Here is a 113689-nt window from a genome sequence, read left to right on the forward strand (position 1 = left end):
AGCGCCCACACAAATTATCTGATTATCTATTTTAAAGAGCGTCTGATGCTTCGTTCAACTTACTTACCTTAGTAAGTGCAAACTCTTGTTTGCGTCGTTGTCCGTGTCAGTGGGTGCGTATAATACATCCCAAAAAATTCTGTGCAAGCACTTTTTTAAATTTTCTTAAAAAAATGTTTATACACAGGTAACGTAGGTATTTTAGATATCAACAAAGGGGTCAGTAATATAGAAAAATAGACAGCTAACGAAACATCATCTTTAACCTGCCACCACAAGTGAGCAAGTATCGCTATAGCTGCTAGGTACATAAAGCGGTGTAACGGCTTCCACCTCTTCCCTAGCTTACGCATCATAGGTTTTGTACTTGTTACTGCTAAAATAGCCATGATAACAAGAGCTAAGACACCAACATAAATATAAGGCTTTTCAATAAGATCTGAAGCAATCCAAGTCCAACTTAACCCAGCAAATAAAATTAAATAGATAATAAAGTGGAGTAACGAATAGAAAAAAGCAGCTAGACCAATGAAACGACGATAGCGATTGACAAACCTCAAGCTCTCTATTTTTCCAATCAATGTCATGGCCATGACCGCGACAACAAATACGGACGCCCAAATACCACTCAACCTCATCAGCAACTTACCGGGATCGGGAAAGTACTGTCCCATCAACAAGGAAAGAAACATCCATGAAAACGGCAAAGCAAACAATATCAGCACGTAGGGCTTTTCCCTTCTATCCCAAAAACCAGCCATATTAATAAAACCTTTTCAAATCCATGCCCGCATAAAGGGAGGCCACTTCTTCTTCATAGCCATTGAACATTTTTGTTTCAATAACATTTGGAAAAAGCACACCACCAGGCAAACGTCGTTCCTGCTGTTGCGACCAACGAGGGTGATCAACGCTAGGATTCACGTTAGCATAGAAGCCATATTCACTAGGCGCTAACATACTCCAAGTCGTCTCCGGCATTGTTTCTACAAAACGAATTTTCACAATGGATTTGATACTTTTAAAGCCATATTTCCAAGGCAAAACCAACCGAACTGGCGCACCATTCTGATTTGGTAAAATACTTCCGTACATACCAACAGCAAGAAAAGCCAAAGGATTCATCGCTTCATCGATACGCAAACCTTCTCGGTAAGGCCAATCCAAACCACCGCCTAATTGACCAGGCATCTGCTTAGGGTCATATAAGGTTTCGAAGTAAACATATTTTGCTTTCGATGTTGGTTGAAAGCGCTTTAAAACGCTTGCAAGAGAAACGCCAACCCAAGGTATTACCATTGACCAGGCTTCTACACAACGAAGTCGGTAAATACGCTCCTCCAGCACAGACTCATTAATAATATCATCTAAATCAAATACACCTGTTCTCTCCGCTTCACCCTCGACTGAGATAGTCCAAGGCGCGGTTTTCAAACTGGAGGATCTATCTTTAGGATCGCTTTTGCCATAACCAAACTCATAAAAATTATTATATGAAGTTGCCACATTAAAAGGCGACACTTTGTCACCTTTACCATAAGAGGTTTCAACGATATTCTGGAAAGAAGATACTAAAGAGGAAGAGGGTGATAACGGATTACCCTCTTGTAAGGCAGCAGACACTTGGCCAATCGCGCCAACTCCAAGCGCTACACCAGCAGTGGTTTTCATAAATTGGCGGCGATTTAGGTAAATGGATTGATCAGTCACTTCTGATTCAGAACAATCAGACGCTTTTTTATTCAAAATCAACATAGCATGTCCCCTTCTGTTATTAAATTTATTGACAAGGGGGCACGCCACTAGTTCAAAAAAGCACGCATATTAAAAAAGAATACTTTTTTGCATCACAATGTCTAGCGCAATCGCTTAAATACAATAGCAAGCGGTCCCCATAACCCATAAAGACAAAAAACGCTCATCAATACAAAAGCGGGCTGTAAAGCCACAAAAACCAAAATCAAAACAGCAATTAACAAAACCACAAATGGAACACGCCCTTTCAAATCCAAATCTTTGAAACTGCGATATTTCACATTACTAACCATTAGCAGGCCTGTAATAGGAACAAGCAAAGCCATGAGTGTCGCCATACTTTCGCCCGAGATGCCATTATCATTCGCAGCCCAAATAACACCCGCCACAATGGCTGCTGCTGCGGGACTAGGAAGCCCAGTAAAATAACGTTTTTCTTCAACCCCAATCATAGTGTTGAAACGAGCCAAACGCAGTGCTGCACCAACTGCATAAATAAACGCAGCGATCCAACCAATCTTACCAAGTGGTGCCAACGACCAAGTAAACACAATTAACGCTGGCGCAATACCAAAAGACACCATATCCGCCAAAGAATCATATTCCGCACCAAAAGCACTTTGTGTATGAGTCAAACGAGCGACACGGCCATCTAAGCCGTCAAAAATCATAGAGATAAAAATAGCCACGGCTGCATGGGAGTAGTTTCCATTCATAGCCGCGATAATGGAATAAAACCCTGAAAAAAGCGCCGCCGTAGTAAACAAATTTGGCAATAAATACACCCCTTTGTGGGGCTGTTTCTTTTCATCACCAACGTCAATATCTTCAATTTCATCAACGGGTGATTTTTTAATATCATCAATAGACATACTGCAAACCTTCCTTCCACAAATTATTTATACAAGCTTAGCAAAAGAACGCTTAGCGGCTTCTATTGTGTAATCAATATCTTCTTCAGAGTGCGCCTGAGAGATAAAGCCCGCTTCAAACGCTGCTGGGGCAAAATACACCCCCTCTTCTAACATATAGTGAAAAAAGGCCTTGAAGCGTGGTAAATCACAACGCTGAACCTCGCTGAAACTGGTCACTGCTGTCGACTCTGTAAAGAAAAAGCCGAACATCCCCCCCACACTCACAACACAGAAAGGCACACCAGCATCATCCGCAGCCTTTTTTAGCCCCGCTACGAGACGAGACGCTTTGGAACCTAAAGTCTGATGGAAGCCAGCCTCACTGATTTTGTTCAATACCGCCAACCCCGCAACCATAGCAACAGGATTACCAGATAAGGTGCCCGCCTGATAAACTGGGCCCAACGGAGAGATACATTCCATAATCGCACGTTTACCACCAAACGCACCTACTGGCATACCGGCACCAATCACTTTACCAAGCGTTGTTAAGTCGGGAACAATACCAAAATAGTCCTGAGCACCACCCAGCGCCACACGGAACCCTGTCATAACTTCATCAAAAATCAGCACAGCACCGGATTCATCACAAACCTTACGTAAGGTCTCCAAAAAACCCTCAATTGGCAAAATACAATTCATATTGCCAGCGACAGGCTCAACAATGATGCACGCAATTTGATCACCGATTTCTGCAAAGCAACGGGTCACTTCCTCAATATCATTGTATTGTAAGGTAATGGTATGTTTCGCTAAATCGGCAGGCACGCCAGGAGAGTTTGGAACGCCCAACGTTAAGGCACCCGAGCCAGCTTTTACTAATAAAGAATCAGAATGTCCATGATAGCAGCCTTCGAATTTGACGATTTTATCACGTCCTGTGTAACCACGAGCCAAACGAATCGCACTCATGGTGGCTTCGGTACCCGAGTTCACCATGCGCACCATATCCATAGAAGGGACGAGTTCACAGACTTTTTCAGCCATAATGATTTCAACTTCTGTCGGCGCACCAAAACTTAAACCAAAATCCAGCTGCTTTCTAACCGCGTCTAACACATCAGGGTGTGAATGACCTAAAATCATTGGCCCCCAAGATCCAACATAATCTATATAGCGTTTTTTGTCTTCATCATAGACATAAGCCCCTTCCCCACGCTGGAAAAAAATAGGCGTACCACCTACACCATTAAAAGCTCGCACTGGGGAATTGACACCACCAGGAATACGGTGTTGGGCGCGTGCATATAGATCTTCTGAGCGACTCATATTTTCAAATCCTATAACCAATAATTTAATTCATCTAGTCAGCGAGCAATCTAAAATAAAAGCATTAGACTAACGTTAACGAGGTAATTTTTTTAATCACTTTTTAACAAAAACTGATCAAGCCGATGCCTTGAAACTAGGCTAAAAGAAGACATAGACAAGGATACCAGCACTTCAGACAACCCTGTTTTTTGAAACCAACCAAGCATCGCTTCCAATGAAGCAGGCTCGTCTATTAAAGGAATACAAGTAGATTCTAACGCCAGCGGTAAGTTCATCGACACTTTTTCATTTTGAAAAACTAACCACGACTGAGGCCCTGAATCTAACGTTTGCAATGCGTCTAACAAAGCGACGCGACGGACAAGCCGCCACTGACCACCAGTTTCAAATACAGCGTAGTCTACCATACTTGATGCCAAATCCTTTACTTGCTCAAGAGGAACACTGGCAGGCAATACCAAAACATCTTCAGCGACTGGCCTAACGGTGTGATGACGTAAATAACGTTGAAAGGGACTAATATTAGAAGACATCCCCATGTAACTTAGACGCTCAGCAAAAACTGACTCTTGGTGAAAGAATACACGTATTAATAAGCAGGCTAACACAATCACAAATAAAGCCGGAACAATTGCCTCAGAGGAGTGAGTCATTTCAATAATCGCGACCAATGCCGTCAGCGGAGCTTGAAAACAAGCCGCCATCATTGCGGCCATTCCAAGCAAGGCAAACAAAGCGATATCAACCGCCCCATGATCAAATATTAAAGCAACTTGAGCACCAGCCAGCCCCCCAATAATAAAGGTTGGACCTATCATACCACCTGGTATTCCCAGCCCAATGGTCAATGCCGTTAATAGGGTTTTCACAACTATTAACAGGAGCAGAGAATAAACCAACAAATCACCCGATATTGAATGACTCAGCGAGCTGTAGCCACTGCCCAGTGCTTCTGGCAAATAAACCGCCGCAAAAGACGTCGCAATAGCCACGATAAAGAAGCGCAACCAGACAGAAAAACCACTTAGGTGCCACAAGACTTTTTGTGCATGGAGAAACAGAGCCGACAACAGCACAATAAAGACAACCAACATGAAACACGCAACAAAGAGATTCGCTGAAAATACGACTGACGAAATATTCCCAATACTGAATATATTCAAAGGCCCAATAACATAATGACTAATCAGAGTCGCAACCACAGAAGACAGCAAAACCGGCAATACGTAACGCTGACGATATTCCAAAAAAATCACTTCAAAAGCAAACAACACACCAGCCAAGGGTGTTTGAAAAATGGCCGAGATGGCACCAGCAACACCACAAGCCAATAGTGTCTCAACGCCATATTGGGGGAGCTTAGCCTTTGCTGCTAGAAAGCCTCCTAGGGTTGCGCCCAAATGTACCGCAGGTCCCTCCTTACCAATAGAAAGCCCTCCCACTAAGGCAACGACTGCAGCAAAAAATTGCACAACACCATTCCCAATAGGTAAATTACCACCATGATAATTCAGTCTTTCGATAACGTAAGGTACGCCAACCTTGTGATAACGAGCAGGCAGGAATGTCAAAAGGCTCGCTAAGACAGTACAAGAAACGATGACTAAACCCATTCGCCACTCTACAGGTAAAATCTCAAATGCATCAAAATCTGCCCCCAAAAAATAGCGAGTAGGCAAATAAATGACAGCATAAAAAAAGACCATCACTAGGCCACTGAATAATCCACACAATGCACCTAGGAGCGACAATGTCAGTAGATCATCGTACGACCTCGCTTTAATAGACCATTTCTCTTTAAGCTTCCAAGCTTTCAGATCGACACCTCATTTTTATACAGAAAGACAATTAAACACCTTCACCATCGATCTACACGCTTTGCTAAGCACATGTGCGTTACAATTTTATCTAGATTCGGCCAACCATCCATCTCACTGCGAATAACATGCAAACGCGCCATAGAACTGGCTTGAACCAATATCAGCAGATCTAGATCTCCACTAATCGAATGCGCAAGTTTCACCTCAGGAATCGCATCAATTAACGGCTGCACAAGATCACAGGATAAAGGTCTAAAAGTAAGCGCTAAATAAGCTGTCACACCATCTTCTTTTGAGACTGAAGTATGAGCATGATAGCCAGTGATAGTGCGATTCTCTTCCATACGGCGAATTCGTTCCGTGACAGCGGAGCGAGATAAGTTCACTTGCCGACTAATATCCGAAACAGATAGTCGAGCATCACCGACTAGCAAAGCCAATATTTTCTGATCATAGTGATCCGCCACTCAGTATTCCTCTCTCATGAGATGCCAATCAAATTGACAGATTTTCCGGCAAAATGCCCCCAAACAGCGTCAACTTGTATAGCGTATTGTTTAGGTGATTATTTTATCCTTAGCGACAATAAAAAACAGCCACTGAATTTAACAAGTAAAGGCAAACAAATGACGCAATACCAAAAAACTCTTGGCCCGCTTCAGGGTATAGCAATGACAGTCACCACTTTTATTGGTACAGGACTGATGATTTTGCCTGCCATGTCTGTAGCAGAGGCGGGATCCTTTGCATTTTATGCGTGGCTAATTACTGCAGCAATGATTATTCCAATAGCCTTTATCTTTGCACTGCTTGGTTCTAAATACCCTTCCGCTGGCGGTGCTTCCCACTATATAGGTCGAGCATTCGGAGCAAAATACGAAAAGGCCGTCGGCTGGTTATTTCTAAGTATTTTACTCGTTGGTCCCGCTGTCGCGATAAAAGTGGCGGCCGCATACCTCACTATTATTTTCAAAACATCGGATCAGTGGATTCTATTTTTTAGCCTACTGACACTTACTGGCATGCTTTTATTTGCTGTGGTTGGAATGCAAACATCCGCACGATTTCAAACAGGCATCGTCATTATCATGATACTCACCATTTTATGGTTATGCTTTATTGGTGATATTTCTGCCAGCCGCCAAGTAATAGAGGCCCCTACAACATTGTCTCAGTGGCAGCAAACCTTATATGCCACCGGAGTGATTTTTTGGTGTTTTTTAGGCATAGAGGTAATGGCTCATATGGGCGCCGAGTTCAAAAACCCAACGCGTGATTTCCCTATAGCGCTTCTTGGTGGTATCACCATCGTTATTTTATCCTATCTGAGCCTAGTGCTCTTAATCGCTTGGCACCACACCTATGGCGACGAAGTTACCAATAGTCAATCACTGGCATTATTAGTCAGTAAACTGATGGGAGAAACCAGCAGTCGACTCTTTGCTGTTGGCGCTTACATTATTGCCTTCGCCAACGTCGCTATTTATATTTTAGGCTTCTCTCGCATGGTGCAATCTATGGCTCAACAAGGCGCACTACCAGCAATCTTTATTCGCCTTAATCAACGAGGGGCACCAGAAAAAGCGGTTTTCCTCGTTGGCGTCATTACCCTCTCTTCTATTTTATTTTCAGAACTTTCAGGCTGGAAAATGTCATGGTTCATTGAAATGACAAACGGTAGTTTCTTGCTTATCTACACCCTCACCTGTATTGCGGCCTTAAAATTAGTCAATCGTGTCGCCCAACTCTTAGCCATGATCGCCCTAATATGCTGCGCCTTTATGATGTTTTTCATCGGCCAAAGCATGCTATTCGCCGTTATCGCTTTTTGCTTGGCGCTCAGTTACGAATACATGAGATCACCAAAAAGTCCGATCAAAGGGCCAAAACTTCATGTACAATAGTGCAGATTGATATCACCATTTATGAAGCGACGACCATGTCGTTGAGTTAAGCAGGAGAGATTTTATGCCATTACTAGACAGTTTTCGTGTTGACCACACTCGTATGGATGCGCCAGCCGTTCGTGTCGCCAAATCCATGTCAACACCGAAAGGGGACGATATCACCGTATTTGATTTGCGTTTCTGCGTGCCAAATGAAGAGATCCTTTCTGAGAAAGGCATTCACACATTGGAGCATTTGTTTGCAGGCTTTATGCGTGATCACTTAAACAGCGACAGTGTTGAAATCATCGACATTTCGCCAATGGGCTGTCGTACTGGATTTTACATGAGCCTGATTGGTACACCTTCAGAAGACACCGTCGCCACCTCTTGGAAAGCAGCAATGGAAGATGTATTGAAAGTAAAATCCAAAGCCGATATTCCAGAACTGAACGAATATCAGTGTGGCACTTACGAAATGCATTCTCTAGAAGAAGCACAAGACATCGCAAAAATGATTCTAGCTCGCGATGTAAAAGTAAACAGCAATGAAGAATTATACTTAAGTGAAGAGTTCTTAAAAGAACACAGTTAAGCAATACGAATGTTTACTAGAATGCAAAAAGGTGACCTTGAGTCACCTTTTTAATTTAGACTCAAAATCACCCGTTTTTTAAGAGCGCGTGGCCGTTGCCAAAAGAGCACTCGCCAAAACAAACACACTGCCCATTCCACGATTGAGATTTTTCATGCCTTTCGGGCTGCGGATCAAACGGCGTATCTGCTTACCGCTCATCGCATAAACATAAGCCGCAATAAATTCTGTACAGCAAAAGGTTAATCCCATCCAGAAAAACTGCATAGGCACCGGTTGGCTAAGATCAAGCAGCTGCGGAAAAATAGCGGTGAACAGCAATATCGCCTTAGGATTACCAATCGCCACCAAAAACTCTTGACGCATTCGCGCTAAATGCCCAGATTTTGCTTTAGTTCCTATTTCATTTTCATGCTCTTCCAGAACGATTGCGGCGCTTCGCCACGTCTTAATACCAACATAGAACAAATAAGCAACACCAAACCACTTAATGATACTGAACCAGAAAGAAGAAGAGACAATAATGGCCCCTAAACCCAACGCAGAAACAAGCATCAAAATACCAAACGCAAGATTTCGCCCTACTACCGCAATAACAGCTTTTGTGGCACCGACCTGAATGCCATTGTGCATGGAGGTAAAGTTATTTGGGCCAGGCCCCAAAGACAGCAACATTAACAACGGCGCCATTGCCAACCAAACACTGAATGTCATAGCTTTTATTTCTCTCAATAATGCGTTAGATCGACCCACTTAGAAATGACAGTAAGCTCTAAACTTTGGCGCCACTTTACAGCCAAACCATTCACCTGTCAGCCTATTTTTTAACCTTTTCAGCAAGACAAAAAAGAATATTTTAAGAGGATTAAGAATCAATTAGTTACCCTCTTTATTAATAAAGCAAAACCTTAAATTTGCTTTATTATCCAAAGCGAAGCCCACAAACAACTTTTTATATCACCTGTGGAAAATCCCCATCACTTCATAAAATAACCACTCGATTATCAATGTCCTGAGGTTAGCTATGTCTATTGCACATCTTTTTTTATGGGCCACCGCGGCTATTTGGGGGTTCGCCTTTGTCGCTCAAAGTGTTGGCATGGAAAGCCTCGGGCCACACAGCTTTAATGCGGTTCGTTTTCTATTAGCGACCTTGTCACTTTTGCCTTTGCTGTTTATTTTTAAACCTAGGCTTTCCCAAAATAATCGCACACTTTGGCTAGGTGGCCTTACGGCAGGAGGCTGCTTGTTTTTAGGCTTTACATGCCAACAAATCGGCTTGCAATACACCACTGCTGGCAACGCAGGCTTCATCACCAGCATGTATATTGTGTTCGTACCAATATTTGGACTTATGCTCGGCCATAAAACCGAAAAACACACCTGGATTGGAGTGGGTCTAGCATTAATAGGACTTTACAGTTTAACCGTTGGGCCAAACCTATCCATCAACAAAGGCGATGCAATAGAACTATTAGGCACTCTTTTTTGGACTGGACATGTGCTCATTATTGGTTACTTATCTCGGTATGTATCTGCCCTACCACTTTCCATCGTGCAGTTTTCAGTAGCAACAATATTAGCCTCTGTCACTGCTTTCACATTAGAAGCGCCCACAATGGACGGTATTAAAATGGCGTGGTGGCCGTTGGTCTATGCTGGCGTCGCCTCTTCGGGTATCGCTTTTACACTGCAAACATTAGGGCAAAAAAAGATTTCACCGAGTATCAGTGCTCTTATTCTCTCATCTGAAGCGGTATTTGCCGTATTGGGTGGTTGGATATTTATGGAGGAAGTTCTCTCTACTCGCGCTTTGGTAGGTTGTGGTTTTATTATGACGGGGATGATTATTAGCCAATGGCCACGTCAGACAAAAACACCTATCGAGCTTGCCCAACAACCTTAATTAATATCAGCTTCAACTCCTTTTTCAATATTCACCGGCATTTCTCGTGACACTGGGGTTGAAAGCACCATCATGGTATTGGTGTCACTTAAATCAATTAAACGTTCTAACAACTCATCCAATAAGGACATAGAACGAACGGCAACACGCAGTACAAACGCATAAGGCCCCGTCACATTATGACAAGAAATAACCTCATCCAAACTGAGTACTAACGCTTTAAACTCACGCTCTTTGGTTCGATACACCTGACACTCTACCAAGGCTGTGATGGGAATCCCCACTTTTTCTAAATTGATTTTTGCGCCATAACCCGTAATCACGCCAGACTCTTCAAGTTTTCTCACGCGCTCAGCAACAGCAGGTGCCGTAAGATGAACCAGCTTACCCAGTTCGGCATAAGTTAAACGGCCATTTTGCTCCAATAATTTGAGCAGTTTCCAATTCGTTTTATCCATTTAATTCTCTTTAATCTCTATCATTTACGCGAAAAAAAACCGCGAACAAGCGCGGCTTTTTCAATCTTTCAATGAGACAACGACAAAAGCAGTAGACGATTACAAAGACAGTGTCTTTTCACCGCGAGCAATACCAGACACACCAGTACGAACCACTTCAAGCAAATGAGCGCCGCCCAATGCTTGCAAGAACCCATCCAGTTTATCTGACTCACCTACGATTTGAATCGTATAAATAGAGGGCGTCATATCAATGATATTGCCTCGGAAGATATCAACAGTGCGTTTTACTTCCGCACGCTGAGCACCCGTGGCACGCACTTTAACCAACATCAACTCACGCTCGATGTGTTGCCCTTCGGTCAAGTCAACCAGCTTCACCACATCAATCAACTTGTTCAGCTGTTTAGTGATCTGCTCTACAACCTGATCAGACCCAAATGTCGTCAGCGTAAGACGAGACAAAGTAGGATCGTCTGTTGCCGCCACGTTCAATGACTCGATGTTAAAGTTACGCTGCGAGAACAAACCAACGACACGCGACAAAGCACCCGGCTCGTTTTCCATTAGTACAGAAATAATATGTCTCATATTAGGTACGCTCCGTCTTGCTCAAGAACATATCACGCATAGAGCCACGAGGCACTTGCATTGGATATACATGCTCTTCTGGATCCACGTAACAATTAATAAAGACCAACTGATCTGTCATCGCAAACGCTTCTTCCATTTTGGCATCGAGTTCATCTTTGGTGCGAATCTCTACATACTTATGGCGGTAAGCGTCCATCAGTATTTTGAAATCAGGCAATGAATCCATGTACGAGTTTGAATAACGACCTTCGTAGTTCATGTCCTGCCATTGGCGAACCATCCCCAAATAACCATTATTCAAGCACAAGATTTTCACTGGCAAACCGTATTGCAGACAAGTCGAAAGCTCTTGAATATTCATCTGAATACTGCCTTCGCCTGTCACACAAACAACCGTCTCTGCAGGGAAGCTCATTTTTACGCCCATCGCAGCCGGAAGACCAAATCCCATCGTGCCTAAACCACCGGAATTGACCCAACGATTTGGCTTGTCAAATTTATAGTACTGAGCGGCGAACATTTGATGCTGACCTACGTCTGATGCGACAAAAGCGTCGCCTTTCGTAGCTCTCCAACAAGCTTCAATTGCGGCTTGCGGCTTAATCTTGTCGCTACTGGTATCATAACGACCACCATGAACTAGGCGCCATTCATTAATTTGCTTCCACCAGCCAACAAGGGCTTCCGTGTTTGAACTTTGACCTTCAACTAAAGACAGCATTTCATCCAAGACCTGACGAACAGGGCCCACAATTGGAACGTCTGAACGAATGGTTTTAGAAATGGCCGCAGGATCAATATCAATATGAATGATCTTGGCACCTGGACAAAATTTATCAGGATCATTGGTTACGCGGTCATCAAAACGTGCGCCAACAGCAAGGATAACATCACTGTGATGCATGGTCATGTTCGCTTCATACGCACCATGCATGCCTAACATACCAACAAACTGCTTATCTGTTCCTGGGTACCCACCCAAGCCCATCAATGTGTTAGTAACAGGCACGTTCAAAGACTTAGCCAGTTTCACCAGCAAATCAGATGCCCCGCCCATAATCACGCCGCCGCCAGCATAAATAATTGGGCGCTTAGCCGCCAACAACAAATCAACGGCCTTTTTAATCTGACCACTATGTCCTTTTGTTGGTGGAGTATAAGAACGAATGGAAACCGACTCTGGATATTTGTATTCGTACTTATCACCAGGCATGGTCATGTCTTTTGGCACATCAATGACAACAGGGCCTGGACGACCAGTGCTGGCAATGTGATAGGCCTTTTTCATGATCATAGGAATTTCAGAAGGATGCTTCACCGTAAAGCTGTGCTTCACAATTGGACGTGACACGCCAATCATATCGGTTTCTTGAAACGCATCTTCGCCGATCAAGTAACTCATTACCTGACCACAAATAACGACCATGGGAATAGAGTCCATGTACGCCGTCGCAATACCTGTTACCGTATTGGTGGCTCCTGGACCCGAGGTGACAAGAACCGTACCGGCCTTGCCTGTGGCACGCGCATAACCATCCGCCATGTGCGTTGCCGCTTGTTCATGCCTAACCAGAATATGCTTTACGTCAGACTGACGATGCAAGGCATCGTAAATATGAAGTGCGGCTCCACCTGGATAACCATAGATATACTCAACTCCCTCATCTTTGAGGAAGCGGGCGATCATTTCACCACCGGATAATAACTCCACCTTGTTACCCTCTATAGTATGTATCTGTCTTTTAATTTTAGTGTGGCTATTGTAACCGCATAAGACAAACAGATTAAAGTTGATAAAACGATGTTTGCTAAACTAACTGAGGTAACTTTTAAAAATAAGAGGCGCTTATATAAAAGTAACAAACACTCAAACGCAAGAGATCGCAGTTTTTACACTGTCCGCGTTTTTTCGCGAGGAGAAGTGGAAGATGACAGTATTGCGTCATGTTACACTTGTGCTTATCAGACAAAATCTGATTGAGATGGGCTAGTGGCCCAAAGAAAGACGTCATCGACAGGGTGTCGTCGAATAATATAGCGTTTCATTCTGTCTTTACGCCCTAGATTTGTCAACACAAAGCGTATAAAAACTTGCTCTAACCCACGCTTCATGGTGTCATAGCAGCATAAATTGATTAGGAGTTCTACCATGGCTAATGAGCTTAACCAACAACGAGTTATTGATGAATTTTTGCGCTGTTTTCGTAAGATGCTTATGGATCCAGAACTCGCTGGAGAATTAGTCCGTATCGCCAAAGAAAATATCAACCAGCCGAACGCGTACCAACGCATTGCGGAAGAAGTGTCAAACCAAACCACCATTAAAATCCAAGAAGAGCACACAGAGGCCGATCGTAAATTCATCAAACTATTGATGGATGTGGTGAAAGGCGACTCTCAGCTTTACTAGTTTTTGTTTTTTCACGCTAGGCTGAATTTCTAGCCTAGCGTCTCAAGTTGCGGTATTTACTTGCTTCCTTCGTTTTTATCCAGTCCAGAAGAATTAAACCTGCTTGCTGACGATATCAAATCATGGGCAATCGAATTGGGGTTTGCCGACGCTCGCATTGTCGAGCCAGACCTTGCACAGTACAAAGACGAATTTAATGAATGGCTTAATAATCAATACCACGCTGGAATGGATTATCTTGCCAACCATGGCGACATGCGCTTTTATCCTGAGCAATTACACCCAGGCACTCGCCGTATTATTTCCCTGCGTATGCATTACCTTCCCCAATCGGTCGAAACCGTCGAAAGACTAAAAACCAAACACAAAGCCTATATTGCCCGCTATGCCTTGGGGCGAGATTATCATAAATTAATTCGTAAACGCCTTACTCAATTAGCCAAGAAAATAGAAGAAAAAGTGGGCGATCATGGCTATAGAGCGTTTGTCGATAGCGCGCCTATCTTAGAAAGGCAAATTGCCGAACAGGCTGGCATGGGCTGGATTGGCAAAAATACTCTTTTGCTAACACCGAAAGCCGGCAGCTGGTTTTTGCTCGGTGAAATATTTACTAACTTGCCACTTCCTGTCGACAAACCTACCGAAACAAGACATTGCGGAAGCTGTACCGCCTGCCTAACTCAGTGTCCAACCGATGCCTTTGTTGAGCCTTGGGTTCTGGATGCGGGAAAGTGCATTTCTTATCTAACCATTGAACATAAAGGCCCCATTCCAGAAGAACTGCGCAGTAAAATGGGCAACCGCATTTTTGGATGTGACGATTGTCAGCTAGTTTGCCCTTGGACTAAATTCGCCAAATACACACAAGAAGACGACTTTCAGCCAAGGCACAATCTGGATTCAGCCGACTTAATCGAATTGTTTGAATGGGATGAAGCCACCTTTTTGAAAAATACCGAAGGCTCACCAATTCGCCGAACTGGCTTTGAAAATTGGCGCAGAAACATCGCTGTTGCTCTTGGCAACGCGCCAACCAATCCAGCCACCATACAAACATTGCAAAATGCGCTCCCTCACTCTTCTGAATTAGTGAAAGAGCACATTCTATGGGCGTTAAAACAACACGACCTTTGATACATAGTTAGCGTCTACTCGTTAACAATTAACGTGAATAACGCAGCAAACCTTCCTGAGCAGTAGAGGCCACCAACTCGCCCTTTTGATTAAAGATTTGCCCACGAACAAAACCACGAGCCGCATTCGCCGACGGAGAGTCCGCCACATACAGTAACCATTCATCCAATCTAAATGGACGATGGAACCAGATCGCATGATCTAAACTTGCAACCGTTAAGTAAGGACTGCCAATTGAAATACCATGCGGCATCAAAGCGGTTTCAATAAAACCATAGTCTGTTGTATACGCCAGCATGGACTGATGAACTAACGCGTCATCGGGCAAAGCAGACACGCTGCGAATCCACATATGACGTTTCGCAATCCCTGGGCGAGGACGGAATGGGTTCTGATTTTCCACGATTCGATATTCAATAGGTCGGTCTGCCGTAAACAAATCTCGCACTTTGGATGGAATTTCATCCGCATGCTCTCGATAAAGTGACAGCTCAGACTGAAAGGATTCAGGACCCGGCACATTCGGCATGGCATCCTGATGGTCTAGCCCTTCTTCGGTGATGTGAAACGACACCGTCATCGCCAAAATACTTTTACCAAACTGCGACGCAATGACGCGCCGAACGCTGAAACTGCCGCCATCTCTAATCACCTCAACGTCATATTCGATAGGGTGAGCCGAGTCTCCAGGCCTCAGAAAATAACAATGCAGTGAATGTGGAAAACGTCCCTCTACGGTTTGAGTCGCCGCACTTAGACCTTGACCAATCACCTGCCCACCAAATAGTTTCGGAAAACCAATGTCCTGACTACGACCAATAAATTGAGTGGCCGAGACACGTTCTAGTTTTAATAAACCAATAAGATGATTAACAACTTGATTCACAACGCCCTCCTACTTAATATACTGCTTCCTATTATGTCGTCTTTTTTACGACAGTCTGAACAGAAAATCTGCACAAAATACTGTAATACCAAGAATCTGATCAAAATATTTTGTCTCACTTTGCTAAAGTGACATTTTTTTGCTTTGATGGACACCTAGATTGTGAGGTATTTATTCTTGTCTATGTCCGCTCTAATCGATCCATTTGGTCGAAAAATAGACTACTTACGCATTTCGGTCACAGACCGATGCGATTTTCGTTGCACCTATTGTATGGACGAAGACGTCACTTTTATGCCTAGAGACCACATTTTGTCTTTAGAAGAGATCGTTTATGTAGCAAAAACCTTTATCGCAATGGGCACCAAGCGCATTCGCATCACGGGCGGTGAACCCTTGGTGCGCAAAAATATTCTCTGGGCCATTGAGCAAATTGCCAACACGAACGGACTAGAAGAGCTGACCATTACCACAAATGGGTCACAACTTTATAAAATGGCGCACACCTTGCTCGACGCTGGCGTCTCACGCATTAACATCAGCCTCGACACGCTAAAAGCAGATCGCTTTTACGCCTTAACTCGCAGAGACAAATTTCAACAAGTAATCGACGGTATCGACGCTGCCAGCAAACTGGCGTTTAAACGCCTAAAAATTAACAGCGTCATGCTCAAGAATCATAACGATGATGAACTTTTTGATCTTGCCCAATTTGCCTTAGATCGCAAAATGGACATCAGTTTCATTGAAGAGATGCCGCTTGGAGTAATCACCGACCATAATCGTGCAGCCACCTATCTATCTAGTGATGAGGTCATTAAAACGCTGGGGCGTCATTATGAACTGACACCCAGCTCAGCGACCACCAGTGGTCCAACACGCTATTATCAGGTTGCAGGTTATGACCACAAAATCGGCGTTATTTCCCCTCATAGCCATAACTTTTGTGATACCTGTAACCGTGTTAGGTTAACCGCTGAAGGTCGCTTATTACTCTGCCTAGGCAATGAGCATTCAAAAGACTTAAAAAGTGTCATTCGAAACACATCAACAGACTCAATATCATTGGAAAGCGCCATTATTGAAGCGCTTGCACTCAAACCTCAAAAACATCATTTTAATCTCGCTGAAGCCCCTCAAATACTTCGCTTTATGAGTGCTACAGGAGGCTAAACAAGGAATTCCCATGGCTAAAACACCGACACCTTTTCGTCCACTCAATATCAGCGTTCTAACCGTATCCGATACCCGATCCATGGCCGAAGACACCTCAGGGGATGCCTTAATAGAACGGCTGACTCACGCGGGTCATAAACTCAATGACAGAAAGCTGGTCAAAGACGATGTTTACCAAATGCGCGCTGTCGTGTCCAACTGGATCGCCGACAAGGAAACTCATGTGGTACTCATCACTGGCGGAACCGGTTTTTATTCTCGGGACAGCACGCCAGAAGCTATGATGCCGTTGTTTGATAAAACCATCGAGGGCTTTGGTGAACTGTTTAGACAGATTTCTTACACAGAAATTGGCACATCGACGATTCAATCTCGCGCGATTGCAGGGTTAGCCAACCAAACGCTTATTTTTTGCTTACCCGGCTCAACCGGTGCTTGTAAAACCGCATGGGATGGCATTTTAGCTGAGCAACTCAACGCCTCACATCGTCCTTGCAACTTTGTCAGTATGTTGATTGGCCCAGATACCACTCATCAACACGAGGCCTAATATTTATGTCTACTTTACTCGCTTTTGAAGAGGCTTTAGAGGCAATCAAGCAAAGCGCTAGTGTCCGTGTAGAACAACAGATAATTCCCCTAACAAGCTCGGTAGGTCGCATTCTTGCAACCGATGTTGTGGCAAGCATTTGCGTGCCACCTAACGCCAACAGTGCCATGGATGGCTACGCGCTCGCCACAAACGATTGGCAAGCCGGAAAGCAATTCAGCATCAGTCAGCGCATAGCTGCAGGGCACGCCCCTCAGCCTCTTATGCCTGGTACCTGCGCGCGTATTTTTACAGGGGCAAATATCCCAGCCGGCGCAGACACTGTGATTATGCAGGAAAACGCCCAAATCGTGGGCGAAAAAGTGGCTTTTAATGAGCCGCCTAGGCAAGGTGACAACATTCGACCGAAAGGGCAGGACATGCAGACAGGCCAAACCGTTGCACAAGCTGGTGAAACGCTTTCGCCTATGCACATTGGTCTTTTATCCAGTCTGGGCATTACTGACGTCACTGTTTACAAGCCATTGCGCGTGGGCATACTCACCACTGGTGATGAATTGATCGCACCAGGGGAGACATTACAAGCAGGGCAAATCTATAACTCAAATGGCCCCATGCTGAGCGCCCTTGTCACCCAAGCAGGTCACCTAGTAAGCCACTGTATTCATGCGGCTGACACCCCCAAAGACACAGAAGACGCATTGCAGATACTCCTTGAGTCTTGCGATATCATTTTATCTTCTGGAGGAGTTTCTGTTGGTGAAGAAGATCATGTGAAAAGTGTCTTAGAAAAACTGGGGACGGTACATTTATGGAAAATCGCCATAAAACCGGGAAAACCCCTTGTGCATGCCACTCTTAAAGGCACCCCCTTCCTTGGCTTACCCGGTAACCCAAGTTCTACCCTAGTCACCTATCATTGGTTCGCACGTCTTCTATTGTCTATTTGTTCTGGTCAGAAAGCACAATCCCCACAATCTTACCTAATTGATGCGGGCTTCAACCGGTCAAAAACGATCACACGTGACGAATTCCTACGAGTATCTATTGGCCAGGATGGCCTTGCCTATGCCCACCCTCAACAAAGCTCCGGCGCCTTATTAGCAGCTTGCCAAAGCCAAGGTTATCTGCACATCAAAGCAAATACGCAAATCGAATACGGCCACTCTTATTCTTTTTATCCTTTCTCTGGTTTCTAACTTTCCTGTTTTCATAGAACTCACCTAAACTAGAAGTAGTGCTCGACAAGATTTGAGCACTACTTCTTCTCGTTATAAGGCGAATTAACATGCGTAACATTGAGTGGGAACAATCTCTCTATGAACATCAACATGCAATGATCAAGCGGCTCGATGCTTTTAGAAAAGCGGCAAAAAAAGTCACTTACTCTAAAGATGACATTATGATAATCGAGCACTCTTTTCAGTTGCTTGTGGCTTCAATGTTAGATCTTGCTCGATACGTTTTACAACATCACTACAAAACTGAAATTTCTTCTCGTAAAGAAGTACTTCACGCTCTTATCACAAACAAAGACGTCACCTATGAACAAGCGGAGCAAATGCGATCACTCATTCTACTCAGAGACAAAATCTTAAACGATTATCTCGAAGAACATTTCGCGGATTTAGACGAGGCGATGAAGCTTAGACGCTATAGCCTAGTGGAAGTATTAACAAAAGAATGGGTTGCACGCTTGTCAAACCAAGAAGTATAAGCGTCTACATTAACGGGCTAATTTTTGGTCGAGGCATCAAGAAATGCCTTTCTTAACAAGCCCCTAAACCAAACATGAGCGGCATCGTGTTGAAAACGCTCGTGCCAAATCATCGAATAATCAAACTCGCGCGTTGCAAAAGGCAACTCGTACAGAGCTATTTCAGAGACGGTTCCCACCATATCTTCGGCAAAAAGTCTCGGCACTGTCAGTAACAAATTACTGTCCATCACCACTCTTGCAGCAGGTACAAAATTAGGCAAATGCACAGCGACATGACGCTTGTGGCCTATTTTGTCCAATTCACGATCTACCGCAAAATACTCTCGACGCCCTAATACCACTTGAACATGGCTGGCTTGTACATAGTCTTCTAAAGTGAGCGTACCTTGAATACTAGGATGATCCTTACGAGCCAAACACACCATACGATCACTTTTTAAACGCATGGCTCGAATACCCGCAGGGGGCTCTTTCGACAACACCGCCACCGCGACATCGATATTCGTTTGATCAAGCTCAGCCACCATGTCTTCATTCCAAGATTTAACATCTAAAATAGCACCCGGTGCTTTTTGACGAAATTGATCTAGAATCTTTGGCAACACAGTTAAAGTACCAAAATCCGTCGTTGATAATATAAAACGACGTTGACTGGTTTCAGGTGTGAACAAGCTAGGTTGAATAAGGCTCTCTAAACCTTTTAAGGTGTCTGCCAAGAGCGGCGCTAAACTTTGAGTTTTTGCAGTAGCAGACAAACCATGCGAAGTGCGAATGAACAAAGGATCGGCAAACACATCACGTAAGCGTGACAAGGAACGACTGACTGCCGGCTGAGAAACATTAAGCCGTGTCGCCGCTTTGGTGACATTGAGCTCTTCGATTAAAACCTGAAAAACATACAACAAATTTAAATCGATATCAGACAATTTTATCTCTGACAAAATAACACCTCAGCCAAGCTTGTTATCATTATAACTCTGAATCATAACAAGCTTTTCCTAGGGACAATAGCGGTCTTTTACATTACTTATAAGACAGCAATGCCCGAATGTCCTTGGAGGTCATACCCAACAAATATAAAATACCATCCAGTCCAAGGTTATTCATTGGGCAAGGCGCCTGCTCTCGCACTAAAGGCTTCGCATGCAAAGCCACGCCCAACGCAGCATGATTCAACATTAACAAGTCGTTCGCACCGTCACCACAAGCAATCGTCTGCTTCATGTCGATCTTTTGTTTTTCGGCAATGCTCGTCAACAAAAACTTTTTACGCTCGCCATCAACAATAGAACCTAAATGCTTGCCAGTTAACGCATGACTCTGGATTTCTAATACATTAGCGTGCACTTCTGCCATGCCATATTCGGCTTGAACTCGATCTGCAAAATAGGTAAAACCACCCGACAAAATTGCTGTGTGCCAGCCAAAATGATGCAGCACTGTCATTAGCGTAGAAATACCATCCATATGTTCGATGCGATTGTAAACGCCATCCATAACATCGCTACTCAAACCTTTTAACAGCGCCAAACGCTGAACGAAGCTTTCGACAAAATCAATTTCGCCGCGCATTGCACTTGCCGTAATCGCAGAAATTTGTTTGCCAATGCCAGCTTCAACGGCCAACTCATCCATGACTTCCGCTTTAATCAACGTAGAGTCCATATCAAAAACGGCCAAACCGCCAGCCTGTATGTCCAACATAGTCGCCTGGTAGATATGATCAATACCGGTTTCATTAGATAAAATCAAAAGCGCCGCTCGAACGTCGGTGCTATCGGTTATCTCAGAAGTAAGGCGTATCTGCACCACAGACACATTATCACTCTCTTGCGTTAACACATGGCTCACTCCATACAAGCCTCGTTTATCTAACCAAACATTAAATTGATTAAGATATTCAGGGGTCAAAGACCCGATAAGAGTAATACTGGCTGACATAAAGGCTCCTCATTCGATAAGGTCGCTACTATAGCAAATCGTTTTCTTTTCGCTAAGCACCTGTTCTAATTTAAAGAATTTAGAAAATGGCCGTTATGATGTATAGAGACACTTTAATGTGCAATAAAAGCGATGCTCAACCCCATGAATTAGTTATTTCGCTTGAATCGTCACAAAGTCACGGTCGTTACGATAGTTGAACAAAAGTCTCGTGTATACTTGAGTCGTTGTTTTACGAGTTACCCCTAAAGGAAGTGAATGGACACCCAACCAAAAACAAAAGCTATTACGGCTTTTATTCGTAAAAAGCTCAGTGCCTATACCATCACTGTTGCTACTTTTATTTCACTTATGATTCTGACCGTCTGTATCTTTTGGTACACAATGACGCACGCACTTGGCAATTATTTGTCTCAACAGACGGAAGTATTAGGCAGTAGCTTAGCCACCCAAGCCGCTTTTAATGCCACACAATCCATTTTAAATAACGACTTGTTGAGCCTAAACGTACTACTCAATCGTCTCGTTGTTGATGACAATATTTTAAGCGCTCGAGTTTATAATAAAAAAGACGAATTACTCGCAGAAGCCAATAGTGGCAGTACTAGTCGAATTTCAACAGAACAGGACTTACGCCCTAATGAGCAACGTCGTGTGTACAGTTCAAGCATCAAGTTTAGAGATGAAATAGTCGGGCATGTCCTCATCACTTTGGATAAGACGCCAGCACAAGCGACCTTACAACACCTCAATAATCTCTTGATTGGGGTGGCCATCTTTACCTGCACGATTGCCTTATTGCTGATCATACTGATAACGAAATGGCTTTTCTCTCCTATCAATGACGCCACGACCGCATTGCTATCCCATAGCAAAGGTCGTAAGCCAAAAGCGCTACCTTCACCTATTTATAAAGAAGCAAGACAACTCTACGATGCTGTTAAAACCATACAAACACTCACCCCGCCTAAAGAAGTAGTCGAAAAAGCTCCCCAAGAAGAAGATCTGACAAAAGCGGCCAAAGTGCAGTTCGAGATCAATTTTGACGCCATTTTCGAAGAATCCAGACAACGGAGCTGCATCCTCTACTTTGATATATTAAATTTAGAAACTTGGCATAAAGACATGACACCACTCCAAGTAGCGAATTTACTGACGCCCGTATATCGCGCTATGTTTCAAGCCAGCGAAGTGTACTTAGGTCAAGTGCATCAATACAAAAGCGACTCTGCTGTGATTCTCTTCAGCGCCCATCACTGTGAAGATAATCTCTACATCAATGCAGTCAGCACCGCGCAGCTTTTCTTGGGGTTGATCAATAAGCTTTTAGAAAACGAGCTATACGCCGACACGCCGCAACTGACTTTCCACCTAGGATTACACCAAGGCAACCAACAAATAACCAATATGGTGAAAGAAAACCACTTCGAACCAGAAAAAATAGCGCCCTTACTGGAAAGCATCCACCAGCTCAGCCGATCAGCAAGCGTCAACAAGCTTATCATTAGCGATGACATTTTCACTCTGCCTCACATACAGAACAGAGTGTTTACTGGGCTACCAGAAATAATAGAAGACGATGGCAAAGAAATTTTAGCTTATGAAGTAAAAGGCATGTCGGACAAATATAAACGCCAAATTCATCAACATGTTATCGACATTACTGATCCTGAATCCTAAGAGCAATAATGCTGATAAACCTTTATAAAAAAGACCCACTTGGGTCTTTTTTATAAATTGATTATTGAGGTTTTTCTATGCCACTTTGACAAAGGACATTGATCGACATTCAAGAATCGTAGTCAAGTTGTTTAGTCTTCAAAACGAATCACATCGTCAAGTGACAATCCTTCTTTGTCCATGATCAGACGCAGTTTGCGCAGCGCCTCCACTTGAATTTGGCGCACTCTCTCACGTGTTAAACCAATTTCAGCTCCCACGTGTTCTAACGTGCTGGCTTCGTGACCACGCAGACCAAAACGACGCGTTATTACTTCACACTGTTTTTCACTCAACTCATCCAGCCACAGCTCAATACTGTGTAAAACATCACCATCTTGTCGATCTGCTTCAGGGCCTTGATGGATAGTATCCGCTAAAATTTCCACCAGGCTTTTGTCGTTGTCATCTCCACCAAAGGTCGCATCAATAGAGCTGATCTTTTCGTTAAGACCAAGCATCTTTTGTACATCTTCAACGGGGCAATCTAGCATTTCGGCAATTTCTTCTGCGCTTGGTTCATGATCTAACTTTTGCGTCAACTCTCGAGCTGCTCGTAAATAGATATTGAGCTCTTTCACGACATGAATTGGCAGGCGAATGGTTCGAGTTTGATTCATAATGGCACGCTCAATGGTTTGGCGTATCCACCATGTGGCGTAAGTAGAAAAGCGAAAACCTCGCTCAGGATCAAATTTTTCAACAGCTCTAATTAACCCCAAGTTCCCCTCTTCAATTAAATCAAGAAGAGAAAGCCCTCGGTTCAAATAGCGACGTGATATTTTTACGACCAGCCGCAAATTACTTTCTATCATGCGCTTCCGCGCTTTAGCGTCACCTTTTAGAGCAAGGCGAGCAAAATACACCTCTTCTTCTGCTGTCAGTAAGGGCGAAAAACCAATCTCACTTAAATAGAGTTGAGTCACATCAAGATGACGACTCGAATCGGCCTCCGCATAACGAGCACTCACTGCCGACTCAAACTCTTCGTCAATCAGCTCATCATCTTCGACAAAATCCTCAAGCGTATCAAGATCAAAATCACCAGTGTCCGAAATCTTAGCTGCTTCTTTATCCATATTGGCTAACTTCATGCCCCCTCCTTAAACGCTCATCTCGCTTAATTTATTTTAGGTAAAACATCTAGCGGATCGATCGGCCTACCATCGCGTCGAACTTCAAAATGCAATAATGGCCTGTCACTTCCTTTGCCACCAATCACAGCGAGGGAATCTCCAGCCCGAACACTTTGCTGTTCCTTTACTAAAATCCTTTCGTTATAAGCATAGGCACTAAGGTATACATCATTATGCTTCACAATAACAAGGTTACCATAACCGATAAGACCACTGCCCGCATAAACAACGGTCCCATCGGCAGCGGCTTTTACTAATGCTCCCTGCTCCGCTCTGATGTCTATACCTTTACTACTAACGCCAGCATTTGAAAAGCCCCTAGTAACTTTACCATCCACTGGCCATGCCCAATTACCCGATATTTTCTCGTCTTTTTTGTCTTTAGCGACGCTTTTAGGCAACTTTTCAGACACTATAATGGCATCAGCAGAAACGGCTACAGGGGGCGAAGTTTTCCCCGTTTCAGCAATTGGCTCTACTTTTTTGACAATACTTTCGGCTTTGGGTTCCTCATTATTTACGATAACCGATGATGGCTTTGAGAGACCGCCTAGACGAATTTTTTGTTTTGGGTAAATGGTATAAGGTGCAGCAATACGATTAAATTTTGCCAACTCTCGATAGTCCAAACCATACCGAAAAGCAATAGAAAACAAGGTGTCGCCGCGTTGTACCGTATACACACCAGATGTCGGTATAGAAGAGACTCCTGCGCTATTAGCAGTATAAGTTGAGTTGTTTTGTGTTGGGTAATGCAGCACTTCATAGGAGCACCCAGTCAGCAAAAGACATAACAATACAAGCTTACTTAGCAAGTAAGTAGGCAAGAAAAAATCATGACTTTTAAAGATGAGACAACGGATAATGCTTTACCCCAATATTCGCTTAAATTGAATTATTACTATTTGTCTGATTTTGGTAATAATATGTAAGAAATAAGAATCACACTCAAGAACCCAATCAAAACAAACACTAAAGGAAGCAATAAATCACTTGGCCAATAAAAATTTGGTAAGTTCCAAGGTAAAACAAGATGCTCTTCTAAAGGCAATTTTTTATCTCCGACCAAAGTCCAAGTGTCCGTCACCTTCCAAGGCCAAACCTTTACTAGCGCCCCAAGCATAACACCCGTGAGAAAAGACAAGGTCATCGATCTGGCATGATTAAGCAAATAATGTAGAACTTTAGAAAAACTCAACAATCCGATCAATGCACCAACGGCAAAAATAAAAATCACCGAGAAATCCAAGTTTTTTACCGCTGACAAAATAAAACCGTACATGCCCATCATAAGCAGCAAAAAGCTACCTGAAATACCAGGCAAAATCATTGCGCAAATAGCGATCATACCGGAGAAAAAAACCATCACTAACGAAGTATTTAACTGCGTAGGAACAAGCAAAGATAAACTTGCGCCAATGACGACACCTAACACAAGCCCAACAAAATGACGCCAAGAAAAGCCAATAATTTGATGAATCAAAAAATACGCCGAAGCCAAAATAAGACCAAAAAAGAAACTCCATAAATAACTGGGATATTCTGCCAACAAATGCGTTATAAGGCCCGCCAGTAAAAAAATACTGGTGACAATACCGGAACCCAACGTCAATAAGAAAGCACCGTCAAAATGACGCCATAATGCTTTTAAATCACCTTTAAGCAGCATACTAGCACTGTGTCTATTAACGCCACTTAATGCGCCAATTAGGCGATCATAAACCCCCAAAATAAAAGCAATGGTGCCACCAGAAACACCAGGAACAACGTCCGCAGCGCCCATCAATAAACCACTCAAATACACTTTTAGCCATTTAGGCATGTTCCAATCCTTCTAATAACGGGACAAAAAACGCTGGTTCAGTTCCCAGACATTTCCAACGCTCACCCTCTTTACGCCAACAACCTATTTGCGGACTGGGGTGATCAATCGGCATAATTAAAATACCTTGTTGTTTTAGGCAACCCGTCAAGGCTAACGGAATTTTGCTTGCCATCGCGGTAATAATCACAGCGTCCATTTCGACTTTGTGAGGCCACCCAGTTTGACCATCGGCAAACAAATACTCAACATTTTTAACCCCCATGGACAACAAGCGCTGTTTTGCCTGTAAGTAAAGCCACTGCTGACGCTCGACGGTATGAACTTTATTAAAAAAGTGCGCTAAAATTCGAGTTTGATAGCCTGATCCTGTACCAATTTCTAACACACGACCAAGACGGGCATGGGTCAAAAGCCATTGCGTCATTCTCGCCACGGTCAACGGCTGACTGATGGTTTGATTACGCCCAATCGGAAGAGAGGTCGCTGAATACGCTAAATGGGAAAATGCCGGCTCGACAAACTCGTGGCGCGGAAGACTTCCCATTAACGCCAATAATTCGTCATGGGAAATACCCTGCTCCCTAAGGTACTTGACCATTTTAGTTGCTTTGGGTTCAGAGTGTGAGATTAGCCAATTGAGATCATGCAAGCTCATAGCGTGACAGTGTCAGTCCATCCTTTTAGAAGGGGTTGAGCCCCATAACAAGTCATGTCTGTATGGATTGGTGTGATTGAGACATAGCCATTTTCAATCGCACAAAAATCGGTTCCCTCAGACTCATCATGGGGACCTGACAAAGCGCCAATCCAAAAGCTTGGCATCCCCCTAGGGTGTTGAGCTGAGATTGGCGCTTGCGCCTTATGGCGATAACCAAGGCGTGTTACTTGTATCCCCTTCAGCTCCTCATAGGGCATATCTGGAACGTTTACATTCAATAGAATTCCCGCCGGCAAAGTCAACGTATGAGCATCTTTCAAGAGTTGCATAACTACCTTTGCCGCCGTATCAAAATATTGACTCCCCACCAAAGAAACCGCTAACGCAGGACGCCCCAAATGTCGAGCCTCCATCGCCGCAGCAACGGTACCCGAATAAATAACATCATCGCCCAAATTGGCACCATGATTAATCCCTGACACCACCAAATCAACGTCACCATCAATCACACCAGATAAAGCGAGATTAACACAGTCCGTAGGCGTGCCATCAACACGGTATTGATGGTCTGCAACTTTAACGGGCTGTACTGGACGCGTTAAGGTCAGAGAATTACTCGCCCCACTGCGGTTACGATCTGGGGCGACGATTAGAATGGAATACTCTTGCTGTAAATATTGTGCCAGCGTTTGTATGCCAACCGCGTCTAAGCCATCATCATTGGCGATCAAAATTCTCATGGTATTTCTCAGCTGACTTATCCGTAAAATCTATCATCTCACGCAAAATACTCGTGGCGAAACAGCCCTTGGTTAAAGAAAACTCAACAATCAATTGCGCGCTCCTTTCCCCCTCCCTAAGCAATTCCCACGCCATGTTCATGGGCACAAGACGCGCCAGTCGGCTGTCTCGGGAAAGATCAAAGGCAATCAAAGCGTCTACCAGCTCAGCACTGTCTGACAAGGAGTGTTTCATGACTTGCTCACGTTGAGAGCCTGTACCGGCCTCCCAACCCTCACTAATCATAGGCAACACAGGACTGATGTGACCTCGCATCACATTTAGATGCATGAGTGCGCCTACTTCTTTTACGCGAAATTGCTCATCTTTATGCTGAAACTGTGCAATATCACCATCACATAACCGCATCCACATACCGTTTTCCACCTGATCACTTAATGCCTCATTGAAACACCAAGAACGAATTGCCGATAACCAGAAGGATTCTGTTTTCGATAATTTACGGCGACTTTGCCGCCCCTTTAAGACAAAGTCTTTGCCGTTGTGCAAATTATTACCGTTTATGCCAAAACGTTGAGGTCCATAATAATTAGGCACACCCGCCTGCTTGATCAGATTTAAACGCCCTTCTAACTCATCCAAGTCGCCATTGATTTCACGAAGTCGAATCACAAAACGATTCGCTAAATGTGTACCAGTACGCAATTTTTTTGAATGGCGTAGCTGTGCAATCACGCGAACATTTTCAGGCTCTCTAAAGGCTTCCTGAATGGTCGAAAAATCTGGTTCACGGTTCAAAACATGCAAGCAAAACCATTGGCGTGTACAAGCATGACGGTCCTTCACGCCACTGTAAGTCACTTTATCGGGAGCAATGCCTGCCATCTGAGCCAAACGTTTGGCAAGAAAATCGGTATTCACCCCTTCCTTCTCGATAAAGACAAAACAAAACTCTCCTTTACCATCAGGCTCAAAACCCAACTGCTCTTCGACATAGAAGTCTTGTACGTGGGTTTTCAAATCCCCAGTCACAGTCGGCTTAGACCAAGCATATCGCCATTCGGTATTCATACATTACCTTGATTAAAAAGAGCCTGATTAAAAAGAGCTTGATTAAAATGAGCCTGTTTAAAAATAAGCGCAACGGCTTCAACAGCAATCCCCTCTTTGCGGCCAGTAAAACCAAGCTTTTCCGTGGTCGTTGCTTTCACATTGACGACACTGACATCGACCGCTAAGTCTTCGGCAATATTGGCTCGCATCGCATCGATGTAAGGACGCATTTTAGGCGCCTCAGCAATAATAGTGACATCCACATTGGCCACACAAAAACCAAGAGCCTGTATCTCTTGATAAGCACGTTTTAATAAAACACGGCTATCTGCGCCCGCAAAAGCAACATCAGTATCTGGAAAATGTTTTCCAATATCCCCAAGAGCCGCCGCCCCTAACAACGCATCGGTCAACGCATGCAATGCGACATCACCATCGGAATGAGCAACCAGCCCCTGAGTGTAAGGGATAGAAACACCACCGATGACAATGTGGTCGCCCTCGCCAAATCTATGTACATCAAAACCATGGCCTACACGAAACGGCATCATGATAGTTACTCCTGTGCTATGAATGGCACCTATTGTTTGAATTCATAAGAAAAGAAAAAAGCGCTTCAGCAATCAGCAAATCTTCAGGCAGCGTTATTTTTATGTTACTGCTCTCTCCGATAATAAGATCGGGATGCCAACCAACACTCTCCATCGCTGAGCATTCGTCTGTGACTGAGATTCCTTGCGCTTGCGCTTTCTCTAATGCCTCTAACAAGGCGTGTGCAGGAAACTTCTGCGGCGTCTGCGCCAACCAGATAGCATTACGGTCTAGGGTTGCATCAACCAAGGGCTTATCTGACATCTGTCGCTTAACAGTATCTTTAGCTGGCATGGCTAATAATGCGCCTTGTTCAGAGTGATGATTGATGATCCGATTCAATGCTGCTTGACTCAACAAAGGGCGTGCTGCATCGTGAACCAAAACCTCTTGCTGAATACCATCCAAGGTATTCAATAAATAACGCAGACCTTTTTGTACGGTATCGCTGCGCTCTTTACCACCAATAAAGCTGTGAACACAGTCATGCTGATACCACACAGAATCTGACCAATAAGGATCGTTTTCACCAATCCCCACGAGCACGCCGGCAATACGTGGATGAGATATAAAAATCTCAATAGAACGGTCTAAAATTGTCTTTCCTGCAAGCGATAAATATTGCTTAGGACTGTTCGCTTGCATACGTTGACCAACACCAGCAGCAGGAATAAGAACCCACAGAGGCTTTGTCATTTTTTATTCACCATACGATAAAATACTTCGCCATCTTTTATATATTGCAGCTCACTACGCACATGCTCTTCTACCGCCTCTTCACCAAGGCGAAGATCGTTCACTTGTGCTCTTAATGCTTGATTTCGATGTTTCAGGCGTAGGTTGATACGCTCTTGATAGGCAATCTGTTTTGCTAGCTCTTCCTGACGCTTCATTCCCTGCTCACCAAAATATAAATGATAGGATTGATAGCCCACGGCACAAACAAAAAAGACAATTAACAACCGTGCCATACAACACCCTCAACATCTTAAAAATACATTCCTTATTATCGAAGGAATTGAAGCAAAAAAAAATAAAAAAAGGGAGAACCAAGTTCTCCCTTTATGAAATCAGACGAAATTAAGCCTGACCTTTGATCTCAGAACGACCTTTGTAAGGGGCTTTACCACCTAATTGCTCTTCAATACGTAGCAATTGGTTGTACTTAGCAACGCGGTCTGAACGGCATAGAGAACCCGTTTTAATTTGGCCAGCCGCCGTACCCACAGCAAGATCGGCAATCGTCGCGTCTTCTGTTTCACCAGAACGGTGAGAAATAACAACCGTAAAGCCAGCGTCTTTTGCCATTTTAATGGCCGCTAACGTCTCAGTTAAAGAACCGATTTGGTTGAACTTGATTAAGATAGAGTTCGCAATGCCGTTATCGATACCACGTTTCAAAATCTTAGTGTTAGTAACAAACAGATCATCGCCCACTAATTGGATTTTATCGCCCATTAGTTTGGTTTGATGTGCAAAGCCATCCCAGTCAGACTCGTCAAGACCATCTTCGATAGAAACAATTGGATACTGCTTCGTAAGGTCTTGCAGGAAGAAGTTAAACTCTTCTGAGGTGAATTTTTTACCTTCACCTTTAAGATTGTAGATATTGGCTTCTTTGTCGTAAAACTCAGAGGCAGCACAGTCCATCGCCAACGTGATGTCTTTACCTAGCTCGTAGCCTGCCGCAGCGACCGCTTCTTTGATCACAGCCAAGGCTTCAGCATTAGATGACAAATCCGGAGCAAAACCACCCTCATCACCAACCGCCGTGCTTAAACCACGATCGCTCAGTACTTTTTTCAGAGCATGGAAAATTTCAGCACCGTAACGCAACGCTTCACGGAAGTTTGGCGCACCAACTGGTTGAATCATGAACTCTTGAATATCAACGTTGTTGTCTGCGTGCTCGCCACCATTAATGATGTTCATCATAGGCACAGGCATTGAGTAAACACCTGGCGTACCATTAATGTCTGCAATATGAGCGTATAATGGCACTTTCTTAGAAATCGCTGCCGCTTTCGCTGCCGCCAAAGAAACCGCTAAGATGGCGTTAGCACCAAAAGTAGATTTGTTTTCTGTGCCATCAAGATCAATCATAATGTGATCAAGTTCCGCTTGAGCAAGGGCATCTTTACCGATCAAAGCGTCACGGATTGGACCGTTAACCGCTGCAACCGCTTTTAAAACGCCTTTGCCTAGATAACGACTTTTGTCGCCATCACGCAACTCTAAAGCTTCACGAGAACCGGTAGAGGCACCAGACGGTGCACACGCTGAACCTACGGAGCCGTCTGCCAAAGTAACATCAGCTTCAACGGTAGGGTTACCACGAGAATCTAACACTTCTCTGGCTTTAATATCAACGATTTGACTCATAACAAACCTCTTAAAATAAATGAAAAATCACAAACTGCCTGTTTGCTCTACTTATTTTTCTTTACCTGCATATTTCAATGCCGCATGTACAAAGGCGCTGAACAGGCCGTGTCCATATCTAGGCGTCGAAGTGAATTCTGGATGGAACTGACAAGCAACAAACCAAGGGTGATCAGCAATTTCAATCATCTCTACCAAGGAGTTGTCTTCTGAACGACCTGAAATCGTCAGACCTGCTTTTTCCAACGCTTCAACATAAAAGTTGTTCACTTCATAACGGTGACGATGACGCTCTTTAATAACTGCTTTACCGTAAGCGTCAAAGGCTTTTGTGCCTTCAGTAAGATTACAGTTCTGCGCGCCAAGGCGCATAGTGCCGCCTAGATCGGATTCCTCTGACCGGATTTCTTTGGAACCCTCTGCATTAGTCCATTCTGTAATCAGACCAACAACTGGGTTCTCTGCTTTTAAATTAAACTCGGTACTGTGCGCACCGGCTAAATTTGCCACATTACGAGCAAATTCGATTACGGCTACTTGCATACCCAAACAAATACCTAAGTAAGGCACTTTGTTTTCACGAGCATACTGAGCCGTCAATATCTTACCTTCAACACCGCGCTCACCGAAACCACCAGGAACGAGAATCGCATCCATTCCTTTTAGGGCTTCTGTGCCTTTTTCTTCAATGCTTTCAGAATCAATATAGTGCAATTTCACTTTTGTACGAGCATGAATACCAGCGTGATCCATTGCTTCAATCAACGATTTATAGGCATCCAACAACTCCATGTACTTACCGACCATGGCAATATTGATTTGTTTTTCTGGATTCAGTTTCGCCTGAGTGACCTTATTCCAAATCTCAAGATCTGGCATATTACAGTCTAGATTAAAGTATTCAACAATCAGACTGTCCAGACCTTGATCGTTTAGCATCTGTGGAATACGGTAAATGGTGTCTGCATCAGGAAGCGAGATAACCGCACGTTCTTCAACGCTAGTAAACAAAGCAATTTTCTTACGCTCTGGCGCTTCAATAGACACTTCTGAACGACAGATAAGAATGTCAGGTTGAATACCAATAGAACGAAGCTCTTTTACAGAGTGCTGAGTAGGTTTGGTTTTTGTTTCGCCAGCAGTGCGGATGTAAGGAACCAGAGTCAAATGCATAAACAATGCGCGACGTGGACCCAATTCTACTTTTAACTGACGAACCGCTTCTAAGAAAGGTTGTGATTCAATATCCCCTACCGTGCCACCAATTTCGACCAACGCCACGTCTGCGCCTTCGGCACCAGAAAGAACACGACGTTTGATTTCGTCGGTGATATGAGGAATAACTTGAACTGTTCCGCCCAAGTATTCACCACGACGTTCTTTCTTTAAAACATGTTGGTAAACACGACCACTGGTAAAGTTATTGCGTTTGCCCATTTTAGTGGAGATAAAACGCTCATAATGGCCAAGGTCTAGGTCAGTTTCAGCGCCGTCTTCTGTAACATAGACTTCGCCGTGCTGGAAAGGGCTCATGGTGCCAGGATCCACGTTGATATAGGGATCTAGCTTTAGCATGGTGACTTTTAGACCACGAGATTCAAGGATAGCGGCCAAAGATGCTGCTGCCAAACCTTTACCAAGAGATGAAACTACACCGCCTGTAACGAAAATATATCGTGTCGCCATGAGTGTTTAACCCGCCTTAAAATATGAAAAAATGAGATTTGATGGCACAGATCAATGCACCTTCAGGACGGGTGAAAATAATAACATTGTCAGCCCCTTCACTCAATGTAAAACACAGTTGTTTTACATTGAGTGAAGAATCGCTGACTCAGCAATAAGAGGCAATACGATATGAAAAGCAAAACTCATGGACGAGCATTATAAGTCTAGCTCTAAAATGGGCGTTTTAGAACGAGAACAACACGGCATGACTAGCTTTCCTGAGGCGTGCTCTTGGTCCGTTAAAAACACATCTCGATGGTCTGGAATACCGTCGATCACACCAGTCTGGCACGTGCCGCACACACCCGATTCACAGGATACCGCCAAAAAAACACCATTGTTATCTAATACTTCAAAAATGCTTTGATCAGCCTCGACATCAAAGACCTCACCCGTACTATGAATTTTCACTTTAAACGCGGTATTTTCACCGACATTCTCATCAACAGCAGGCGCAGCAAAAAATTCTCTGTGCATACGCTCTTCAGGCCAACCTAACATTTTTGCCTGCAACAACACGTCATTAATAAAATCTGCGGGGCCACAAACATACAATTCCGAGTGATTCGAATGACGTGATAAAACATCGACCATATCCATTCGACCAGAACTCGCCACTTGGCTAAAATGAAAATGCATTTTATCGGCAAAAGAAGCCCTTTTTAACGCAGATGAAAATGCCGCCGTGTCTGGTGACTTCGCACAGTAATGAAACTCGAAAGGCAAATCCATTTTTTGCAACTGCTGCGCCATTGGCAACAAAGGTGTGACACCGATACCACCAGCCACTAACACGCTATGACGCGTTGTATCTATTAATGGAAAGTGATTTTTAGGGGCACTTATCGACAAGGTATCGCCCATTTTCAAGCGATGCACCTCGGTCGATCCCCCCCTTGATTGCGGGTCTTTCAAAACCGCAATTTCATAATACTGCGCTTCCACTTGCAAACGACATAATGAATATTGACGAAGCAAACCACTTGGCAACTTAATGTCAATATGCGCACCAGCTTCAAAAGCGGGCAACCCTGAGCCATCCAAAGAACCTAGCACAAGCCGAACCACACCTTGTGCTTCGATAACAACATTTCTTACAATGACCGGAATCATTTGCCTCTCCTGACCTGTTATTTTTTTTAGGCGCCAGCCTGAGAGTAAATAAAAACCACTCTCTGGCTGGCACTGATCATATTAAAATGACACTGTTTGAAGTGGTGCAGACGACTGAGAAGGCGACACCGCAATGGACGCCTTGGCGGACTGTTCTTTAGCAATCAGTCGATCAATGATACGTCTTGATTGCACACCACCCGCATCAATGTCTAACTTCAATAAATCATAATCAGGAAACGCCAAAAGGTTTTGTTGCTGACGTTCAAGCACCTCTAAATCTTCAGCAAAGATCTTACCTTGCCCTTCTCGAATCGTATCGGTTAACGCTTGGTCTTCTGGCTTGAAGTTACGCGCCATTCCCCAAAAATACCAAATTGAGGTCTCGGTTTCTGGCGTGATAAAGTCCACGACGGTACTACTGGCTTTTTTATTTGCTGGCGCATCAAATCCACCGTTGCCAGCATGAGCAACCCCCACATCGATCATCACATGGGAAGGTGGACTGAATCGACAAATTTGCCAACGATCAACGGGGACATTATCGGCCAGTCCGTTGCCACGAAGTGCGGCTTGCCAGAATGGTGGTGCCATAATATTTTCCATAAAACGGCTGGTAATCACTTTGTCGCCTTCTACTTCGGTAGAAACGGGGGATTCATCAATTTCTTTTTGACCAATGCTGCTCGCATGCACATACGTTTCGTGGGTTAAGTCCATAAGGTTATCGATCATCAGACGATAATCGCAGTTGATATGGTATAGACCGCCACCGTAAGCCCATTCCGGACTAACCGCCCATTCTAAATGAGGAATCAAGCTTTTATCCGCTTGTGATTGATCACCCGGCCACACCCAAATGAAACCGTAACGCTCTTCTACCGCATAAGACTTCATGCAAGGAAAGCCTTTTACACGCTGCAACGGCATCTCTTTGGTTTTGCCATCGGCGCCCATTTTTAAACCATGATACCCACAAACCAAAAGACCTTCTTCGACATACCCTAGCGACAACGCCGCACCGCGGTGTGGACAAAAATCCAATACCGCAGCAATCTCATTGTCATGAGAACGATAAAAAGCAATGCTTTCGCCACAGATTTTACGACCAAGAGGCTGGCTGCCCGCCACCTCTTCAGACATGGCAGCCACATACCATGCATTTTTAGGATAAGTTTGCTGACTCATTTGGAATTCTCCTGCTTTTATTTTTATTTATTGGATCCAATATAGTCAAAATAATTGATAAGACAAGATGGTTATGCATAAATTGGATCCAATATTTATATTATGAATAATAGTTCACAAGCTAAACAGTTGAAAAATAGAAGATTATCAATTGGATCCAATGATTACTTTTTTTCCGGTATTTACGTTATGATTATTTTTTTATTAATAAAACAAAGGCAGACTCAATGAGCAAACCGGGCCAACATGTTATCAGCCGTTTACGACAAATGATTTTGTCCGGAGAGCTTGAGTCAGGACAACGCCTTGCGGAAATTCCCACAGCGGAGCAATTGGGGGTTTCTCGGACACCTGTTCGCATTGCTTTTCGCACTCTAGAACAAGAAGGCCTATTAACCAAATTATCAGGTCGAGGCTACATGGTACGCCAAGTAACACAGGCAGAAATTAGCGGCTCTATCGAAGTGCGAGGCGTACTAGAAGGGTTGGCCGCTAGGCAAGCAGCAGAAAATACACTATCGAAAGCACAGACCAATGAATTACGAGAATTATTAAAACAAGGCGATGACTTGTTTGCGAAAGGCAGCATCAATGAACAAGACCTCGCCATATACCACGACATGAATCAGCGCTTTCACCAAATAATTATCGAAGCCAGTTTAAACCCTGCCATCGCTGAAGCATTAAGCCGTAATGAACACCTACCTTTTGCATCGGTTAGTGCCTTGGCTTTCGATCGCAACAACTTGGTTCAAGAGTATCGCCGCTTTAATTTCGCCCACATGCAACATCACGCCGTGTTTGACGCCATCCACAACGGACAAGGAAGCCGTGCCGAAGCGATTATGCGAGAGCATGCCAACGCCACCCATGGTTACGCGAAAATTTTCTCTCAAATGGAAAAAAATGGCGAAAAGATGCACGTTTTAAACAACATAAACTCAATCATTTAAGCTAAGTCGGTATTTCCAAGCGGCACTTCTAACGCGTTACCAACACCAATTGGCTGACCAACCATTTCATCATAAGCACTCTGGTGACATAACACCATGGAGCCAACACTTTTGCCCTTAAACAAAGCCTGTAGGTCTAACTTGTTATGGCTGGTTAAAAAACGCCCTTCATTGGTTGTTATATACTCTTCTTTATCCCCTATGATGACGGACAGCTGATACAAATTTGACTCCAAAGAATGCAGCTTCACTTTATCGATATGGGGAATTTTTTTAAGCTCTTTTAATTGCATGATAATACACTCTAGTGGTTTTCTTTAGGTACGGAGGTAACCATCAATCAGTTCACATAAAATGCCGAATCAACATAATAACTTCATGCTAAAGTACTGCGATAAAAAACAACAACAGGAAAATTTATGGCCCTTGATATGAATGATAGCTACGCAAATTCAGCCGATGTACACATTGCCCTAGCTAAAATCCAAGCTTACGCCAGCAAGCCAAACCGTACTTTAATCGGTTTAACGGGCATCCCGGGCTCAGGCAAAAGCACCCTATCAGACTATTTGCTGAACCATTTCATCCAGCAACAAAATGCGCAAGTCATTTGCCTTTCAATGGATGGCTTTCACCTATCGAAAGCTCAACTTAACGCCCTACCCAATGCAGACGAGGCATTTGCAAGACGAGGCGCTCCGTGGACATTCGATAGCACCGCTTTTATCGAGCGCGTTACGCTTATTAAACAAGGCTATCAGCAAGACGATATTTTGTGGCCAAGTTTTGATCATGCCATAGGTGACCCGATTGAAGACGATCTCACCATCAAAAAAGAAACAAAGGTCATATTAATTGAAGGGCTCTACTTGCTGCATCAAAACGATGGTTGGCAAGCGTCTCAAACCCTATTCGACGAACATTGGTTTTTAGACATCCCCGTTGAAGTCGCTATCGAGCGCTTAGCAAAACGCCATATGAAAGCTTGGAACTTCAGCCATGAACAAGCTATGGACAGAATAAATCAAAGCGATGGACTAAACGCAAAATTAGTCGCAACGTACAAAGATCAGGCGGATTGGCTGTTAAGAGTCTAGCGCCGTCTAGACTCTCTCGCGCCATATTGTTCACTATGCTTTTTGAGCGGCAATGGCGTCAGCACTTCTTTCAAACGTCAGGTTGATCCGCAAGAACATACCTTGAATGGCCTCAACCTGCGTGGTGTCTTCCACCAAAGCAATGAGTTCCTCGTACAAAGAATGGCAAGCTTTTTCAAAGCGGTCATCACAGCGGCCTTTGCTTGCCAGCAAAAAAGCGTTTGCCAACGACACTTGCCAATGTTGCAATGACGACAATGGCTTTCCTGCCAAACCCTCACAGATAGAGCGCAAACGCATAGAAACATGACCAAGATTCAAAGCGGTTAGTGCCAAGTCTGTGACCGCTCTCGATTTCGAGCCTTGATCATAATTGGTTAAGCGCAACAATCTATCCGCCATGCGTCGGTTATACCAAGCTATTGGGCTAGCTTGCTGATTGATTGCTAATAAATCTTGATAGGTTGTTTTAAAAATACGATGGACTAACAACTGCACACTTGGTCCGGTAATGAGATGAAACACCCAAAATAAAATACACACGCCAGCGAAAATTGCCATCGCTGAGCTCAGTGTATAGTCGATAGAAAAGGGCCGACTCATATCACGACTAGGACTCACAAGGATAGAAAAAGGGATACAAAACCCTAATCCGTAGGGCAACGTTTGCCTATCGGCCAAAAGCAATAGACCAATAAAAAACGGCCCAGCCAAAACCAGTAATAAAATCTCCAATTGACCAGAGCTTTGCGACAATATGTTAAGTGCAAAGAAAATCGCCACAAACGACGCCACAACAACACCAACCAGCAGCCTTTTTAAAACCACTTTTAGAATCATCAGGGGCAACCTTGCTAGCATGATGGAAAAAATAACAGGTAAAATCATGATCATCAACGCAGCCGAAGAACCAGTGCCCACCCAGATAGCGGCACCAATCAAAAACACCATCGTGGTTCGAATACCAATAATTAATCCAGCCAATGGATCTTGATACGTCTGCATACTTGGCGCATTCAATAACGTACTGTCTCGCTCCTCTAACGCGCGAAAAGCGCGTAACAATACTGTTAGCTCAGAAGTAATCTCCGCCCCAACATTCAACATATGAGATTCAAAAGGCACATCTGAGTCATTATTCGAGCGATAATTGCTAAGGTCACTTCGCAAGAGTTTCACTTGCTCTAAGCAGTAATCAAAATCATCTGACTCCGCAATGCGCCCAAATGCGTCTCTCAATCGATCAAGAAGTTGAGTTAACACTGGCGTCATCAGTTCAGCATGACGCCGCTGCAAACGACCAAAAATTTGCACTAATGCCAACAAAGATAAGACTTTCTGAGCCAATTGATTAGCGGCTCGTGTCCGCCCAGGCCCCTTTGGTCCCTCGTAACTGACCGCACTGGAATCTTCACTGACCATACCCAAGGTCGCCATGATGCTATCTATTTGCGTATGACGGTTCTCATGAGTACCGGATTTATCCAACTCCGTCACCAAATATTGCAGTGTCTGATTAATCACCGACCTAGCTTGTCGCTGCAGACTGTCTTTGACTTTGACGGGCCAAAACAGATGACTGACCACACCGGCACAAATAGAACCAATAACAATTTCACTGACTCGAGCCTGTGCAACCGCAAACACCGCCTGACTATCGGCCGTAGATGGGCTCACCATGACCATTAATACGATGATTTCAGCGGTCACCGCAGCCATAGCAAAGGCATACACAAAATTAGCCTGACGAACCATAGCAGATAAAGCGGCATTCAATCCTAACCATAAGGCCAGTACCCCCAGCGCCACATAGGGATAAGACATAAATTGCGTCAACAAAAAAATACCAAACAAGCCACCAATGACAGTACCGACAATTTGGCAAATGGCCTTTTCAATCACCAGACCACTTTCAGGGCGCATTTGTAAAAAAACAGCGGACACTAGCGCCCAATACGGTCGATCGAGATTTAAAGAAAGGGCTATTGTTAGTGCCAATGCCATGGCAATGACACCTTTAAGGGCAAAAATAACCGCCTGTTTTTCAGGTAAAAACAGATTACGAAGGACGATTCCCAAAACGATTCTCCTTACTACTCAGTAAGGTGAATCGTAGCGGTCATACCAGCACTCAGCTGGATACCATCAGGCAGAGAATCCAGTTTTATGTCGACAGGGATTCGCTGAGACAAACGCACCCAATTAAATGTTTGTTGTATTTGCGGGAGAAGCTGCCCATTGCTCTGAGTATTTATATTCGCAATGGCTTTACCAATACTAACCACATGGCCTATCAAAGGCTCACCACCGCTTAATAAAGTGATCTTGGCTTGTTGATTTAACTGCACAAGTGGAATCTTAGTTTCCTCAAAATAACCGGTCACATAAAATGAATCAGATTGTACGATGGCAAAAACCGCAACACCTTGAGCGACATAATTACCTTGATGTAAGTTCAAATTAATAATCTGCCCTGACACAGGTGCACGTATCTGGGTTCGATCTAAATTAAGCTGTGCCGTCATTTCTTGAGCCACAGCCAAATCATAATTCGCTTTCGCAATATCAGTGTTGATTCGTGCTGATTCCAAATCTTCATCACTAATAGCGTGTTGGCTTCGCAAAGCAGTACGTCGCTCATATTTATGCTTTGCTAGCTGCCAAGAATATAAAGCATTTTCTGTGTTGGCTTTGCTTTGATTGAGTGCCGCTTGATAACGCTGCTGATCCACACTAAAGAGCAGGTCGCCTTTTTTAACCGCTTGATCATTAATGACATTCAGATTTGTCACCCATCCAGAAACATCAGGTGCCACTGTCACGATATCCGCTCGCACGCGGCCATCGCGTGTCCACGGTGAATGCATGTATTCATTCCACACCCAACGCCCAGCAAAAACAGCCAGCAATACTATCGACACAGTCAAAAGAATACGCAGATATTTCGTCATTGATTTACCTTCCATTTAATACATACACAGTGAACGCCAAGTAACAAACAAACAAGGACACTTCAAACCAAGCTACCCGCCAAATGCGATCATACCAGTTCAAACGATGGAGAATAAAACGTGTCAGCGCCGCCAATAAAAAGGCAATCGGAAAATAAATGACCAGTGGACTAAACTCTAGCCCACCAAAAACAACAGTCTGAAGCATAATCAATACCCTGTCATAGAAAGAAGGCAGGCCGTGTAAACAAGATAAACAGTATAGTGCTAAATTAAGGATAGGATTATATCGAGATAACACCAAAAAAATGTGCAGCTAACAGCTAAATAAAAACACAATAATACGAAAAAACGAGATGAAAATTCTATTTTGGAAACGGCAAAATCCTGTTTAATTGCCATGTGATGTTGAGATGCGAATAATGTGGATGCCGCCAAAGGTCGCCAATCGCCACCAAAGTATCCCCATGATACAAGTAAGGCAAATGATCTCGCCACCAGCTTGGAATCGCCTGGTCATTAAGCCATTTTTTAAATTTTCGGGTTTGACCATTGGGCATCATAAGGTTTTCCCCCTGGGGGCGAGCTTTTAAGACACAACCATCGCTTCCACGGACGCAAATTTGATCAAACGCACGTGACAGCATTTCACCGGACACCAATGGCGCCAGCGTCACATCTTCGTCCATAGGAAGCACATAGACCGCATTTTGGTGACGCATCACTCTGCCATGAGAGAACCTAAATTCAGGCTGCTTATCTTGCGCACTAGAAAACATGGCTTCGACGCTCTCTAACTGAGATTGCGACAATGAAACGCCGTTTCCCTGTAGAAAATATCGCCACCAAAAAAGTCGTTCGTCTGTCGATTTTTCGACAAAATACGACAAATCCAAACCACCAAATTCATTACACCACATGGCTAACTGTTGCTGAGCAAATTGAGCAAGCATCGCATAATCGGTTGTAATCCGCTGGGTGCTAGACACTATATTTTGCTCCATGCTAGGAAAACGCTCTGTCAGAATGGGCACAACACTTTGGCGAAGAAAATTACGCGTAAAACGCCCGTCAAGATTCGACTCATCATGAATCCAAACAAGTCCATGTTGCCGTGCGTAATCCTCAATATCATTTTTTGATGCGGTTAAAAAAGGACGAATCAAACGCGCCGTTCCACTACCAAGCAACCTTTCTTGCGGAATGCCTGCTAAGCCCTTTCCTCCCGTGCCTCGCAGCAAACGAAATAACACGGTTTCAACTTGATCCCCCGCATGATGAGCAAGCAATATAACATCGCGTCCTCTCATGTGCTTTTGGAATGCTTCATAACGAGCATTACGCGCGGCATCCTCGACTGAAGCTTGCGCCTTTAATCGTACCCGTTCAACGACATAAGGCACGCTAAGGCGTTCACAAATACACTCGCAATGTTTAAGCCAAGCATCTGCATTAGCACTTAAACCGTGATGAACGTGAATAACCGCGATTTTTTGTTTCTGCTCAACAGATACTTGGTTAACCAAAGCGTGTAATAAAACATGCGAATCAACACCGCCACTAAAACCAACCCACACTCTTCCCTCTTCGGAAAATACAGCGTCAATCCAATTCATATTAAATAGAAGAGGAGACAAGGAAGATAATGGTTTCAATGTAGAATACGCCATCACAAGCTCAATAGACAAAGCATCCAAAACATAGGATGAGAGACAAAAAAGCCCCCTAACTATAGGAGGCTTTTCATTATAGAAACGTCTTACAAGCCGTAGGACATCAAACGATTATAACGACGAGCCAGTAGCTCTTCAGTCGTCAACGCTTCCATACGATCAAGCGCCGCTAAAACATTTTTCTTTAAGCTTTGTGCCATTTCTTCATGAGAAATATGCGCACCACCAAGAGGCTCTCGAATGATTGTATCAACAAAACCTAGCTCTTGAAGACGCTGGGCGGTGATCCCCATGGCTTTTGCTGCATCAGACGCACGATCTGCACTTTTCCATAAAATAGACGCACAGCCTTCAGGTGAAATAACGGAATACGTGCCGTATTGCAACATCATTAGCTCATCACAAACGCCTATCGCCAAGGCACCACCAGAACCACCTTCACCGATTACGGTCGAAATGATCGGTGTTTTAAGGCGAGACATTACCGCCAAGTTAAAGGCAATGGCTTCACTTTGACCGCGCTCTTCAGCACCGATACCAGGATACGCCCCAGGTGTGTCGATTAACGTCACAATAGGCATATTAAAGCGCTCTGCCGTTTCCATAAGACGCAGTGCCTTACGGTAACCTTCTGGGCGAGGCATACCAAAATTACGCAATACTTTTTCTTTTACTTCACGACCTTTCTGATGACCAATCACCATCACTGGGCGGCCATCTAAACGCGCGATACCGCCAACGATCGCACGATCATCGGCGTAATGACGGTCACCGTGCATTTCTTCAAAATCGGTAAAAGCATGTTTTATATAATCAAGAGTGTATGGGCGCTTTGGGTGACGCGCTAATTGAGAAACTTCCCATGCCCCTAAATTACTAAATAGGCTCTTGGTTAATGCTATTTTCTTATCTTCAAGACGACTAATTTCATCGCTTATGTTGAGTTCATTGTCATTACCGACTAAACGCAACTCTTCAATTTTTTGTTCGAGCTCAGCAATCGGCTGCTCAAAAGGGAGATAATTTAAATTCATGTTTAATTACACTACTGTTTGGTTGCCATCAAATTCAAAGACAAAAGGCGATAGCCTCTTGTCCCACAGCTCTACTAGGCGCGTCTCGACGCCGCATTCCATTGCAAAAACTATTAAATGAGACTAAGTATACACTAACTGAACATTTTGTTTACCGTATTGTTTCTGAAGTTGATGAATTAATTCGTCATCCGGCCGAACTTTCCAACCACTTCCTAAACGAATATCGCCGCATGCTTGGGGCGTATCAAAGCCAATCACCACATCACAACCATCACCACGATAAGACGCCATGGCGTTTGCCAAGGCTTGTATTTCGTTTGGCGTGACAGTGTCTGATGTCCACGTAATCCGCAACGCTTCCACATAACGCACACGTGCCTGAGCAATATCAAGAATATTACGAGCAATCACTTTCTGACCGCCACGAAATTCATCTACGGTAATTTCCCCTTCAACAACCACCACCTCATCTTTAACGATAACGTTTTTAAAAGTGTCGTAATTATCAGGAAACACCGTTACTTCAATCCGAGCAGAACGGTCATCTAATGTAACAAAGGCGATGTTACCACCTTTTTTACTCTTGGTAATGCGCAAGTCTACGATCAAACCCGCCATGATCTGCGTATCGCCACGCTTAGGCTGTAAATCCACAATTTTTGAACGAACAAAGCGACGAATCTCTTTTTCGTACTCATCTATCGGGTGGCCTGTCACATACAAACCAAGCGTATCTTTCTCACCATCAAGGCGCTGACGTGGCGTCCATTCATGTTGGATACCTATTTCTTTATAGGCATCTTGTGCGTTTTCTTCTACCGCGACACCAAATAAATCCATCATACCTGCGTCTTGGTTTTTTGCATCCTGCACGGCCCTTTTCAAGGCTTCATCGATGCAAGCAAATAAAGTGGCGCGATTGGGCCCTATGGTATCAAAGGCACCCGAACGCACTAAGGCCTCCATAACACGCTTATTTATTTTACGACCAACACGCTGGCAAAAATCAAAAATATGTTCAAATGGCCCCTCTTTCCGTGCTTCTACAATCGCTTCAATAGGACCTTCGCCCACGCCTTTAATGGCCCCTAGACCATAGACGATTGATCCTTTTGGATTTACGGTAAATTTGAACACGGACTCATTCACATTCGGCAGCTCTAGCGCCAATTTCATTGAACGACATTCTTCAATAAAAATAACGATTTTATCCGTATTCTGCATATCGGCAGACAAAACCGCCGCCATAAAAGGCGCGGGATAATGATTTTTTAACCACGCGGTTTGATAGGAAACCAGTGCATACGCTGCCGAATGCGATTTGTTAAAACCATAACCAGCAAATTTCTCCATCAAGTCAAAAATGTTGCCTGATAAATCTCTATCGACATTGTTTTTGAGTGCGCCTTCCATAAAGATTAAGCGCTGCTCCGCCATAACCTCGGCTTTTTTCTTACCCATAGCACGACGCAGTAAGTCAGCACCACCTAGGGAGAACTTGGCCAGCACCTGGGCAATCTGCATTACTTGCTCTTGATACAAAATAATGCCGTAAGTCGGTTCCAACACCGGAATCAAGTCTTGATGCTGATAATCAGGATGGGGAAAGGCAAGCTCTGCACGACCATGCTTACGGTTGATAAAGTCATCCACCATGCCTGAGCCCAATGGCCCTGGACGATATAAAGCCACCAAGGCGATAATATCTTCAAAGCGCGAGGGTAGAAGCTTCTTGATTAACTCTTTCATACCACGAGATTCCAGCTGGAATACCGCGGTCGTCTCAGCCCGTTTTAGCAGCTCGTACGTTGACTGATCTTCCAAATCAATCAGCGCAATATCTAACGGTGGTTTTCCTTCTAGGGCATTGATCGCATCAATGTTTTTCACCGCCCAATCCACAACGGTCAATGTTTTTAACCCCAAGAAGTCAAATTTGACTAAACCAGCTTCCTCAACATCGTTTTTGTCGTATTGGGTAACCAGACCCGAACCGTCTTCTTCACAATAGAGGGGAGCAAAGTCAATCAGCTTGGTTGGTGCAATTACCACCCCCCCCGCATGCTTACCAAAGTTACGCACCACGCCTTCCAAAGAAATCGCCATTTCCATCACTTCGGCGGCGTCTTCATCACTGGCCAAAAACTCAGGTAACGCAGGTTCTTCTTCCAAGGCTTTTTTAAGCGTCATACCAATTTCAAACGGAATAAGCTTCGATAACTTATCCCCCAAACTATATGGCTTACCCTGTACCCTAGCGACATCTCGAACCACCGCTTTTGCCGCCATGGCACCAAAAGTAATGATCTGAGACACCGCATCTCGACCATAAGTACGAGAAACATAATCGATCACTCGATCCCGATTATCCATGCAGAAGTCAATATCAAAGTCAGGCATAGATACCCGCTCTGGGTTTAAGAATCGTTCGAATAATAAATCGTATTCCAGTGGATCAAGATCGGTAATTTTAAGCGCATAAGCCACCAAAGAACCGGCACCAGAACCACGACCGGGGCCAACGGGTATACCGTTGTCTTTCGCCCATTGGATAAAGTCCATTACAATCAAGAAATAACCAGGAAATCCCATTTGATTGATAATGGTTAATTCAAACTCCAAACGATCCCAATATTCCTGACGCCTTTTTTCAATGCGTTCGCCATATTTTTTGGTTAGAAAATCGAAACGTTCTATCAGACCGTCGTAGGATAGCTTGCTAAAGAACGCTTCCATCGTCATGCCTTCTGGCACGGGATAATCTGGCAAAAAATACTCACCCAACAAAACATCAACACTGCAACGCTTCGCAATTTCTACGGTATTTTCTAGCGCTTCAGGAATATCTTGAAAAAGCTCTGCCATTTCGTCTGGCGTTTTAAAATATTGCTCTTCGGAGTAACGACGCTTGCGTCGAGGGTCGTCTAAGGTCACACCATCGTGAATACATACTCGCGCTTCATGTGCTTCAAAGTTTTCTCGCTTTAAAAAGCGTACATCATTCGTTGCCACGACGGGACAGTCAAGCTCGCTCGCTAAAGGGACAACAGCGTGTATATAGCTCTCCTCACCTGGGCGACTGGTTCGTTGCAGCTCAATATAAAAGCGATCAGGAAACACCGACATCCAATGAGCCATTCGGCTTCTGGCCTGCTCATTACGGCCTTTCTGTAATAAATAGCCGATATCGCCAAACCCTGCACCAGACAGAGCAATCACATCTTCACTATGGGCCTCTATCCATTCCCGCTGAACAATAGGACGTCCCTCTACTTGCCCTAGTTGATAGCCTTTCGAAATAATGGCAATAATATTTTTATAGCCTTTATTAGACGTCGCCAATAAAGTAAAACGATATCTCGACTCTACCTCATCGTCTTCCGCAACCATGACATCAGCACCACAGATGGGCTTAATACCTTTTTCCATCGCACCTTTGTAAAAACGCACAAAACCACAAAGATTATTTTCATCCGTAATGGCAACCGCTGGCATGGACATAAATTCAGTCGTGCCAAGCAAGCCTTTGATTTTTACTAAGCCGTCAACTAAAGAAAACTCCGTATGGACTCGTAAATGTATAAATGATGTGGACAAAATATTATCCCTCTAAAATCTTTTTAACTGGGCCAAAGCTACGTCTATGAATGGGTGTAATACCATATCGACGAATCGCTTCAAGATGCTGTGCGGTTGGGTAGCCCTTGTGTTTGTCAAAGCCATACTGCGGGTAAATTTCTGCGGCTTTAGTAATGTCTCTATCTCGAGTGACTTTGGCTAAAATAGACGCCGCCGAAATCGCAGCCTGCCGTGCATCCCCCTTAACAACGGCTTCTGCTGAACACGGTAAATGGAGAGGAATACGATTACCGTCGATAAGAACATGTTCCGGCACAACGGAGAGTAAAGCAACCGCACGAGACATAGCTAGCATACTGGCGTGAAGAATATTGATAGTATCAATTTCCTCTATCGAAGCACTGGCAATACCGTAAGCCAACGCTTTTTCTTGGATTTCGATAAATAAGGCGTCACGTTTTTTTTCACTGAGCTTTTTAGAGTCAGCTAACCCCTTAATAGGACGTAATGGATCAAGAATCACGGCGGCCGCAACGACCTCGCCAGCTAACGGCCCTCGTCCAGCTTCATCCGCCCCCGCCAACAAATCACCAAAATATACCTGACTAACAAATGGCTCCATTATTTTGTCTCTTTATTAAGCATAGAAACAATCGCCTGAGCCGCTTGGGCACCCGCATTTTTACGTAACATTTTATGCAAATCCAAATACTTAGCTTGGATCGCTTTGTCCCCTGTAAAAGACCGCCAAGTCTGCAACAAACGCGCAGCTAAATTGCCAGGTGTCGCCGCATCCTGTAACAGCTCAGGCACTAACGTTTCGTTCGCCAATAAATTTGGCAAAGACACATAAGGTACTTTCACCATCCTTTTCATAATAGCGTAGGTCAGGGCATTAACTCGGTATGAAACAACCATAGGCCGTTTTACGAGCATTGCTTCCAATGCTGCCGTACCCGAAGCCAACAAAATCGCATCGGCGGCCATCATCACGGTGCGTGACTGACCATCAATCAGAATGGCTTCTGCATTCGCTTCTTGCAACATCGCCTCAATCTGTAATCGCCTTTCAGCGTTTGCAGCCGGTATTAAAAAAGTGGCGCTCGTCTCTTTTTGCTTAATTAACTTCATCGCCTCTATAAAAAGGGGAGCCAAACGAGCCACTTCCCCTTCTCTAGAACCCGGTAAAATAGCAAACACCGGACCTCGAATGCCCACTAACCCTAATGTCTTTCGCGCAGCAACAGCGTCGCTTTCAAAAGGAATATCGTCGGCCAACGTATGACCAACACAAACCACTGGAATATCATGCTGATGATAAATCGGCAGTTCAAAAGGAAATAAGGCCAACATAAGATCAACGGATTTTTTAATATTAAAAATACGCTTCTGACGCCATGCCCATACTGAAGGGCTAACATAATGAACTGTTGGTATGCCTGCCTGTTTAAGCTTACGAGCTAAAGGCATATTAAAGTCGGGAGAATCTATGCCTATAAAAGCCGTTGGTGGGTTCTGTAAGCAAGCAGTGTACAAGCGCTTTCGGATACCAAGCAATTCTCGTAAACGCCCCAAAACCTCCACTAACCCCATCACAGAAAGGCGATCCATCGGCACCAAGCTTTTCAAACCCTGCGCTTCCATTAGCGGTCCACCAATGCCTTCAAATACGGCATCGGGTTGCAAAGCTTTCAAATGGGCAATGAGATTAGCCCCTAAAATATCACCTGACGCTTCACCAGCAACCAATACATAACGTGTCACAGACGTCATTTGCATCTATCTAACCTCTATAATAAAAAACCCCGAAACAGTCCGGGGTTTTCTTTTTAAAATATGACGTCTATCGGACGATCCCACGTTTTGAGTGCCGGATTGACAAGGTGAAGTCAGCTACTTCAGGAATGCCAAACACGCCTTCTTTTTCCAACTCTTGTAAGGCTGCCTCTAACGTTAAACCTTTAAGGTACACTGTCTTATAAGCCGTTCGTAATGCTCGGATGATCTCAGCAGGCACGCCTCGACGGCGCATGCCCTCAAAGTTCATACCATGTGCTTTCGCGGGGCTACCGGAAACCATGACATACCGAGGCACATCTTTAGACACCATAGACCCCATGCCACACATACTGAAAGAGTTAACCTGACAAAACTGGTGAACTCCCGTATAACCGCCAAGAATGACATGGTCACCGACTCGAACATGGCCCGCTAATGCCGCAAAATTAGCCATTATATTATGGTCTCCCACAATACAGTCATGTCCAACGTGCGTACTCGCCATAAACAAATTATGACTACCAATTACGGTGACACCATTATCCTGAACAGTACCCCGATGAATCGTGGCATTTTCACGGATAACATTATTGTCACCAATCACAAGTTGTGTTGGTTCACCCTTATACTTTTTGTCTTGGTTCGCTTCTCCAACAGAGGCAAACTGGTAAATTTCATTATTACACCCAATTGTTGTGTGACCATTGATAACAACATGAGATTTAATAACACTACCAGCCCCAATTTTCACATTCGGCCCGATCACGCAAAAGGGACCAATCTCCACACTGGGATCAATCTCTGCTTTCGAATCGATTAAAGTAGTTGGATGTATCGCCACTATATTTTCCTGTCTGCACACAAAATAGTCGCAGAGCAAGCCAGCTGTCCCTCAACCGTTGCTCTACATTCAAACTTCCAAATACCACGCTTTTCAGCAACAATCTTTGCTTCTAATTGTAAACGATCCCCAGGCACAACAGGGCGTTTAAAGCGCGTATTATCGGCGCCGACAAAATAATAAATAGAGCCATCTTCTGGCTTCTTATCCATTGTTTTGAACCCTAATATGCCAGCAGCCTGAGCCATGGCTTCGATAATCAGTACACCAGGCATGACCGGATGATTAGGAAAATGACCGTTAAAAAAAGGCTCATTTATCGTTACATTTTTATAGGCAATAATGGAATCGTTCAGATTTATCTCAACAACACGATCTACTAGTAAAAATGGGTACCTATGAGGTAAATACTGACGAATTTCATTTACGTCCATCATTAAACATCAACCTTTGTCTGAAAGCTTTTTAATTTTTTGTTCCAATTTTGAAATTTGCTTCGCCATACTATCAATTCTTCTAAACCTTGCGGCAGAGCGACGCCATTTAGCGGTTGGCTCCATGCCCATACCAGAAGAGTAAGAACCTGCCTCTAAAATAGACTTAGTTACCATTGTCATCGCGGTAATATGTACGTGATCCACTATCGTGATATGACCAGCAAGACCCACACCTCCGGATAAGGTACAAAAGGCCCCTATTTTTGTACTGCCTGCAATACCAACACATCCCGCAACCGCTGTATTATCACCAATTATAACGTTATGAGCAATTTGAACTTGATTATCTATGATAACCCCATCGCCAATTAACGTGTTTTCAATAGCACCACGATCGATTGTGGTGTTGGCACCTATCTCAACATGATTGCCAATAACAACAGATCCCAGTTGGTCAATTTTTTCCCAACGCCCCTGATCCGGCGCGAAACCAAAACCATCTGCACCAATCACAGTGCCACTGTGAATAATGCAAGACTCACCAATCATGACATCATGATAAAGCGTAACATTTGGATACAGTCGAGTGTTTTGACCTATTCTAACACCTCGCCCAATGACACAGCCTGCACCAATAATGCAACCATCAGCAATGACAGCGCCATCATCAATGACGGCATTGGGGCCTATTGTTACATCCTGACCTAATAACGCATTAGATGACACTACAGCACTTGAGTGAACCCCAGACCAACACTGTGTGGCGGGCACAAATAAATGCGACAACTGTGCAAACGCTAAATAAGGGTTTGAGACAATAATAGCGTTATCCACTAATTGAGCAAGCTCTTCTGTCTTAACAAGTACAGCCCCTGCCGAAGTCGTCGCTAGATGATTTTGGTATTTAGGGTTCGCTAAAAAACTCAACTCTTGTTCAGTGGCTTTTTCAAGCGTACCTAGCTTTTCTATAATGAGACCCTCGTCTCCCTTTACCACACCGTGAACATTGGCTGCCAACTGCCCTAGCGTATAACTCATAGATTAGTTGTCCTTATTAATACGTTTTACTAGCTCGTCAGTAATATCGGCACCCGCATTGGCATATAAACTTAATTGTCTGTTTAACACTAAGTCCAATTTTCGTTCTTCAATCAATGATTTTAAAGCCGCTTCGCCCTTTGGCGTCAACGACTGTATCAACTGTTGCTCAAGCTCTTTGGCCTGACGCTGCATATTAGCCGCCAACGCTCGTATCTGATTTTGACGTTCTCCAAGCTGCTGACGGCGTTTTTTGAACTCTTCTTCAGACAAGGTCAATTCATCACGCTTTAAGTTTTGGGCAGACGCTTCAAGATCTTCTTGCTCTTTTTTCAAACGAGCATCCATAGCCGCGACTTTTTGCTTAGGTTCTTTAGCCGCTTCCTGACCAATATTACTTTGCAAAAGAGCCGCTCTAAAGTCCACCACAGCGACCTCTGTTGCCTGAACACTACCTATCAAACACAGAGCAAAAATGACCATTAATATATTTTTCATTTTATATCCTACTAAAAAAGCTATCTAGATTAAAAAGTGGTACCTAGCTGAAACTGAAAAAAGTCTGTTTTGTCACCATCTTTTGAGTTTAAAGGTTTTGAAAAGTTAAATGACAATGGCGCAATCGGTGTAATCCAAGTCCAGCTTAAACCCACACTGTAGCGAATTTCTGCCAAATCAACACCTTCATTACACGCGGCATTACTAGCCAAACAGGTATCTGTGAATACGTTACCACCATCTAGGAATAGAGCCGTTCTGACCGATTTATGATCTTCCACCATCGGTAGAGGAAAGATCAATTCTGCCGTTCCCGTCATCAGTATATTACCGCCCAGTGCAGAACTGCTGTTTGTTGAACTGGCATCATATGAGTTCTTTGGCCCTAATGAGGACGCACCATAACCACGTACCGAATAAGAGCCACCAGCGAAGTAGTTTTCAAAAAACGGTAAAGTATCCGTATCACCATACCCAGAGCCATAACCCAAACGACCTTTTAGGCGGAATAGCCATAAATTCGAATCTGTCATACTCCAATAACGCTGAGAGGTCAGACCAAGCTTAGTGTATTCTTGATCACCCACTGGCAGAGCTACCTCTAAGGTTGCTCTGGTTGAATAACCATCTGTTGGCAACACACCACCCACTAAATCGCTATCACTCCAAGTCAAACTGGCAATGACATCGTCATAGTTATCACCATGGGTTTCAACATAGTCTTTTGTTTCATTAGAAGGGTCATAACCCAACTTCACTGTACTTTCTTTTACTGTCATGCCAAAAGCCAAGCGCTGAGTATCAGAAATGGGGTACCCATAACTGACACCAGCTCCGATCGAATCAAGATCATAGTCTTCAACATCATCATCGGCATGATCACTGGTTTTATAAAATATTTGGAAACCGCGGCTCACACCATCCACGGTAAAATAGGGGTTATCGTAACTAATCGAATAATCTTGCGTCTGATTTGTTCGCGACGCATTAAACGATAATTTATTACCTGTCCCTAAGAAGTTGCGCTTAGAAACACCAAAACCCAACACAGTACCATCTTCTTGAGAATAACCAATGCTTGCTTGAATACTGCCAGATGCTTGCTCTTGAACCACAACATCAAGATCTACCTGATCTGACGTGCCCGCCACAGGTCGAGTTCTTAAATCGACACTGCCAAAGAAGCCCAATCGTTCAATACGGCGCTTAGAGGATTGAATTTTAGAATGCGTTGCCAAAGCCCCTTCAAACTGAGTCATCTCACGACGCAATACCTCATCTTGAGTCTCGCTATTACCACTAAAAGTAATGCGACGCACGTAAACCTTTGGACCTGGCGCGATTTGATAACTGAGATTCACAGTATGATTGTCAAGTTTCTCTGGAATAACATTGACGTTCGTAAACAAATAGCCATCGTCACCTAACTCCGTCGAAATCCCTTCAATAATCTTTGTCACTTCACTACGAGAAAAAACGTCGCCGCTTTTCTGCGTAATTTGTTTCCAGATACGATCTTCTGCAATCGGTAAACTACCGCTCAAAGAGACATTATTAATGTTATAAGGTTTGCCTTCCTCGACATTAATCACGATATAAACATCACGTTTATCCGCTGACAAACTCACCTGACTAGATACCACATTAAAATCTAAATAGCCTTTGTCTAAATAAAAGCTCTTTAGAGTATTGATATCTCCTTCTATTTTGGCTTTAGCGTATTCATCTGCCGAGCTAAAAGGATTCCAAGAACCGGTTTCTCTTGATTCAAAGTCTTTGGTTAAGGTTTCTTCATCAAAGTCCTTGTTGCCAACGATGTTGATATGTACGATTTTTGCCGTATCGCCTTCATCAATGTTAATAACAATACCGGTACGATTACGAGGCATTTCCTCAACAGAAATATCCACCTTAGCGCTATAGCGACCAAGTGCATAATACTGGCGCTGGAGCTCTTGAACAATCTGGTTCAAGGTTTCTGGTTTGTATATTTCACCAATTTCCAAGCCAGATAACTTCAAGCCTCGCTCCAAGTCTTCCGTTTTGATTAGCTCATTTCCTTCAATCGTCAGGTTGCCAATGGAGGGACGCTCCTCAACATCAAACACTAATACATTGTTGTCTTCATACACATCGATGTCACTAAAGTAACCTGTGTTAAAAAGTGAGCTAATCGCTTGATAGACCTTGCTGGAATCATAAGACTCGCTTTTATCAAAGCCGATTACATCAAATGCTCTAGCCGATGGCATTTGAACTAGGCCATCAATTCGCACATCCTCTACGGTTTTTGCAACACTCTGCACGCTTATTAAAGCCAAAAATACTACTGAAACGACTTTCACATATACCTCTCTACAAGCGGGCAATATCATTAAAAATGGCAACAGCCATTAGAGCAAATAAAAGAGAAGCACCAACCCGATAAGCCATAGCCTGAATTTTTTCAGAAACTGGCTTGCGGCGTATAGCTTCAATGCCGAAAAATACTAAATGCCCACCATCCAACATGGGAATAGGCAACAAATTAAGCACACCCAAACTGACACTGAGGTAAGCCATGAATTTCAAAAAAGACTGCAAACCAGAGTCTGCAGATGCGCTCGCCACCTTGGCGATCGTTATCGGCCCAGATAAATTATCAACCGATATCAAGCCTTGTAGCATCTTACCGACGGAAGAAACTGTCAAAGATACCATCTTAAACGTTTGTTCAACACCATAAGAAATTGCCTCAAATGGACCATAATGGCGCTCTCTAACAGCACTCTCATCTAATTGAGGTGGAACAACCGCTAGTCCAGCATACCCTATCAGCTTACCATTTTGCTCCGTGGATTTGGGCAATAATAATAATTTAACAACGTCTTGCCCTCTCTGAACCTCAACATCAAGCGCCTTATTTGGACTGGCTTGCACCAATGCAACGACCTGCTGCCAATTTGATATAGATTGCTCGTTCACGCTCAAAATTCTGTCATTCGCCTGAAAACCTGCACTCGCTGCAGCCCCATCCTCTACAACCTGTGCAATGATAGGCAACACGTCAGGTCGCCATGGCACGACCCCAAACGCTTGGATTAGGTTGTTAGGCTCCTCTCCAACCAACCAGCGATCTAATCGAACCGCCTCCTCTTGCTGATAATCTCGACCATCAACCTGGTAACGAACGATAATGGTTCCTGTTTTTCCGATCAAGCCCGCTAGCACTAAATTTACATCTTCCCAAGAGACAACAGCTTGATCCGCAATAGAAATAAGCTCATCCCCTGCTTGAATCTGGGTCTGTGCCAATGGCGTATTAGCCGCAACATCACCGACTTTCGGTGCAAGTGACTGAATACCAAGCAAAGCCACTAACGCATAAATAATGATCGCCAAAATGAAATTGGCAATAGGCCCTGCTGCGACAATAGCAATACGCTGCCAAACTGTTTTGGTGTTAAACGCCTGGCTGCGTAAGGCTTCAGGCACATTACCCTCACGCTCATCCAGCATACGAACATAACCACCCAATGGAATCATCGCTAGCGTGTATTCAGTCCCCGTCTTCCCCACATAACGGTAAATGGGTTTTCCAAAACCAACCGAAAAACGCAATACTTTCACACCGCAACGACGCGCAACAAAAAAGTGGCCAAACTCATGAAAAGTAATTAAAAGGCCTAAAGCAACAATAATAGAAAGGATATTTAGTATCATAAAAAACGCCCACGAGTGATCACATCAAGAGCCAGGCGACGTGAATAAAGATCCGCCTCGAAAACATCATCAAGGGTATTAACCGTTACGATATTAGCACCAGCCAGTACCTGCTCATTAATGCGAGCAATATCTAAAAAGCGAATCTGACGATTTAAGAAAGCCGCTACAGCAACCTCATTCGCCGCATTCAACACAGCCATAGCCGTACCACCTGCAAACCAAGCATCAGCTGCTAATTGCAGGTTCGGAAAACGCATTAAATCAGGTGCATCAAAGTTCAAGCGAGATATTTCCACAAGATTTAATGGTGCCACGCTGGTATCAATCCGATCAGGCCAACTCATACCATAAGCAATAGGTATCTTCATATCAGGGTTGCCCATCTGCGCTAGCACAGAGCCATCAACATAAGAAACCATTGAGTGAATAATGCTTTCCGGATGAACAACGACCTCTATCTCATTTGGCGTCACATCAAATAACCAACACGCTTCGATTAACTCCAGCCCTTTATTCATCAAAGTCGCTGAATCAATCGATATTTTTTGCCCCATAGACCAATTAGGGTGTTTGCAAGCTTGCTCGGGGGTCACTGAAGCCATGTCTTCTAAAGACCAAGCCCTAAAAGGACCACCTGAAGCAGTTAGGATAATTTTAGCAACATCTTTTTTATGGGCACCAACAGAACTCTGGGGCAAGCTTTGAAAAATAGCATTATGCTCACTATCAATTGGCAGCAATACTACATTATGCCTTGCGACTTCATCCATAAACAATTTGCCCGCTGTCACCAGAGATTCCTTGTTTGCCAGAAGTATGCGCTTGCCCGCACGTATGCCGGCCAATGTTGGCTTTAGCCCAGCAAAGCCCATGATAGCCGCCATCACTTGATCAACGTCGGGATCAGCGGCAATAGAGTCCAATGCCTCTTCTCCCCACTCAAATGACGTGGTCAAACCTTGACACTTTAGAGCCAGCTGATCACGAGCCTGCTTAGACCCCATTACCACACGCTGGGGCTTAAAGCGGCGACATATTTCCGCCATTTTATCAACGCTTTCATTGGCCGAAGCGCTAATCAAGGAAAATTTATCTGGGTGCAGCGCTATGATATCTAACGTGCTTTGACCAATGGAACCTGTCGCGCCTAATAAGCAAATACCTTGCATCAAAGCCATCCAGTCAAACTTAATAACAATACATAAATAGGGGCTGCCGCCGTCAAACTATCGACACGATCCATAACACCACCGTGTCCAGGAATAAGGTGACTTGAATCTTTTAATTGCTCGTGTCGCTTGAATAGACTCTCTGTTAAATCGCCTAAGACAGAGACGGAAGAAGTCAATAAAGCAATAAACGACAATACACACCACTGTACAAACGTAAAATCACTCAATAAGGCAAACACAGCCACACCGATTTGCGTCAGCACCAAACCGCCTGCTACACCTTCCCATGACTTACCAGGGCTCACGAAGCGAGCCAGCTTTCTTTTACCAAAAGCTCGCCCGACGAAATAGGCACCTGAATCGGCTCCCCATATTAACCCCATCAACAGCAGCACCCACACTAAAAAATTGTCAGACTGCCTTAACACAACCAATGCCGACCAAGTCGTTACTAACACCAACACACCAAACAATAAGCGACTAAAGGTATGCTGCCAGAAAAGAAGCGCTGGATATTTCATGACCCAATATAAGGCCAAACCCCATAAAATCGGGCTCACATACAGTGACATTTCATGAATATTTAAGTTCAAAATAGACAAGCAAAGAACACCAATAAAGGTTGCAAACACAATACGGCCCAGCTGATTACAAACACCAGATAGACGCGCCCATTCCCAGCCTGCTAAAACAACCACTCCAGCCATAGCAAAAATAAAATGCACAGCGTTGAGAACAAAAACGGCACAAACAAACAACACCGCCATCACGATGGCACTTAAAATTCGAGGGAGTAACATGGTTATCGACCACCATAACGACGTTGACGATTTTGATAAATTTGAATAGCTTCATCAAAATGTTGCTGTTCAAAATCCGGCCATAATACCGGAAGAAAGACAAATTCAGAGTAGGCGGTCTGCCAAAGTAGAAAATTACTAATACGCTCTTCCCCTGAGGTTCGAATCAACAAATCTGGCGGTGGCAAATCGGCCAACTGCATATGCTCACCCAACACCGTCTCATTAATATCTTCTGGAGCAAGCTCACCTAACGCAATACGCTCAGCTATCGACTTTGCAGCCTGAGCAATATCCCAACGACCACCGTAGTTAGCAGCAATAACCAGCGTCATTTGAGTGTTGCTTGCTGTTGCCTCTTCAACACTCTTAATTTGATTCTGCAAACCGTGACTAAAGCCAGAAAGATCACCAATCACTCTCAGCCTTATTTTGTGCTCGTTTAAACGCTTTAGCTCTTTTTTCAAAGACCGCATAAAAAGCGCCATCAACCCATCCACCTCTAGCTTTGGACGCTTCCAATTTTCACTGGAAAAAGCAAACAACGTTAACACTTTAACGCCGTCTCTAACAGCCGCCTCAACCACTCTCCTGACAGCGGAAGCACCTGCTGTATGACCCGCGATACTCGGCAGGTGTTTTTTTTTGGCCCAGCGGTTATTGCCATCCATGATAATAGCAATATGCATAGGCCCGACAACTGAATCAACATCAGCGCCATCTAATTCAGACATAGCGTCACCCTAGTCGATAAAAAAAGCGAGCCGAAGCCCGCCTCCTTTATTATATTTCCATCAAGTCTTTTTCTTTTGCAGCAAGACGCTCTTCCACTAAAGCTACATACTTATCTGTTATTTTTTGAACTTGATCTTGAGCACGACGCTCTTCATCTTCGGAGATTTCTTTCTCTTTCACTAGGTCTTTCAAACTTCCGTTTGCATCACGACGAATATTACGAATCGCAATACGACCATTTTCCGCTTCGTTCTTGGCCTGTTTGAAATAATTTTTACGCGTCTCTTCCGTCAAGGCTGGCATAGGAATGCGGATAAGACCACCGCTAGTGGAAGGATTTAATCCCAAGTCGGATTTGAAAATCGCTTTTTCTATCTCTGGCACAAGATTGCTTTCCCAAGGAGAAATACCCAGAGTACGCGCGTCTTCAACCGTAATGTTAGCCACTTGGTTAAGAGGCGTTTCTGTACCATAGTAGTTCACTTTAACTGGATCTAATATACTTGGGTGCGCACGACCTGTACGGATTTTTTTAAACGCAGATTCAACAGAAGAAACCGCTTTATTCATTCGATCTTCTGCATCTTTAAGAATTTCGTTAATCATAACTTCCTCACTTAATCAGTGTACCTTCATTGCCACCAACCATGATATTTATCAAGGCTCCCGGCTTATTCATATTAAACACACGTATCGGCATAGCGTGATCACGAGTCAAACAGATGGCGGTTAAGTCCATGACACCCAACTGTTTTTCAAGCACTTCATCGTAACCTAATGTATCATATTTCACCGCGGTAGGGTCTTTCATCGGATCCGCAGAATAAACACCATCCACTTTTGTTGCCTTCAGTACGACATCAGCATCAATCTCAATGCCGCGTAAACAAGCAGCAGAGTCTGTCGTAAAGAAAGGATTACCTGTCCCAGCCGAGAAAATAAGCACATCACCTTCTTTCATTAGACGCATAGCACGACGTCTATCATAAGGCTCGACAATACCCGTCATAGTGATGGCCGACATAACACGAGTGGCGATATTGGCACGTTCCAGTGCATCACGCATCGCCAATGCATTCATTACCGTTGCCAACATACCCATATGATCGCCTGTCACACGGTCCATGCCCGCTTGGCTCAGAGCTTGACCACGAAACAAGTTACCACCACCAATAACGATACCAACCTCAACACCAATACCGCGTAACTGACCAATTTCAAGCGCAATGCGATTTAATACTTTAGGGTCAATACCGAAGGACTCATCGCCCATCAAGGCTTCGCCGCTTAGCTTAAGCAAAATTCGTTTGTATTTTGGACTCTTCTCTTTTGACATATCAACCTCCGGCAATGGTTTTCTTTCTTCACTCACTGAGGTCAATCCTATCACCGACACTCATCGAACCTATCTCTCATAAAAAGGGGCAGTCAAGCTGCCCCTTTTTTTTGCAAGACATTACAACTCGGAATTAACCTCTAAGCTGTGCTGCTACTTCTGCGGCAAAATCCACTTCAGCCACTTCAATACCTTCACCCACTTCTAGGCGAATAAAAGAAGTCACTGTTGCGCCAGCGTCTTTCACTAGTTGACCAACTTTTACGTCTGGGTTCTTAACGAAAGGTTGTTCAGTTAAGCTGTTTTCAGCCAAGAATTTCTTCATACGGCCAACGATCATTTTATCAACGATCTCAGCTGGCTTACCAGCCATGTCTGGCTGCGCACGAACAATTTCTTCTTCTTTTGCAAGAACTTCAGCAGGCATATCTTCACCGCGAACGACGCGAGGAGAAACGGCAGCAATGTGCATAGAAACATCTTTAGCTAGCTCGTCAGAACCACCTTCCAATTGAGTCAATACAGCAATCTGGCCGTTACCGTGCAGATAACCGCCTACTAAACCACCTTCAACAACGACTGCGCGACGTGGAGAGATGTTTTCACCGATTTTCTGAACCAATGCTTCACGTGCTTGGCCGATTTCACCCGCCAACAACACTTCCATATCGGTTTGTTTTGTTGTGAAAACAACGTCAGCTACCTTGTTGGCAAAAGCAATAAAGCCTTCGTCACGAGAAGCAAAGTCTGTTTCAGAGTTTACTTCAACCAAGATACCGTAAGATGCATCATCAGCAACGCGCATGATGATGGTACCTTCAGCTGCTGTACGGCCTGCTTTCTTAGCTGCCTTCATGCCACTTGATTTACGTAGCTCTTCAATTGCCACTTCAATGTCAGCGTCAGCAGCGACAAGTGCTTTTTTACACTCCATCATGCCAAGACCAGTACGTTCACGTAGCTCTTTTACCAATGCTGCAGATACTGCGGCCATGTTAAATCCTCTTTATAACAATTCAAATTTAAAAAAGGAGGTAAGAAACCTCCCTTTAGAAACCAGAACAAACTAAATAGTTTGCTTACGCTTCAGTCGCTTCGCTTACTTCAACGAATTCATCAGCAGTACCAGCTGTCGCATTACGACCTTCTAGAACCGCATCAGCAAAAGCACCAACGTACAACTGAACAGCACGAATAGCGTCATCGTTAGCAGGGATAATGTAATCAACACCATCTGGATTACTGTTTGTATCAACGATACCGATAACAGGAATACCTAATTTGTTTGCTTCTTTGATCGCAATACGCTCATGATCAACGTCAACGACAAACAATACATCTGGAAGACCGCCCATATCCTTGATACCACCCATAGAAAGCTCAAGTTTTTCAAGCTCGCGAGTACGCATCAAAGCTTCTTTTTTAGTCAGCTTATCGAATGTACCATCAGACATTTGTGTTTCAAGCTCACGTAGACGCTTGATAGACGCACGAATGGTTTTGTAGTTAGTCAACATACCACCTAACCAACGGTGGTTAACGTATGGCATACCAGAGCGAGCAGCTTGCTCTTTGATCGTTTTAGATGCGGCACGCTTAGTACCAACAAACAATACCTTGTTTTTGTTCTCAGCCATTTTTTTAACAAGCTCAAGAGCGTTGTTAAGAGCTGGAACTGTGTGCTCAAGGTTAATGATGTGAATCTTGTTACGAGCACCGAAAATGAAAGGCTTCATTTTTGGGTTCCAGTAACGAGTTTGGTGACCGAAGTGTGAACCAACCAATAATAGGTCGCGCATAGAAACTGTAGGCATTTTACTATCCTTTAAATTTGGGTTATATGTGCTTACCAGCTAAAAGCGTCAATCGAACAAGGTTTAAAGCAACCTAAGACACCCAAGACACTTTTATTTAATTGCGGCAAGATCGTTGATTTTAAAAAAACGCTTGTTTTAGGTACAATCCTAACAAGCGGGCGTTTTATACCACATTCAACGACAAACCAAAAGACTTGAACGTGTTTTTACACATCATTTGAAGCGCGTTTTTTTCCATGAGAGAGGCGATTCTGGCGCTCAAGTCATGTAGAATGTCTCGCAACTTACTCTCAATGAGACCTTCGCACGGCGTCGCGAGCAAAGTCAAGACGAGGCAAGAACAGACGAAAGGCGGATAACTACATGGATGTAGTTATTAGGGCGACGCAGGAAGCCAAAGCCGAGCTTATGGGTTATAAATGAGCATTTTGAGTCTGTTTTTAACAAAGTATTGACGAGCACAGTAGTCGTGCAAAGGTCTCAATATAGACATAAACCTATCTAAGACACCTACATTATGAGCAATGAAATACTACAGAAAGTTGAAGCATTAACCCAAAATGGCCGCATTGAAGTGCCAAGCTGGACGCCTCGTCCTGCTGCAACGCGCTTCACCGACATCAGCGATATTGAAGGCATGCGTACCGCTGGCAAACTGGCTGCAGATGTTTTAGTCATGCTCGAAGAATTTATTGTGCCTGGCGTGACGACCGAACAAATTGATATCATTGCCCACAACTACATCGTTGAAGTACAAGGCGCTATTCCAGCTCCCCTCAACTATCATGGTTTTCCAAAATCATGCTGCACTTCAGTCAACGACGTTATTTGTCACGGCATCCCAAACGACAAGCCACTCAAAAAAGGCGATGTCGTTAACGTCGACATCACCATTATCAAAGATGGTTATTACGGCGATACCAGTAAAATGTTTTTTGCCGGCCCGGCCCTCTCCCATGCAGAGCGTCTTGCCCAAGTCACTCAAGAATGTCTTTACCTTGCCATTGATATGGTAAAACCCGGTGTACGCCTTGGTGATATCGGCGCTGCGATTTCCGCCCACGCACACAAACACCATTATTCCGTGGTCGAGGAATACTGTGGGCATGGCGTTGGCACAACGTTTCATGGCGAACCGCAAGTAGCACATTATGGTAAAGCAGGAACTGGGGTGATGTTAGAAGAAGGCATGACATTGACCATAGAACCCATGATTAATGCAGGTAAAAAACAGGTGAAACATACTGGCCCGGATAACTGGATCGCTAAAACCAAAGACGGCCGATTGTCTGCACAATACGAGCACACCTTACTGGTTACCGCAAATGGTGTTGAAGTACTTACTCGTCGACCTGAAGAAACGCGCTTCGCTTAAATGAAGCGCGATACCTTTTGGGTTTACCGCTATGTAGCATCCCAACAAATCAAACAGTACTAACATAATTATTTATTCTTCGAGGCTTTTGTATGGACTTCCCTGCTTTTCCAGACGCTCCGCCACTTCTTACTCAGGAAGAAAAACAAGAGCTAGCCCAACCAAGCTGCTCAGTTTCACGCTACCGAGCCATTATTGAAGAAAAAACTCACCTTTATAACGATTTTTTTCATTCTCTCCATCCGATAGAAAAACTCGTAAAGGGGTTATCATCTTTTTACGATGAAATTATGTTAGCTGCATGGACCGCCAAAGGCTTATCTATAGAAAACAATGTCAGTCTTGTTGCTGTCGGAGGATATGGGCGGAGTGAGCTTCACCCCAAATCCGATATCGATTTACTTATCTTAATCGATAACGAAGCGCTGGCGCCTAAAGACAAAATAGAAGCCTTTATCACCTTCCTATGGGATATCAATTTAGACGTCGGTCACAGCGTTCGAACCATCGACGAATGCACCGAGATGGCGGCAAAAGACATCACCATTATCACCAATCTAATTGAGTCACGCACACTCACTGGCCCAGTCGATCTATTAGCCACCCTGAAACTGCATGTTGATATCTCGCAAATGTGGGATGGCCACTCGTTTTATCAAGCCAAGCTTGCAGAGCAAAAACAACGTCATGCTAAGTATCAAAACACGGCCTACAACCTAGAACCCAATTTAAAGGAATGCCCAGGTGGGCTCAGGGACATGCAAGTCATTGACTGGGTAGCAAAGCGCCACTTACACACGCATCGACTGAGCGCTTTAATTGAAAAGCATTTCTTATCTGAAGACGAATACATCCAACTAAAAGGCGCCGTCAGTCATTTATGGCGGATTCGCTGGGCCTTACATATGGTTGCAGGGCGTAAAGAAGACCGCTTACTCTTTGACCATCAGAGAACGCTAGCCAAACTATTTGGCTTTGACGACGACGACCTAAAGCGCAACGTAGAACGCTTCATGCAAGGCTATTATCAAAGCGTGGCCGCCATTCAACAACTTAACGATCTGCTATTGCAGCACTTTGAAGAGTCCTTTTTAACCAAGGACGCCATCAATAGCATCGAAGTGATCAACGACCACTTCCAAACCGTTAACGGTCAGCTAGAGGCTCGTTCTACTACGCTGTTTCAAGATAACCCTTCGAGCATGCTGGAAATATATGTTCTATTGGGCTCCCATGAAGACATCAAGGGTATTCGCGCCAATACAATGAGACAGCTGCGGGATAACCTTGATTTAGTTGACGACGAATTTAGAAACAACAAAAAAAATACCGCTCTATTTCTGGACATCATATCCAGTCGATATAGACTCACCAGTATTTTGAGATCCATGAAACACCTAGGATTGCTTGGACGTTATTTACCCGAGTTTGGCGCGATAATCGGTCAAATGCAGCACGATCTTTTTCATATCTACACGGTCGATGCCCACACACTCCAACTGGTTGAAAACCTACGCCGCCTCTGGTTGCCGGAATTTAAACAAAAATTCCCAATTTCAGCGCAAGCCATTCGCCACGTTGCAAAAGTCGAGCTGCTTTATATCGCAGGTCTATATCATGACATAGCAAAAGGTCGCGGTGGTGATCATTCAGAACTCGGCTGTGTCGATGCCCAAGCGTTTTGTGAACGCCATGGACTCTCCAAACGAGACACTGAACTTGTTGTTTGGTTAGTCAGAAACCATCTGTTCATGTCGGTTACCGCACAACGCAAAGACATTTCGGACCCTGAAGTGATCTGGGAATTTGCCAGCTACGTAAAGGATCAAGAGCACCTAGATTATCTATTTATCTTGACAGTTGCCGATATTAACGCAACAAACCCGACCATGTGGAACAGCTGGCGAGCCTCCTTGATGCGCCAACTTTATTTAGAAACCAAACGCGCTCTTCGTCGTGGACTGGATTTCCCGATTGATGCAGACATGATTAGTGATGAGCATAAACAGCGTGCCTTAGAGATCATCATTGAACGCAACGTTGACATTATGGAAGCGGAAGCTATTTGGGAAACCATTGAAGAAGAGTATTTCATTCGCTCAAATGGTGATGAGATTGCCTGGAACACAGAAGCCATACTGCGTCATCGCCCAAGCGATAAACCGCTGATTGCCATTACACCGCTTGGCGGACGTAATTTTTCTGGTGCCAGTAAGATTTTTATTTATACCTTGATAAGCAAACATCTATTTGCTGTGACCGCGGCAACATTTGAGCAACTAGGGCTAACCATACTAGACGCTAAAATTAGCCATACAACCGACAATTACAGTTTAGACAGCTTTGTGGTCATGGATAGCAATGACAGTGACACCAATTTACATCTCGACAAAGAGCGTATCACTTTGATACGAAAAACATTGATGGAACAACTTGAAACCCCGTCACTGTACGAAAGTGTAGTGCAACGTCACACACCACGCATTCTAAAAATATTTAACTCTCCTGCCACGGCACATTTTGTTAGCCAGCCAGAAGAAGTTTGGTCAGCGCTTGAAATAACCGCCCCTGACAGACCAGGCTTGCTGGCTTTGATTGGCCAATTTTTTATGAACAACAACATCATGCTACATAAAGCCAAAATCGCCACGCTAGGCGAGAGGGTAGAAGATACCTTTTACATTACGGAAGAAAATGGCGACCTTATTACGGACGAAGTGAGTATGAATAAGATTTGCACCCTTTTAAAAGAGAAAATAGACCGTTTTTCTCAAGCGATGGACTAAAGACAATGAACCCTCTTATACATTCTTTACACCCATATCCTTTTCAAAAGCTCGCTGAGCTTATCGAAGGGATAACACCGAACCCTGCAAAACCGCTTATCAAGCTCACTATCGGGGAGCCTCAACACGAAGCCCCCGCGATTGTTCTTGAAACACTCGCCAAAAGCCTCAGTGGTATCAGTAAGTACCCGAGCACAAAAGGCGAATTACCATTAAGAGACGCGATCAGCCAATGGGCAAAGCGTCGCTTTAAGCTAGAAAGCCTCAACCCTGACACACAAATTTTACCTGTAACAGGAACGCGTGAGGCCTTATTCGCCATCACTCAAACCCTAGTTGGTGAAAAACAAAACTCACTTGTTGTCAGCCCCAACCCTTTTTACCAGATATATGAAGGCGCAGGCATCCTTGCGGGAGCCGAGATGCACCTTCTACCCTGCAGCGCCGAAACAGATTACAAAGTGAACTACCACAATGTCAGTGACGATGTTTGGAAACGCTGTGAAGTCTTGTTTGTGTGCTCACCCAACAACCCAAGTGGCACGATCACAACCCTAGAGGAATACGCTTTTTTGATTGAAAAAGCCAAAGCCTTCAATTTCACTATCGTGGCAGACGAATGCTACTCTGAGATCTATTTTGGCGATCAAGCCCCTTTAGGGTTACTAGAAGCGTGCCAGATATTAGGCAACAAAGATTACCAGCACTGCCTAATTTTCCAATCGCTATCAAAGCGCTCAAACATGCCTGGACTACGTTCAGGGTTTGTTGCGGGCGACGCGTCAATTATGAAGCACTTCTTGTTATACCGCACCTATCAAGGCTGTGCTATGCCCATCCACCACCAAGACGCCTCCGTTGCGGCTTGGAATGATGAAGATCACGTTGTCAAAAATCGTGAAATTTACACCCGGAAATTTGATGCCGTACTAGAAATACTATCGCCTGTTATGCCGATTAACAAACCAGAGGCCGGTTTTTATCTTTGGCCTAAACTCACTATGACAGACGAAGATTTTTGTACCGCTCTGTACCAAGAAGAATCTGTTCTGGTTTTACCTGGCAGCTATTTAGGTCGAGAAGTAGAAGGCATAAATCCTGGAAGCCATCACGTTCGTATGGCACTGGTCGCAGAAGAATCTGAATGCGTTGAGGCAGCAAAAAGAATCAGAGACTTCCTCAGTCGCAGATAACCCCCTTAGCTCTCAGTTGGAGAAATTATATGAGCAATACCATTTTCGCGTTCGGTCTTGGCATCGGCACACAAAACAAAGAAGGCAATTGGCTAGAAGTTTTTTATGCTACCCCAAGCCTAAACCCTGAAAAAAACACCGTAGATGCGCTCCTAGAAAGCACCAATTATGAAGGTGGCAACAGCACACTAGTATTAGATGAAAGCGACCTCAACCGTCTGCACATGAATCTTTTAAAAGCAGGTAACATAGAGCAAGCCGAATTAGCATCTCGCCTAAAAGCCTCGACCAAACCTGTCATCTTATGTGTATTAGCAACAGATGAGGCCCCAACCAACCCAGCAGAAGTGTATTTAAAACTTCAGCTTATTTCTCATCGTTTCGTTAAGCCACACAATACCGTATTGGATGGCATGTTTGGCTTATTGATCAATACGGCTTGGACAAGCGAAGGCCCGATTGATGTTCGCGAACTCGCCGATCGTCAATTAAGCGCTCGCATGGAAGGCCGCACAATCGAAGTATTCAGCGTCGATAAATTCCCTAAAATGCTAAACTTTGTCGTTCCTACGGGCATCCGCGTTGGCGATGCAGCACGCGTCCGTCTGGGTGCACATCTAGCGGAAGGCACAACCGTCATGCACGAAGGTTTTGTAAACTTTAATGCCGGCACACTTGGTAACAGCATGGTTGAAGGTCGTATTTCTGCCGGTGTTGTGGTTGGTAATGGCTCCGATCTTGGTGGTGGCTGCTCCACGATGGGAACGCTATCCGGTGGCGGAAACATTGTCATTGCTGTTGGTGAAAAATGCTTGATTGGCGCCAATGCAGGTATTGGTATTGGTCTTGGTGATCGCTGTATCGTTGAATCTGGACTTTACATCACAGCGGGCTCTAAAGTCGCCGTACTAGATGAAAACAACCAAGTCGTCTCTACGGTGAAAGCACGCGAGCTGTCAGGTCAATCTGACCTGTTATTCCGTCGCAACTCCGAGACAGGCACAATTGAGTGTAAAACCAACAAAGCTGCCATCGCATTAAACGAAATGCTACACGCTCACAACTAATACTCAACACCTTAACCAATCAACAACCAAGCGCCATATTGAACACTCAATTCAATATGGCGCTTTGTGGATGACACTATGATTCAAATATTTGGCATCAAAAACTGCGATACAATGAAAAAAGCCTTTCGTTGGCTAGATGAAAACAATATTGAATACGCTTTTCATGACTATAAAAAAGCAGGCCTAGATGAAGAAACAGCAAAAGCTTGGATAGATACAATGGGCTGGGAAAACATCATTAATAAGCGTGGCACCACTTGGCGCAAGCTGGATGAAGAAATAAAAAGCAGCATGAATAACGACAATGCCATGCATTTAATGGTGACCCAACCCTCCATCATCAAGCGGCCTTTAGTCATCACCAAAGGATCTATTCATTTGGGCTTCAGCCCAGAAGAGTATGCTAGCCTTTTTTTAGCGTAAAATAGGCGTGTAAAGTCGAGGTCTTTCTTTGTTAGACTTAGGTGGCACCACAGGGGTAACACTTGGCACATATCCCGAAGTAGAAACATCCGAGCGAATGACAGGAACAAAATACGACTCTTGAACGACAGGCTGCTGGAAAAGGCTACAACCAGAACTAAGTAAACCCAAAAAAACAACGACACCCAATTTCATAACGCCACCTTTATAAGAATCTACTGCTATAGTAACAGAATCTTTATCTAAGGTAGCGAAAACCAACGCAAAGGTAAAGAATGTCTGACTTGTCACCCACACTAAAACTTGCCATGGATCTTATTTCTCGCCCATCTGTTACTCCAGAAGATGCTGGCTGCCAAGATCTGATGATAGACCGATTGAAAAAATTAGATTTTGAGATCGAATACATGCCTTTTGGCGATGTAAAAAACTTCTATGCTAAACGAGGTACATCGGGCCCCAATCTTTGTTTTGCAGGGCACACAGACGTAGTCCCTACCGGTCCTGAAGCAGAATGGAAAGTGCCACCGTTTTCACCAAAGATTGTTGATGGCATGTTATTCGGCCGTGGCGCTGCCGACATGAAAGGCAGTCTTGCGGCCATGGTGACCGCAGTGGAAGATTTTGTTGGCAAATATCCAGATCATCATGGACAAATTTCCTTTTTGATTACCAGCGACGAAGAAGGTCCTTTTGTGGACGGCACAACCCGCGTCGTTGATGCACTGATAGCACGCAATGAAAAGGTCGATTGGTGTATCGTTGGTGAGCCTTCCAGCACCAAAACACTAGGTGATATCATTAAAAATGGGCGTCGAGGCTCATTTAGTGGCGACTTAACGGTTTATGGCAAACAAGGGCATGTTGCTTACCCACATCTCGCCGAAAACCCTATCCATCTAGCAGCGCCAGCGCTGGCTGAAATGGCCAGTGCTCATTGGGATGATGGAAATGACTTCTTCCCCCCTACTAGCTTCCAAGTATCCAACATCCATTCAGGAACCGGTGCGACCAACGTTGTGCCTGGTAAATTAAACGCCCAGTTTAATTTTCGCTTTTCTTCAGAGTTAAGCTTTGATGCTCTTAAGCTCCGTGTCATTGACATTTTAGATAAACACAACTTACGCTACGATATTGAGTGGACGTATAACGGCTTGCCGTTTTTGACGCGACCAGGAGAATTGGTGGATGCCATTGTTGAAGCGGTGCAGGCAACGGTCAATATTACACCAGAACTCTCTACTTCTGGCGGCACTTCTGATGGTCGATTTATTGCCAAAATGGGCACGCAAGTTGTGGAGCTTGGTCCTATCAATGCCACTATCCATCAGATTAATGAATGTGTTGAAGCCGAAAGCCTTAATCGTCTTTCTGAAATATACGCACGCATTCTGAAAAACCTATTTGCTAATAACGCTTAGATTCCTACATAAATGAAAAACGCCATACATAAATTAGCCATGAAGCTAGGCAATAACCCAAGGTCAGCACTGATCAAAATGATTCAAGGCGGATTAATTTTCGTTTTTGGCATTCTGATGCTCATGGTGGCAGATCGCGTCCTTGCCGAGTCTCTTTCCCAAGAGATTATTGCATTATTTGGATTAATACTGGCGGGATGCGGTGTGCTATGGACGCTTGTTGGCTACTTATCTATGAGCGTTCTTAGAATTTATCACATGATCAAAAATAAGGATTAAGGTAATGCAAACAGACATTGAAGTATATGTATTGTCTTGCCCAACAGAAAACATCATCACTTGGCTGGAAGCATCATTCACCCTTGTCAAAAAAAGCACCAGTGGACCACTTTGCTCAAAGCTGACTCTTCTGTGGCAAGGCAATGAAGTAGAAGTTACCATCCTTGAACAGGCAGCAGGGAAACGCTTCACCTCGATCTGGTTCGACTCGGATAAAACCCCTTGGGAAGATGATATAACCTGCGCAAAACAAGTATTTAAAGCACTAGACTGCGAAGTACGCTGCAATTTCCAAGGATGGGAAGAAGAAGGCAATCAGGATCCAGACCTATGGTGGCGAATTAACCACCACGGTGAAGGTCCATTTATTTGGAATTAACCCCCTTTGACAACACACGCTCCACAGACACCTTAATAGAGATTTTACACATGCAAATTACACTTCTTAAAGGCAAACTTCACATGGCCAGCGTTACCCAAGCAGAGCTTTGGTACGATGGATCCTGCGCCATAGATAAAGACCTTGTAGAGTTAGCGGGGTTCAGGGAATTCGAACAAATAGACATTTACAACGTCGACAACGGCGAGCGCTTTCACACCTACGTCATTCTGGCTGAATCTGGCTCTGGCACTATATCAATGAATGGCGCAGCCGCAAGAAAAGTACAAGTTGGTGATCGAGTTATCATTGCGGCCTACGGACAAATGAACGAAGCCCAAGCTGACGAATTCAAACCCAAATTAGTCTACTTAAATAAAGACAACAGTGTTGAGCGTACAACGAACACGATTCCAATTCAAAAAGACTAACAAAAACGCTTTGTTAAAAAATAATCGCTTCAATTAAAAAAAAGGCCGCTTCTAATCAACTCAGAAGCGGCCTTTTTTATATGAGTAAATTACGCTAACACAGCCAATGCGGCTTCGTAATTCGGCTCATCAGCCGTTTCAGCCACTTGCTCTGTGTAGATCACTGAGCCACTCTCGTCCAGTACAACAACCGCACGTGACAATAGGCCAGTCAATGGGCCAGTGGTGAAAACAAGACCGTAGTCCTCGCCAAACGTAGAACGGAAAGTCGATCCAGTATCAACGTTATCGATTCCTTCTGCACCACAAAAACGCGCCGCAGCAAAAGGCAAATCAGCTGATACACAAAGCACATTAACGCCTTTTAACGCTGCTGCTGACTCGTTGAACTTACGTACAGACATCGCACAAGTAGGTGTATCAACGGAAGGAAAAATATTCAATACCAGTTTAGCGCCTTTGTAATCAGCCAACGTAGCGACGGATAAGTCCGTTTTCACAAGCTCAAAAGCTGGCGCAGCAGAACCCACTGCAGGAAGAGAACCAGCTGTTTCAAAAGGATTACCTTTTAGTGTTACCGTTGCCATAAATACCTCTTTAAAAATAAGAAAAATTAACCGCGAATAATAGAGACATTCTCAGCTTGCTTGCCTTTTTCACCTTCGGTGACATAAAAACGAACCAGCTGCCCTTCAACCAAAAAGCGACGACCACGACCACGAATAGCGCGATAATGAACAAATACGTCATCACCGTTTTCCATCGTTAGAAAGCCAAAGCCTTTCGACGAGTTAAACCACTTAACGGTGCCCTGCTCACGATCATCGTCTTCGTCTTCTTCAGACTCTGAATCATAACCTACAGAGCCAACTTGACTCACCATCGCACCCACGTAAACAGAGACCAGTATAAAACCAAAATACACGAGAAAATGTTGGCCGATCTCTTCTTGCAATACGCCTGCAATAAGCAAAGGTACAATCAAAGCAATAACAAGGCTAACTATAAATGTACGTAACGAGAAAAAAGCAGAACCAACAGAAGATTCTTTATTACGCGAAACATTATCCTGATGATCATTCATAACAGTATATCTCTTATCAAATTAAATATTATTGTGAAGCGAAGCCAATTTCAAAGAAAACAGACTCCGTATTAGTGCAAAAGTGAATAAATGAATATTTTACTAAACTCTTTCTAAAATCACCGTGCGAAGCAAAAGAAGATAGTAGTAAAATACACAACTTCTTTTGAGAGCAATTTTCACGCCACTCTTACATTTTAAATGACCGATACTTGCGCCATATATTTTTATAGAAGAGCTCTTAAAATATGAGTTTAGCTTGTTAAGGTTAACACACAGAAGGTATCTATGAACACCTCACAAATCAACCAACGTATCGACGAACTGGAATTCAAACTACAATTTCAAGAAGATACGATTGATAGTTTAAATCAAGCCCTAATCCGTCAACAAAAAGATATGCTACTAATGCAGGAAAAGCTCGCTATATTAGGAAAGCAGCTTGAATCCTACCGCCAGCAGCAACCTAATTTTGAAGCAGAAAGACCACCACATTACTAGGCAGAAAGAGAATCGAGCGATTTGCGCACATACACATCAAATCGCCCAGATTTTCCCTCTAATTGGTACGTCGGTTGTGCATTATTTAAAAACGTTGCACCTTTGGGACGCTTTACTACAACACGATACTCTGCCAATTCCATGGCTAGGGGCAATAATGCATCGGCATCATCGTCCTTACCAACCAGATCTCTAAAAAAAGCCATTTCTTTTTTGGCCGCTGCTGACGATTTATCAGTATGTGGGTACATAGGATCCAAATACACCACATCAAACACCGCATCATGAGAGATGCCACTTATGTCCGTAGTCAGTAACGACATTTTCGCCACAATATCCGCCACTTCATGGTGAAGTGTAGCCCGATACAAACCATCTTGCAGCATCGCTCTAACAAAGCCCACACGCTCACAAAGTGACACTGAACACCCAAGACAAGCCAAAACAAAAGCATCTCGCCCAAGTCCCGCTGTCGCATCTAACACGGATAAGTTAGCACCTTTATTTAAACCTACCGCTTTCGCAATATCTTGGCCTTTGCCGCCACCAAAGCGTCTTCTATGATCTACCGCTCCAGAGGTGAAATCCACATAAACAGGCTTAGGTGCGGCTTTGCCCGTCTTTGCCACTGCGATACCATCTGGCGTGTACAGTAAAAGATAATCGTAATTAGAAACAAACTTTATCGGCCCAGTGAGCGATAAGAAAGGCAGATCTAACGATTGAGCAGACAGTCGAGCATCAGGTTCCAAAAACCTATCTGTTGCTGCAACCGCGATAGAATGAAGCAAAGAAACCTCTCCTAAAAATAGTATAAAACACTTTATACGCTGAGCCGTGCCCAAAAAACCAAGGTATTAAAGATAAACAATCACTAAAAGTACGAGACCTAAAATCAATCGATAGACAAAAAAAGGAAAGAAACCTATTGTGTTGAGCCATTTCAAAAATAAATAAATACAAATATAAGCGCTGATGGCAGATAAAATAACACCCATAAAGATCCCACCCCAATCTACGGCTAAATTAGACGATACAAGCTCAATGGATTTTAGACCACCTGCCGCCAAAATAAGAGGAATGGACAAAAGAAACGAAAAACGTGCCGCACTTTCTCGACTAAAACCAAGAAAACGTGCCGCCGTCATAGTAATACCGGAGCGCGAGGTACCAGGAATTAAAGCTAATGCTTGAGCAAATCCGATGTAAAGCACACTTTTGAAACCAAGATCTTGTTCTGATTTGGTCGTTGCTCCATAACGGTCTGACAACCAAAGCAGCACCCCAAAACCAATTGTGGTGTAGGCAATTACCTCCAGTGAGCGCAAATGTGTTTCAATAAAACCATCAAACACCAAACCGGCAACACAAGCTGGCAATGTCGCCAGACAAATCCACCAGCCTAACCGACTATTAGGCGTCGATTGTTTGTCTCTAATAGAAACACACCAAGCCACAATAATCTGCATAATGTCTTTTCTAAAATAACCAACGATCGCAAGTAATGTGCCCACATGCACAGCAACATCAAACGCCAACCCCTGATCTTGCCAACCAAGCAGCTGTGCTGGCAATATTAAATGAGCAGAACTTGATATTGGCAGAAATTCAGTCAGTCCTTGAATAACGGCTAAGAAAACAATTTGATACCACAACATACAGTTAACGTTTTCCTATTCGTGGGGCTTGCTTTTCCCATGTGATTTCATCTCTTAGATAGGTTGGAATCGCATCATACGCACTGACCATATCACCTCTTTGAAAGGCCAGAAGAGCCAATTCAGCAATACATGCAGCACGGGGTGCAAGATCGACCAAAACATGCTCAGGAGGAGCAGGAAGCAATGATGTGAGAATATCGTTATAACACCAACCAGAACCGACGCCCTCAAAATGGGTAGAAAACGCAGACAAAGCCGCCGGTTTCACTACACATTCTTCAATTAATGCATCAACTTGGTAATGCCCTGCTACTTTATTAACACAGTAGCCGCCCATATAGATTTCCCCCATACGGGCATCAAGCGCTGCCAACCAATTATTTTGACCTGTGGTTTGAAAACCCTCCAACGACAACGCCGCGAGCGTTGACACAGGAATAACGGGCAGATCAGCGCCAAAAGCCAGTCCTTGTACGACGCCTGCACTGATCCTAAGCCCCGTAAAAGACCCAGGACCTCGACCAAAAGCGATGGCATCAAGATTCGCGAGCGTCAGCCCTGCTTGGCTTAATATTTGATCCACCATTGGGAGAATCAGATCATTGTGAAGGCGGGGCGCCATGCGGAAATCTTCCAACACAACACCATTTATGTACAACGCCACTGAACAAGCTGGCGTTGAAGTATCTAATGCTAAAATAACCGTCATTGCGTGTTTAAGCCTTTAACGATGCTAATAGACTTTGTTTGATCTCATTCAAATCACCAACACCGTTCACTTTAACGAATTTAGGTGCCGTCGCACTGTCTGCTTTTAGCCAGTCTTGATAATAACCAATGAGTGGTGCTGTCTGTTCGTGATACACACCTAAACGCAGACGAACCGTCTCTTCTACATCATCAGCACGCTGAACAAGGTCTTCACCCGTAACATCATCCTTACCTTCCACCTTAGGTGGATTGTAAACAAGATGGTAAGTACGACCGGACGCCTCATGAACGCGACGCCCACTCATGCGTTTTACAATCTCTTCATCAGCCACATCAATTTCGACCACGTAGTCGATCTTAACACCCGCATCTTTCAACGCATCCGCCTGAGGGATAGTACGCGGAAAGCCATCAAAAAGGGCGCCATTAGCACAATCGTCTTGAGTAAGACGTTCTTTGACTAAACCAATGATAATGTCATCAGACACAAGCTGACCGGCGTCCATTACCGCTTTGGCTTTTAGCCCCATCTCGCTTCCTGCTTTGACCGCAGCACGTAACATGTCTCCAGTAGAGATCTGAGGAATACCAAATTCTTCCGTAATAAATTGAGCTTGAGTGCCCTTACCAGCGCCTGGTGCGCCTAATAATATTACTCGCATAAAAAGTCTCCAAAAAACTGCGTAAACTGAATAGCAAAGGTGACTGACACAGCAAACCATCAACGTACAATCTGCACGGCGACAAAGTGTTCAGGCAAACCATTTGCATACTAAAAAATTGAATGGTCGCCAAGCATACCCAAGCAGACCTTCACTATGCAAATTTACGCGTCTTTTTTTATCATTTTCTTACTCATAGTGAGCATTTTCTAACCGTATAATCCGATTAGCCTGTGTTTTGCATTCCGCTGGCAATACCCGCCATCGTAATCATCAACGCTTTATTCACTTCCGCATTACCTTCGTCTTTACGACTGCGATACAAAAGCTCAGCTTGTAAATAGTGCAATGGGTCGATATAAGGATTTCGAACATCGATAGATTGACGAATGGTTTTATTGTCTTCAATAAGGCGCTCTTGTTTTTTCAGTAACTTCACAAGATCGCTCACTTGTTTCAATTTACCACGCAACAAACGCCCTAAACCTTGCAGCTCTTCACTAACAAGTCGCTTTTCATAATATTCCGCTATTTCGGGCTCGGCTTTTGCTAACACCATATCCAGCATGTCTAAATACGCACCAAAGAATGGCCATTTTTTATGCATCTCACGTAATTTTTCCAAATTACCTGAATCAACACCTTGTTGTAATGCGCTCTCAGCCCCCAACCAAGCCGGCAACATTAGACGAATCTGCATCCAAGCAAAAATCCAAGGAATGGCTCGTAGACTCTCCACTCCCCCATCAGAACGTCGACGGGCAGGACGTGAGCCTAATGGCAGTTTTGCTAACTCTTGCTCTGGCGTTGTGGCCCTAAAATACGGCACGAAATCTTCATGCCCACGTATTATTGAACGATATTGATTCATCCCCACTTCCGCCATTTCATCCATAATGGCACGCCACTCTTCCTTCGGAGGAGAAGCTGGTATCAAAGAGGCTTCCATCACAGCGGAGCAATACAGTTCAAGAGATCGCACGGCAATATCAGGGATGCCAAACTTGAAACGGATCATTTCCCCTTGTTCGGTAACGCGAATCGCCCCATTGACCGAGCCCGGTGGCTGAGAAAGAATCGCCACATGAGCAGGACCGCCGCCACGACCAACGGTGCCGCCGCGACCATGGAACAGCGTCAGATGAATGCCATGTTTCTTGCAAAGACGTGTCAAGGCTTCTTGGGCACGATATTGCCCCCAAGTCGCTGCAATCTGTCCTGCGTCTTTCGCTGAATCTGAGTAACCTATCATCACTTCTTGATGACCATTGATATAAGACTTATACCAAGGAATCGAAAACAGTTGCTCAATAATCGGTTCAGCATTATCCAAATCCGCCAGCGTCTCAAACAAAGGCACTATGCGCATAGGAAAGCTCACACCAGACTCTTTCAGCATCAGAGCAACCGCCAACACATCTGATGGTGCACTGGCCATGGAAATAACATAAGAGCCAAAAGAGTTTTGCTGCCCTTTCGAAATCATCTTAAAGGTATCCAGCACCTCTTTTACTTCTGCCGTAGGCGTCCATTCCATTGGTAAGAGAGGTCGTTTAGAGTTTAACTCGGTTAACAAAAAGGCTTGTCGAGACGCCTCATCCCATTCAGCGTAATCACCTAGCCCATAAAAGCGTGTGATCGCAGACAAGGCGTCAATATGACGAGAAGCATCTTGACGAACATCTAATCGCACAAGGGTGGCACCGAATGTAGCAGCACAGCGAATCAGGTCCAGCAAAGAGCCATTGGCAATAACCTTCATACCGCAATCTAATAAGGATTGGTAACATAACACCAAATCATCGATGAGCTCTTGAATATCAAAAAAAATGTCTTCAGATGATGTCGGCTTTCCATCCAAACTTGCTTTCGCCCAGTTTTTGGTCGCCAGCATTTTATTCTCTAAATGTCGCAACACCTCGCGATAAGGTTGCGCACTGTCACCAACACGCTCTCGCAATGCGGCGTTACATTGCGTCATAGAAAACTCAGAACGCAACACGTTGAGATCTTTTATGTAGAGATCAGCCGCCATCCAACGGGCCAACAACGTCACTTCTTTCGTCACTTTGTGGGTAACATTTGGGTTGCCATCACGGTCACCGCCCATCCAAGTCGCAAAACGAATTGGCGCTAAATCCAGCGGTAAGCGATCGTCTTTGGAAAATTGGCTAAACTGCTCATCCAGTTGACGAAAGAAGCGTGGTACGGCTTGCCACAAGGACTGCTCAATCACAGCGAAGCCCCATTTAGCCTCATCAACGGGTGTCGGCCTTTCTTCACGAATTTCATCCGTGTGCCAAGCCTGTGTAATGATTTCCTTCAAGCGTCGTATGTGTTTGGTTTCTTCGAGTGGTAAAATATTGTCTTTGTCTAAGGCTTCCAATTCGCTAGAAATATTGTCATATTTTCGAATCAAAGAGCGACGGACCACTTCTGTTGGATGAGCGGTCAGCACAAGTTCAATAGATTGTGATTGCAATGAGGCAATCATTTGTTCAGCGGTAAAATTTTGCTTGGAAAGGCGGGTCAGTAAATCACCTATGGGGTTATGATAAACACCTAAACTTTCATTCGTACGACGACGGTGAACTCGGTGGTATTGCTCCGCAATATTGGATAAGTTCAAAAACTGATTAAATGCCCGAGCAACAGGCACAATCTCTTTGTCCTCTAGAGCTTCGAGGGCCTGAATAAGCGCTGCAGAATCTCCAGATTGACGGCCATCTTTCGAAAGCTGGCGTATGTTTTCTACTTTCTCAAGAAAGCCTTCGCCCAAATGATTGCTCATACTTTCGCCAAGACAATCTCCCAGCAACCTAACATTTTCACGTAATGACGCCTGACGATCACTCACTTCACCCTCCTAAAATTGCCAATAGCGCTAATTTAAAGGCGCTCTTTTTATCCATTAAATAGATTCGCAGGCTACAAACCTTCTCGTTTGGCCTGCTCCCAATAACGGTCTAATTCCTCGAGAGAACACTCTGTTAATTTTCTATTTTGCATCGACACAAGAGCCTCTATGCGACCAAAGCGGCGACGAAATTTTATATTTGTCTTATTCAATGCCACATCGGGTGATACCTTAAAATGGCGAGCCAGATTACTAACTGCAAACAAAACATCTCCCATTTCTTCTTCTATGTGCAACGGGCTTTGCTGTTTCATTGCTTCTTCAAGCTCGTCTAGCTCCTCCCGAATCTTATCGAATACAGGAGCGACGTTTGGCCAGTCAAATCCCACCTTAGCGGCTTTTTGTTGTATTTTCACCGCTTGCATTAACGCGGGCATGGAAGTAGGAACATCCGCCAAGAGACTTTTTTCACGTCCCCCTTTCTCCTGCGCTTTAATCTGCTGCCACTGGTCAGCAATTTGCTGATCGGTCAGCAATGTTGGCTCACCAAAGCGTGTTATATCACCATCAGGAAAGACATGAGGGTGACGGCGCAGCATCTTTTCGACTATCCCATTCACCACATCATCAAACGAAAAACGCTGCTCTTCCTCAGCCATTTGCGCATAAAACACTATTTGAAACAGTAAGTCGCCTAGCTCTTCCTGCAAATCCTCAAAGTCCTCACGCTCAATCGCATCTAGCACTTCATAGGCTTCCTCTAAGGTATAAGGCGCAACACTTTTGAAGTTTTGCTTTTTATCCCAAGCGCAACCAAACGCCTTATCCCGAAGGCAGCGCATTAGATATTGCAACTGCTGCATTGATTTACTCAAAAGTCTCTCTCTCTGAACACATTAAGCACATTGGGTAACTGATTAATACGGTGTAATAACTTACTTAATACACTTAACTCGCCCACCTCAATGGTAAAGCGAATGTTTGCCGTATGATTCTCCTTTGCGGATAACGTATTCATCGACAACAAATTGACTTTTTCATTGGCCAACAAGCTTGTAATGTCATTTAACAATCCTGTTCTGTCATAAGCCTCAACTTGAATGTTCACTGGATATTGGTTGTCTAGCTCTTCCCCCCAACTCACATCAATGATCCTTTCCGGCTCATCTAGCCCAAGCTGAACAATATTAATGCAATCTTGTCTATGTACTGATACGCCTCGGCCTTGGGTGATATAACCAACAATGTCATCACCTGGAATAGGCGTACAACATTTCGCCATCTGGGTAAGCAGCTTGCCGACACCCAAAATATGAATATCGTTATCAGACGATTTGTGACGACTCTTTTTCAAGCGAATAGGGCGCGCCGGTGCACTTTCACCATTGAGGCTGTAAAAATCATCAATAACACGCAACACCCGCGCTAATTGGATGTCTCCAGCGCCAAGCGCCACATACACTTCCTCTGCGTAAGAAAAATTAAAACGAGAGGAAATCGCCTGTAAATCAATGCGGTTATCATCAAAACCAAGACGCTTTAATTGCTTATCCAGAAGGTGCTTACCCGCGTCTAGATTTTTCTCTCTGTCTTCTTTTCTAAACCAGTTCTGAATTTTGGCTCTGGCTCGGTTGGTTTGCACATACCCTAAAGTCGGGTGCAACCAGTCACGACTAGGACCGCCTTCTTTCGTTGTAAGGATTTCAACCTTATCACCCGTTTTTAAATGCGTCACCAGTGAAATGATTTTGCCATTTACTTTGGCACCACGACAGCGGTGACCAATTTCTGTGTGTACTCGATAGGCAAAATCAACGGGGGTAGCATTAATAGGCAAGTCAACGACATGGCCGTCAGGCGTAAAAACGTAGATACGGTCTTGCTCAATATCACTGCGAACTTGTTCAGATAAAGACTCCAAATCCCCTTGTACTTCATGAAAATCCAGAATGGTTCTTAGCCATTGCAGCTTTTCTTCATAACTGGAGCTATTGGAGCTTAAATCCGTTCCCTTATATTTCCAGTGCGCACACACACCCAACTCGGCATCTTCATGCATTTTGTGAGTACGAATCTGGATTTCAAGCGCTCGACCTTGAGGCCCGATCACCGCCGTATGCAGTGACTGATAACCGTTTGATTTGGGGTTACTAATATAGTCATCGAATTCGTGGGGAATAGGCCGCCACAAATTATGTACGATACCAAGAACGCCGTAACATTCCATCGGTTCATCCACTAAGATACGCACCGCTCTGACGTCATACACTTCATCAAAACCGATGTTTTTATTCTTCATTTTGCGCCAAATGCTGTAGATATGCTTGGCTCGCCCCATTAAATCGGCGTGTATATTAATGCCCTTCAAACGCTCATCCAATAAGGCAATGACATCATCAATATACTGCTGACGATCAAGACGCTTTTCATCTAGCCAGGTCGCGATTCGTTTATAATCAGAAGGATACAGATAGCGGAAAGAGAGATCCTCTAATTCCCATTTGATATGGCCAATTCCTAAACGATGGGCTAAAGGGGCATAAACACTCTGTACTTCAAGCGCCACAGCGACACGACGCTCTTCATTCTGATGTTTGGCTTCTTTAATAGCACAGGCACGCTCAGCGAGTTTAATCAGCACAACACGCACATCATCAATAATCGAAACCAGCATTTTACGCAAAGATTCCAACTGGTTTTCGCTACTACCAAGCACTTCAGCCGCAGAGTCAGCGGTGAGATTTTTAGAGACCTCACCCATGCGCATTACACCTTCAATAATCGAAGACACTTTGCGACCAAACATCTCGGTCACACGAGAGATAGGCAATTGATCTTCTCGTACCACTCGATACAAAGCAGCAGCAACCAATGAGTCTTGATCCGCCCGAAAACCAGACAAAATTTCGACCATTTCTAATCCAGCACGAAAAGTACTGGCTTGCGCTCCCCAATAAGAAGGTCTGGCACTTTTTAATTCTGATTGGCGGGCCAATTCACAGGCCATACGCAAAGGAACGCGAGCACTGTCATCAACCAAATGAGAAAACTGTGCCATCCAGGCATCAATATCAACACTGCCATCGTCTAATACAGGATGATCTTTTCTTACCGTTACCATTTATCCGCCCTTCAATTTACTTCTTTTTTTGCAATAACATCATGGTTTCTACATGCGATGTTTGCGGAAACATATCCATCAAACTAACACGTAAAACACGATATCCTTTTGCAACTAAATACTCGGCATCCCTCGCTAAAGTAGAAGCATTGCAAGAAACATACAATATTTGCATGGGTCCGATTTTTATTAAACTGTCTAAAAACTCAAACGCACCCGCACGAGGTGGGTCCAACAATACTTTGGTAATCTGTTGCGTTAAAAGTTCATTTTTTACGGGCTTAGTTAAATCTGCTGCCAAAAAAGACACATTATCAAGGCCATTCAGGCGTGCGTTTTCCTTGGCAGCCTCAACCATATTCTCCTGAACCTCGACCCCAATAACCGATTGTGCCTGCTGAGCCAAAGGTAAAGAAAAATTTCCTACGCCACAAAACAAATCCATTATGACATCCTGTTTACTTGGCTTTAACCAGTCCAACGCCTGCGACACCATTTTTTGATTCATGCTGGCGTTGACTTGAATAAAATCTTGCGGATGATACTTCAGTCTTACACTACTAAGGTCATAATAGCGCATTTTATCAGTGGTAACGTCCGCTCTGCTCGCTTTCGGTGCTTGCCAATACAGTGCTGTATTTTCTTTTTTTGCCCAGTCTTCCCAGACAGCTTCAAGCTCTGTAGACACTGGAGAAATTAGGCGAAATAAAACGGAAACCCCTTGAGTGTCTTCCAACAATTCCACGTGCCCAAGTTGCGTAGACAAGGTATTGACTGACAATGCTTGTTTCAAGGAGTGAAATATGACTTGAAGCTTATCCGTTAACACAACACAACGATCAATGGCGACTATGTCATTTGACGCTTTACCACGAAACCCCAACACCATTTGACCATTTTTATGGTCAATAGCGATACGTGCTCGACGACGATAGCCAATAGAAGCATCCGACAGTAATTCAAGAGGCTGAGTCGTAATAAGATGGCGCAATTGGCCTTGCAACCAATCAGCTTTTGCTGAAAGTTGCTTTTCTCTTGCTAAATGCTGAAAACTGCAACCGCCACAGGCATGAAAATGCTGACAATCAGGCTCTACCCGATGGCCACTCGGCTCGATGATGTGAGTTAAAACCGCCTCATCAAAACGACGCCCAATTTTGGTCACCTGCGCTGTCACCGTCTCTCCAGGTAAAGCGCCTTCTATAAAGGTGACTTTTCCTTGTAAACGCGCAACGCCTTTTGCTTCATGAGTTAGGCCCTCAACGTTGAAAGTCTGTATAGGGCCGATAGACTGAGGTTTAGGGGCGCGACGCTGGGGGGTTCTTTTTCTCAAAGGGAGCTCTCTTGTTCCTGACTTTTTTCTGGTCAAATAGGATAAATGCACAAGTATTCTATCGCATCTATCCCTAGAACTGTACGCGAAAACAAGCCCTTAATTAATAAAAGGGCTTTTAGCCATCGAACACCCCTGTCGACAAATAACGATCTCCACGATCACAAACAATCGCAACAATGACGGCATTATTGAGTTGCTCGGACAAAGCCAAGGCTGTCGCCACCGATCCACCTGAAGAAACACCACAAAAAATCCCTTCTTCTTTTGCTAACCGTCGCATGGTCACTTCTGCTGTAGTTTGCGAAACATCCATCACTTTATCCACTCTAGTCTCGTCAAAAATCGAAGGCAGATACGCCTTTGGCCAACGACGAATACCAGGGATACTCGAACCATCTTGCGGCTGCAGGCCAATAATTTGAATCGCTTTATTTTGCTCTTTTAAATATTGGGACACCCCCATAATGGTTCCAGTTGTCCCCATAGAACTAACAAAGTGCGTTACGGTTCCCTGAGTCTGCTGCCAAATTTCTGGGCCTGTGGTCAGATAATGAGCATTAGGGTTATCTTGGTTAGCAAACTGATTAAGCACGATACCAACACCTTGATCCTGCATCTCTTGAGCAAGATCACGCGCTCTTTCCATACCTTCCTCTTTTGTCACCAAGTGCAAAATTGCCCCATAAGCCGACATCGCTGATTTACGCTCCTGGCTCATGTTATCTGGCATGATTAAATGCATCTTGTAGCCCTTAATCGCAGCCGCCATCGCCAAAGCAATGCCGGTGTTACCACTGGTTGCTTCAATTAAACTATCGCCTGGCTTTATATCTCCACGTAACTCAGCTTGAAGTATCATGTTCAACGCAGGACGATCTTTTACTGATCCGGCAGGGTTTTGACCTTCTAATTTTAGCAACACCGTGTTGCTTGGATTTGGATTGATGCGCTGCAAGCGAACCAAAGGTGTTTGCCCAATCAAGGACTCAATACTAGGATATTGGATCATATAAAAACTTCATTGACATTGATGACTTAGGGAATGAAACTTAACTATTTAAGAACACTAATGACAAACAGTACAATAAGAAAGCGTTATAAACTTAGTTTCGATTTGACATTCTAGGGCAAGAGTATGCTCGTAACACGCGTTTTCGCACTACTTTTTTTATTACTTTTACTCAGTAGCTGTGAAAAACCCACTGAAGACCTCACTGGGCTAGATACCATTGAGTTAAGAAAGAAATGGCGTGAATGTGCCTACATTCACGCCCCATCCAGCCGTGAAAAACAGACATGCGATAACTATGAAAAAGAATGCAAAGATCGACAGAACAAAGGCAATTTGGCCTGCTATTGATTCATTCAGCAGATTAGCAATACGATGAGATTGCATTTTCTCACCAATCTGGCACCACTTAGCGTAGGCCGTAAACTCTTTTGGGCGCTCTTCACACCTGTATTTGTCATCTCAATGCTCACCAGCCTTTTTTTACTGTCGACCCGTTTTGATGATTTGAATCGCCAGTTGTTTGAGCGCACCAAACAAATTACAGAACAAGTCGCTACGACTAGCGAATACGCGATTGTCTTTTCCGATCAAAATATGATGTATCGAATACTGCAAAATGCCCTCAGCAATCACGACATCAACAGCGTACAGTTATTCAACAGCGAGCAAAAAATCATTGCCGAACTGGGCAGTGCGCCGACCCAAAACAACATGACTTTCACAGAAGAAAGTCACATTATCGAATATGACGACCACCTAGAATCCATGAGCGCTATCTACTATGCCAATAATTCACTAGACGGCATATTCAACGCCCAAACGGACCTCTTTAACCCGACCAACCAACGCAATTTAATTGGCTGGGTCAAAATTGAGGCCAACAAATCGGCGATCAAAATAGCAAAATATCAATACGCTAGCTTAATCATCTTTAGTTTGGTCTTACTAAACATACTGACAATTTTAGGCGCATATCATTTTTCGTCGCATTTAACACAGCCCATCAACAAGCTTGCTATGGCCTTAAATAAGCTGGTCAAAGGCCAATTCTCAGCCGCAAAATTGACAAAACTGCCACCAGAATACGCGGAACTGCAAAAAGACCTGCTCGATCTGACTGAAAGGTTAGAACACCACCATGAAGAGCTCATTATCGGCATAGAACAATCGACCGAAGACATCCGACGCAGCATGGACAGTATGGAGGAAAAAAGCGCGCAATTGCACATCGCCAATCGAGAAGCAATGGAGTCAAATCGCTTAAAATCGCAATTTCTTGCCAACATCAGCCATGAAGTTCGCACGCCTTTAAATGCCATTTTAGGTTATACAAAAACACTGCAAAAAGACATTGTCGATCCTCAACAACGACTCTATGTCGACACTATCGAGCAATCGACAAACAGCCTACTGGCGATTATTGGCGATATTTTGGACTTCTCGAAAATTGAAGCTGGAAAATTAAACCTAGAAAACAACCACTTCAACTTAAAAGCACTAGTCGATGATGTTTATCAAATTCTGAGTGTCAACTTACTGACGAAAGAGAAACAAATTGATTTAGTACCAGAATTTTGCGCGGATATTCCGGAATGGTTTGTTGGTGACAGCACTCGAATTCGTCAAATTTTAACGAACCTAATCGGCAATGCCATAAAATTCACCCATCAAGGGTCAGTACGCACAAAAGTATCCATCGCTTCGCAAACATCCCAGGAAATCACCCTATCCTTCCAAATCATTGACACTGGCATAGGTATACCGGAACACAAGATACATCGCCTATTCAAGCCCTTTTCTCAAGTAGACACCAGCACAACACGACAATTTGGCGGAACCGGCTTAGGACTGGTCATCACTAAAAAACTGGTCGAACAGATGAAAGGGAAAATTGAAGTCAGTAGTGACCCAAGTATCGGCTCAACCTTTCGCTTTACTATAACACTCAAAAAATCAAACAAAACCAGCCAATACAAGCAGAAACTGGATCGACGCGTCCTGTTGCTCGAACCTAGCACCACCTATAAAAACTACCTAACGGCCTACCTAGATAGTATTGGTGTTCACTATGTTGCCTGTTCAGACATAGAGCAGATCATCTCCACTTTAAACAAACAACACGATGCCATTGATGCCGTCTTATTAAGCGTTACCCCTGATGACCAAAACACGACAGAAGCGCGGGAGCTGATTGCTTATTGCGCGCAACAATATGCCATCCCCAGTATTATGATGGTACAACCACCCGGTCAAATAGCGCACTATCCTGATCTAAAGAGCCTATGCAGTGACATACTACTTAAACCAATTAGCCAAGACAGGCTATACCAAGCACTGCTACACATCAACAAAGCACCGATCGAGCTATTGTCTCAAAAGGCACTCCCGTCAGCCAATCATGAGCACTTAAAAAACTTGAAAATATTGGCTGTGGACGATTCTCCAGTCAATCTGCAGCTACTGAATCATTGGCTCACGCCAGCTGGCGTTAAAGTATCGACAGCCTACAGTGGGCGCCAAGCGGTAGATATGGCAATACATGAAAAATTCGACTTGATATTTATGGACATTCAAATGCCTGAAATGGATGGCATGGAAACGACTCAACAATTACGTCAACTAAAGCATTACAAGAACACCCCTATTATTGCACTGACAGCACACGCCTTAGGATCAGAACAACAGCAAATACTTGCAAGCGGTATGAATGCTTATTTAACCAAGCCTATCGATGAAGAGCTACTCTTTACCACCATTGAAACGTGGCGTAACAATACAAAAACCTTTCAAGATCAGGTAGATGACAAACTCATCAATATTTTTGATTTAGACAAAGCGCTCGCTGTCGTTGATGGCAAAGCTGACATAGCAAAAGAGATGTTTGACATGTTAGCGGACTCGCTAGACGCGGAAAAAAAGCTGATTCAACATCACTTAGAAAAGCAAGATACTGAAAAACTCATAGAAGTAGTACATAGAATACATGGCGCCTCTAAATATACTGGCACCATTAATATCGCGCGCCATGCTGGCTTTCTAGAAACCCATTTAAAAGAGTTAGGTTTAGAAGACGCTGACGGTGTCGCAGAAGACTTTATTGAAGCCATTGAAGAGCTTCTGAATCACAGACAGCTTATTCCTTGGCCTCAATCGGTGAACCCGACACGTTAGATTCAAGAACAACAAAAGCCTGAGCATACACTTTCTCATCCGTTAGACTTAAATGCCATGCTACAGGGAAGTCATAGCGCGCCGTAATACTTTCATCAACCATGAGAATCGGCTGCCCAGAAGGCAAATTACTAACACTAAAGTGCTGAAAACTTACCCCCGAACCAATCCCTGTTCCCAACGCCTTAACGGCCGCTTCTTTCGCTGCAAAGCGTTTTGCAACATAAGCATTGGCTTTGTCTACATTGCGGATTTCTAACCAGCGTTGTTTTTCGGCGGCCGTTAATATGCGATCAATAAAACGCTCCCCCAAACGCTCAATTGACTGAGCGATTCGCGCTATCTCAACCAAATCCGTTCCAACTCCGATAATCAAACTCACACCTCTTTAATAACGTAAACCATCACACGGCACGAAAAATAGGCACCCCGAGATGCCGATCACCTTGAAAAGGCTGCTTTGGTAATAAGCGCCTCGAGACGATTGGCTTGCCATTTAATAAACTATCCAGCCAGTTACGATGTAACTCTTTGGCGAGACTTAACACTTGTTTATCCGTCCATTTACCCGCGTGATAATCAAGGGCTACTTGCCCTTCAACAAACAACATAGGTGTTTGTTTTGGTATTTCACCATGATAAGGCCGCAGACCAAATTTATAGTGAAATTGGTAAAGCTGACGCGCTTCAAGCGGCTCACCACGACCTGTAGATATCATGTTAACGCCAACACCAAGCTCGGAAAATAACCCCACCTCAAAGCGCCGTAACAAAGGCGCAATAACCACCCCAGAATGCAGGCTATCAATCAGCCATTGATATAATGCAAATACCTCAGGCAATGGCAAATTGGCAGGCAAAAGCTTTTCAAGTAACTCATGCACATAAAAAGCCGCGTACAAAGACAACCCTTCAAGCACCGCCGCCGCTTTTACCGATTCCAAACTTTTCACGGTTTTTAAGTCACCGCGGCCAGAAAGCTCCATTTCATAGCATAAAAAAGGCCCGGGAATGATCCGAGCCTCTTTTTTTGGTAGTCGCCAAACACCTCGAATCAAACCTTGCTCAAGCGTTAATGCATCAAGCAGAATTTTGCCATCTTGAAAAGGCCGAGTATGAATGACATACGCAGAAACGCGCATTGAGATTATTCTTCCTGGTAACCTAAACTGGCCAAGGCACGCTCATCATCTGACCAACCTGAACGCACTTTAATCCAAAGATTCAACATGACTTTATGTTGAAATAAGTTCTCCATATCAATACGCGCTTCTTTGCCTATTAGCTTAATTTTATCACCACGCTCGCCGATAATGATGCGCTTTTGCCCATTTCGCTCCACCAAAATCAGCGCACTAATATGAATAGCCGACTCTTCATAAACAAATTCTTCAATTTGCACGGCCACTTCATAAGGCACTTCTTGACCAAGCTGGCGCGTGATCTTCTCACGAACAATTTCAGCAGCCAAAAAGCGTGAACTGCGATTGGTTATTTGATCCTCAGGGTAAAACTGCGTCCCCTCAGGCATATAGCTTTCAACCAAGCGCTCTAAACGGTCTAAATTGTTATTACGCAAGGCGGATATCGGAACAATTTGCGCAAAATCCATCCGGTCTGCTAGGTTTGCTAAACGCGGCAAAAGATCTTCTTTTTGATCAAGTTGATCCACCTTATTCACCACCAAAATAACGGGACAGCGAGCGTGTTTCACTTTTTGTAACACCGCCTCATCTTCTTCTGTCCAACGATCCGCATCGATAACAAACAGCACCACGTCGACATCTTTTAATGCCGCCGCTGCGGTTTTATTCATGATACGGTTAATGGCTTTGGCCTCTCCCAGATGCAAACCGGGTGTATCCACATAAATAGCCTGAACATGGCCTTCTGTTTTTACACCAAGAATTTGATCTCGGGTGGTTTGCGGCTTACGCGACGTTATGGATAATTTTTGGCCTAATATATGATTAAGCAACGTCGACTTACCCACATTTGGGCGGCCAACAATGGCAATATAACCACAGTGTGTCACTTCAACGTCAGACATCTTTCTTTTCCAATTTTTTTAAGGCTTTTGCAGCTGCATTTTGCTCTGCAATTCGACGACTATTTCCCTTGCCTTCTATGGCACTTTCACAAAGCTCAATGTGACAATGCACATAAAAAGTTTGATCATGAGGCTCGCCTACAATATTCACAACATCGTACTGAGGTAACGCATGTTTTCTGGCTTGAAGATACTCTTGAAGTCGCGTCTTTGCATCCTTAGTGACCACTTTTAAGGATGTCGCATCTAAGCGCTCTTTGTACCAGGCTAAAATATGCTGGCGACAAACTTCCATTCCCGCATCCAAGTACATACCGCCAATGATACCCTCAACCGTATCGGCTAAAATAGAATCTCGCCTAAAACCGCCGCTTTTTAACTCTCCAGCCCCCAGTTTCAGATAATCCCCCAGCTCAAACTCTCTTGCCAGTTCCGCTAGAGTATCACCCTTTACTAGCGACGCCCGCAGACGACTCAATTCGCCTTCTTTCGCCTTTGGGAAACGGTGAAAAAGATCTTCCGCAATCACATAATTAAGGATAGAGTCACCCAAGAACTCAAGGCGCTCATTATTTTTCCCACCAAAACTACGGTGCGTTAGCGCCAGTTCAAGCAGTCCAAGGTCAGCAAAAAAATACCCTATGCGCTGACTCAGCTTCTGATACGATGAACTCAAAATTTCTCCAAAAAATACTTATTCAATCAAACCGTTATTTTTAAAACTTGGGATACTAAAAAATTCGTCCCAATGCAGCCATACATAAAAAGCACGACCTTTCATATTTTCATCTGGGACAAATCCCCAAAATCGACTGTCAGCACTATTGTCTCTGTTGTCACCCATCACAAAATAATGCCCTGCTGGTACAGTCCATTCGCCTTCATGTGGGGTAAATCGGTAACTATTATAAATCTCGTGTTGCGCCTCACCCAAGTGCTCAGAAAATACATCTACTGGCTCTTGATTTGGGTTCAATGACACAGGCAACTTGGCCAAAAATTCTTTGCTAACGGGCTCACCATTAACCATCAATGTCTTATTATGATAGCTGATTTGATCACCGGGTAAACCGACCAAACGTTTAATATAGTTTAGACTTGGATCAAGTGGGTATTTAAATACAACCACATCACCACGTTTTGGTTCTGTAGTCGGAATAATGGTCGTATTCAAAACAGGCAAACGAAGGCCATAGTCGAACTTATTCACCAGAATAAAATCGCCTATCTTTAATGTTGGCAACATAGATCCAGACGGAATCTGAAAGGGCTCAACAACAAAAGATCGCAGACCAAAGATCACCGCAATGATAACGAAATAAGACTTCACCTCCACCACAAACTTAGGTGTTTGCGCCAATCGCTGCTGGGCATCTTTACTAAGAGCCTTGCGTGTCTCTGTTGGCATATTTACCAACACAGCTTTGCGCTTGGGAAAATACACAATACGATCATACACCCAGAAGACACCCGTCACTAAAAACGCAATGGCCAGTATCAATTCGAAATCAAAACCCATACTTCATTTCTCCATCAGGGCGTGCTGAGCACGCCTGTTGTTTTTCTGGCTCTAGCTGTCTAGCTGCAAAACCGCAAGGAAAGCAGATTGTGGCACCTCAACGTTACCTACCTGCTTCATACGCTTCTTACCTTCTTTTTGCTTCTGCAACAATTTCTTCTTACGGCTCACATCACCACCATAACATTTGGCAATTACGTTTTTACGTAACGCTTTCACTGTCGTACGTGAAATGATTTTTGCACCCACCGCGCCTTGAATCGCCACGTCAAACATCTGACGCGGAATCAAATCTTTCATTTTTTCACACAAAGCACGACCTTTATACTGTACGTTATCCTTGTGCATGATCAGCGCCAAAGCATCGACACGCTCGCCGTTGATCAAGATATCTAATCGGCATAAAGGGGCCGCGCTAAAGTGAGAGAAACTGTAATCTAACGACGCAAAACCGCGGCTACAAGATTTGAGCTTATCAAAGAAATCCATTACTACTTCGTTCATTGGCAGTTCATAACGCAACTGCACTTGGCGACCAACATAGAGCATGTCTTTTTGGATACCGCGCTTTTCCACGCACAAAGTAATAACGTTACCCAAATATTCCTGTGGCACTAAAATGTTGGCTTCCACAATTGGCTCGCGCATTTCTCTAATCGTACCGGGATCAGGCATTTTTGACGGACTGTCGACGCTGATCACCTCACCATTATTTAATTCGATTTCATACACAACCGTTGGTGCCGTCGTGATTAAGTCCAGATCGTATTCACGCTCTAAACGCTCTTGAATGATTTCCATGTGCAGCATACCCAAAAAGCCACAGCGGAAACCAAAACCCAATGCATCCGAACTTTCTGGTTCAAAAAACAAAGAAGCATCATTCAATGTCAGCTTATCGAGGGCGACACGGAAATCCTCATAATCATCAGAGCTAACAGGGAACACTCCGGCGTAAACCTGAGGTTTGACTTTTTTGAACCCCGCTAACTGAGCAACATCTGGTGTCGAAGCATGGGTAATAGTGTCACCCACTGGTGCCCCATGAATGTCTTTAATACCCGCCACAACAAAACCTACTTCACCCGCTTTTAGCACGCCAGTCTCTTTGCGTTTTGGCGTAAAGATACCGGCCATATCAACTGGATGAGACTGCTTGGTAGATTTAATATAAATCTTGTCTTTCTTACGCAGAGTACCTTGTTTGATACGAACAAGGGACACAACACCTAAGTAGTTATCAAACCAAGAATCAATAATAAGCGCTTGCAGCGGCGCATCAACATCACCTACTGGCGGTGGAATCGTCGCAATCAGACGCTCTAGAACATCATCCACGCCCATGCCTGTTTTTGCAGAGCAGGTTACAGCATTCATCGCATCTATACCGATGATCTCTTCAATCTCAGCGCTTACACGCTCAGGCTCTGCTTGTGGCAAGTCGATTTTATTCAACACAGGCATCACTTCGAGGCCTTGCTCGATAGCGGTATAACAGTTTGCAACAGACTGTGCTTCTACACCTTGAGCGGCATCAACCACCAACAACGCCCCTTCACAGGCTGCAAGGGAGCGAGACACTTCATAAGAAAAGTCAACGTGTCCCGGGGTGTCGATAAAGTTCAACTGATACACTTGCCCATCTTTCGCACGATAATCGAGCGTGACACTTTGCGCCTTGATGGTAATACCACGTTCACGCTCAATATCCATCGAGTCAAGAACCTGAGCAGACATTTCGCGCTCACTCAGACCTTCACAAGTCTGAATGAAGCGGTCGGCTAACGTCGATTTTCCGTGGTCTATATGGGCAATTATCGAAAAATTGCGTATGTGCTTAAGATTATTAGAAGACACTATTTACTCACACTTAAAAAGCGATACTTGAATGATTACCTGTTGAAAAACGCTCGTTAGACACCTATTTCATTCTGAGTGACACTCGAATTAAACACCATCGTCATGACAACCATAAGAAATACACATCAACACGTTTTCAGGATAGAAATTGGCGAGCATTCTACCGAAAATTGGGCAAGGACTCCATTTATTTCAAAACCAAGAAGAATTAACCTCCAAAATCCGTTCGAAAGTGATTTAAGGCAAAACAATCCCTCTTTGCTTCAAGATACGCTCAACGGTATCGACGGTTGCCTGAGTGTGCGCATCGATTTCGAGATTCACCCGATCTCCTAACGACAACATACCAAAGGTCGTTAATCTCAAGGTTTCTGGAATCAAAGACACTTCAATCCAATCATTACCAATAGCGCTGATCGTCAAACTCGCACCGTTTAGACCCACATAACCTTTATCGAATAAATAACGTCTTGCATCCACCTCATGCTGACGATCTGTCGTGAAGCGGATATGGACACTTTCTTCAATTTTTTCAATTCGCGATACAGCAACAGACGTCATAATATGACCAGACATAACATGCCCACCAATTTCATCCCCCATCCTAGCGGCGCGTTCAAAATTGACTGTATCGCCGACCTGTAGAAGACCAATATTGGTTAATGCTAACGTGGTATCAATGACATCAAACGTCAAAACATCATGACCAATTTCGGCAACAGTAAGACAAACGCCGTTAATAGCCACACTTGCCCCAAGCTGCTGCCCCAACATAACGCCAGCTGGAAAAACCACTTCTAATCGCTTGTTACGACCAACTTGATCGGCCGTTTTTACCGCCGCGGTTCCCTGAACGATACCCGTAAACATAAAACCTCCTTACTAGTAGGTGAAAATATAAACATATTTACCCAGTGCGCTACGCCAAATGAAAGACTGAAGAAGAAATGAACACCAATGTCCAAAGCTGCATACCGACTGGTTTTGCGTAAGTTATCAAAGATTCACCAATAGGGTTATCCACAGGTTACGGGGATAACCAATTTTCTATTCAATAATCTAAAAGCGAAACCCTACTAATGCGTCCAATTCAGCATTTTACAAGGCATTGGCACACAAGATAATAAGACAACACTTTTTCAAACGCACAAAAAAGCCGCTGACATGAGCGGCTTTTTACTAAATCAACAGTCATGCCTTTAGAAAGTACTACTTAGACAACGCCTCTATCATCTCTTGCGTCACTAAAGTAATACCATCAGAATTTCGGTAAAAGCGCGCCGCATCTGCAACAGGGTCTTCACCAATTATCGTACCTTCTGGAATGTGGCAATCAGAATCCACTACCACCTTGCTGAGACGACAATGCCGACCAATGTCGCAGCGAGGCAATATAACCGACTTATTCACATGAGAATACGAGTTCACTCGAACATTATTAAATAAAATGGATTGCTCGACCGTTGAGCCAGACACAATACAACCAGCCGACACAACCGAATTTAATGCCGTACCAATGCGTTCTTCATAATTATAATTGAACTTCGCTGCAGGTCGTTGATACTGCGCAGTACGTATGGGCCACTCTTCATCGTATAAATCCAATTCTGGAACCAATCGAGTAAGATCCATATTGGCTTCCCAATAGGCAGTTAAAGTCCCTACATCACGCCAATAGGGTTTATCTGGATAACTACTGTTATTGATCACGCTGTTAGCAAAATGGTGCGCCTTAATTTTACAACGTCCAACAAACAAAGGAATTAGGTCTTTACCAAAATCATGACTTGAGTCGTCATCGCTTGCATCTGAGCGCAAATTCTCTGATAAAAACTTAGTATTAAAAATATAGATTCCCATACTTGCAAGTGAGACATCTGGCTTACCTGGCATGGTCGGCGGATTGGCAGGCTTCTCTTCAAACGCAATAATATTGTCGTTTTCATCTACGTGCATAACACCAAACTGATCAGCCTCTTTTAGAGGGACTTCGATACACGCAACGGTCACATCTGCACCACTTTCGATATGATCCTGCAGCATCAAACTGTAGTCTTGTTTATACACATGATCACCAGCAAGAATCAAAATATACTCGCTGTCTAAACCGTCTATCATACTTAAATTTTGATAAACAGCATCGGCTGTCCCACGATACCAGTCACTACCTGTCTGCTGCTGAGCAGGCCATAGCTCAATGAATTCATTAAAATCTGATCGCAGAAAATTCCAACCTCTTTGTACATGCTGATTCAATGTATGAGAGCGATACTGAGTTAGGACGGCAATACGACGCATACCTGAGTTAATACAATTGGAGAGAGGAAAATCAATAATTTTATATTTACCCGCAATAGGCACTGCGGGCTTAGAACGATTATCCGTTAGTTGTCTTAATCTTGAACCACGTCCACCGGCTAGGATAATGGACAAAGTTTTCATACGCGCCGTATTTAAATCCATGTGATGCCCTTAAAATTTTTATCAACACACCTATTTGAAGTCCTATTTAGGTATACTCTGATCATTATTCCAAATCAATAAGATGACTAATAATGAAAATACTCTTTGCTGCTTCCGAAATTTACCCCCTAATCAAAACAGGTGGATTAGCCGATGTGGCTGGCGCACTACCTGTCGCGTTAAGAAACAAAGGCCACGATATCAAACTTATCATGCCAGCGTATCAAGGCATACTAAATAAAGTAGCGCCTATTCAAAAGAGTATCAACTTAGGAAATCCATTTGGCGTTGGAGATTTACTGTTACTTGAAACCCACATTCCTGACAATGACACACCAATCTGGCTATTACAATGCCAAGCACTTTACGAACGCGAAGATGGACCCTACGTTGACAAAAACGGTGTCGACTTTCAAGACAATCACTTACGTTTTGCCGCCCTTTCATGGGCTATTGCAACATTGGCTTTGCATGGAAACCTAATAGATTGGCAAGCCGATATCCTTCATCTAAACGACTGGCAAACAGGGTTTGCAGCGGCCTATCTTAAAAGTTGGAAAGTAAACCACATTCCTATTGTAACCACCGTACATAATTTACGTTATAACGGTAGTTTTGATATGAATCAATTTTCAGACACACACTTATCAGCAGAACTCCTAAGCATGCATGGCATGGAGTTTTATGGTCGATTCTCAGGACTTAAAGCAGGTTTAGTGTATGCCGATGCGATTACCACGGTCAGTCCAACCTATGCACAAGAAATTCTCACGCCTGAATATGGAGACGGTCTAGACGGTACCCTAAGAGCGATGCAAGACAAATTAAGTGGCATCCTCAACGGCGTCGATTACAACCAATGGTCGCCAGAAAAAGACACCCTCATCCCGCAAAATTACGGCATAGACACACTTCATTTAAAGCAGACAAACAAGCTTGCTTTATTGCGGGAAAATTCCTTGTCAGAAGACCTTAACTACCCCGTATTTGGCGTAGTTAGTCGACTGACAGAACAGAAAGGATTAGACCTTGTCTTGCAAGTCATGCCTGCTTTGTTGGAAAAAGGCGCTCGACTTATTGTACTGGGTTCAGGCGACAAGTATTTAGAATCAGGCTATTTAGAATTACAAAAGAAATACCCGCAACAAGTCGCCGTTCGCATTGGGTATTTCGAAGATTACTCTCACCGAATACAAGCGGGTATCGATGCCCTGCTCATACCCTCACGTTTTGAGCCTTGTGGGCTAACACAACTTTACGCCTTAAAATACGCCACATTACCCGTTGTAAGACAAACGGGAGGATTAGCGGATACCGTGTTTGAAGAGGGCGACAAAGACAATGGCTTTGTCTTTAAAGAAGCCGATGAAGAATCCCTAAAATTGGCCATGGAGCGCTGTATGGCGTGCTTCTATGATGGCAATCGTTGGCAACAGAAACAGCAAAATGCCATGTGTTACGACTACAGCTGGGAAGCCGTTACAGATCAGTGGGTTGATCTCTACCAGTCCTTGTTAAATCGCTAACAAAAAGAAGGGAGAAGCGAGGTAACCCTGCTTCTCCCTTCTTTGTTCTCGGCATAACTAAGGCATGACCACACTAATGCGACTATGAGCCTCCCATTCCTGAACACCACTAATCAATGCTTGCTCAGTAAAACCATCTTGCTTCATTTCTTGCAGAGCTGTCGCAATACGCAGCTTGATACCGCTCTCATTACAAGGTGATTTTTTGGACATCGTCAGATACAAACCTTCACTGCTAATATACGGCACTGCCGCCACGATAGAATCAGACAATCCCAATATGGTGGCATAAGCATGGGCCGGGCTTTTTTCATACAAAACGTAATCTACCCTATCAGCCTCAAGCATACGCAACGCTTGGGTTAGACTGGACACGGCCAAAATATTCAAGTTACGCTGAGCATATTGATCAAACTCTTGACCAAAACTGTTGTTAATGACCGTCACTCCCCACTTACCTTTTAAATCTTCTTTTTTACTAAAGGGGAAGGTTTTATCTTTGCGCTGCCAGACAACACTTGTCGTATGCAGTATCACAGGGGTGAAGTAATCCATATAATCAGCACGCTCATTCGTATAGAACGCCCCAGCCATTAAATCGATACGACCATTTTTCACTTCTGTCTGGGCTCGAGACCAAGGTCCAGCGTGAACCAATGTGATAGGAATATTAATACGTCGGCTAAGCTCATCTATAACAAGGCGATTTACACCGCGAAGTTCTGTTGATGTCTCATTCTCTCGCCATAAGAAAGGCGGATACTCAGAGTTGCCTGAAGCTTTAAGCGCGTGGCAGGAAGAAGTCAAAGGCAAATTTGTTGCGCCCAAAGCCATGCCAGCATTAAAAAAAGTTGCTGCCAAAAAACAGCTAACTGTATATGTGTAAAGCCGCATAGCCGCGCCACTCCATTACCTATAAAATTAAAACAACCAAAAGCATTTTTCTTTTAAGTATCAAGGTGGTGTTATTTCTAAGAAGAGCCTAATACGTCTTCTCAGTACGACAACTAATCTCCTATATTGTCTAATATCCTACTTCCGTAAAGGCACCTAAAATGCTCAGTAAAGATCGACCTAAACAGTAACCTTTTTATTTTCAACAACCTAAAAGGCTATATAAGAATAAAAGAATTATCAATCTTCTTTTTACCTTTCATAAACGGCCAGCTAAAAAGGCCAAAAACATGAGCTACTGTCTCTTGGCTCAGTACCAAGAATAAAGGCTAACCTCGTCTTCTCTTTGCAACGATCAGCGGCAATTTCAAACTGACTGTCTAATACATTGAAATGTGCAGCACCATCAGGCAAGTTTTCAGGTAAAGATATTGGATTAACATGACGAGTAAAGTCTATCCAAACATTTTGCGCCCCACTGCTGCCAGTGATACTTAATGGCACGTTGTCGTCATCGCCCAACCACACCGTAGAAGAATAATCGCCTGTAATACCAACAAACCAGCTGTCTTTTTGTTGATTGGTGGTTCCCGTTTTGGCAGCAAAGTTTAAATTTGGAAAAGCCGCTTGAGCCGCCCGTGCTGTGCCAATTTTTGGCGTTTTTGTCATTCCATCCAAGGTAACAGCCAACACAGCATCAGTGAAAGGCACATCATTGTGCTGATCAAACCGCTTCATGAGCTGATCATTCTGATCCATCACAGCAAGTACAACACCAAGCTCACTGCTCTTTCCCTGCGATGCTATTGGCTGGTACAAGCGTGACACTTCAAACGGCGATAACTCCAACGATCCCAAAGCCACAGCAGGATGCATGGTAAATGGTCGTTTCACACCCAGCTGCCTTAAAGTATCACCAACTCGATCAAAGCCTATTTGTTGCGCCAAGGATACCGTCGCCAAGTTGTAGGACTTTGCCATGGCTTCATAAAGATGCACTTCCCCATGGGTCTGTCTGTCGTAATTTTCAGGCTCCCACGTTTTCCCACCTACATTAAAACGCAGTTTTTTATCTTCGATCTTGGACCACCAAGTAAAACGACCTGTGGCTAATGCTGATAAATACAGCGGTGGTTTCACTAATGAACCGATCGGTCTAACTGCCCCTAATGCTCGATTAAATCCCGTGTAAACTTGACCACTTGATCCCACAACAGCGCGAACTTGACCTGACAGCCTGTCTGTTACCACCATAGCACCTTGCAACCCCCTTAGTTTAGGGTCTCGCTTTTCTAACATCCCTACTTGGCGCTGCATGGCTAAACTTGCTGCACGCTGGGCTCGAATATCAACACCAGTGTAAATTCGTAAATTCTTGGTTGCCAAGGTGGTTTCATCAAAATCTCTGGACAGCTGCATAGCCACCAAATCTAAATAATCGCCAAATACCGAACGCTCTTTTTTCTTGCTAGCAAGGCGAAGAGGCTGTTTTATTAAACGATTGTAATCTGCATCGGATAAACGCCCTTGGCTTTTCAATACCGCCAATACCATATTACGTCTATCTTTCGCGCGTTTCGGAGAGCGTTCGGGATTGTATAAAGAAGGACCTTTCACCATGCCCACTAGCAAGGCAAACTCGTCAATGTTTAATTCATTTAGAGGGCGACCAAAGAAATGCTGACTCGCAGCGGCAAAGCCATGTAAGGCACTGTTGCCCAGCTGAGCCAAATACACTTCATTCATATAGGCAGTAATAATGGCTTCTTTTGAATAATGGTATTCAAGCAGGATACTCATTACCACTTCTGTCAACTTACGTGTGTATGTCCGTTCAGAAGTCAAATACATGTTTTTCACTAACTGCTGAGTCAAGGTTGAGCCTCCTTGACGTCGTGAACCATGAGTAAAATTCACCACCATGGCGCGAGCCATACCAGTCAACGAAATTCCCCAATGCTCATAAAAATCCTGATCCTCAACGGCAATCAAAATATCCATTAAAGGCTTGGGAATGTCATCATAGGCCAAAATTTGGCGACTCTCTGTATTACCACCATACAAAAAGCCAATACGCTGAGGTTCAATTCTCGCTTCCGCAATTTCGTCACCATTCAGAGCCTGTATGACCAAACGTCCATTTTGAAACGAGAAAATGCGCCTTTCACTTTGATGAAAACCTAAGTGGTCAACATAGGCGCGCAAATGGGCGCTTACTTTTGTCTGGCTACGGGCAGCCCAACCAACATTCTGACTGTTACGCCCAAATCGGTACCCTGTCTCTTCCAATAAATCTTCAAGATCTTGCTTATTCCAAGGTGCGCCATTACGCAAAACAATAGGGGCACTGTAGACTTCGGAAGGCACTTGCCATTTCTGCCCTTCAAAACGACTCACCACTTGTCCATTCAACCACCACACCCAAGCTGAGAAGGGAATGCTGCCAACTAAAGTAGCAATGAGCCCCCATTTAAAAAGGATGCTAAACATTCTCTTCAATAAAGAAGATTTAGGTTTTTTTTTCTTTTGTGTCGAGGACTTAGACGAAGGCTTTACAGGCGTTTTTTTAGTCATAACTAACAATTATAAGGAGCTTGATGTCAGCAAGCAACGCTCGAAAAACAACTAACTTAATTCTTGCATATTGACTCGTGAGTGATAGCACTTTAGAGTCTTTGATCACGGAAAGTTTATTTAACTGACATTTTCCTGAATTTCACCAGCTCAGTCGGCAACAGAATTGGACGAAACACCACTAAGAGTATCGCTATAATCGTAATCTCTCTTAGTTCGCATGATTATGGAAAGCAGCAATTCTGTTGGAATAAACAACATTCATCATAAAAAAGTGCGGTAATCACGTGTTTAATAAATATCTAATACCGAACGCGCACGACCTTCCAGAAGGCAAAGCGCTCAATATCACTGTCGAACAGTCTACTTTCTTAGTCACGAAACAACAGGGACAGATTATAGCTTTCGAAAACCTGTGCCCCCACCAAAACAAACCCCTTAACTGGTCTTCTGAGTCTATACTTGACGACGAGGGCGATTATCTTCAGTGTCACCACCACGGTGCTCTTTTTTCACCTTCAGATGGTGTATGCATTACAGGTCCTTGCCAAGGCAGTCAATTAAAGAAAGCCACTGTCGGAATGGAACAAGGCAACTGCTATCTGCTTTTTGCTTAACCGTCATTGACACCATGACAACCATAACAGACGATGGATATGATGAGATGACCTCTTAGCGAATCGTCTGTTTCTACTGGCTTTCATACTAGGAAGCCAATCAAGCTTTAGCCCAAAACACAGCCAGCTTTGGCTTAATCACAAGCGACATAAGAATAGAAATAACCAACCCTGCCGGTAACGCAGAAATAAAAGTCGCCCCCCACAAAGCAACAAACTCATTTAGAACAAGAAAACCATGCAAGTTTATTGTCGTTACAATAGCCATAATGGACTCCATGATTACTGCCATGATAAGCCCGAAAACAATATTTTTTTGCATCATAGACAAAGTGTAAAACACTTTATTAACAAGACTATTCGTCGCAAGAGCAATCACACCACCAATTGGTGCAATACACAAAACACACAAAGCGAATGACGACAGCCAAGCACCAAGGAAATGATTCGAAAAACCTATATTTCGCCAAGTCATTAAGAAGGTTAAAAATCCACCAACGACAACAACAAAGCTAATAATGATTGCTATTTTTTGCACTTTTTTTGACATAGATGCACATCCAAGGAATGATAAGATAAGAATCGAAAACTAATTGACTTAGTCAACTATATTGAATTAAGTTGACTTTGTCAACAACATGGAAATCACTATGCATAGTACTGAATCAGCGCTACAGACACTCTTCATGAACACAATTAGCGGATTAAAAACCTCTATGAAAAACATCATGAAGGAAAAGCAGCTTTCCCTATCTCCAATGTATTTCATGATTTTAAAGAATATTCACGATACACAAGACTGTACGGCAAATTATCTTGCCGACGTAACAGAGAAAGACAAGGGTCAAATCACTCGATTGGTTCAGGAGTTGATAAATCAGTCGCTCGTGACCAAAATGCCAAACCCGATGGATAAACGCAGTCAGTTTCTCAAATTAACGCCACATGGAAGGCAGTGTTATCAAGAGTTAGCCAGTGCCGATCAAGCGGTTCTTAAAGATATGAGGGCAAATATTAGTGATGAAGAGCTGAAGCATTTTTTGACCATCGGTGAAAAAATGCTTTCTAACCTAAATACGATCAATCACAAAGCATAATGCGTTTTACACAAGCAATATGTCATTAGATTTCTAACGCTAATTGCTCTAAGAAAGTGCGCATTATTTTTTCACGCCTCCTGCCTTCCAACCTGGCCGAAGGCGTATTTAAACTGTCCGCAATCTGAAACAGCTTATTGTAAAAATGATCGATTGAATAACGAGCATCATCAGGCTTACGCTCCTCGCAGAAGGGATCATCCGAGGCATATAAGGTTCTATTTAATGCACCACTCACCTGCATACAACGGGCGATACCTATCGCACCTAATGCATCCAAACGATCCGCATCTTGCACAATTTTAGCCTCAAGGCTTTGTGGATCGATCATGGCACTAAAACTGTGAGCACGAATCGCATGATGAATGGCGTCGTAATACTTTTCTGGGTAGGCAATTGAAGATAAAAAAGCAACGGCTTTGTCTCCTGCCAACGTTGAAGCTAAATGCCGCTGCGCATGATCTTTGGGTAAAGACACACAATCATGCAAATACGCCGCGGGTATCACTACCGCTAAATCGGCTTGTTCCTCACAGGCCAATTGCCTAGCAACCTTAACCACTCGCTGAATATGAGCGAGATCATGAGCGACATCAGCGTGCTTTTGAGTATCTAAAAAGGCATAGAATTGCGTTTCATATTTGGCTAACCACTCAGACACGATTCAGGCTTTCCTACTTCAAAAATGATAAAACATTATAAAAGGTTTCACATATAAAAACTCACAAGTACCAATAAAAAAGACTTTGATCCGAAAATCAAAGCCTTCATTGTCATTAATAACAGAAGAAGATTAAAAGGTGTAACCAACACTGCCCATAAAGGTGACTGGATCAATATCAGTATCAATGGTGCCAACGCTAGTATGCACGTCAGTATTAATATCCATGTACCAAAGAGATGCGTTCGCAAACCAGTTCTGCGCAAAGTTGACATCGACGCCAATCTGGGCAGCCAAACCAAAAGAGTTATCAAGATTCACATCCGTACCAGCTAGCGCCCCTTTGCCTTTTTCATCAAAGAAAACCGTATAATTCACGCCAGCACCAACATAAGGACGAATTTGACTGTTCGCTTGACCGAAGTAATATTGCGCCATGACAGAAGGCGGTAAATGCGAGACTTCGGCCACCTCGCCCAAACCTTTTGTTGATACTTTATGAGTAAAAGGAGTGGCTGCTAATAGCTCAACACCAAATTGCTCCGTTAACATATAGGTTAAAGTCACTCCAACTTGGGTATCGTTATCAATCTTTAATTCACCTGTATTCAACACATTATCGCTGCTCTCGTTTGGCATCACGGTAGCAAAACCACCACGAACAAAAATGTCACCAGCATCATGGGCTAAAGCAACAGAGGAACAAAACGCAGAAACAAGGGCAATGGGAAGTATAGCTTTCATAATCGATTCCTTATTAGTCAAACAACATGTCTGTGACTAAAAGGTAACAGGATAAATATTTAAATTATTAATCTAGATCAAGGTTTTACTCTCCCGTTGGCCGCGATAAACGCAGCACATCGATTAGGTCAAGAAAAGATGAATTACCCCAATCAAATCACTTTCCACTGAATTGTGCAGATAAAACGATCAGACTGAAGATAGAATACAAAAAGCACACTAGTAAACCAATATAAATATAAAAGTAAACTAATTTACCGTGGCTCAATTTATCGGTAAACTTTGCAAAAATTTTCTTATGGAAGAAATGCACATGCCAATTCTTATAGCCGTTACCCTACTTTGGGCGTTTTCATTCAGTTTAATTGGGGTTTATCTTGCTGGCCAAGTCGACGCTTGGTTCTCTGTTCTGATGCGAGTTTCCCTTGCAACATTGGTCTTTTTACCTTTTTTGAAGCTGCGCCAAATAGAAGCAAAAATCGCCCTAAAACTGATGGTATGTGGTGCACTACAGCTTGGCATTATGTACGGCTTTTACTATCAATCTTTCTTATATCTCTCTGTTCCAGAAGTACTATTGTTTACGGTAATGACCCCCTTGTATGTCACACTCATCAACGACATGCTGGATAAACGTCTCAACATTGGCTTTGCCATCAGTGCATTATTGGCCATTCTTGGCGCTGTCGCCATCCGTTACCAAGGTGTGGATGAAGGCTTCATCAAAGGCTTAATTATAGTGCAGTGTGCCAACGTGTGTTTTGCCGCAGGCCAAGTAGGCTATAAACGAATAATCGCAAAAGAGCGCCCAGACCTGCCACAACGCACGGTATTTGGTTGGTTTTTTATTGGTGCCTTGGCGGTGGTCATTCCATGTTATATCGCTATGGGTAACACAGAACAACTGCCCACAACGACGCTACAATGGAGTATTCTGATTTACCTTGGGATTGTTGCATCTGGTTTAGGTTATTTTGCTTGGAACAAAGGCGCGACTATGGTGAACATAGGCACCTTGGCTGTGGCAAATAACTTGCTCATCCCAGCCGGCATAATTGTCAATGTGGTTTTCTGGAATCGCGATGCCGATATTTTTCGATTAGCCATCGGCGGTGGCATTATCTTGATGGCGCTTTGGGTGAATGACAAATTCAACCAAAAATTTACTAATGCAAAAGCAGAAACAGCCAAATAACCATCCAATAAAAATGCCCAATAAACATTGGGCATTTTTTTATCCGCAGAGGCACTACTTAGCCATGCATTACTCTATCAACCATTTTTGAAAGGCTTTTTGATCTTCTTGATTGGCTTTTTTAAACCAAAACTGTGACATGTCGAGTTGAATACTGGATGCTGCAGGTTCGTATGAATCATCCGCAATCCAAATACGCATATCCTTGCGAGTCGCATCATTGGATTGGTTGTACCAGAATTTCATCATATCTAACGCAACGTCTTGAGACATGGTGGCTGGTGCAGAGGCAGGGCCAGTAGAAGGTATTGTGTTATATGAAGCATTGCTCGCTGTTAAACGCTCAATCTCTGCCACATAATCACGTGTGTTTTGAAAACCGGATTTCGTTGCTAGAATTTGGTGTTGATAATCAATTTCCTTGCCACTTAGCTCATCATGAATGGTAAACTGTGGATTTTTGGCATTCGCTTCGGCTTGCTTACGAGTCGATATATATGGCGCTTTTAACGTAAGATAGGTGTCTTTTTCAAACTGCAAATCCAGCACAATCGGCTCGGACTGAAAGACCTGAGTGTCGCCACCACTGCGTAATAATTTATTAAAACGTACCACAATCTGGTGCTGACCTTCAACAAGGTCTACTTTAAAGTCATTGCCAAATCGGCCCGCACTTTCAAGGTCAACATACATGATCTCAAACGACCGAGGAACCTCAAATGTTGCCGCCATTAAGGGCGATGTCATTGATCCACACAAAACGGTAAAAAATACGAAGATACGACTCTTTAAGCACATAGAACACCTCTTACAACATAGAACAAAAAAGAAAACAATTTAGCATATAGTTCTAGGTTATTTGTTTGGTAAAATAGGTGGATAAGAAACTTGCTAGATTTTGTCTTTTTTCATACCCTAAAAAAGCAAAATGAACAGTAAATTGGGTAGGCTACGGGTTGTTACAATGTGTTACCAAAGACGAATTAACGGCAAAGAACAGGATCCCACAGAAAATTATGCCAAACAGTGCACAGACCCAGCTTAACCATACGCTGACTTTACGTATCATAGAACTGTCCATATTAACCTTGGCTTTTTCTTTGGTTATCAGGCCACTATTTGTTCATTTATCTGACATTTTTCTATGGTCAGCTGTGGTAAATCTCATCCTGACCATTAGTTTCTATGCTGTCGTCAGAGCTCATCTTGTCCCAAAATGGGAGATAACCCTTTCACTTATTGTCGCTCTTATCATTATCATGCCAACACTCGCCATATCCGGTGGAGTAAATAGCCAAGTCGCCTATTTTTTGCCTCTTTATCCTATTTTTGCAGCGTTAATAGGTGGCGCCAGAGAGTCTATTGCGATCACTGTCATTCTTGTAATTTGTACTCTGTTTGCGACAGTGTTTGGACACCTTATTACCGATCTGACAGAAGAGGTATATTCCGTAGAAAAATCCCTTGATCGTGGTTTTTGGTTAACCACAGCGATTATTTTTAGTGCTTTTTTTGCTCATTTCTTCTTACGAAAATACGCGGAACTGACAAAAAAATTAAATGAAGAAAACACTCAAGATCCATTAACCAGTCTTTTGAACAGAAGAGGATTAAACCTCTACTTTAGTATAGAATTGGATAAAGCTCGAGTAACAACATCTCCCTTAAGTGTTATTTTAATTGATGTCGATTATTTTAAAAAAGTGAATGACATGTTTGGACATGATATTGGTGATATATGTTTAATCGACATAGGCAATTTACTTAAAAGCAATCTAAAAAACAAAGATTTTATTGCCCGATTTGGTGGCGAAGAATTTATCATCATTCTACCCAATACCTCTCAAGGTGACGCTGCGTTAATTGCCGAAAAGTTAAGGAACCTAGTATCAAAAGAAGCCTTCAGTGATTTCAAATTACCACTTACTATTACACTTGGTATTGCAGAATACAACGACCATAACGACAACACCTTAAGCATTATAAAAAGAGCAGACAAAGCCTTATACAAAGGCAAAGAAAATGGACGAAACAGAGTAGAACTCTCAGAATAGTCAACCTGAACTAGTCGTTATAAATTTCTGTCTCGCTATCTCATGATGAAGAACATCACAATCCATATCTTCAAGATCATTGCTAATTCGACAACCTACTTTCGTCCTCCAGTGATGTTTAAGGGTGTCTATTCCTTGTTACGCCACCGGCTATATTTGGAATGCACCCCACGTGTAAATGCCGATGAGTACCCCTCAAGAATATCCACACCATATAGGATAGCCACTACAATAAAAGATAGTTTAATCGCCACGTAAGAATCAATAATAGCAATACATACACCAATGGCGGCTAAAGCCCAAATAGTTGCTGCAGAAGTAACACCAATCACAGAACCGTCTTTTGACAACATAACACCTGCCCCAAGGAAACCAATTCCGGTAATTACCTGACCTATAATCCGCGATGGATCTGTTATCTCAACCGCCACAAGCATAGAGGAAGAAATAAACACATAAGTGCCTAAAACAATTAACGCCGACGTTCTAATACCGACAGGCTTGCCACGTAGCTGCCTTTCCAAGCCGACAACGACGCCGCAAAAAATTGCCGTTGCAATTGAGCCCCAATGATAGGGAGCAATAGACAATAAAGATTCCATATTCATAGTATATTTCTTATAACGAAAAAGAAAAAAATAACGATCTCATCATAATGTACTGAGATTCTTGTTCCGTGTCACATGGCAAAATTAACAAGGGACAAGAACCCAAGCAATAATTGGGTTTTTATAGCCATCTTGACACTTGTATTCTCGGTAACCATTCGATCTTGCTGCACCAATAAGATACATCACTCCACCAAGCCGCAATACCGTTGCCGTAGTACCTTCTTTATTTAGCTGAGTCGAATCAATGTCTGGCCAAAAAACCTCCCCAACAACATGGTCTGGTGAAGAGCAGGCAATCACCACCCCTTTGTCTGAGGTAAATAAGGCTTTTACCCCCTCTTTCACCTCGCCTTGTTCTCTGGGCAAAATATCATTCAAGATTGCCTTAAATTCCGTCGTAGAATCAAAAACAATACCAATCCCACCAATCACTTCCTCTTCTTTCAGATCACGCAGTGCAGCATTATAAATATAGGTTGACTCTCCATTATAACAATCAAAAACACTAAAGGATGAGACACAATACTGATATGAGTTTTTCAATCCAAAAACCGCTTGAGCACCAGAACCTTGCTCCACTCGATGACCTACTTTTTCCTGGTATCTAGCGTCGGAAAACGCCACATAACAAGCCTGCTTATCATAAACATATAAAGTATGATAAACAGTATAAAGTCGATGTATTTTTGCCAGTGTCTGCTGAAGACCAACTTTATCAATAGGTGAAGCCGACAACGCAGAGCGCAGCAAACTACTTAATCCCCACCAACGACAGTCATTAGCTCGCTCATATAAATTACGGTCCATAATGTCAACTGCCAAACTCGCCTGCAACTTAATGGCATCTAACTGACCAGAAATGATGGTGGAAAATAGAGAATCTATAGAATCGGCAAAGATTTTATCAATATCACGCCCAATCTTTTTAATGGCCTCTAAAACGGGCATAAACTCTATCGCTTTCTCTCGAGCAGCGGTGATAATTCCATTTAAAACAATTAATTGTAAATCATCATTAATAGATATTGAACACTGACGAATATCGTATAAATCGGCAGAAATCAGCCCAGTAAAATCAGAAAAGAGAGATGCACCTTCACTCTTATTACTAACAAAATGAGAGGGTTCACTGTCCAGATTTTCAACCGCTAGCAAAGCCGTCACGCGCCAATTTTCCGGGCCTGCGTAACCTTGATAAGCCTGTCCTTTAGCACACACTGCCACCACACTTTTTCCATTCACTGTGATCATTTGTAATGCTGTTTTTAATGACAAAGTTGATGAATACTGCTGATGGTACATTTTTGGTGCAAACAACACCTCTCCAGCACCATTTATAAGCAAAAGAGGATTTTCTTGTCGAGCTGACGAAAGGCGTCCCATAATGCCTTCCAACTCATTCCGGAAACGAAAGCAAAGCACCAGCACGCCAATCACAGCATCATTTTCAACCACAGCATTGGCATACAAAAGATTAACCTGCGACTTTTCCATCAACTGAGTGGCGCCAAAATATTCCACATACTGATTAGGTAATCGAACAGCTTGCTGGATAAAAGAGTCCCTGATTTGTCCACTCCGTGTAGGCTGGTTCAACTGAAACACTAACTCCCCATCAGGCTTTAACAAAATCACATCTTGATAAACCGAGTAAATACTGACATAGGCATGTAAATGTTTAGCAATGGAAAGCCTATCCTCTTCATTTATATGTGCTTTTTTTAAAAAACGAACCACATCGTAGTCCGTCGATAAAAAACCTATGTCCGCTGTTCGTTCGAAAAGATTACGAATCAGAACATCAATCGCCATCTGACAACAGGAGATATTTTGTAACAGCACTTTACGCGTATGCTCGTTAATGAGACTTTCAACCAGCCGGCTCTGTAAATGATTAAACTGAGCCAATGTATCATCCATGTCTTTTAAAATAGTTGAGGCTACTTCGAAGCTATTTATTTTGCCAATTAGGGCGATTTTTTCCCACCAAATACTCAATGACTTTAAACCATGATCATAGCGTCTGACTCCTTTCATAACACGCTTCATGGTCTCTTGATGTGCAGATAGAAAAATATCCACGATTTTTACTCTATAGGGTTAAAGGTTCCACTACATAGCAAGATATTTGCCAACAAAGCAATAAGATAGCTGGATGAAAAAAAACAAAATATCGCAATACAATTTCGTCTTATATAAGCAAGTTATACCAATAATCTTGCTTTACACAGAAGATCTGAAAAAACAAAAAAGGGACGCCTAGAGTAAATGCGCCCTTTTTTTATGTTAAGCGCATCTCATCTTAGTTAATGAGAAGTCCCCATAAGGTCAGCCTTGATAATATAAAGCTGATTGGAGTCAATGGTATTAACATCGATGTACTTTTGCTCTAACTTGTCTTTGGTTGACCAAGTCGCAAAATCGTCATCGTTTAGTACCCCAAGATGATTGTTATCAATCACCCATAAACCTTCCATCTTATCGTGTGGATAAGCCACTTCCTTCACCATATCAACCACCAAGGTTTTGCTGACAGGTTTAATCCCTTTTGCCGCTAACGCATCCCAACCGTTATTCTGTACATATTGCTCAAGGGTCAGCCCATCAATCATCAACCCATGGCTTTCATCTTGCTTAATAGAAGAGGATAGAGGCACTGTCGAAAGCGGTGTTCCCGTGCTTAGATCAACACGATAAACCTGTTTTTGAGCATTCGGCTTAGCCTTTGATGTACCATCAGGACCTCCAAGTAAAAAACTTCCATCACGTTCTAACACCAAAAACTGGTTAGCCGTTAACGCGGAAATTTCAGAATTGGAATTCTCCGTTTTCTCTTGGCGATACAGATACTGCTCAGTATGGCCATTATTCAAATTCACCATGATAATACGAGTCAAATCGCCTTTATGCGCTGCTTTATCGGGGTTCGTCAATGTCGATTGCATAATGCCCACCAAGGTGGTTTCATCTGGTGTAATCGCTAAACCTTCCATGCCACGATTAGCACGGCGATGTTGAAATTCCGCAGGCAAATGAAACTTCACCCGACTATCGTCTTTAAAAGCATTAATACGGTCAATTTCGACGCCGTTAGCATCAAAATGTACGATATGAGGGCCATATTCATCACTCACCCAAAACGTACCGTCTTTAAGCGCAACCAAGCCTTCGCCATCTAGGCCATAATCGTCCAGCTTAATAGGGTTGGTCGTTTTATCATACGGCTTGCTGTCGTCTTCTAACACCAATCTACCGTCAGCGTGATAAGGTGTTTCACCTGTGCCACCCAACGCCGATGTATTGGGAAGGCCAGAAATCAAACTACCATCAGGTCGTTTTAATAGAATACTCTTGACCATGGTAATAGCACCGTTTGGCGACACTTCAAATAAACCAATACGAGGCGTGTAATCGGCCACAGGAAAACTCTTTCCTTTACCATAATCACCACTGTAATCTGCATTTGGACCGCGATCGGTTAACGCATAAAACTGATTCGCTTGATTTGGATTCCCTACCATTGCCGATCCAAAACCACCATTGCGAATTTCAAATGGCTGATTGGTTTTTGCATCCACAAGATCGTTACGCAATACCGAATAGGGTAATGGGCTCCCTTGCTTCGGAAAGTTCGCCACAAAGTTAGAATTTTCTATTGTCGAACCATTGCTCGTACAACCAGATAAAACACACACAGAAATCAAACTTGCTAACCAGATTTTATCCATCATTGTTTGCCTTTTTAATATGCTCGCACATATGGGTTATTGGAATGGTTTCCAAAGCATAAAAGTCAGCCGTGACGATTTGATGAACAGGTATAAAATAAACCGAGTATTAAAATTAATAGCTCAGGCTGAAACGACGATTCTTAATAAGTTTAAATAATAGCTTATTGACTCAATGACCCTGTTTAACCACCACGATGATCACCAACTATCATTAAAAAAAACAAGCACGCAACCAAATTTCGCAATAACCCGCCTCCTTTCAGTATTTAATGCACAACTTTCACACAGACACTCCGTTTAATCTTATTGCCTCGTGCTAGGTAGATTGTAAACGAAAGATAAGACTATTCTGAGCGCTGGATAAGGAAACTCGTGTTGTACAAAATAAACGGTGCTGTCTGGGCCATCCGATTGCGCGAGGATTGGGACTTGTCGGTCGCCTAACGGTTTAACTTCCTAGTCATGGGAAATACCGACTCGAGAGCGGGTTTCAACTTTTTTCTGCATGGCAACATTAAAGCCCTCCAGCAAGTCCGTTATGCCTCTACTTTTTCTTATTCCGATTATGTTTCTTGCTTGCTGTGGAATCGGGCCCTTTGAAAATATCGATTAGCTTACCTGTCGCTGGGGTGTTTTTCTGAGCCTTTTCGATCTCGTCCATCTTTTGCTTAAACTCTTCATCCGTCATGTCGCGCCAATACCTTGGATTGCGATTATGCTCTTTGTCATAGGCTATAGTGGTTGGGTCACGTTGACGAGCTGGCTCTAATACCAAAATATCTGGCAGAGGCTGACTGATGTCCATGTAGCGCTGCACCATGTTCCAAAAACGAAGGTATTCAATCACTTTATGATTGGGCCCCATGGAGCCGCTAATCGGCACGCCTACAGAATAATCACGGTAACGATGAATTAAAGTTAACGAGTAATTTAAAAAGCCTTGCTGAGTCGGTGACGACATCAATACACAATCGAACTCGATAAAGGGATGAGTAAAAAAAGGCTGATTCTTTTTAAATAAGGTCACCATACCCGTAGTGCGGTTTAACTCAAATATCCGGCTTGGACGTAAAAACGGCGCTAAAAACATATAACCCGCGTGCAATAGTTTGTAGTGAAGGTAAATAAGAAAACAAGGTAAGGTCACGTACAAAGTAAGTCCCCAGAAAATATCAGACATTCCATCATTCCAACCAAAAACGATTCCTCCCTCACCAAAAACGAGTCCTGATAAAAAAAGTATATATGCCAAAGGCAATAGCATGAATAGGACGCCATTAGTAATACTAACAACGATGGCATACACTTGAGACCAGCCTGTTAAGCCCTCTCCGTTGAGACTCTGCTCATCCCAATACACCTTCTGTTGCTTCGTGGCGGCTATCTGGGCCATTTCGGAAGGTGTAATCTGATCCAGACCATAGACGGTGATGCTGTCCGTTGTTTGACTAAACGAAAAAGGTTTGCCACTGGTCATCATGCGGCGTAAAAAGCCCTGCTCTTGGGGTGGCTTCTGAGGCGGGAAATCCTCTGAGTTATAAGCTGAGTCTTGGTATTCACTTACGGAACGATGATCTTGTGCTGCCTGCGAGTCGTTTTGCCCATTTTTAGGCGTTTCAGAAACATCCCTATCCATAAGTTCCATTGGCTACTTCTTCTTATTCCGATTGTGTTTTTTGCTTGTTGTGGAGTCAGGGCCTTTGAAGATATCGATTGGCTTACCTATCGCTGGGATGTTTTTCTGAGCCTTTTCGATCTCGTCCATCTTTTGCTTAAACTCGTCGTCTGTCATGTCACGCCAGTATCTCGGATTGCGATTATGCTCTTTGTCATAGGCTATAGTGGTTGGGTCGCGTTTGAGCTGCGGAGCTAACGTGCTCTCATCCACCTCGATGGTCAAACTGGCACAAAAAAGCCAGATGGAGAAAACACTCGCTGACTTAAATCTATCATTCTGCTCACGAAACTAATGCCAGTCGCACCGTTCGCCGGTCCACTCATGAACTTCTGCTGGCCACTTTTCTTTAAAAGGACTTAAAAGAGCCATTTTTGCTGGCTTAAACAAAAAAGCAAAAGGAGTCATTATTACAAAAAGAAAAATAGCTTTGATATAACCCACCCTCTTGGCCATTTCAGTATTAAATCCAGGCACTCTCGGTTCTTTACTCATTTCTATATAAAGAGATGTGTCCCCTGTCATATAACGGCGTACATACTCCCAGTAGGCGTATAGAGGAATATGATGATCCATATTATGAAACATGTTCAGCGGTACATGTTTTTGTCCGGTAAGATCTTTGTTTATCGCATGTTTCGGATTAAGCCAAAGTGTAAGCTGATAACCATCTTGCTGACCCTTAAGCCCTATATTACGGTTATCGACACGAATGGACAGCTCGCATTCATCCCATGGGATGCGATATAACACTTTTTTGTGCCACACATACACTTCTTGATTCGCTTTATGAAAGCGTACCGGTGTATGCAGGGTACGAAACAAACAGATGAGCGCTCCGATACCAAAAAAAGCGTAGCCGCTGTAAATGCTGATATCGCGAATTAGCTCGTCTTGTATAGCCGACAACACAAAATACTCAAACGACCACCAAAACAAGATGCCGATAATACCCATGATGTAAAAGCCTTCACCTCGGTTCACAACTGAGTCGACACGCATGTCCAAATATCCCTCATGCCCGCCAGCGGAAGCCCCTTCAAAAACTTCTCCCAAATCTTCTGTCTCTTTATTTTTGTATATCAAAGAAGGTTTTTTATTACCCGGTTGCAACGGATCATGAATTAATGACTCACCTTTCGGATAGTATTTAATGGCATGTTCAGTTCTTTTAAAATGAGGAGTAACCCCCATCATGCTAGGCCCAACCCAGAGATTACTACTGACTTGCTTTATCTTGCTCATAGGGCGGTTTGCTCCAAATAAAATTCTTCTATTTCTGTTTGGTTACGCCAAAAGGATAAGGCAAACTTATTATCGTCTATGGTGATTTAATATGACAGAGGGGGTTATTGTCTTAACTATTCCCAGATAAACGACACAAATAAACCAGCTAGCGAAAAACTAGCTGACTTAGATTTATCAATTTTTTCATTAAACTAATGCCAGTCGCACCGCTCGCCCGTCCATTCGTGGACTTCTTTTGGCCATTTTGCTTTGAAGGGGGTTAGTAGTGCCATGGAATTGGGTTTAACTAAGAGCATAATAGGAATAGCCGGAACGAAAATAAGGATAGCCTTAATGTAGCCTTTTTCAGTCGCTACTTTCTTACTAAACCTCGGAGTTCGTGATTTTTCACTCATTTCTATATAAAGAGGTTCCTCGCCTGTCATATAACGACGCACGTATTCCCAATAGCCATAAACAACAGTATGGTGATTCATGTTGTGCATCATATTAAGTGGCTCATGGGATTGTCCTGTTAGATCTTTATTTACCGCGTGTTTCGGGTTAAGCCAGAGATTGAACTGATAACCATCCTGTAAACCTCGGTACCCTTCGTTTTGCTTCGCCACACAAATAGACATTTCACATTCGTCCCAAGGAATTCGGTAAAGGACCTTTTTGTGCCACACATAGACTTCTTGGTTTTTTTTATGAAAGCGTACAGGCGTAGCTAAAGGACGAAACAAGGTTCCAAAAGACAGGGCAAAAAATAGACCATAGCCACCGTAGGTCAATATCTGGCGAAAGAGCTCGTTTTGCATATGCGACAGAGCAAAAGAATCAAACGCCCACCAAATAAAGAGACAGACCAGCCCCATATAAAAAAAACCATCTCGGTTAATAACTGAGTTGACACGCATATCCAAATATCCTTCATGCCCTCCTGCTGACGCCCCTTCAAAGAACTCCCCCATGTCTTCCGCTTCTTTTTTTATGTATTTGATAGGGATTTTTTTATTATCTGGTTGCACAGGTTCATGCAAAAGCGCACTGTAAGCGATCTTATATTAGCCCTCTAAAACGATACTGTCAGTTCTGCTAATCTAGCTTGCTTTCGGC

General features: G+C 43.6%; 110 protein-coding genes. 29 read left to right on the forward strand and 81 right to left on the reverse strand.

Annotated features, from left to right (window positions below; translation table 11 throughout):
* Positions 1 to 155 precede the first annotated feature (155 nt).
* The 6 genes from DK187_RS13970 to DK187_RS13995 all read right to left on the reverse strand — a co-directional run bounded on the left by DK187_RS13970 (position 156) and on the right by DK187_RS13995 (position 6228).
* Positions 156 to 761 (reverse strand): protein-methionine-sulfoxide reductase heme-binding subunit MsrQ, encoded by a 606-nt coding sequence (locus tag DK187_RS13970; RefSeq protein ID WP_223232317.1) that lies wholly within the window; start codon positions 759 to 761, stop codon positions 156 to 158.
* Between the two features lies 1 nt (position 762).
* On the reverse strand, positions 763 to 1755 hold the full coding sequence (msrP, locus tag DK187_RS13975) for a protein-methionine-sulfoxide reductase catalytic subunit MsrP (protein ID WP_111607969.1): 993 nt from the start codon (positions 1753 to 1755) through the stop codon (positions 763 to 765).
* A 101-nt stretch (positions 1756 to 1856) separates the two neighbouring features.
* Positions 1857 to 2627 (reverse strand): CDP-diacylglycerol--serine O-phosphatidyltransferase, encoded by a 771-nt coding sequence (gene pssA / locus DK187_RS13980; RefSeq protein WP_111607970.1) that lies wholly within the window; start codon positions 2625 to 2627, stop codon positions 1857 to 1859.
* A gap of 27 nt (positions 2628 to 2654) precedes the next feature.
* Positions 2655 to 3938, reverse strand: coding sequence for a glutamate-1-semialdehyde 2,1-aminomutase (hemL, locus tag DK187_RS13985; RefSeq protein WP_111607971.1), 1284 nt, complete (start codon positions 3936 to 3938; stop codon positions 2655 to 2657).
* A 92-nt stretch (positions 3939 to 4030) separates the two neighbouring features.
* Positions 4031 to 5554 carry a chloride channel protein gene (locus tag DK187_RS13990; RefSeq protein ID WP_223232316.1) on the reverse strand — a complete coding sequence of 508 codons (1524 nt, stop codon included), beginning with the start codon at positions 5552 to 5554 and terminating at the stop codon, positions 4031 to 4033.
* A 245-nt stretch (positions 5555 to 5799) separates the two neighbouring features.
* Positions 5800 to 6228, reverse strand: a complete 429-nt coding sequence (locus tag DK187_RS13995; RefSeq protein ID WP_111607973.1) for an Lrp/AsnC family transcriptional regulator — start codon at positions 6226 to 6228, stop codon at positions 5800 to 5802.
* Between the two features lie 159 nt (positions 6229 to 6387).
* On the opposite strand from DK187_RS13995, the gene yjeH reads away from it, so the two are divergent.
* Together yjeH and luxS are read left to right on the forward strand one after the other, a co-directional pair.
* Positions 6388 to 7665: an L-methionine/branched-chain amino acid transporter gene (gene yjeH / locus DK187_RS14000; protein WP_111608071.1), complete on the forward strand. Its 1278-nt coding sequence runs from the start codon at positions 6388 to 6390 to the stop codon at positions 7663 to 7665.
* A gap of 64 nt (positions 7666 to 7729) precedes the next feature.
* Positions 7730 to 8242, forward strand: a complete 513-nt coding sequence (luxS, locus tag DK187_RS14005) for an S-ribosylhomocysteine lyase (protein ID WP_111607974.1) — start codon at positions 7730 to 7732, stop codon at positions 8240 to 8242.
* A gap of 78 nt (positions 8243 to 8320) precedes the next feature.
* Here luxS and DK187_RS14010 read toward each other — a convergent pair whose 3' ends face one another.
* Positions 8321 to 8956 carry a LysE family translocator gene (locus DK187_RS14010; protein WP_111607975.1) on the reverse strand — a complete coding sequence of 212 codons (636 nt, stop codon included), beginning with the start codon at positions 8954 to 8956 and terminating at the stop codon, positions 8321 to 8323.
* A 310-nt stretch (positions 8957 to 9266) separates the two neighbouring features.
* On the opposite strand from DK187_RS14010, the gene DK187_RS14015 reads away from it, so the two are divergent.
* Entirely contained in the window at positions 9267 to 10148 is an 882-nt protein-coding gene (locus tag DK187_RS14015; RefSeq protein ID WP_111607976.1) for a DMT family transporter, read from the forward strand.
* On the opposite strand, the gene DK187_RS14020 is transcribed toward DK187_RS14015, so the two are convergent.
* From DK187_RS14020 to DK187_RS14030, 3 genes are all read right to left on the reverse strand, one after another.
* Positions 10145 to 10606, reverse strand: a complete 462-nt coding sequence (locus DK187_RS14020; protein ID WP_111607977.1) for an Lrp/AsnC family transcriptional regulator — start codon at positions 10604 to 10606, stop codon at positions 10145 to 10147. The genes DK187_RS14015 and DK187_RS14020 overlap by 4 nt on opposite strands.
* 99 nt (positions 10607 to 10705) lie before the next feature.
* Entirely contained in the window at positions 10706 to 11197 is a 492-nt protein-coding gene (gene ilvN, locus DK187_RS14025; RefSeq protein ID WP_111607978.1) for an acetolactate synthase small subunit, read from the reverse strand.
* Position 11198: 1 nt separating this feature from the next.
* Positions 11199 to 12911: an acetolactate synthase 3 large subunit gene (locus DK187_RS14030; protein WP_111607979.1), complete on the reverse strand. Its 1713-nt coding sequence runs from the start codon at positions 12909 to 12911 to the stop codon at positions 11199 to 11201.
* 438 nt (positions 12912 to 13349) lie between these two features.
* Here DK187_RS14030 and DK187_RS14040 point away from each other — a divergent pair, with 438 nt between their 5' ends.
* Positions 13350 to 13610, forward strand: a complete 261-nt coding sequence (locus tag DK187_RS14040; protein ID WP_012069032.1) for a hypothetical protein — start codon at positions 13350 to 13352, stop codon at positions 13608 to 13610.
* 60 nt (positions 13611 to 13670) lie between these two features.
* Positions 13671 to 14744: a tRNA epoxyqueuosine(34) reductase QueG gene (gene queG, locus DK187_RS14045; protein WP_111607981.1), complete on the forward strand. Its 1074-nt coding sequence runs from the start codon at positions 13671 to 13673 to the stop codon at positions 14742 to 14744.
* Between the two features lie 28 nt (positions 14745 to 14772).
* Here queG and DK187_RS14050 read toward each other — a convergent pair whose 3' ends face one another.
* Positions 14773 to 15630, reverse strand: coding sequence for an acyl-CoA thioesterase (locus DK187_RS14050; protein WP_111607982.1), 858 nt, complete (start codon positions 15628 to 15630; stop codon positions 14773 to 14775).
* Between the two features lie 183 nt (positions 15631 to 15813).
* On the opposite strand from DK187_RS14050, the gene moaA reads away from it, so the two are divergent.
* From moaA to DK187_RS14070, 4 genes are all read left to right on the forward strand, one after another.
* On the forward strand, positions 15814 to 16803 hold the full coding sequence (gene moaA, locus DK187_RS14055; protein WP_111607983.1) for a GTP 3',8-cyclase MoaA: 990 nt from the start codon (positions 15814 to 15816) through the stop codon (positions 16801 to 16803).
* Positions 16804 to 16816: 13 nt separating this feature from the next.
* Positions 16817 to 17356, forward strand: a complete 540-nt coding sequence (moaB, locus tag DK187_RS14060; RefSeq protein WP_111607984.1) for a molybdenum cofactor biosynthesis protein B — start codon at positions 16817 to 16819, stop codon at positions 17354 to 17356.
* A gap of 5 nt (positions 17357 to 17361) precedes the next feature.
* A complete protein-coding gene (locus DK187_RS14065; RefSeq protein ID WP_111607985.1) occupies positions 17362 to 18555 on the forward strand; it encodes a molybdopterin molybdotransferase MoeA in 1194 nt (397 codons plus the stop codon).
* An 89-nt stretch (positions 18556 to 18644) separates the two neighbouring features.
* The gene (locus DK187_RS14070; protein WP_111607986.1) at positions 18645 to 19073 is read left to right on the forward strand and encodes a hypothetical protein; all 429 of its coding nucleotides are present in this window, start codon (positions 18645 to 18647) and stop codon (positions 19071 to 19073) included.
* Between the two features lie 17 nt (positions 19074 to 19090).
* Here the strand turns inward: DK187_RS14070 and DK187_RS14075 are convergent, their stop codons facing one another.
* Together DK187_RS14075 and serB are read right to left on the reverse strand one after the other, a co-directional pair.
* The gene (locus DK187_RS14075; RefSeq protein WP_111607987.1) at positions 19091 to 20017 is read right to left on the reverse strand and encodes a LysR family transcriptional regulator; all 927 of its coding nucleotides are present in this window, start codon (positions 20015 to 20017) and stop codon (positions 19091 to 19093) included.
* An 82-nt stretch (positions 20018 to 20099) separates the two neighbouring features.
* Positions 20100 to 21017, reverse strand: coding sequence for a phosphoserine phosphatase SerB (gene serB, locus DK187_RS14080; RefSeq protein WP_111607988.1), 918 nt, complete (start codon positions 21015 to 21017; stop codon positions 20100 to 20102).
* A 258-nt stretch (positions 21018 to 21275) separates the two neighbouring features.
* Between serB and DK187_RS14085 the strand changes: the two genes are divergently transcribed.
* Positions 21276 to 22697 (forward strand): AhpA/YtjB family protein, encoded by a 1422-nt coding sequence (locus tag DK187_RS14085; RefSeq protein WP_111607989.1) that lies wholly within the window; start codon positions 21276 to 21278, stop codon positions 22695 to 22697.
* A 131-nt stretch (positions 22698 to 22828) separates the two neighbouring features.
* On the opposite strand, the gene rpoS is transcribed toward DK187_RS14085, so the two are convergent.
* The 13 genes from rpoS to DK187_RS14150 all read right to left on the reverse strand — a co-directional run bounded on the left by rpoS (position 22829) and on the right by DK187_RS14150 (position 35151).
* Entirely contained in the window at positions 22829 to 23830 is a 1002-nt protein-coding gene (gene rpoS / locus DK187_RS14090) for an RNA polymerase sigma factor RpoS (protein WP_111607990.1), read from the reverse strand.
* A 26-nt stretch (positions 23831 to 23856) separates the two neighbouring features.
* On the reverse strand, positions 23857 to 24699 hold the full coding sequence (locus DK187_RS14095) for a peptidoglycan DD-metalloendopeptidase family protein (protein ID WP_223232315.1): 843 nt from the start codon (positions 24697 to 24699) through the stop codon (positions 23857 to 23859).
* A gap of 74 nt (positions 24700 to 24773) precedes the next feature.
* Positions 24774 to 25694 carry a DUF368 domain-containing protein gene (locus DK187_RS14100; RefSeq protein ID WP_111607991.1) on the reverse strand — a complete coding sequence of 307 codons (921 nt, stop codon included), beginning with the start codon at positions 25692 to 25694 and terminating at the stop codon, positions 24774 to 24776.
* On the reverse strand, positions 25687 to 26352 hold the full coding sequence (locus DK187_RS14105) for a protein-L-isoaspartate(D-aspartate) O-methyltransferase (RefSeq protein WP_111607992.1): 666 nt from the start codon (positions 26350 to 26352) through the stop codon (positions 25687 to 25689). The genes DK187_RS14100 and DK187_RS14105 overlap by 8 nt, the downstream gene beginning before the upstream one ends.
* On the reverse strand, positions 26349 to 27095 hold the full coding sequence (gene surE, locus DK187_RS14110) for a 5'/3'-nucleotidase SurE (protein ID WP_111607993.1): 747 nt from the start codon (positions 27093 to 27095) through the stop codon (positions 26349 to 26351). Before surE ends, DK187_RS14105 begins: the two co-directional genes overlap by 4 nt.
* Positions 27073 to 28167, reverse strand: coding sequence for a tRNA pseudouridine(13) synthase TruD (truD, locus tag DK187_RS14115; RefSeq protein WP_111607994.1), 1095 nt, complete (start codon positions 28165 to 28167; stop codon positions 27073 to 27075). The genes surE and truD overlap by 23 nt, the downstream gene beginning before the upstream one ends.
* A complete protein-coding gene (gene ispF / locus DK187_RS14120) occupies positions 28164 to 28700 on the reverse strand; it encodes a 2-C-methyl-D-erythritol 2,4-cyclodiphosphate synthase (RefSeq protein WP_111607995.1) in 537 nt (178 codons plus the stop codon). The genes truD and ispF overlap by 4 nt, the downstream gene beginning before the upstream one ends.
* Before the next feature lie 16 nt (positions 28701 to 28716).
* Positions 28717 to 29436: a 2-C-methyl-D-erythritol 4-phosphate cytidylyltransferase gene (gene ispD, locus DK187_RS14125; RefSeq protein WP_111607996.1), complete on the reverse strand. Its 720-nt coding sequence runs from the start codon at positions 29434 to 29436 to the stop codon at positions 28717 to 28719.
* The gene (locus DK187_RS14130) at positions 29433 to 29711 is read right to left on the reverse strand and encodes a septum formation initiator family protein (protein WP_111607997.1); all 279 of its coding nucleotides are present in this window, start codon (positions 29709 to 29711) and stop codon (positions 29433 to 29435) included. The genes ispD and DK187_RS14130 overlap by 4 nt, the downstream gene beginning before the upstream one ends.
* Before the next feature lie 109 nt (positions 29712 to 29820).
* A complete protein-coding gene (gene eno / locus DK187_RS14135) occupies positions 29821 to 31122 on the reverse strand; it encodes a phosphopyruvate hydratase (RefSeq protein WP_111607998.1) in 1302 nt (433 codons plus the stop codon).
* 51 nt (positions 31123 to 31173) lie between these two features.
* A complete protein-coding gene (locus DK187_RS14140; RefSeq protein ID WP_111607999.1) occupies positions 31174 to 32808 on the reverse strand; it encodes a CTP synthase in 1635 nt (544 codons plus the stop codon).
* A 198-nt stretch (positions 32809 to 33006) separates the two neighbouring features.
* Positions 33007 to 33963, reverse strand: a complete 957-nt coding sequence (locus DK187_RS14145; RefSeq protein ID WP_111608000.1) for a PDR/VanB family oxidoreductase — start codon at positions 33961 to 33963, stop codon at positions 33007 to 33009.
* A gap of 81 nt (positions 33964 to 34044) precedes the next feature.
* Positions 34045 to 35151, reverse strand: a complete 1107-nt coding sequence (locus DK187_RS14150; protein ID WP_111608001.1) for an aromatic ring-hydroxylating dioxygenase subunit alpha — start codon at positions 35149 to 35151, stop codon at positions 34045 to 34047.
* 227 nt (positions 35152 to 35378) lie between these two features.
* Between DK187_RS14150 and DK187_RS14155 the strand changes: the two genes are divergently transcribed.
* A complete protein-coding gene (locus DK187_RS14155; RefSeq protein WP_111608002.1) occupies positions 35379 to 36104 on the forward strand; it encodes a GntR family transcriptional regulator in 726 nt (241 codons plus the stop codon).
* Here DK187_RS14155 and DK187_RS14160 read toward each other — a convergent pair.
* On the reverse strand, positions 36101 to 36397 hold the full coding sequence (locus DK187_RS14160; RefSeq protein ID WP_111608003.1) for a DUF6482 family protein: 297 nt from the start codon (positions 36395 to 36397) through the stop codon (positions 36101 to 36103). The genes DK187_RS14155 and DK187_RS14160 overlap by 4 nt on opposite strands.
* Positions 36398 to 36523: 126 nt before the next feature.
* Here DK187_RS14160 and DK187_RS14165 point away from each other — a divergent pair, with 126 nt between their 5' ends.
* Positions 36524 to 37201: a nucleoside/nucleotide kinase family protein gene (locus DK187_RS14165; protein WP_111608004.1), complete on the forward strand. Its 678-nt coding sequence runs from the start codon at positions 36524 to 36526 to the stop codon at positions 37199 to 37201.
* Positions 37202 to 37234: 33 nt separating this feature from the next.
* Here the strand turns inward: DK187_RS14165 and DK187_RS14170 are convergent, their stop codons facing one another.
* The 21 genes from DK187_RS14170 to rpsB form a co-directional block, all read right to left on the reverse strand.
* On the reverse strand, positions 37235 to 39280 hold the full coding sequence (locus DK187_RS14170) for an FUSC family protein (protein WP_111608005.1): 2046 nt from the start codon (positions 39278 to 39280) through the stop codon (positions 37235 to 37237).
* Positions 39281 to 39294: 14 nt separating this feature from the next.
* Positions 39295 to 40152 (reverse strand): efflux RND transporter periplasmic adaptor subunit, encoded by an 858-nt coding sequence (locus DK187_RS14175; protein ID WP_111608006.1) that lies wholly within the window; start codon positions 40150 to 40152, stop codon positions 39295 to 39297.
* 4 nt (positions 40153 to 40156) lie between these two features.
* The gene (locus DK187_RS14180) at positions 40157 to 40360 is read right to left on the reverse strand and encodes a DUF1656 domain-containing protein (RefSeq protein ID WP_111608007.1); all 204 of its coding nucleotides are present in this window, start codon (positions 40358 to 40360) and stop codon (positions 40157 to 40159) included.
* Between the two features lie 157 nt (positions 40361 to 40517).
* Positions 40518 to 41822, reverse strand: a complete 1305-nt coding sequence (gene tilS / locus DK187_RS14185) for a tRNA lysidine(34) synthetase TilS (RefSeq protein WP_111608073.1) — start codon at positions 41820 to 41822, stop codon at positions 40518 to 40520.
* 89 nt (positions 41823 to 41911) lie between these two features.
* Positions 41912 to 42859 carry an acetyl-CoA carboxylase carboxyl transferase subunit alpha gene (accA, locus tag DK187_RS14190; RefSeq protein ID WP_111608008.1) on the reverse strand — a complete coding sequence of 316 codons (948 nt, stop codon included), beginning with the start codon at positions 42857 to 42859 and terminating at the stop codon, positions 41912 to 41914.
* Positions 42860 to 42982: 123 nt separating this feature from the next.
* Complete coding sequence (gene dnaE, locus DK187_RS14195; RefSeq protein ID WP_111608009.1) at positions 42983 to 46459, reverse strand: DNA polymerase III subunit alpha; 3477 nt, start codon at positions 46457 to 46459, stop codon at positions 42983 to 42985.
* 4 nt (positions 46460 to 46463) lie between these two features.
* Positions 46464 to 47063, reverse strand: coding sequence for a ribonuclease HII (gene rnhB, locus DK187_RS14200; protein ID WP_111608010.1), 600 nt, complete (start codon positions 47061 to 47063; stop codon positions 46464 to 46466).
* Entirely contained in the window at positions 47063 to 48220 is a 1158-nt protein-coding gene (gene lpxB, locus DK187_RS14205) for a lipid-A-disaccharide synthase (RefSeq protein WP_111608011.1), read from the reverse strand. Before lpxB ends, rnhB begins: the two co-directional genes overlap by 1 nt.
* A gap of 64 nt (positions 48221 to 48284) precedes the next feature.
* A complete protein-coding gene (gene lpxA, locus DK187_RS14210) occupies positions 48285 to 49061 on the reverse strand; it encodes an acyl-ACP--UDP-N-acetylglucosamine O-acyltransferase (protein ID WP_111608012.1) in 777 nt (258 codons plus the stop codon).
* Complete coding sequence (gene fabZ / locus DK187_RS14215; RefSeq protein ID WP_111608013.1) at positions 49061 to 49498, reverse strand: 3-hydroxyacyl-ACP dehydratase FabZ; 438 nt, start codon at positions 49496 to 49498, stop codon at positions 49061 to 49063. The genes lpxA and fabZ overlap by 1 nt, the downstream gene beginning before the upstream one ends.
* Positions 49499 to 49504: 6 nt before the next feature.
* Complete coding sequence (gene lpxD, locus DK187_RS14220; RefSeq protein WP_111608014.1) at positions 49505 to 50536, reverse strand: UDP-3-O-(3-hydroxymyristoyl)glucosamine N-acyltransferase; 1032 nt, start codon at positions 50534 to 50536, stop codon at positions 49505 to 49507.
* A gap of 3 nt (positions 50537 to 50539) precedes the next feature.
* Entirely contained in the window at positions 50540 to 51034 is a 495-nt protein-coding gene (locus DK187_RS14225) for an OmpH/Skp family outer membrane protein (protein ID WP_111608015.1), read from the reverse strand.
* Between the two features lie 29 nt (positions 51035 to 51063).
* Positions 51064 to 53379, reverse strand: coding sequence for an outer membrane protein assembly factor BamA (gene bamA, locus DK187_RS14230; RefSeq protein WP_223232314.1), 2316 nt, complete (start codon positions 53377 to 53379; stop codon positions 51064 to 51066).
* A gap of 10 nt (positions 53380 to 53389) precedes the next feature.
* Complete coding sequence (gene rseP / locus DK187_RS14235; RefSeq protein ID WP_111608017.1) at positions 53390 to 54736, reverse strand: RIP metalloprotease RseP; 1347 nt, start codon at positions 54734 to 54736, stop codon at positions 53390 to 53392.
* On the reverse strand, positions 54733 to 55908 hold the full coding sequence (gene ispC / locus DK187_RS14240) for a 1-deoxy-D-xylulose-5-phosphate reductoisomerase (RefSeq protein WP_111608074.1): 1176 nt from the start codon (positions 55906 to 55908) through the stop codon (positions 54733 to 54735). The genes rseP and ispC overlap by 4 nt, the downstream gene beginning before the upstream one ends.
* Positions 55908 to 56711, reverse strand: coding sequence for a phosphatidate cytidylyltransferase (locus DK187_RS14245; protein ID WP_111608018.1), 804 nt, complete (start codon positions 56709 to 56711; stop codon positions 55908 to 55910). Before DK187_RS14245 ends, ispC begins: the two co-directional genes overlap by 1 nt.
* Positions 56712 to 56713: 2 nt before the next feature.
* Positions 56714 to 57445, reverse strand: coding sequence for a polyprenyl diphosphate synthase (gene uppS / locus DK187_RS14250; RefSeq protein ID WP_111608019.1), 732 nt, complete (start codon positions 57443 to 57445; stop codon positions 56714 to 56716).
* A 49-nt stretch (positions 57446 to 57494) separates the two neighbouring features.
* Positions 57495 to 58052 (reverse strand): ribosome recycling factor, encoded by a 558-nt coding sequence (gene frr / locus DK187_RS14255; protein ID WP_111608020.1) that lies wholly within the window; start codon positions 58050 to 58052, stop codon positions 57495 to 57497.
* Positions 58053 to 58059: 7 nt separating this feature from the next.
* Positions 58060 to 58782: a UMP kinase gene (pyrH, locus tag DK187_RS14260; protein ID WP_111608075.1), complete on the reverse strand. Its 723-nt coding sequence runs from the start codon at positions 58780 to 58782 to the stop codon at positions 58060 to 58062.
* A 133-nt stretch (positions 58783 to 58915) separates the two neighbouring features.
* Positions 58916 to 59776, reverse strand: a complete 861-nt coding sequence (gene tsf, locus DK187_RS14265) for a translation elongation factor Ts (protein ID WP_111608021.1) — start codon at positions 59774 to 59776, stop codon at positions 58916 to 58918.
* An 85-nt stretch (positions 59777 to 59861) separates the two neighbouring features.
* On the reverse strand, positions 59862 to 60596 hold the full coding sequence (rpsB, locus tag DK187_RS14270) for a 30S ribosomal protein S2 (RefSeq protein WP_012068986.1): 735 nt from the start codon (positions 60594 to 60596) through the stop codon (positions 59862 to 59864).
* A gap of 520 nt (positions 60597 to 61116) precedes the next feature.
* Here rpsB and map point away from each other — a divergent pair.
* The 5 genes from map to DK187_RS14295 all read left to right on the forward strand — a co-directional run bounded on the left by map (position 61117) and on the right by DK187_RS14295 (position 67446).
* On the forward strand, positions 61117 to 61974 hold the full coding sequence (gene map / locus DK187_RS14275; RefSeq protein ID WP_188322963.1) for a type I methionyl aminopeptidase: 858 nt from the start codon (positions 61117 to 61119) through the stop codon (positions 61972 to 61974).
* A gap of 92 nt (positions 61975 to 62066) precedes the next feature.
* Positions 62067 to 64760, forward strand: a complete 2694-nt coding sequence (glnD, locus tag DK187_RS14280) for a [protein-PII] uridylyltransferase (protein WP_111608022.1) — start codon at positions 62067 to 62069, stop codon at positions 64758 to 64760.
* A 5-nt stretch (positions 64761 to 64765) separates the two neighbouring features.
* A complete protein-coding gene (dapC, locus tag DK187_RS14285) occupies positions 64766 to 65953 on the forward strand; it encodes a succinyldiaminopimelate transaminase (RefSeq protein WP_111608023.1) in 1188 nt (395 codons plus the stop codon).
* A 29-nt stretch (positions 65954 to 65982) separates the two neighbouring features.
* Positions 65983 to 67020: a 2,3,4,5-tetrahydropyridine-2,6-dicarboxylate N-succinyltransferase gene (gene dapD, locus DK187_RS14290; RefSeq protein WP_111608024.1), complete on the forward strand. Its 1038-nt coding sequence runs from the start codon at positions 65983 to 65985 to the stop codon at positions 67018 to 67020.
* Positions 67021 to 67098: 78 nt separating this feature from the next.
* Positions 67099 to 67446 carry an ArsC family reductase gene (locus DK187_RS14295; protein WP_111608025.1) on the forward strand — a complete coding sequence of 116 codons (348 nt, stop codon included), beginning with the start codon at positions 67099 to 67101 and terminating at the stop codon, positions 67444 to 67446.
* Here DK187_RS14295 and DK187_RS14300 read toward each other — a convergent pair.
* Complete coding sequence (locus tag DK187_RS14300; RefSeq protein ID WP_162623524.1) at positions 67438 to 67641, reverse strand: hypothetical protein; 204 nt, start codon at positions 67639 to 67641, stop codon at positions 67438 to 67440. The genes DK187_RS14295 and DK187_RS14300 overlap by 9 nt on opposite strands.
* 80 nt (positions 67642 to 67721) lie before the next feature.
* On the opposite strand from DK187_RS14300, the gene dapE reads away from it, so the two are divergent.
* From dapE to panD, 4 genes are read left to right on the forward strand one after another with little or no spacing between them, the layout of a single operon-like run.
* Entirely contained in the window at positions 67722 to 68867 is a 1146-nt protein-coding gene (gene dapE / locus DK187_RS14305; RefSeq protein ID WP_111608027.1) for a succinyl-diaminopimelate desuccinylase, read from the forward strand.
* Between the two features lie 12 nt (positions 68868 to 68879).
* Positions 68880 to 69146 (forward strand): hypothetical protein, encoded by a 267-nt coding sequence (locus DK187_RS14310; RefSeq protein ID WP_111608028.1) that lies wholly within the window; start codon positions 68880 to 68882, stop codon positions 69144 to 69146.
* A gap of 4 nt (positions 69147 to 69150) precedes the next feature.
* A complete protein-coding gene (locus tag DK187_RS14315; protein ID WP_111608029.1) occupies positions 69151 to 69525 on the forward strand; it encodes a hypothetical protein in 375 nt (124 codons plus the stop codon).
* A 50-nt stretch (positions 69526 to 69575) separates the two neighbouring features.
* The gene (gene panD, locus DK187_RS14320; RefSeq protein ID WP_111608030.1) at positions 69576 to 69956 is read left to right on the forward strand and encodes an aspartate 1-decarboxylase; all 381 of its coding nucleotides are present in this window, start codon (positions 69576 to 69578) and stop codon (positions 69954 to 69956) included.
* Positions 69957 to 70045: 89 nt separating this feature from the next.
* Here the strand turns inward: panD and tpx are convergent, their stop codons facing one another.
* Both tpx and DK187_RS21500 read right to left on the reverse strand, forming a co-directional pair.
* Entirely contained in the window at positions 70046 to 70543 is a 498-nt protein-coding gene (gene tpx / locus DK187_RS14325; RefSeq protein WP_111608031.1) for a thiol peroxidase, read from the reverse strand.
* A 26-nt stretch (positions 70544 to 70569) separates the two neighbouring features.
* Complete coding sequence (locus tag DK187_RS21500) at positions 70570 to 71040, reverse strand: cold-shock protein (protein ID WP_111608032.1); 471 nt, start codon at positions 71038 to 71040, stop codon at positions 70570 to 70572.
* Between the two features lie 288 nt (positions 71041 to 71328).
* On the opposite strand from DK187_RS21500, the gene DK187_RS14335 reads away from it, so the two are divergent.
* Positions 71329 to 71541, forward strand: coding sequence for a SlyX family protein (locus DK187_RS14335; RefSeq protein WP_111608033.1), 213 nt, complete (start codon positions 71329 to 71331; stop codon positions 71539 to 71541).
* On the opposite strand, the gene DK187_RS14340 is transcribed toward DK187_RS14335, so the two are convergent.
* The 9 genes from DK187_RS14340 to cysM all read right to left on the reverse strand — a co-directional run bounded on the left by DK187_RS14340 (position 71538) and on the right by cysM (position 82898).
* The gene (locus DK187_RS14340; RefSeq protein WP_111608034.1) at positions 71538 to 72332 is read right to left on the reverse strand and encodes a class I SAM-dependent methyltransferase; all 795 of its coding nucleotides are present in this window, start codon (positions 72330 to 72332) and stop codon (positions 71538 to 71540) included. The two genes, DK187_RS14335 and DK187_RS14340, sit on opposite strands and share 4 nt — an antisense overlap.
* 66 nt (positions 72333 to 72398) lie before the next feature.
* Positions 72399 to 73199 carry an undecaprenyl-diphosphate phosphatase gene (locus DK187_RS14345; RefSeq protein ID WP_111608035.1) on the reverse strand — a complete coding sequence of 267 codons (801 nt, stop codon included), beginning with the start codon at positions 73197 to 73199 and terminating at the stop codon, positions 72399 to 72401.
* A gap of 4 nt (positions 73200 to 73203) precedes the next feature.
* The gene (gene tsaB, locus DK187_RS14350; protein WP_111608036.1) at positions 73204 to 73911 is read right to left on the reverse strand and encodes a tRNA (adenosine(37)-N6)-threonylcarbamoyltransferase complex dimerization subunit type 1 TsaB; all 708 of its coding nucleotides are present in this window, start codon (positions 73909 to 73911) and stop codon (positions 73204 to 73206) included.
* Between the two features lie 7 nt (positions 73912 to 73918).
* Positions 73919 to 74575 carry an adenylate kinase gene (adk, locus tag DK187_RS14355; protein ID WP_111608037.1) on the reverse strand — a complete coding sequence of 219 codons (657 nt, stop codon included), beginning with the start codon at positions 74573 to 74575 and terminating at the stop codon, positions 73919 to 73921.
* 226 nt (positions 74576 to 74801) lie between these two features.
* A complete protein-coding gene (gene ppc, locus DK187_RS14360; protein ID WP_111608038.1) occupies positions 74802 to 77432 on the reverse strand; it encodes a phosphoenolpyruvate carboxylase in 2631 nt (876 codons plus the stop codon).
* 71 nt (positions 77433 to 77503) lie between these two features.
* A complete protein-coding gene (mazG, locus tag DK187_RS14365) occupies positions 77504 to 78307 on the reverse strand; it encodes a nucleoside triphosphate pyrophosphohydrolase (protein WP_223232313.1) in 804 nt (267 codons plus the stop codon).
* Positions 78304 to 80553, reverse strand: coding sequence for a GTP diphosphokinase (gene relA / locus DK187_RS14370; RefSeq protein WP_111608040.1), 2250 nt, complete (start codon positions 80551 to 80553; stop codon positions 78304 to 78306). The genes mazG and relA overlap by 4 nt, the downstream gene beginning before the upstream one ends.
* 16 nt (positions 80554 to 80569) lie before the next feature.
* Positions 80570 to 81886, reverse strand: a complete 1317-nt coding sequence (gene rlmD / locus DK187_RS14375; protein ID WP_111608041.1) for a 23S rRNA (uracil(1939)-C(5))-methyltransferase RlmD — start codon at positions 81884 to 81886, stop codon at positions 80570 to 80572.
* 118 nt (positions 81887 to 82004) lie between these two features.
* Positions 82005 to 82898 carry a cysteine synthase CysM gene (gene cysM / locus DK187_RS14380; protein ID WP_111608042.1) on the reverse strand — a complete coding sequence of 298 codons (894 nt, stop codon included), beginning with the start codon at positions 82896 to 82898 and terminating at the stop codon, positions 82005 to 82007.
* Between the two features lie 126 nt (positions 82899 to 83024).
* On the opposite strand from cysM, the gene DK187_RS14385 reads away from it, so the two are divergent.
* Positions 83025 to 83249 (forward strand): hypothetical protein, encoded by a 225-nt coding sequence (locus DK187_RS14385; RefSeq protein WP_111608043.1) that lies wholly within the window; start codon positions 83025 to 83027, stop codon positions 83247 to 83249.
* A gap of 24 nt (positions 83250 to 83273) precedes the next feature.
* Positions 83274 to 86072 carry a response regulator gene (locus DK187_RS14390; RefSeq protein WP_111608044.1) on the forward strand — a complete coding sequence of 933 codons (2799 nt, stop codon included), beginning with the start codon at positions 83274 to 83276 and terminating at the stop codon, positions 86070 to 86072.
* Here the strand turns inward: DK187_RS14390 and acpS are convergent.
* The 8 genes from acpS to glgC form a co-directional block, all read right to left on the reverse strand.
* Positions 86035 to 86448: a holo-ACP synthase gene (gene acpS, locus DK187_RS14395; protein WP_111608045.1), complete on the reverse strand. Its 414-nt coding sequence runs from the start codon at positions 86446 to 86448 to the stop codon at positions 86035 to 86037. The two genes, DK187_RS14390 and acpS, sit on opposite strands and share 38 nt — an antisense overlap.
* Positions 86449 to 86476: 28 nt before the next feature.
* Positions 86477 to 87214 carry a DNA repair protein RecO gene (gene recO, locus DK187_RS14400; RefSeq protein ID WP_111608046.1) on the reverse strand — a complete coding sequence of 246 codons (738 nt, stop codon included), beginning with the start codon at positions 87212 to 87214 and terminating at the stop codon, positions 86477 to 86479.
* 5 nt (positions 87215 to 87219) lie between these two features.
* Complete coding sequence (era, locus tag DK187_RS14405) at positions 87220 to 88122, reverse strand: GTPase Era (protein WP_111608047.1); 903 nt, start codon at positions 88120 to 88122, stop codon at positions 87220 to 87222.
* Positions 88115 to 88798 carry a ribonuclease III gene (gene rnc, locus DK187_RS14410; protein ID WP_111608048.1) on the reverse strand — a complete coding sequence of 228 codons (684 nt, stop codon included), beginning with the start codon at positions 88796 to 88798 and terminating at the stop codon, positions 88115 to 88117. The genes era and rnc overlap by 8 nt, the downstream gene beginning before the upstream one ends.
* 18 nt (positions 88799 to 88816) lie before the next feature.
* Positions 88817 to 89641 (reverse strand): signal peptidase I, encoded by an 825-nt coding sequence (gene lepB / locus DK187_RS14415; protein WP_111608049.1) that lies wholly within the window; start codon positions 89639 to 89641, stop codon positions 88817 to 88819.
* A gap of 51 nt (positions 89642 to 89692) precedes the next feature.
* On the reverse strand, positions 89693 to 91498 hold the full coding sequence (gene lepA / locus DK187_RS14420; RefSeq protein WP_111608050.1) for a translation elongation factor 4: 1806 nt from the start codon (positions 91496 to 91498) through the stop codon (positions 89693 to 89695).
* Positions 91499 to 91738: 240 nt separating this feature from the next.
* The gene (locus DK187_RS14425; protein ID WP_111608051.1) at positions 91739 to 92371 is read right to left on the reverse strand and encodes a riboflavin synthase subunit alpha; all 633 of its coding nucleotides are present in this window, start codon (positions 92369 to 92371) and stop codon (positions 91739 to 91741) included.
* 339 nt (positions 92372 to 92710) lie between these two features.
* On the reverse strand, positions 92711 to 93964 hold the full coding sequence (glgC, locus tag DK187_RS14430; RefSeq protein ID WP_111608052.1) for a glucose-1-phosphate adenylyltransferase: 1254 nt from the start codon (positions 93962 to 93964) through the stop codon (positions 92711 to 92713).
* 92 nt (positions 93965 to 94056) lie between these two features.
* Here glgC and glgA point away from each other — a divergent pair, with 92 nt between their 5' ends.
* On the forward strand, positions 94057 to 95490 hold the full coding sequence (gene glgA, locus DK187_RS14435; RefSeq protein WP_111608053.1) for a glycogen synthase GlgA: 1434 nt from the start codon (positions 94057 to 94059) through the stop codon (positions 95488 to 95490).
* A 57-nt stretch (positions 95491 to 95547) separates the two neighbouring features.
* On the opposite strand, the gene DK187_RS14440 is transcribed toward glgA, so the two are convergent.
* Positions 95548 to 96384: a substrate-binding periplasmic protein gene (locus DK187_RS14440; RefSeq protein WP_111608054.1), complete on the reverse strand. Its 837-nt coding sequence runs from the start codon at positions 96382 to 96384 to the stop codon at positions 95548 to 95550.
* A 273-nt stretch (positions 96385 to 96657) separates the two neighbouring features.
* Positions 96658 to 98874, reverse strand: coding sequence for a transglycosylase domain-containing protein (locus DK187_RS14445; protein WP_223232310.1), 2217 nt, complete (start codon positions 98872 to 98874; stop codon positions 96658 to 96660).
* Between the two features lie 371 nt (positions 98875 to 99245).
* Here DK187_RS14445 and DK187_RS14450 point away from each other — a divergent pair, with 371 nt between their 5' ends.
* On the forward strand, positions 99246 to 99575 hold the full coding sequence (locus DK187_RS14450; RefSeq protein ID WP_111608056.1) for a Rieske (2Fe-2S) protein: 330 nt from the start codon (positions 99246 to 99248) through the stop codon (positions 99573 to 99575).
* Between the two features lie 100 nt (positions 99576 to 99675).
* Here DK187_RS14450 and DK187_RS14455 read toward each other — a convergent pair whose 3' ends face one another.
* Positions 99676 to 100125, reverse strand: coding sequence for a DUF2798 domain-containing protein (locus tag DK187_RS14455; RefSeq protein WP_111608057.1), 450 nt, complete (start codon positions 100123 to 100125; stop codon positions 99676 to 99678).
* 178 nt (positions 100126 to 100303) lie between these two features.
* Between DK187_RS14455 and DK187_RS14460 the strand changes: the two genes are divergently transcribed.
* A complete protein-coding gene (locus DK187_RS14460) occupies positions 100304 to 100672 on the forward strand; it encodes a MarR family winged helix-turn-helix transcriptional regulator (RefSeq protein ID WP_162623525.1) in 369 nt (122 codons plus the stop codon).
* A gap of 25 nt (positions 100673 to 100697) precedes the next feature.
* Here the strand turns inward: DK187_RS14460 and DK187_RS14465 are convergent, their stop codons facing one another.
* Positions 100698 to 101333 (reverse strand): HD domain-containing protein, encoded by a 636-nt coding sequence (locus DK187_RS14465; RefSeq protein ID WP_111608059.1) that lies wholly within the window; start codon positions 101331 to 101333, stop codon positions 100698 to 100700.
* Positions 101334 to 101465: 132 nt separating this feature from the next.
* Positions 101466 to 102077 carry an OmpW family outer membrane protein gene (locus DK187_RS14470; RefSeq protein ID WP_111608060.1) on the reverse strand — a complete coding sequence of 204 codons (612 nt, stop codon included), beginning with the start codon at positions 102075 to 102077 and terminating at the stop codon, positions 101466 to 101468.
* Positions 102078 to 102390: 313 nt separating this feature from the next.
* Between DK187_RS14470 and DK187_RS14475 the strand changes: the two genes are divergently transcribed.
* Positions 102391 to 103272 carry a carboxylate/amino acid/amine transporter gene (locus DK187_RS14475; protein WP_111608061.1) on the forward strand — a complete coding sequence of 294 codons (882 nt, stop codon included), beginning with the start codon at positions 102391 to 102393 and terminating at the stop codon, positions 103270 to 103272.
* Between the two features lie 69 nt (positions 103273 to 103341).
* On the opposite strand, the gene DK187_RS14480 is transcribed toward DK187_RS14475, so the two are convergent.
* Positions 103342 to 104019 (reverse strand): YccT family protein, encoded by a 678-nt coding sequence (locus DK187_RS14480; protein ID WP_229676502.1) that lies wholly within the window; start codon positions 104017 to 104019, stop codon positions 103342 to 103344.
* A 269-nt stretch (positions 104020 to 104288) separates the two neighbouring features.
* Here DK187_RS14480 and DK187_RS14485 point away from each other — a divergent pair, with 269 nt between their 5' ends.
* The gene (locus tag DK187_RS14485; protein WP_111608063.1) at positions 104289 to 105326 is read left to right on the forward strand and encodes a GGDEF domain-containing protein; all 1038 of its coding nucleotides are present in this window, start codon (positions 104289 to 104291) and stop codon (positions 105324 to 105326) included.
* A gap of 128 nt (positions 105327 to 105454) precedes the next feature.
* On the opposite strand, the gene DK187_RS14490 is transcribed toward DK187_RS14485, so the two are convergent.
* From DK187_RS14490 to DK187_RS14520, 7 genes are all read right to left on the reverse strand, one after another.
* Entirely contained in the window at positions 105455 to 105934 is a 480-nt protein-coding gene (locus tag DK187_RS14490; protein ID WP_111608064.1) for an MgtC/SapB family protein, read from the reverse strand.
* An 84-nt stretch (positions 105935 to 106018) separates the two neighbouring features.
* Positions 106019 to 107974: a hypothetical protein gene (locus DK187_RS14495; RefSeq protein WP_162623526.1), complete on the reverse strand. Its 1956-nt coding sequence runs from the start codon at positions 107972 to 107974 to the stop codon at positions 106019 to 106021.
* A gap of 269 nt (positions 107975 to 108243) precedes the next feature.
* Complete coding sequence (locus DK187_RS14500) at positions 108244 to 109668, reverse strand: esterase-like activity of phytase family protein (RefSeq protein ID WP_111608066.1); 1425 nt, start codon at positions 109666 to 109668, stop codon at positions 108244 to 108246.
* Between the two features lie 544 nt (positions 109669 to 110212).
* A complete protein-coding gene (locus DK187_RS14505; protein ID WP_111608067.1) occupies positions 110213 to 111313 on the reverse strand; it encodes a hypothetical protein in 1101 nt (366 codons plus the stop codon).
* A 3-nt stretch (positions 111314 to 111316) separates the two neighbouring features.
* Positions 111317 to 111568, reverse strand: a complete 252-nt coding sequence (locus DK187_RS14510) for a hypothetical protein (RefSeq protein ID WP_223232309.1) — start codon at positions 111566 to 111568, stop codon at positions 111317 to 111319.
* A 66-nt stretch (positions 111569 to 111634) separates the two neighbouring features.
* Positions 111635 to 112588, reverse strand: coding sequence for a hypothetical protein (locus tag DK187_RS14515; RefSeq protein ID WP_111608068.1), 954 nt, complete (start codon positions 112586 to 112588; stop codon positions 111635 to 111637).
* Positions 112589 to 112782: 194 nt separating this feature from the next.
* Entirely contained in the window at positions 112783 to 113613 is an 831-nt protein-coding gene (locus tag DK187_RS14520; protein ID WP_111608069.1) for a DUF6708 domain-containing protein, read from the reverse strand.
* Between the last annotated feature and the right edge of the window lie 76 nt (positions 113614 to 113689).

The organism is Marinomonas arctica, from assembly GCF_003259225.1.
Taxonomy (GTDB): Bacteria; Pseudomonadota; Gammaproteobacteria; order Pseudomonadales; family Marinomonadaceae; genus Marinomonas; species Marinomonas arctica.

Bases quoted from the DNA above. Each gene is read 5' to 3' on its own strand.
- DK187_RS13970 (WP_223232317.1), bottom strand. From the start codon at position 761: ATGGCTGGTTTTTGGGATAGAAGGGAAAAGCCCTACGTGCTGATATTG.
- msrP (WP_111607969.1), bottom strand. From the start codon at position 1,755: ATGTTGATTTTGAATAAAAAAGCGTCTGATTGTTCTGAATCAGAAGTG.
- pssA (WP_111607970.1), bottom strand. From the start codon at position 2,627: ATGTCTATTGATGATATTAAAAAATCACCCGTTGATGAAATTGAAGAT.
- hemL (WP_111607971.1), bottom strand. From the start codon at position 3,938: ATGAGTCGCTCAGAAGATCTATATGCACGCGCCCAACACCGTATTCCT.
- DK187_RS13990 (WP_223232316.1), bottom strand. From the start codon at position 5,554: ATGGGTTTAGTCATCGTTTCTTGTACTGTCTTAGCGAGCCTTTTGACA.
- yjeH (WP_111608071.1), top strand. From the start codon at position 6,388: ATGACGCAATACCAAAAAACTCTTGGCCCGCTTCAGGGTATAGCAATG.
- luxS (WP_111607974.1), top strand. From the start codon at position 7,730: ATGCCATTACTAGACAGTTTTCGTGTTGACCACACTCGTATGGATGCG.
- DK187_RS14010 (WP_111607975.1), bottom strand. From the start codon at position 8,956: ATGACATTCAGTGTTTGGTTGGCAATGGCGCCGTTGTTAATGTTGCTG.
- DK187_RS14015 (WP_111607976.1), top strand. From the start codon at position 9,267: ATGTCTATTGCACATCTTTTTTTATGGGCCACCGCGGCTATTTGGGGG.
- DK187_RS14020 (WP_111607977.1), bottom strand. From the start codon at position 10,606: ATGGATAAAACGAATTGGAAACTGCTCAAATTATTGGAGCAAAATGGC.
- ilvN (WP_111607978.1), bottom strand. From the start codon at position 11,197: ATGAGACATATTATTTCTGTACTAATGGAAAACGAGCCGGGTGCTTTG.
- DK187_RS14040 (WP_012069032.1), top strand. From the start codon at position 13,350: ATGGCTAATGAGCTTAACCAACAACGAGTTATTGATGAATTTTTGCGC.
- moaA (WP_111607983.1), top strand. From the start codon at position 15,814: ATGTCCGCTCTAATCGATCCATTTGGTCGAAAAATAGACTACTTACGC.
- moaB (WP_111607984.1), top strand. From the start codon at position 16,817: ATGGCTAAAACACCGACACCTTTTCGTCCACTCAATATCAGCGTTCTA.
- DK187_RS14065 (WP_111607985.1), top strand. From the start codon at position 17,362: ATGTCTACTTTACTCGCTTTTGAAGAGGCTTTAGAGGCAATCAAGCAA.
- DK187_RS14070 (WP_111607986.1), top strand. From the start codon at position 18,645: ATGCGTAACATTGAGTGGGAACAATCTCTCTATGAACATCAACATGCA.
- serB (WP_111607988.1), bottom strand. From the start codon at position 21,017: ATGTCAGCCAGTATTACTCTTATCGGGTCTTTGACCCCTGAATATCTT.
- DK187_RS14085 (WP_111607989.1), top strand. From the start codon at position 21,276: ATGGACACCCAACCAAAAACAAAAGCTATTACGGCTTTTATTCGTAAA.
- rpoS (WP_111607990.1), bottom strand. From the start codon at position 23,830: ATGAAGTTAGCCAATATGGATAAAGAAGCAGCTAAGATTTCGGACACT.
- DK187_RS14100 (WP_111607991.1), bottom strand. From the start codon at position 25,694: ATGCCTAAATGGCTAAAAGTGTATTTGAGTGGTTTATTGATGGGCGCT.
- DK187_RS14105 (WP_111607992.1), bottom strand. From the start codon at position 26,352: ATGAGCTTGCATGATCTCAATTGGCTAATCTCACACTCTGAACCCAAA.
- surE (WP_111607993.1), bottom strand. From the start codon at position 27,095: ATGAGAATTTTGATCGCCAATGATGATGGCTTAGACGCGGTTGGCATA.
- truD (WP_111607994.1), bottom strand. From the start codon at position 28,167: ATGAATACCGAATGGCGATATGCTTGGTCTAAGCCGACTGTGACTGGG.
- ispF (WP_111607995.1), bottom strand. From the start codon at position 28,700: ATGATGCCGTTTCGTGTAGGCCATGGTTTTGATGTACATAGATTTGGC.
- ispD (WP_111607996.1), bottom strand. From the start codon at position 29,436: ATGACAAAGCCTCTGTGGGTTCTTATTCCTGCTGCTGGTGTTGGTCAA.
- DK187_RS14130 (WP_111607997.1), bottom strand. From the start codon at position 29,711: ATGGCACGGTTGTTAATTGTCTTTTTTGTTTGTGCCGTGGGCTATCAA.
- eno (WP_111607998.1), bottom strand. From the start codon at position 31,122: ATGAGTCAAATCGTTGATATTAAAGCCAGAGAAGTGTTAGATTCTCGT.
- DK187_RS14140 (WP_111607999.1), bottom strand. From the start codon at position 32,808: ATGGCGACACGATATATTTTCGTTACAGGCGGTGTAGTTTCATCTCTT.
- DK187_RS14145 (WP_111608000.1), bottom strand. From the start codon at position 33,963: ATGATTCCGGTCATTGTAAGAAATGTTGTTATCGAAGCACAAGGTGTG.
- DK187_RS14150 (WP_111608001.1), bottom strand. From the start codon at position 35,151: ATGAGTCAGCAAACTTATCCTAAAAATGCATGGTATGTGGCTGCCATG.
- DK187_RS14155 (WP_111608002.1), top strand. From the start codon at position 35,379: ATGAGCAAACCGGGCCAACATGTTATCAGCCGTTTACGACAAATGATT.
- DK187_RS14160 (WP_111608003.1), bottom strand. From the start codon at position 36,397: ATGCAATTAAAAGAGCTTAAAAAAATTCCCCATATCGATAAAGTGAAG.
- DK187_RS14165 (WP_111608004.1), top strand. From the start codon at position 36,524: ATGGCCCTTGATATGAATGATAGCTACGCAAATTCAGCCGATGTACAC.
- DK187_RS14175 (WP_111608006.1), bottom strand. From the start codon at position 40,152: ATGACGAAATATCTGCGTATTCTTTTGACTGTGTCGATAGTATTGCTG.
- DK187_RS14180 (WP_111608007.1), bottom strand. From the start codon at position 40,360: ATGCTTCAGACTGTTGTTTTTGGTGGGCTAGAGTTTAGTCCACTGGTC.
- tilS (WP_111608073.1), bottom strand. From the start codon at position 41,822: ATGGCGTATTCTACATTGAAACCATTATCTTCCTTGTCTCCTCTTCTA.
- accA (WP_111608008.1), bottom strand. From the start codon at position 42,859: ATGAATTTAAATTATCTCCCTTTTGAGCAGCCGATTGCTGAGCTCGAA.
- rnhB (WP_111608010.1), bottom strand. From the start codon at position 47,063: ATGGAGCCATTTGTTAGTCAGGTATATTTTGGTGATTTGTTGGCGGGG.
- lpxB (WP_111608011.1), bottom strand. From the start codon at position 48,220: ATGCAAATGACGTCTGTGACACGTTATGTATTGGTTGCTGGTGAAGCG.
- fabZ (WP_111608013.1), bottom strand. From the start codon at position 49,498: ATGATGGACGTAAATGAAATTCGTCAGTATTTACCTCATAGGTACCCA.
- lpxD (WP_111608014.1), bottom strand. From the start codon at position 50,536: ATGAGTTATACGCTAGGGCAGTTGGCAGCCAATGTTCACGGTGTGGTA.
- DK187_RS14225 (WP_111608015.1), bottom strand. From the start codon at position 51,034: ATGAAAAATATATTAATGGTCATTTTTGCTCTGTGTTTGATAGGTAGT.
- rseP (WP_111608017.1), bottom strand. From the start codon at position 54,736: ATGATACTAAATATCCTTTCTATTATTGTTGCTTTAGGCCTTTTAATT.
- ispC (WP_111608074.1), bottom strand. From the start codon at position 55,908: ATGCAAGGTATTTGCTTATTAGGCGCGACAGGTTCCATTGGTCAAAGC.
- DK187_RS14245 (WP_111608018.1), bottom strand. From the start codon at position 56,711: ATGTTACTCCCTCGAATTTTAAGTGCCATCGTGATGGCGGTGTTGTTT.
- uppS (WP_111608019.1), bottom strand. From the start codon at position 57,445: ATGTCTGAATTAGATGGCGCTGATGTTGATTCAGTTGTCGGGCCTATG.
- frr (WP_111608020.1), bottom strand. From the start codon at position 58,052: ATGATTAACGAAATTCTTAAAGATGCAGAAGATCGAATGAATAAAGCG.
- pyrH (WP_111608075.1), bottom strand. From the start codon at position 58,782: ATGTCAAAAGAGAAGAGTCCAAAATACAAACGAATTTTGCTTAAGCTA.
- tsf (WP_111608021.1), bottom strand. From the start codon at position 59,776: ATGGCCGCAGTATCTGCAGCATTGGTAAAAGAGCTACGTGAACGTACT.
- rpsB (WP_012068986.1), bottom strand. From the start codon at position 60,596: ATGCCTACAGTTTCTATGCGCGACCTATTATTGGTTGGTTCACACTTC.
- map (WP_188322963.1), top strand. From the start codon at position 61,117: ATGAGCAATGAAATACTACAGAAAGTTGAAGCATTAACCCAAAATGGC.
- glnD (WP_111608022.1), top strand. From the start codon at position 62,067: ATGGACTTCCCTGCTTTTCCAGACGCTCCGCCACTTCTTACTCAGGAA.
- dapC (WP_111608023.1), top strand. From the start codon at position 64,766: ATGAACCCTCTTATACATTCTTTACACCCATATCCTTTTCAAAAGCTC.
- dapD (WP_111608024.1), top strand. From the start codon at position 65,983: ATGAGCAATACCATTTTCGCGTTCGGTCTTGGCATCGGCACACAAAAC.
- DK187_RS14295 (WP_111608025.1), top strand. From the start codon at position 67,099: ATGATTCAAATATTTGGCATCAAAAACTGCGATACAATGAAAAAAGCC.
- DK187_RS14300 (WP_162623524.1), bottom strand. From the start codon at position 67,641: ATGAAATTGGGTGTCGTTGTTTTTTTGGGTTTACTTAGTTCTGGTTGT.
- dapE (WP_111608027.1), top strand. From the start codon at position 67,722: ATGTCTGACTTGTCACCCACACTAAAACTTGCCATGGATCTTATTTCT.
- DK187_RS14310 (WP_111608028.1), top strand. From the start codon at position 68,880: ATGAAAAACGCCATACATAAATTAGCCATGAAGCTAGGCAATAACCCA.
- DK187_RS14315 (WP_111608029.1), top strand. From the start codon at position 69,151: ATGCAAACAGACATTGAAGTATATGTATTGTCTTGCCCAACAGAAAAC.
- panD (WP_111608030.1), top strand. From the start codon at position 69,576: ATGCAAATTACACTTCTTAAAGGCAAACTTCACATGGCCAGCGTTACC.
- tpx (WP_111608031.1), bottom strand. From the start codon at position 70,543: ATGGCAACGGTAACACTAAAAGGTAATCCTTTTGAAACAGCTGGTTCT.
- DK187_RS21500 (WP_111608032.1), bottom strand. From the start codon at position 71,040: ATGAATGATCATCAGGATAATGTTTCGCGTAATAAAGAATCTTCTGTT.
- DK187_RS14335 (WP_111608033.1), top strand. From the start codon at position 71,329: ATGAACACCTCACAAATCAACCAACGTATCGACGAACTGGAATTCAAA.
- DK187_RS14345 (WP_111608035.1), bottom strand. From the start codon at position 73,199: ATGTTGTGGTATCAAATTGTTTTCTTAGCCGTTATTCAAGGACTGACT.
- tsaB (WP_111608036.1), bottom strand. From the start codon at position 73,911: ATGACGGTTATTTTAGCATTAGATACTTCAACGCCAGCTTGTTCAGTG.
- adk (WP_111608037.1), bottom strand. From the start codon at position 74,575: ATGCGAGTAATATTATTAGGCGCACCAGGCGCTGGTAAGGGCACTCAA.
- relA (WP_111608040.1), bottom strand. From the start codon at position 80,553: ATGGTAACGGTAAGAAAAGATCATCCTGTATTAGACGATGGCAGTGTT.
- cysM (WP_111608042.1), bottom strand. From the start codon at position 82,898: ATGATCCAATATCCTAGTATTGAGTCCTTGATTGGGCAAACACCTTTG.
- DK187_RS14385 (WP_111608043.1), top strand. From the start codon at position 83,025: ATGCTCGTAACACGCGTTTTCGCACTACTTTTTTTATTACTTTTACTC.
- DK187_RS14390 (WP_111608044.1), top strand. From the start codon at position 83,274: ATGAGATTGCATTTTCTCACCAATCTGGCACCACTTAGCGTAGGCCGT.
- recO (WP_111608046.1), bottom strand. From the start codon at position 87,214: ATGCGCGTTTCTGCGTATGTCATTCATACTCGGCCTTTTCAAGATGGC.
- era (WP_111608047.1), bottom strand. From the start codon at position 88,122: ATGTCTGACGTTGAAGTGACACACTGTGGTTATATTGCCATTGTTGGC.
- lepB (WP_111608049.1), bottom strand. From the start codon at position 89,641: ATGGGTTTTGATTTCGAATTGATACTGGCCATTGCGTTTTTAGTGACG.
- DK187_RS14425 (WP_111608051.1), bottom strand. From the start codon at position 92,371: ATGTTTACGGGTATCGTTCAGGGAACCGCGGCGGTAAAAACGGCCGAT.
- glgC (WP_111608052.1), bottom strand. From the start codon at position 93,964: ATGGATTTAAATACGGCGCGTATGAAAACTTTGTCCATTATCCTAGCC.
- glgA (WP_111608053.1), top strand. From the start codon at position 94,057: ATGAAAATACTCTTTGCTGCTTCCGAAATTTACCCCCTAATCAAAACA.
- DK187_RS14440 (WP_111608054.1), bottom strand. From the start codon at position 96,384: ATGCGGCTTTACACATATACAGTTAGCTGTTTTTTGGCAGCAACTTTT.
- DK187_RS14445 (WP_223232310.1), bottom strand. From the start codon at position 98,874: ATGTTTAGCATCCTTTTTAAATGGGGGCTCATTGCTACTTTAGTTGGC.
- DK187_RS14455 (WP_111608057.1), bottom strand. From the start codon at position 100,125: ATGTCAAAAAAAGTGCAAAAAATAGCAATCATTATTAGCTTTGTTGTT.
- DK187_RS14460 (WP_162623525.1), top strand. From the start codon at position 100,304: ATGAAGGAAAAGCAGCTTTCCCTATCTCCAATGTATTTCATGATTTTA.
- DK187_RS14470 (WP_111608060.1), bottom strand. From the start codon at position 102,077: ATGAAAGCTATACTTCCCATTGCCCTTGTTTCTGCGTTTTGTTCCTCT.
- DK187_RS14475 (WP_111608061.1), top strand. From the start codon at position 102,391: ATGCCAATTCTTATAGCCGTTACCCTACTTTGGGCGTTTTCATTCAGT.
- DK187_RS14480 (WP_229676502.1), bottom strand. From the start codon at position 104,019: ATGACATCGCCCTTAATGGCGGCAACATTTGAGGTTCCTCGGTCGTTT.
- DK187_RS14485 (WP_111608063.1), top strand. From the start codon at position 104,289: ATGCCAAACAGTGCACAGACCCAGCTTAACCATACGCTGACTTTACGT.
- DK187_RS14490 (WP_111608064.1), bottom strand. From the start codon at position 105,934: ATGAATATGGAATCTTTATTGTCTATTGCTCCCTATCATTGGGGCTCA.
- DK187_RS14495 (WP_162623526.1), bottom strand. From the start codon at position 107,974: ATGAAAGGAGTCAGACGCTATGATCATGGTTTAAAGTCATTGAGTATT.
- DK187_RS14500 (WP_111608066.1), bottom strand. From the start codon at position 109,668: ATGATGGATAAAATCTGGTTAGCAAGTTTGATTTCTGTGTGTGTTTTA.
- DK187_RS14505 (WP_111608067.1), bottom strand. From the start codon at position 111,313: ATGGAACTTATGGATAGGGATGTTTCTGAAACGCCTAAAAATGGGCAA.
- DK187_RS14515 (WP_111608068.1), bottom strand. From the start codon at position 112,588: ATGAGCAAGATAAAGCAAGTCAGTAGTAATCTCTGGGTTGGGCCTAGC.